Annotated in this window: 119 protein-coding genes, 4 pseudogenes and 1 riboswitch (2 of these 124 cut by a window edge); of the genes and pseudogenes, 45 read left to right on the forward strand and 78 right to left on the reverse strand. The window is 71.1% G+C overall.

All coding sequences use genetic code 11. The features are described from left to right. From BN1187_RS00810 to BN1187_RS00830, 5 genes are all read left to right on the forward strand, one after another. A protein-coding gene (locus BN1187_RS00810) for a PspC domain-containing protein (RefSeq protein ID WP_072041912.1) crosses the window boundary here: on the forward strand, nt 1-90 show its 3' end. Its footprint begins 174 nt before the window's first position; the window shows 90 of its 264 coding nt (coding positions 175-264); its start codon lies beyond the left edge, outside the window; the stop codon is at nt 88-90. Nucleotides 91-297: 207 nt separating this feature from the next. Continuing rightward, nucleotides 298-2,187 carry a hypothetical protein gene (locus BN1187_RS00815; protein ID WP_052462121.1) on the forward strand — a complete coding sequence of 630 codons (1,890 nt, stop codon included), beginning with the start codon at nt 298-300 and terminating at the stop codon, nt 2,185-2,187. A gap of 127 nt (nt 2,188-2,314) precedes the next feature. Beyond that, on the forward strand, nt 2,315-3,997 hold the full coding sequence (locus BN1187_RS00820; protein ID WP_218184534.1) for a long-chain-fatty-acid--CoA ligase: 1,683 nt from the start codon (nt 2,315-2,317) through the stop codon (nt 3,995-3,997). Continuing rightward, nucleotides 3,994-4,845, forward strand: a complete 852-nt coding sequence (locus BN1187_RS00825) for a uracil-DNA glycosylase (protein ID WP_040158035.1) — start codon at nt 3,994-3,996, stop codon at nt 4,843-4,845. The genes BN1187_RS00820 and BN1187_RS00825 overlap by 4 nt, the downstream gene beginning before the upstream one ends. Before the next feature lie 30 nt (nt 4,846-4,875). Continuing rightward, on the forward strand, nt 4,876-5,076 hold the full coding sequence (locus BN1187_RS00830) for a hypothetical protein (protein WP_040157685.1): 201 nt from the start codon (nt 4,876-4,878) through the stop codon (nt 5,074-5,076). 108 nt (nt 5,077-5,184) lie between these two features. Here BN1187_RS00830 and guaA read toward each other — a convergent pair whose 3' ends face one another. Further along, nucleotides 5,185-6,771: a glutamine-hydrolyzing GMP synthase gene (gene guaA / locus BN1187_RS00835; RefSeq protein ID WP_052462122.1), complete on the reverse strand. Its 1,587-nt coding sequence runs from the start codon at nt 6,769-6,771 to the stop codon at nt 5,185-5,187. 189 nt (nt 6,772-6,960) lie between these two features. Between guaA and cysK the strand changes: the two genes are divergently transcribed. The 9 genes from cysK to BN1187_RS00880 all read left to right on the forward strand — a co-directional run bounded on the left by cysK (nt 6,961) and on the right by BN1187_RS00880 (nt 15,016). Further along, nucleotides 6,961-7,890: a cysteine synthase A gene (gene cysK, locus BN1187_RS00840; RefSeq protein WP_040157687.1), complete on the forward strand. Its 930-nt coding sequence runs from the start codon at nt 6,961-6,963 to the stop codon at nt 7,888-7,890. 80 nt (nt 7,891-7,970) lie between these two features. Next, nucleotides 7,971-8,285 (forward strand): chorismate mutase, encoded by a 315-nt coding sequence (locus tag BN1187_RS00845; protein WP_040157690.1) that lies wholly within the window; start codon nt 7,971-7,973, stop codon nt 8,283-8,285. Nucleotides 8,286-8,289: 4 nt separating this feature from the next. Continuing rightward, entirely contained in the window at nt 8,290-9,204 is a 915-nt protein-coding gene (locus BN1187_RS00850) for a diacylglycerol/lipid kinase family protein (RefSeq protein ID WP_052462123.1), read from the forward strand. A gap of 70 nt (nt 9,205-9,274) precedes the next feature. Then, nucleotides 9,275-10,462 carry a phosphatase domain-containing protein gene (locus BN1187_RS00855; RefSeq protein ID WP_040157692.1) on the forward strand — a complete coding sequence of 396 codons (1,188 nt, stop codon included), beginning with the start codon at nt 9,275-9,277 and terminating at the stop codon, nt 10,460-10,462. A 132-nt stretch (nt 10,463-10,594) separates the two neighbouring features. After that, nucleotides 10,595-12,169 (forward strand): acyl-CoA carboxylase subunit beta, encoded by a 1,575-nt coding sequence (locus tag BN1187_RS00860; protein ID WP_218184536.1) that lies wholly within the window; start codon nt 10,595-10,597, stop codon nt 12,167-12,169. A gap of 10 nt (nt 12,170-12,179) precedes the next feature. Then, nucleotides 12,180-12,587, forward strand: a complete 408-nt coding sequence (locus tag BN1187_RS00865; RefSeq protein ID WP_052462124.1) for an OadG family transporter subunit — start codon at nt 12,180-12,182, stop codon at nt 12,585-12,587. Nucleotides 12,588-12,590: 3 nt separating this feature from the next. After that, the gene (locus BN1187_RS00870; protein WP_040157694.1) at nt 12,591-13,133 is read left to right on the forward strand and encodes an acyl-CoA carboxylase biotin carboxyl carrier protein subunit; all 543 of its coding nucleotides are present in this window, start codon (nt 12,591-12,593) and stop codon (nt 13,131-13,133) included. A 1-nt stretch (nt 13,134) separates the two neighbouring features. Then, the gene (locus BN1187_RS00875) at nt 13,135-14,256 is read left to right on the forward strand and encodes a sodium ion-translocating decarboxylase subunit beta (protein ID WP_040157696.1); all 1,122 of its coding nucleotides are present in this window, start codon (nt 13,135-13,137) and stop codon (nt 14,254-14,256) included. Nucleotides 14,257-14,338: 82 nt separating this feature from the next. Continuing rightward, entirely contained in the window at nt 14,339-15,016 is a 678-nt protein-coding gene (locus tag BN1187_RS00880; RefSeq protein ID WP_052462125.1) for a HesA/MoeB/ThiF family protein, read from the forward strand. Between the two features lie 61 nt (nt 15,017-15,077). Here the strand turns inward: BN1187_RS00880 and BN1187_RS00885 are convergent, their stop codons facing one another. From BN1187_RS00885 to BN1187_RS15150, 8 genes and pseudogenes are all read right to left on the reverse strand, one after another. Then, nucleotides 15,078-16,184: a GuaB3 family IMP dehydrogenase-related protein gene (locus tag BN1187_RS00885; protein ID WP_040157698.1), complete on the reverse strand. Its 1,107-nt coding sequence runs from the start codon at nt 16,182-16,184 to the stop codon at nt 15,078-15,080. Nucleotides 16,185-16,212: 28 nt separating this feature from the next. After that, entirely contained in the window at nt 16,213-17,733 is a 1,521-nt protein-coding gene (gene guaB, locus BN1187_RS00890; RefSeq protein WP_052462126.1) for an IMP dehydrogenase, read from the reverse strand. 37 nt (nt 17,734-17,770) lie between these two features. Beyond that, nucleotides 17,771-18,658 carry a DUF1731 domain-containing protein gene (locus tag BN1187_RS00895; protein WP_040157700.1) on the reverse strand — a complete coding sequence of 296 codons (888 nt, stop codon included), beginning with the start codon at nt 18,656-18,658 and terminating at the stop codon, nt 17,771-17,773. Nucleotides 18,659-18,771: 113 nt separating this feature from the next. Continuing rightward, on the reverse strand, nt 18,772-20,154 hold the full coding sequence (gene mptB / locus BN1187_RS00900) for a polyprenol phosphomannose-dependent alpha 1,6 mannosyltransferase MptB (RefSeq protein ID WP_147675037.1): 1,383 nt from the start codon (nt 20,152-20,154) through the stop codon (nt 18,772-18,774). 95 nt (nt 20,155-20,249) lie between these two features. Continuing rightward, entirely contained in the window at nt 20,250-21,851 is a 1,602-nt protein-coding gene (gene groL / locus BN1187_RS00905; protein WP_040157704.1) for a chaperonin GroEL, read from the reverse strand. Between the two features lie 14 nt (nt 21,852-21,865). Continuing rightward, entirely contained in the window at nt 21,866-22,162 is a 297-nt protein-coding gene (gene groES / locus BN1187_RS00910; protein ID WP_040157706.1) for a co-chaperone GroES, read from the reverse strand. Between the two features lie 297 nt (nt 22,163-22,459). Further along, nucleotides 22,460-23,305 carry an acyltransferase family protein gene (locus BN1187_RS00915; protein WP_072041914.1) on the reverse strand — a complete coding sequence of 282 codons (846 nt, stop codon included), beginning with the start codon at nt 23,303-23,305 and terminating at the stop codon, nt 22,460-22,462. Nucleotides 23,306-23,312: 7 nt separating this feature from the next. Further along, nucleotides 23,313-23,429, reverse strand: a pseudogene (locus BN1187_RS15150) (arsenate reductase/protein-tyrosine-phosphatase family protein); the annotation flags it as partial. 175 nt (nt 23,430-23,604) lie between these two features. Here BN1187_RS15150 and BN1187_RS00930 point away from each other — a divergent pair. Beyond that, nucleotides 23,605-24,837: an alpha-amylase family glycosyl hydrolase gene (locus tag BN1187_RS00930; RefSeq protein ID WP_040157713.1), complete on the forward strand. Its 1,233-nt coding sequence runs from the start codon at nt 23,605-23,607 to the stop codon at nt 24,835-24,837. A gap of 3 nt (nt 24,838-24,840) precedes the next feature. On the opposite strand, the gene BN1187_RS00935 is transcribed toward BN1187_RS00930, so the two are convergent. The 4 genes from BN1187_RS00935 to BN1187_RS14140 form a co-directional block, all read right to left on the reverse strand. Continuing rightward, nucleotides 24,841-26,061, reverse strand: coding sequence for a THUMP-like domain-containing protein (locus BN1187_RS00935; RefSeq protein ID WP_052462127.1), 1,221 nt, complete (start codon nt 26,059-26,061; stop codon nt 24,841-24,843). 13 nt (nt 26,062-26,074) lie between these two features. Beyond that, a complete protein-coding gene (locus BN1187_RS00940; RefSeq protein WP_040157716.1) occupies nt 26,075-26,806 on the reverse strand; it encodes a type 1 glutamine amidotransferase in 732 nt (243 codons plus the stop codon). Nucleotides 26,807-26,985: 179 nt separating this feature from the next. Beyond that, entirely contained in the window at nt 26,986-27,591 is a 606-nt protein-coding gene (locus BN1187_RS00945; protein WP_040157718.1) for a maleylpyruvate isomerase family mycothiol-dependent enzyme, read from the reverse strand. Beyond that, nucleotides 27,572-28,072 (reverse strand): hypothetical protein, encoded by a 501-nt coding sequence (locus BN1187_RS14140; RefSeq protein WP_147675039.1) that lies wholly within the window; start codon nt 28,070-28,072, stop codon nt 27,572-27,574. Before BN1187_RS14140 ends, BN1187_RS00945 begins: the two co-directional genes overlap by 20 nt. A 12-nt stretch (nt 28,073-28,084) precedes the next feature. Here BN1187_RS14140 and BN1187_RS00950 point away from each other — a divergent pair, with 12 nt between their 5' ends. Next, nucleotides 28,085-28,426, forward strand: coding sequence for a hypothetical protein (locus BN1187_RS00950; RefSeq protein ID WP_040157722.1), 342 nt, complete (start codon nt 28,085-28,087; stop codon nt 28,424-28,426). 126 nt (nt 28,427-28,552) lie between these two features. On the opposite strand, the gene BN1187_RS00955 is transcribed toward BN1187_RS00950, so the two are convergent. From BN1187_RS00955 to tsaE, 6 genes are read right to left on the reverse strand one after another with little or no spacing between them, the layout of a single operon-like run. Continuing rightward, nucleotides 28,553-29,032 (reverse strand): NUDIX hydrolase, encoded by a 480-nt coding sequence (locus BN1187_RS00955; protein WP_040157725.1) that lies wholly within the window; start codon nt 29,030-29,032, stop codon nt 28,553-28,555. Further along, nucleotides 29,029-30,015, reverse strand: a complete 987-nt coding sequence (locus BN1187_RS00960; protein ID WP_072041915.1) for a DMT family transporter — start codon at nt 30,013-30,015, stop codon at nt 29,029-29,031. Before BN1187_RS00960 ends, BN1187_RS00955 begins: the two co-directional genes overlap by 4 nt. A 1-nt stretch (nt 30,016) precedes the next feature. Continuing rightward, a complete protein-coding gene (gene tsaD, locus BN1187_RS00965) occupies nt 30,017-31,060 on the reverse strand; it encodes a tRNA (adenosine(37)-N6)-threonylcarbamoyltransferase complex transferase subunit TsaD (RefSeq protein WP_040157728.1) in 1,044 nt (347 codons plus the stop codon). Further along, on the reverse strand, nt 31,057-31,521 hold the full coding sequence (locus tag BN1187_RS13975; protein WP_040157731.1) for a GNAT family N-acetyltransferase: 465 nt from the start codon (nt 31,519-31,521) through the stop codon (nt 31,057-31,059). Before BN1187_RS13975 ends, tsaD begins: the two co-directional genes overlap by 4 nt. After that, nucleotides 31,518-32,162 carry a tRNA (adenosine(37)-N6)-threonylcarbamoyltransferase complex dimerization subunit type 1 TsaB gene (tsaB, locus tag BN1187_RS13980; protein WP_040157733.1) on the reverse strand — a complete coding sequence of 215 codons (645 nt, stop codon included), beginning with the start codon at nt 32,160-32,162 and terminating at the stop codon, nt 31,518-31,520. The genes BN1187_RS13975 and tsaB overlap by 4 nt, the downstream gene beginning before the upstream one ends. Further along, entirely contained in the window at nt 32,159-33,187 is a 1,029-nt protein-coding gene (gene tsaE / locus BN1187_RS14145; RefSeq protein WP_235750542.1) for a tRNA (adenosine(37)-N6)-threonylcarbamoyltransferase complex ATPase subunit type 1 TsaE, read from the reverse strand. Before tsaE ends, tsaB begins: the two co-directional genes overlap by 4 nt. Before the next feature lie 225 nt (nt 33,188-33,412). Between tsaE and BN1187_RS14530 the strand changes: the two genes are divergently transcribed. Beyond that, nucleotides 33,413-34,642 (forward strand): glycosyltransferase family 4 protein, encoded by a 1,230-nt coding sequence (locus tag BN1187_RS14530; protein WP_072041916.1) that lies wholly within the window; start codon nt 33,413-33,415, stop codon nt 34,640-34,642. 3 nt (nt 34,643-34,645) lie between these two features. On the opposite strand, the pseudogene BN1187_RS00990 reads toward BN1187_RS14530, so the two are convergent. The 3 genes and pseudogenes from BN1187_RS00990 to glmS form a co-directional block, all read right to left on the reverse strand. Further along, nucleotides 34,646-35,923: pseudogene (locus BN1187_RS00990) on the reverse strand (NAD(P)H-hydrate epimerase); the annotation flags it as partial. 4 nt (nt 35,924-35,927) lie between these two features. Beyond that, on the reverse strand, nt 35,928-36,275 hold the full coding sequence (locus BN1187_RS00995; protein ID WP_040157738.1) for a holo-ACP synthase: 348 nt from the start codon (nt 36,273-36,275) through the stop codon (nt 35,928-35,930). Nucleotides 36,276-36,287: 12 nt separating this feature from the next. Next, on the reverse strand, nt 36,288-38,132 hold the full coding sequence (gene glmS, locus BN1187_RS01000; protein ID WP_040157741.1) for a glutamine--fructose-6-phosphate transaminase (isomerizing): 1,845 nt from the start codon (nt 38,130-38,132) through the stop codon (nt 36,288-36,290). A 69-nt stretch (nt 38,133-38,201) separates the two neighbouring features. On the opposite strand from glmS, the gene coaA reads away from it, so the two are divergent. After that, nucleotides 38,202-39,167, forward strand: a complete 966-nt coding sequence (gene coaA / locus BN1187_RS01005) for a type I pantothenate kinase (RefSeq protein ID WP_052462129.1) — start codon at nt 38,202-38,204, stop codon at nt 39,165-39,167. An 18-nt stretch (nt 39,168-39,185) separates the two neighbouring features. On the opposite strand, the gene BN1187_RS01010 is transcribed toward coaA, so the two are convergent. From BN1187_RS01010 to rplM, 4 genes are all read right to left on the reverse strand, one after another. Then, on the reverse strand, nt 39,186-39,977 hold the full coding sequence (locus BN1187_RS01010) for a hypothetical protein (protein ID WP_040157744.1): 792 nt from the start codon (nt 39,975-39,977) through the stop codon (nt 39,186-39,188). Nucleotides 39,978-40,133: 156 nt separating this feature from the next. Then, nucleotides 40,134-41,489, reverse strand: coding sequence for a phosphoglucosamine mutase (gene glmM / locus BN1187_RS01015; RefSeq protein WP_040157746.1), 1,356 nt, complete (start codon nt 41,487-41,489; stop codon nt 40,134-40,136). 7 nt (nt 41,490-41,496) lie between these two features. Further along, complete coding sequence (gene rpsI / locus BN1187_RS01020; protein WP_040157748.1) at nt 41,497-42,021, reverse strand: 30S ribosomal protein S9; 525 nt, start codon at nt 42,019-42,021, stop codon at nt 41,497-41,499. 14 nt (nt 42,022-42,035) lie between these two features. Then, nucleotides 42,036-42,479 (reverse strand): 50S ribosomal protein L13, encoded by a 444-nt coding sequence (gene rplM / locus BN1187_RS01025; protein WP_040157751.1) that lies wholly within the window; start codon nt 42,477-42,479, stop codon nt 42,036-42,038. Between the two features lie 195 nt (nt 42,480-42,674). On the opposite strand from rplM, the gene BN1187_RS01030 reads away from it, so the two are divergent. Both BN1187_RS01030 and BN1187_RS01035 read left to right on the forward strand, forming a co-directional pair. Further along, nucleotides 42,675-44,765 carry an elongation factor G-like protein EF-G2 gene (locus tag BN1187_RS01030; protein WP_040157753.1) on the forward strand — a complete coding sequence of 697 codons (2,091 nt, stop codon included), beginning with the start codon at nt 42,675-42,677 and terminating at the stop codon, nt 44,763-44,765. A gap of 78 nt (nt 44,766-44,843) precedes the next feature. Then, a complete protein-coding gene (locus BN1187_RS01035) occupies nt 44,844-46,145 on the forward strand; it encodes an isochorismate synthase (protein ID WP_040157756.1) in 1,302 nt (433 codons plus the stop codon). Here BN1187_RS01035 and menD read toward each other — a convergent pair. Both menD and BN1187_RS01045 read right to left on the reverse strand, forming a co-directional pair. Further along, nucleotides 46,134-47,804, reverse strand: a complete 1,671-nt coding sequence (gene menD, locus BN1187_RS01040; RefSeq protein WP_040157759.1) for a 2-succinyl-5-enolpyruvyl-6-hydroxy-3-cyclohexene-1-carboxylic-acid synthase — start codon at nt 47,802-47,804, stop codon at nt 46,134-46,136. The two genes, BN1187_RS01035 and menD, sit on opposite strands and share 12 nt — an antisense overlap. Then, complete coding sequence (locus tag BN1187_RS01045) at nt 47,801-48,775, reverse strand: o-succinylbenzoate synthase (protein WP_218184547.1); 975 nt, start codon at nt 48,773-48,775, stop codon at nt 47,801-47,803. The genes menD and BN1187_RS01045 overlap by 4 nt, the downstream gene beginning before the upstream one ends. A 183-nt stretch (nt 48,776-48,958) precedes the next feature. Between BN1187_RS01045 and BN1187_RS01050 the strand changes: the two genes are divergently transcribed. Both BN1187_RS01050 and BN1187_RS01055 read left to right on the forward strand, forming a co-directional pair. Beyond that, the gene (locus BN1187_RS01050; RefSeq protein ID WP_040157765.1) at nt 48,959-49,942 is read left to right on the forward strand and encodes a 1,4-dihydroxy-2-naphthoyl-CoA synthase; all 984 of its coding nucleotides are present in this window, start codon (nt 48,959-48,961) and stop codon (nt 49,940-49,942) included. A 4-nt stretch (nt 49,943-49,946) separates the two neighbouring features. Next, the gene (locus BN1187_RS01055; RefSeq protein WP_040157767.1) at nt 49,947-51,212 is read left to right on the forward strand and encodes an AMP-binding protein; all 1,266 of its coding nucleotides are present in this window, start codon (nt 49,947-49,949) and stop codon (nt 51,210-51,212) included. On the opposite strand, the gene BN1187_RS01060 is transcribed toward BN1187_RS01055, so the two are convergent. Next, a complete protein-coding gene (locus BN1187_RS01060; RefSeq protein ID WP_040157770.1) occupies nt 51,185-51,601 on the reverse strand; it encodes a YccF domain-containing protein in 417 nt (138 codons plus the stop codon). The two genes, BN1187_RS01055 and BN1187_RS01060, sit on opposite strands and share 28 nt — an antisense overlap. An 87-nt stretch (nt 51,602-51,688) precedes the next feature. Between BN1187_RS01060 and trmB the strand changes: the two genes are divergently transcribed. The 12 genes from trmB to BN1187_RS15075 all read left to right on the forward strand — a co-directional run bounded on the left by trmB (nt 51,689) and on the right by BN1187_RS15075 (nt 62,643). Then, complete coding sequence (gene trmB, locus BN1187_RS01065; protein ID WP_040157773.1) at nt 51,689-52,450, forward strand: tRNA (guanosine(46)-N7)-methyltransferase TrmB; 762 nt, start codon at nt 51,689-51,691, stop codon at nt 52,448-52,450. Continuing rightward, nucleotides 52,447-53,295, forward strand: a complete 849-nt coding sequence (gene truA / locus BN1187_RS01070) for a tRNA pseudouridine(38-40) synthase TruA (RefSeq protein ID WP_040157775.1) — start codon at nt 52,447-52,449, stop codon at nt 53,293-53,295. Before trmB ends, truA begins: the two co-directional genes overlap by 4 nt. Next, nucleotides 53,292-53,885, forward strand: coding sequence for a class I SAM-dependent methyltransferase (locus BN1187_RS01075; RefSeq protein WP_040157777.1), 594 nt, complete (start codon nt 53,292-53,294; stop codon nt 53,883-53,885). Before truA ends, BN1187_RS01075 begins: the two co-directional genes overlap by 4 nt. Before the next feature lie 101 nt (nt 53,886-53,986). Further along, nucleotides 53,987-54,190: a CsbD family protein gene (locus BN1187_RS01080; protein ID WP_040157782.1), complete on the forward strand. Its 204-nt coding sequence runs from the start codon at nt 53,987-53,989 to the stop codon at nt 54,188-54,190. A gap of 244 nt (nt 54,191-54,434) precedes the next feature. Next, nucleotides 54,435-54,490, forward strand: a riboswitch (cobalamin riboswitch). 105 nt (nt 54,491-54,595) lie between these two features. Beyond that, entirely contained in the window at nt 54,596-55,750 is a 1,155-nt protein-coding gene (locus BN1187_RS01085) for a prenyltransferase/squalene oxidase repeat-containing protein (RefSeq protein WP_040157785.1), read from the forward strand. Next, the gene (locus BN1187_RS14150) at nt 55,747-56,361 is read left to right on the forward strand and encodes a hypothetical protein (RefSeq protein ID WP_052462130.1); all 615 of its coding nucleotides are present in this window, start codon (nt 55,747-55,749) and stop codon (nt 56,359-56,361) included. Before BN1187_RS01085 ends, BN1187_RS14150 begins: the two co-directional genes overlap by 4 nt. 246 nt (nt 56,362-56,607) lie before the next feature. Beyond that, nucleotides 56,608-57,705: a CbiQ family ECF transporter T component gene (locus tag BN1187_RS01095; RefSeq protein ID WP_390620197.1), complete on the forward strand. Its 1,098-nt coding sequence runs from the start codon at nt 56,608-56,610 to the stop codon at nt 57,703-57,705. Continuing rightward, nucleotides 57,705-59,306: an ABC transporter ATP-binding protein gene (locus tag BN1187_RS01100; RefSeq protein WP_040158068.1), complete on the forward strand. Its 1,602-nt coding sequence runs from the start codon at nt 57,705-57,707 to the stop codon at nt 59,304-59,306. Before BN1187_RS01095 ends, BN1187_RS01100 begins: the two co-directional genes overlap by 1 nt. Nucleotides 59,307-59,323: 17 nt before the next feature. Further along, nucleotides 59,324-60,184 carry an ECF transporter S component gene (locus tag BN1187_RS01105; protein ID WP_082034434.1) on the forward strand — a complete coding sequence of 287 codons (861 nt, stop codon included), beginning with the start codon at nt 59,324-59,326 and terminating at the stop codon, nt 60,182-60,184. A 55-nt stretch (nt 60,185-60,239) separates the two neighbouring features. Next, nucleotides 60,240-60,854, forward strand: a complete 615-nt coding sequence (locus BN1187_RS01110) for a superoxide dismutase (protein ID WP_040157786.1) — start codon at nt 60,240-60,242, stop codon at nt 60,852-60,854. 131 nt (nt 60,855-60,985) lie between these two features. After that, nucleotides 60,986-61,570: a cation efflux transmembrane domain-containing protein gene (locus BN1187_RS01115; RefSeq protein ID WP_052462134.1), complete on the forward strand. Its 585-nt coding sequence runs from the start codon at nt 60,986-60,988 to the stop codon at nt 61,568-61,570. Nucleotides 61,571-62,022: 452 nt separating this feature from the next. Next, on the forward strand, nt 62,023-62,643 hold the full coding sequence (locus tag BN1187_RS15075) for a transglycosylase family protein (protein WP_315969059.1): 621 nt from the start codon (nt 62,023-62,025) through the stop codon (nt 62,641-62,643). 81 nt (nt 62,644-62,724) lie between these two features. Here BN1187_RS15075 and rplQ read toward each other — a convergent pair whose 3' ends face one another. The 8 genes from rplQ to BN1187_RS01170 all read right to left on the reverse strand — a co-directional run bounded on the left by rplQ (nt 62,725) and on the right by BN1187_RS01170 (nt 67,099). Further along, complete coding sequence (rplQ, locus tag BN1187_RS01135) at nt 62,725-63,330, reverse strand: 50S ribosomal protein L17 (RefSeq protein ID WP_040157791.1); 606 nt, start codon at nt 63,328-63,330, stop codon at nt 62,725-62,727. 21 nt (nt 63,331-63,351) lie between these two features. Continuing rightward, entirely contained in the window at nt 63,352-64,365 is a 1,014-nt protein-coding gene (locus BN1187_RS01140; RefSeq protein ID WP_040157793.1) for a DNA-directed RNA polymerase subunit alpha, read from the reverse strand. A gap of 169 nt (nt 64,366-64,534) precedes the next feature. After that, on the reverse strand, nt 64,535-65,140 hold the full coding sequence (gene rpsD / locus BN1187_RS01145; protein WP_040157796.1) for a 30S ribosomal protein S4: 606 nt from the start codon (nt 65,138-65,140) through the stop codon (nt 64,535-64,537). Nucleotides 65,141-65,169: 29 nt separating this feature from the next. After that, nucleotides 65,170-65,574, reverse strand: a complete 405-nt coding sequence (gene rpsK / locus BN1187_RS01150; protein ID WP_040157798.1) for a 30S ribosomal protein S11 — start codon at nt 65,572-65,574, stop codon at nt 65,170-65,172. Nucleotides 65,575-65,615: 41 nt separating this feature from the next. Next, complete coding sequence (rpsM, locus tag BN1187_RS01155; protein WP_040157799.1) at nt 65,616-65,990, reverse strand: 30S ribosomal protein S13; 375 nt, start codon at nt 65,988-65,990, stop codon at nt 65,616-65,618. Between the two features lie 223 nt (nt 65,991-66,213). Beyond that, a complete protein-coding gene (gene rpmJ / locus BN1187_RS01160; protein WP_040157800.1) occupies nt 66,214-66,327 on the reverse strand; it encodes a 50S ribosomal protein L36 in 114 nt (37 codons plus the stop codon). A gap of 73 nt (nt 66,328-66,400) precedes the next feature. After that, complete coding sequence (infA, locus tag BN1187_RS01165; protein ID WP_040157801.1) at nt 66,401-66,622, reverse strand: translation initiation factor IF-1; 222 nt, start codon at nt 66,620-66,622, stop codon at nt 66,401-66,403. Between the two features lie 108 nt (nt 66,623-66,730). Next, the gene (locus tag BN1187_RS01170; protein ID WP_052462137.1) at nt 66,731-67,099 is read right to left on the reverse strand and encodes a DUF1707 SHOCT-like domain-containing protein; all 369 of its coding nucleotides are present in this window, start codon (nt 67,097-67,099) and stop codon (nt 66,731-66,733) included. Nucleotides 67,100-67,156: 57 nt separating this feature from the next. Between BN1187_RS01170 and BN1187_RS01175 the strand changes: the two genes are divergently transcribed. Further along, nucleotides 67,157-67,705: a hypothetical protein gene (locus BN1187_RS01175; protein ID WP_052462138.1), complete on the forward strand. Its 549-nt coding sequence runs from the start codon at nt 67,157-67,159 to the stop codon at nt 67,703-67,705. 9 nt (nt 67,706-67,714) lie between these two features. On the opposite strand, the gene BN1187_RS01180 is transcribed toward BN1187_RS01175, so the two are convergent. The 6 genes from BN1187_RS01180 to BN1187_RS01205 form a co-directional block, all read right to left on the reverse strand. Continuing rightward, nucleotides 67,715-68,563 (reverse strand): transglutaminase family protein, encoded by an 849-nt coding sequence (locus BN1187_RS01180; protein WP_040158084.1) that lies wholly within the window; start codon nt 68,561-68,563, stop codon nt 67,715-67,717. Continuing rightward, nucleotides 68,560-69,492 carry an alpha-E domain-containing protein gene (locus tag BN1187_RS01185; protein ID WP_040157802.1) on the reverse strand — a complete coding sequence of 311 codons (933 nt, stop codon included), beginning with the start codon at nt 69,490-69,492 and terminating at the stop codon, nt 68,560-68,562. The genes BN1187_RS01180 and BN1187_RS01185 overlap by 4 nt, the downstream gene beginning before the upstream one ends. Then, entirely contained in the window at nt 69,486-71,081 is a 1,596-nt protein-coding gene (locus BN1187_RS01190) for a circularly permuted type 2 ATP-grasp protein (RefSeq protein ID WP_235750535.1), read from the reverse strand. The genes BN1187_RS01185 and BN1187_RS01190 overlap by 7 nt, the downstream gene beginning before the upstream one ends. 73 nt (nt 71,082-71,154) lie before the next feature. Beyond that, on the reverse strand, nt 71,155-71,667 hold the full coding sequence (locus BN1187_RS01195; protein ID WP_040157805.1) for a GNAT family N-acetyltransferase: 513 nt from the start codon (nt 71,665-71,667) through the stop codon (nt 71,155-71,157). Nucleotides 71,668-71,698: 31 nt separating this feature from the next. After that, entirely contained in the window at nt 71,699-73,126 is a 1,428-nt protein-coding gene (locus BN1187_RS01200; protein WP_040157809.1) for a sodium:proton antiporter, read from the reverse strand. A gap of 68 nt (nt 73,127-73,194) precedes the next feature. After that, nucleotides 73,195-74,877: a formate--tetrahydrofolate ligase gene (locus BN1187_RS01205; RefSeq protein ID WP_040157812.1), complete on the reverse strand. Its 1,683-nt coding sequence runs from the start codon at nt 74,875-74,877 to the stop codon at nt 73,195-73,197. A 193-nt stretch (nt 74,878-75,070) separates the two neighbouring features. Here BN1187_RS01205 and dacB point away from each other — a divergent pair, with 193 nt between their 5' ends. From dacB to BN1187_RS01220, 4 genes are all read left to right on the forward strand, one after another. After that, nucleotides 75,071-76,531 carry a D-alanyl-D-alanine carboxypeptidase/D-alanyl-D-alanine endopeptidase gene (gene dacB, locus BN1187_RS01210; protein ID WP_052462139.1) on the forward strand — a complete coding sequence of 487 codons (1,461 nt, stop codon included), beginning with the start codon at nt 75,071-75,073 and terminating at the stop codon, nt 76,529-76,531. A gap of 519 nt (nt 76,532-77,050) precedes the next feature. Next, entirely contained in the window at nt 77,051-77,185 is a 135-nt protein-coding gene (locus tag BN1187_RS14965) for a hypothetical protein (protein ID WP_261795212.1), read from the forward strand. 58 nt (nt 77,186-77,243) lie between these two features. After that, nucleotides 77,244-77,936 carry a GNAT family N-acetyltransferase gene (locus tag BN1187_RS15155; RefSeq protein ID WP_390620198.1) on the forward strand — a complete coding sequence of 231 codons (693 nt, stop codon included), beginning with the start codon at nt 77,244-77,246 and terminating at the stop codon, nt 77,934-77,936. A gap of 147 nt (nt 77,937-78,083) precedes the next feature. Then, nucleotides 78,084-78,752 (forward strand): class I SAM-dependent methyltransferase, encoded by a 669-nt coding sequence (locus BN1187_RS01220; protein ID WP_235750536.1) that lies wholly within the window; start codon nt 78,084-78,086, stop codon nt 78,750-78,752. On the opposite strand, the gene BN1187_RS15160 is transcribed toward BN1187_RS01220, so the two are convergent. Further along, the gene (locus BN1187_RS15160) at nt 78,749-78,922 is read right to left on the reverse strand and encodes a DUF6176 family protein (RefSeq protein ID WP_222704554.1); all 174 of its coding nucleotides are present in this window, start codon (nt 78,920-78,922) and stop codon (nt 78,749-78,751) included. The genes BN1187_RS01220 and BN1187_RS15160 overlap by 4 nt on opposite strands. A 376-nt stretch (nt 78,923-79,298) precedes the next feature. Here BN1187_RS15160 and BN1187_RS15165 point away from each other — a divergent pair. Then, nucleotides 79,299-79,463: pseudogene (locus tag BN1187_RS15165) on the forward strand (hypothetical protein); the annotation flags it as partial. A 240-nt stretch (nt 79,464-79,703) separates the two neighbouring features. Here BN1187_RS15165 and BN1187_RS01225 read toward each other — a convergent pair. The 27 genes and pseudogenes from BN1187_RS01225 to rpsJ all read right to left on the reverse strand — a co-directional run bounded on the left by BN1187_RS01225 (nt 79,704) and on the right by rpsJ (nt 95,071). Continuing rightward, nucleotides 79,704-81,224, reverse strand: coding sequence for a hypothetical protein (locus tag BN1187_RS01225; protein ID WP_040157815.1), 1,521 nt, complete (start codon nt 81,222-81,224; stop codon nt 79,704-79,706). A gap of 247 nt (nt 81,225-81,471) precedes the next feature. Further along, nucleotides 81,472-82,320 carry a type I methionyl aminopeptidase gene (map, locus tag BN1187_RS01230; protein WP_040157819.1) on the reverse strand — a complete coding sequence of 283 codons (849 nt, stop codon included), beginning with the start codon at nt 82,318-82,320 and terminating at the stop codon, nt 81,472-81,474. Then, nucleotides 82,317-82,892, reverse strand: a complete 576-nt coding sequence (locus BN1187_RS01235) for an adenylate kinase (RefSeq protein ID WP_040157822.1) — start codon at nt 82,890-82,892, stop codon at nt 82,317-82,319. Before BN1187_RS01235 ends, map begins: the two co-directional genes overlap by 4 nt. Further along, nucleotides 82,889-84,232, reverse strand: coding sequence for a preprotein translocase subunit SecY (secY, locus tag BN1187_RS01240; protein WP_040157824.1), 1,344 nt, complete (start codon nt 84,230-84,232; stop codon nt 82,889-82,891). Before secY ends, BN1187_RS01235 begins: the two co-directional genes overlap by 4 nt. 79 nt (nt 84,233-84,311) lie before the next feature. Further along, nucleotides 84,312-85,061, reverse strand: coding sequence for an SOS response-associated peptidase (locus BN1187_RS01245; protein ID WP_040157826.1), 750 nt, complete (start codon nt 85,059-85,061; stop codon nt 84,312-84,314). 73 nt (nt 85,062-85,134) lie between these two features. Beyond that, nucleotides 85,135-85,575, reverse strand: a complete 441-nt coding sequence (gene rplO, locus BN1187_RS01250; RefSeq protein WP_040157829.1) for a 50S ribosomal protein L15 — start codon at nt 85,573-85,575, stop codon at nt 85,135-85,137. A gap of 1 nt (nt 85,576) precedes the next feature. Beyond that, nucleotides 85,577-85,759, reverse strand: coding sequence for a 50S ribosomal protein L30 (gene rpmD, locus BN1187_RS01255; RefSeq protein WP_040157831.1), 183 nt, complete (start codon nt 85,757-85,759; stop codon nt 85,577-85,579). Continuing rightward, nucleotides 85,759-86,376, reverse strand: a complete 618-nt coding sequence (rpsE, locus tag BN1187_RS01260) for a 30S ribosomal protein S5 (protein ID WP_040157835.1) — start codon at nt 86,374-86,376, stop codon at nt 85,759-85,761. The genes rpmD and rpsE overlap by 1 nt, the downstream gene beginning before the upstream one ends. 22 nt (nt 86,377-86,398) lie before the next feature. Beyond that, nucleotides 86,399-86,782 (reverse strand): 50S ribosomal protein L18, encoded by a 384-nt coding sequence (gene rplR / locus BN1187_RS01265; RefSeq protein ID WP_040158099.1) that lies wholly within the window; start codon nt 86,780-86,782, stop codon nt 86,399-86,401. Between the two features lie 2 nt (nt 86,783-86,784). Then, nucleotides 86,785-87,327, reverse strand: a complete 543-nt coding sequence (rplF, locus tag BN1187_RS01270) for a 50S ribosomal protein L6 (RefSeq protein WP_040157837.1) — start codon at nt 87,325-87,327, stop codon at nt 86,785-86,787. Nucleotides 87,328-87,349: 22 nt separating this feature from the next. After that, nucleotides 87,350-87,757 (reverse strand): 30S ribosomal protein S8, encoded by a 408-nt coding sequence (gene rpsH / locus BN1187_RS01275; protein ID WP_040157840.1) that lies wholly within the window; start codon nt 87,755-87,757, stop codon nt 87,350-87,352. Between the two features lie 171 nt (nt 87,758-87,928). Next, on the reverse strand, nt 87,929-88,114 hold the full coding sequence (locus tag BN1187_RS01280) for a type Z 30S ribosomal protein S14 (RefSeq protein ID WP_040157843.1): 186 nt from the start codon (nt 88,112-88,114) through the stop codon (nt 87,929-87,931). A gap of 8 nt (nt 88,115-88,122) precedes the next feature. Continuing rightward, the gene (gene rplE / locus BN1187_RS01285) at nt 88,123-88,797 is read right to left on the reverse strand and encodes a 50S ribosomal protein L5 (protein ID WP_052462140.1); all 675 of its coding nucleotides are present in this window, start codon (nt 88,795-88,797) and stop codon (nt 88,123-88,125) included. A 2-nt stretch (nt 88,798-88,799) separates the two neighbouring features. Further along, nucleotides 88,800-89,168, reverse strand: coding sequence for a 50S ribosomal protein L24 (gene rplX / locus BN1187_RS01290; RefSeq protein WP_040157845.1), 369 nt, complete (start codon nt 89,166-89,168; stop codon nt 88,800-88,802). A 1-nt stretch (nt 89,169) separates the two neighbouring features. After that, entirely contained in the window at nt 89,170-89,538 is a 369-nt protein-coding gene (gene rplN / locus BN1187_RS01295) for a 50S ribosomal protein L14 (RefSeq protein ID WP_040157847.1), read from the reverse strand. A 147-nt stretch (nt 89,539-89,685) separates the two neighbouring features. Continuing rightward, on the reverse strand, nt 89,686-89,958 hold the full coding sequence (gene rpsQ / locus BN1187_RS01300; protein WP_040157849.1) for a 30S ribosomal protein S17: 273 nt from the start codon (nt 89,956-89,958) through the stop codon (nt 89,686-89,688). Between the two features lie 9 nt (nt 89,959-89,967). Beyond that, nucleotides 89,968-90,195, reverse strand: coding sequence for a 50S ribosomal protein L29 (gene rpmC, locus BN1187_RS01305; RefSeq protein WP_040157851.1), 228 nt, complete (start codon nt 90,193-90,195; stop codon nt 89,968-89,970). After that, nucleotides 90,195-90,614 carry a 50S ribosomal protein L16 gene (gene rplP / locus BN1187_RS01310; RefSeq protein ID WP_040157854.1) on the reverse strand — a complete coding sequence of 140 codons (420 nt, stop codon included), beginning with the start codon at nt 90,612-90,614 and terminating at the stop codon, nt 90,195-90,197. The genes rpmC and rplP overlap by 1 nt, the downstream gene beginning before the upstream one ends. Nucleotides 90,615-90,616: 2 nt before the next feature. Next, the gene (rpsC, locus tag BN1187_RS01315) at nt 90,617-91,420 is read right to left on the reverse strand and encodes a 30S ribosomal protein S3 (protein ID WP_040157858.1); all 804 of its coding nucleotides are present in this window, start codon (nt 91,418-91,420) and stop codon (nt 90,617-90,619) included. Nucleotides 91,421-91,422: 2 nt separating this feature from the next. After that, nucleotides 91,423-91,824 (reverse strand): 50S ribosomal protein L22, encoded by a 402-nt coding sequence (gene rplV, locus BN1187_RS01320; protein WP_040157860.1) that lies wholly within the window; start codon nt 91,822-91,824, stop codon nt 91,423-91,425. 26 nt (nt 91,825-91,850) lie between these two features. Further along, a complete protein-coding gene (gene rpsS / locus BN1187_RS01325; RefSeq protein ID WP_040157863.1) occupies nt 91,851-92,132 on the reverse strand; it encodes a 30S ribosomal protein S19 in 282 nt (93 codons plus the stop codon). A gap of 21 nt (nt 92,133-92,153) precedes the next feature. Continuing rightward, nucleotides 92,154-92,933 carry a 50S ribosomal protein L2 gene (gene rplB, locus BN1187_RS01330; RefSeq protein WP_040157867.1) on the reverse strand — a complete coding sequence of 260 codons (780 nt, stop codon included), beginning with the start codon at nt 92,931-92,933 and terminating at the stop codon, nt 92,154-92,156. Nucleotides 92,934-92,981: 48 nt separating this feature from the next. Continuing rightward, nucleotides 92,982-93,099 (reverse strand): annotated as a pseudogene (locus BN1187_RS15270) (50S ribosomal protein L2); the annotation flags it as partial. A 26-nt stretch (nt 93,100-93,125) separates the two neighbouring features. Then, complete coding sequence (rplW, locus tag BN1187_RS01335) at nt 93,126-93,431, reverse strand: 50S ribosomal protein L23 (protein WP_082034429.1); 306 nt, start codon at nt 93,429-93,431, stop codon at nt 93,126-93,128. Beyond that, nucleotides 93,424-94,092, reverse strand: coding sequence for a 50S ribosomal protein L4 (gene rplD / locus BN1187_RS01340; protein WP_040157869.1), 669 nt, complete (start codon nt 94,090-94,092; stop codon nt 93,424-93,426). The genes rplW and rplD overlap by 8 nt, the downstream gene beginning before the upstream one ends. Continuing rightward, nucleotides 94,089-94,748: a 50S ribosomal protein L3 gene (gene rplC, locus BN1187_RS01345; RefSeq protein WP_040157871.1), complete on the reverse strand. Its 660-nt coding sequence runs from the start codon at nt 94,746-94,748 to the stop codon at nt 94,089-94,091. Before rplC ends, rplD begins: the two co-directional genes overlap by 4 nt. Before the next feature lie 11 nt (nt 94,749-94,759). Continuing rightward, on the reverse strand, nt 94,760-95,071 hold the full coding sequence (gene rpsJ, locus BN1187_RS01350; RefSeq protein WP_040157873.1) for a 30S ribosomal protein S10: 312 nt from the start codon (nt 95,069-95,071) through the stop codon (nt 94,760-94,762). A gap of 470 nt (nt 95,072-95,541) precedes the next feature. Between rpsJ and BN1187_RS13995 the strand changes: the two genes are divergently transcribed. The 4 genes from BN1187_RS13995 to meaB all read left to right on the forward strand — a co-directional run bounded on the left by BN1187_RS13995 (nt 95,542) and on the right by meaB (nt 101,522). After that, complete coding sequence (locus BN1187_RS13995) at nt 95,542-96,297, forward strand: hypothetical protein (RefSeq protein WP_052462141.1); 756 nt, start codon at nt 95,542-95,544, stop codon at nt 96,295-96,297. A 169-nt stretch (nt 96,298-96,466) separates the two neighbouring features. Then, entirely contained in the window at nt 96,467-98,344 is a 1,878-nt protein-coding gene (gene mutA, locus BN1187_RS01360; RefSeq protein ID WP_040157877.1) for a methylmalonyl-CoA mutase small subunit, read from the forward strand. Next, nucleotides 98,341-100,533: a methylmalonyl-CoA mutase gene (gene scpA / locus BN1187_RS01365; protein ID WP_040157881.1), complete on the forward strand. Its 2,193-nt coding sequence runs from the start codon at nt 98,341-98,343 to the stop codon at nt 100,531-100,533. The genes mutA and scpA overlap by 4 nt, the downstream gene beginning before the upstream one ends. Continuing rightward, nucleotides 100,530-101,522 carry a methylmalonyl Co-A mutase-associated GTPase MeaB gene (meaB, locus tag BN1187_RS01370; RefSeq protein WP_040157884.1) on the forward strand — a complete coding sequence of 331 codons (993 nt, stop codon included), beginning with the start codon at nt 100,530-100,532 and terminating at the stop codon, nt 101,520-101,522. Before scpA ends, meaB begins: the two co-directional genes overlap by 4 nt. Nucleotides 101,523-101,525: 3 nt before the next feature. Here meaB and BN1187_RS01375 read toward each other — a convergent pair whose 3' ends face one another. Next, the gene (locus BN1187_RS01375; protein WP_052462142.1) at nt 101,526-102,596 is read right to left on the reverse strand and encodes an alpha/beta fold hydrolase; all 1,071 of its coding nucleotides are present in this window, start codon (nt 102,594-102,596) and stop codon (nt 101,526-101,528) included. 54 nt (nt 102,597-102,650) lie between these two features. On the opposite strand from BN1187_RS01375, the gene BN1187_RS01380 reads away from it, so the two are divergent. Next, the gene (locus tag BN1187_RS01380) at nt 102,651-103,280 is read left to right on the forward strand and encodes a TetR/AcrR family transcriptional regulator (RefSeq protein ID WP_052462143.1); all 630 of its coding nucleotides are present in this window, start codon (nt 102,651-102,653) and stop codon (nt 103,278-103,280) included. 2 nt (nt 103,281-103,282) lie between these two features. On the opposite strand, the gene BN1187_RS01385 is transcribed toward BN1187_RS01380, so the two are convergent. From BN1187_RS01385 to tuf, 6 genes are all read right to left on the reverse strand, one after another. Continuing rightward, nucleotides 103,283-105,367, reverse strand: coding sequence for a S9 family peptidase (locus BN1187_RS01385; protein WP_040157888.1), 2,085 nt, complete (start codon nt 105,365-105,367; stop codon nt 103,283-103,285). 64 nt (nt 105,368-105,431) lie between these two features. After that, a complete protein-coding gene (locus BN1187_RS01390; RefSeq protein ID WP_052462144.1) occupies nt 105,432-106,349 on the reverse strand; it encodes a sucrase ferredoxin in 918 nt (305 codons plus the stop codon). A gap of 28 nt (nt 106,350-106,377) precedes the next feature. Then, nucleotides 106,378-107,133 carry an SDR family NAD(P)-dependent oxidoreductase gene (locus tag BN1187_RS01395; RefSeq protein WP_040157890.1) on the reverse strand — a complete coding sequence of 252 codons (756 nt, stop codon included), beginning with the start codon at nt 107,131-107,133 and terminating at the stop codon, nt 106,378-106,380. Beyond that, nucleotides 107,130-108,605, reverse strand: coding sequence for a glutamate--tRNA ligase (gene gltX, locus BN1187_RS01400; RefSeq protein WP_040157892.1), 1,476 nt, complete (start codon nt 108,603-108,605; stop codon nt 107,130-107,132). The genes BN1187_RS01395 and gltX overlap by 4 nt, the downstream gene beginning before the upstream one ends. A gap of 32 nt (nt 108,606-108,637) precedes the next feature. Continuing rightward, nucleotides 108,638-109,159 (reverse strand): flavin reductase family protein, encoded by a 522-nt coding sequence (locus BN1187_RS01405; protein WP_040157895.1) that lies wholly within the window; start codon nt 109,157-109,159, stop codon nt 108,638-108,640. Between the two features lie 127 nt (nt 109,160-109,286). Further along, nucleotides 109,287-110,069 carry the 3' portion of an elongation factor Tu gene (gene tuf, locus BN1187_RS01410; RefSeq protein ID WP_040157898.1) on the reverse strand. 411 nt of this gene lie beyond the right edge of the window, so 783 of the gene's 1,194 nt are visible here — the last part of the coding sequence; its start codon lies beyond the right edge, outside the window; it ends in the stop codon at nt 109,287-109,289.

Raw genomic sequence — 110,069 nt, forward strand, 5'->3', positions numbered from 1 at the left:
TGGCTCGCGATGCCGACCGACGCCGGCGGCCCCTCGGGCTTCCAGCAGCTCCGCAGCATGCTGGAGAACAACCGGCGCAGCGTCCGCTGACCACACGCTTTCACGCGCCGGACGGCCGTCCCTGACGAAAACTCACTGTTCGCTCAGAGTTTTCTGAGGCAACACGGCCTCCGTGCGCGTGGAAGCTGAGAATATCCCTAAGATGTCACGCGGCCGGGAGCGGTTCCCGCCGCTTTGATGAGAACGGACTCCCTCGTGACATCACCACTCCGTTTTGGCTCGCCCCGTGGACGCGCCGTGGCCGCGGGCCTCGTCGCCGCCGGCTGCGTCCTGGGTTCCCTCCCGGTCGTCGCGGACGCGGCCGCCCGGGCCACTTCGTGGGCCGGCTGGTCCGACGCCCCAGCCTGGGTCTCCCCCGCGTCGCAGATCCAGTGGTACGTGGCCGCCCCCTCGGTCACCACGCGCAGCGCCGGCCAGCCCGTGACGTTCACCGTCACCCCGTCGCCGTCCGCGACCCTGGACTGCACCACCTTGGCCGTCGGCCTGGCCCGCGGCACCCGCTGGACGACCCTGACCCCCATCGCCGCCACGTGCTCGCCGGCGGGCGCCACCTACAAGGTCGTCACGGACGCCTCGATGGTCGGCGCGACCGCCTCTCTGCACGGCTGGGCCGCCCCGGCAGGCTCCGCGCGCTCGTTCACGTTCGACGGCCGCGTCGCCACGGGCGCTCGGGTGAGCAAGACCGTCGCGACCGCGCAGCGTCCGGCCGACCCTGACAACGTCGTGACGCCGCCCGCCCCCGTGCCGACGGCGTCGCCGACCACCACGCCCACGATGACGCCGAAGCCCACCGCCGCGCCGACCCCCACCGCGGCGGTGGGCTTCGGCGTCATCGCGACCGCCGCCCCCGCGTCCCCGGCGCCGACGGCCGCTCCCACCTCGGCTGCCCCGAGCGCCGCTCCGACCTCCCAGGCGCCGGCCCCCGTCGCACCTGTGGGGGGCGCCGTGCCCTCGCTCGACCTGCCCCGGGTGCCCTGGGAGGGCGGGGCGTCCTACTACGCCAAGTTCGCCGACGCCGCCCGCGGCGGCTGGACGTCGCCCGACCACTTCCCGATCATGCTGTGGTTCGGCGGCGGCGTCACCGACTCCCAGGTGAAGTTCGACAAGTCGTACGGCATCAACACGTACCTGATGAGCGACGCGTCCACGAACTACAAGGTGCTCGAGCAGAACGGCGTGTCGTACATCTCCGACAAGCCGCTCAACGGGCAGCCGCGCAACTCGCCGGTGTGGGTCGGCGAGTTCCTGGACGACGAGATCGACGGGCGCATGGAACCGGCCGCCGGCATCTCCTACCTCAAGCAGCGCCGCAACGCGATGGCCGACCACAACAAGTTCGCCTACGCGAACTTCACCGGCATGGTGATCTCGTGGTACTCGCTGCCCGCCTGGAACGCGGCGGCCACCCAGTTCGTCAACGACATCACCGACGTCGTCTCGCTGGACGCCTACTGGTTCAGCGGCCCGCAGTGCAGCTGGGACAACCCGCACGGCACCGAGTACCTGGAGCCGTTCACCAAGGCCGGCTGCCGGACCCCGCAGACCTACGGCGACAACGTCGCGAGCCTCCGCAAGCGCGACGCCGAGGACGGCAAGCTGCAGCCGATCTACAACTTCATCGAGAACGTCAACGTCGCCCCCGACCGTGAGGTGCTGTACCGCATGTCGCCGTCCGAGGTGAAGGGCGCCGCGATGAGTTCGATCATCAACGAAGCGCGCGGGCTCGTGTGGTTCAACCAGTCGTTCGGCGGCGAGTGCTCGACCGGCAACGCGGTGCGTGCCGTGCAGAACAACCCCGGCTACGCCTGCCGCAACCTGGTCGACGCGATGGGTGAGGTGAACCGGGAGATCCAGGGGCTGGCGCCGGTGCTCAACACCCAGTCCTACAAGTGGGACTTCGGCCCCGACGTGGAGACGATGCTGAAGGTGCACGACGGCTCGGCCTACGTGTTCGCGATGACGACGGCCGATTCCCCACTGGGGCAGCGGACGTTCAAGCTGCCCCCGCAGCTGCAGGGGCGTCCGATCCAGGTGGTGAACGAGAACCGGACGATCGCAGCCTCCGGCGGCCAGTTCACCGATTCTTTCGCCCAGCGCGGGAGCTACCACATCTACAAGATCGGCTGATCGGTCCGAATGCCGGCGCCCGGCGGCCCGCGGTTCGTCCGCGGCGCCGCCGGGCGTTCGCGTTCCCCAGCGGCGGCGTCGGCGTGGGCAACCGGCGCCTGGGCCGGCCAGGGGGGACAATGAGCGCGTGATTGACGCACCCTGGACGAGCAACTACCAGCCCGGAGTCCCGGCCGAGATCAAGATTCCGGACCAGCCGCTGACCGCGATGTGCGCCGAGGCGGTCGAGCGCGGCGGCGACGGCGTCGCCCTCGACTTCCTGGGCGCCAAGACGAGCTACGCCGACCTGGGCGAGCAGATCGGCCGGGTCGCCGGGGCGCTCCGCGATCTCGGGGTGTCGCGCGGCGACCGGGTCGCGCTGGTGCTGCCCAACTGCCCGCAGCACGTCGTCGCCTTCTACGCGGCGCTCCGGCTGGGAGCGGTGATCGTCGAGCACAACCCGCTCTACACCGCCGACGAGCTCGCAACCCTGTTCGCCGACCACGGCGCGCGGGTGGCCATCGTCTGGGACGCCGCCGCGGGCAAGCTGGCCGGCCTCGACCTCGACCGCGTCATCGCGGTGAACCTGCTGGAGGCCATGCCCCCGCTCAAGCGGTTCGCGCTGGCGCTGCCGGTGCCGAAGCTGCGCGCCAACCGCGACCGGCTCCACGCGGACGCTCCCGGCACCACCCCGTGGCGCTCGCTGCTGGACGCCGACCCGCTGGACGAGGCGCACCCGCAGCCCTCCGTCGACGACCTGGCCGTCATCCAGTACACGTCCGGCACGACGGGCAGCCCCAAGGGCGCCATGCTCACCCACCTGAACCTGTACGCCAACGCCGTGCAGGGCGCGGCCTGGATGAAGGACGCGGTCGACGGCCGCGAGGTGATCTACGCCGTCCTGCCGATGTTCCACGCGTTCGGCATGACGCTGTACCTGACGTTCGGCGTGCTGAAGCAGGCGCACATCGTGCTGTTCCCCACCTTCGACGCGGACATGGTCGTCTCGGAGGCGAAGAAGAACCCGCCGACCGTCTACTGCGCGGTGCCGCCGATCTATGAGAAGACCGCGAAGCGGGCCATCGAGCGCAAGGTGTCGTTGAAGTCCGCGCGGTTCTGCATCTCGGGCGCGATGGCGCTGACGGACGCGACCGTCGAGCTCTGGGAGTCCGTGGCGGGCGGCCTGCTGGTGGAGGGCTACGGGCTGACCGAGTCGGCGCCGGTCGCGCTCGGCAACCCGTTCTGGCCGACGCGGCGCACCGGCACGATCGGGGTGCCGTTCCCCTCGACGCTGATGAAGGTGGTCGACCCCGAGGACGTCACGCGGGAGGTCGCGCAGGGCGAGGAGGGCGAGCTGCTGCTGAAGGGGCCGCAGGTGTTCCAGGGCTACTGGAACGCCCCCGCGGAGACCGCGGAGGCCCTCTTGGAGGATGGTTGGCTGCGCACCGGCGACATCGTCACCGTGGACGCAGACGGGTTCACGACGATCGTCGACCGCATCAAGGAGCTCATCATCACCGGCGGCTTCAACGTGTCGCCCACCGAGGTCGAGAACGTGCTGCGCAGCAGCGACGCCATCGACCAGTGCGCGGTGGTCGGCGTGACGGACGACGCGGGCGCCGAGCGGGTCGTCGCGGCCGTCGTCCCCGCCGCGGGCGCCACGATCGACGATCAGCAGCTGCGGACCTGGGCGAAGCAGCGCCTCGCCTCCTACAAGGTCCCCCGCACGTTCGTCGTCGTCGACGAGCTGCCCACCTCGATGCTGGGCAAGGCCCTGCGGCGCCAGGTGCGCGACCAGATCCGCGACCGGGCGCTGGAGCAACTCCGCTGAGCGGCCAGGACGGCGCCCCGAGGCCCCACCCGGTCACGGGGCAACAGTTCGTCTCCCCCGTTCCGCCGGGGACCGGGTGGCCGGGTGACCCCGCGGACGCGGCCACGCCGGTGGCCCAGGACGCGGCGGACGTCGCGCGGCTGGCGTCGGCCGCCCGGACGCTGACCGAGCTCGACGCCGCGGTGTCGGTGTGCCGCGCGTGCGAGCGGCTCGTCCAGTGGCGCGAACAGGTGGCCGCGGCGCCCCGGGCGTCCTTCGCCGGGCAGCCGTACTGGGGACGCCCCGTCCCGTCCTTCGGCGACCCGGACGCCACCGCCCTCATCGTCGGCCTCGCGCCCGCCGCCCACGGCGCCAACCGGACGGGCCGCATGTTCACCGGCGATCGCTCCGGCGACTGGCTCTACCAAGCGCTGCACGCCCTGGGTCGCGCCAGCCGGCCGACGTCGACGCACGCGGGCGACGGGCTCGAGCTGGACGACCTGCGCATCACCGCGCTCGCCCACTGCGCCCCGCCGGCGAACAAGCCCACGACCCAGGAGTCCGCCACCTGCGGGCAGTGGCTCGACCGCGAACTCGCACTGATGGAGCCCCGGCTGCGCGCGGTGCTGTGCCTGGGCTCGCTGGCCTGGAACGCGACGCTGGCCGCGGCCCGCCGGATCGGGTGGGATGTGCCCCGGCCCAAGCCTCGGTTCGGTCACGAAGCCGTCGCCACGCTGCTCCGGCGGGACGGACGGCCCCTGCGCCTGATTGGCTGTTACCACGTCAGTCAGCAGAACACGTTCACCGGGGTGCTGACCCGGGAGATGCTCTTGTCAGCCCTGGGTAAACTCTGGACATCGGAAACCTGACCGGCCCGAGCCTGATGAAAGGATCAGATCATGGGACTTTTCGGTGGAAACAACCGCGGTAACCGCCCCGACGGCGTCGCCGGCCTGGGTGCGCGTCTCGGCGAGGCCCTGCGCGGCGGCGGACGTTCCTCCGCGCCGGCCCCGGCCCCACGCCGCCGGCGCGGCAACGCTCCGGACGGCGTCGCCGGCCTGGGCGCCCGCCTCGGCGAGCGACTCTTCGGTCGCCGCTGACCCGGACGCGGCCGGGTCCCGACCCGGCCGCCCTGACATGGCCGAGGGGCCGGTCGGTTCACCCTGCTGGGTTGAACCGGCCGGCCCCTCGCCGCGTCCGCCGCGGGATCACTCCCACTCGATGGTGCCCGGCGGCTTGCTCGTCACGTCCACGACGACGCGGTTGATCTCGCGCACCTCGTTGGTGATGCGCGTCGAGATGCGCTCCACCAGGTCGTAGGGCAGGCGCCCCCAGTCGGCGGTCATGGCGTCCTCGCTGGTCACCGGCCGCAGGACGATCGGGTGGCCGTAGGTGCGCTGGTCGCCCTGGACGCCCACGCTGTGCACGTCGGCGAGCAGGACGACGGGGAACTGCCAGATCTCCCGGTCGAGACCGGACGCCGTGAGCTCCTCGCGCGCGATCGCGTCCGCCTCGCGGAGCAGGTCGAGCCGCTCCTTGGTGACCTCGCCGATGATGCGGATCCCCAGGCCGGGGCCGGGGAACGGGTGCCGCCAGACCATCTCGTCGGCCAGACCCAGCTCGGCGCCGACGGCGCGCACCTCGTCCTTGAACAGGGTCCGCAGCGGCTCGATGAGCTTGAACTGCAGGTCGTCGGGCAGCCCGCCGACGTTGTGGTGGCTCTTGATGTTGGCAGCGCCGTCGCCGCCGCCGGACTCGACGACGTCGGGGTAGAGCGTGCCCTGGACGAGGAACTCGATGTCCTCGGACTCGTCGATCTGCCGGACCGTCTGCTCGAACGTCCGGATGAACTCGCGGCCGATGATCTTGCGCTTGGTCTCAGGGTCGCTGACGCCGCGCAGCGCCGTGAGGAACTGATCCTCGGCGTCGGCGACGACGAGCTTGACGCCCGTCTGCGCCACGAAGTCGTGGCGCACCTGCTCCCGCTCCCCCTTGCGCAGCAGCCCGTGGTCGACGAACGCGCACGTGAGCTGGTCGCCGACCGCCCGGTGGACGAGCGCGGCGGCCACCGCGGAGTCGACACCGCCGGACAGCGCGCACAGCACCTTCTTGTCGCCCACCTCGGCGCGGATCGCGGCGACCGAGTCCTCCACGATGTTCGCCGGCGTCCAGTCGGCCGTGCAGCCGGCGATGTCGAACAGGAACGCCTCGAGCACCTTCTGACCGTGCTCGCTGTGCAGCACCTCGGGGTGCCACTGGACGCCCGCGAACCGGCGGTCGACGTCCTCGAACGCCGCGACCGGGGCACCGGGGCTCTGGGCCAGGTCGGTGAAGCCGTCCGGGCTGGCGTTGACGGAGTCGCCGTGGCTCATCCAGACCTTCAGCGACTCGGGCAGCCCATCGAGCAGGCGCCCGCGCTCGCGGATCTGCGCCAGCGTGCGGCCGAACTCCGACAGGCCGGTGCGCGCGACGGTGCCGCCGAGCGCCTGGGCCATCGCCTGGAACCCGTAGCAGATGCCGAAGACAGGGACGCCCTGGCGGAACAGCGCGGGGTCGACCGACGGGGCGCCCTCGGCGTAGACCGACTGGGGCCCGCCCGACAGGATGATCGCCGCCGGACGCTTCGCCATGACCTGCTCGACGCTCGCGGTGTGCGGCATGATCTCGGAGAACACCCGCGCCTCGCGCACGCGCCGGGCGATCAGTTGCGCGTACTGGGCACCGAAATCGATGACGATGACCACATCGTGTTCGCGTTCGGGGATCGCCTCGATGAGGCCGGGTGCGTCTGTCATGAGCCGCATTCTAGTGGCGGGTCGCGCCCCCTTATAATCCGCCCTGGCTACGGACGGGGCCACCCGCGCGGTCCCCGGGGGCGGGCGAGGACGTGCGCTCGGCACCCCCCTGGGCCCGGAACCCGGAGCGCGCGGACCATCTGATGGACAGCGGGAATAGTGGACCGCCCCGGTGGTGTTGTTGGGAGTATGCGAATCTTCAACGACGTGACGGAACTGATCGGCCGCACCCCGCTGGTCAAGGTCAACAAGCTCTTCCCGGACGCGAAGGCCACCGTGCTGGCGAAGCTCGAGTTCTACAACCCCGCGAACTCGGTCAAGGACCGCATCGGTGTCGCCATGGTCGACGCGGCGGAGCGCTCCGGCCAGCTGAAGCCGGGCGGCACCATCGTCGAGGGCACCTCGGGTAACACCGGCATCGCGCTCGCCATGGTCGGCGCGGCCCGCGGCTACAAGGTCGTGCTGTGCATGCCCGAGACGATGTCGAAGGAGCGTCGCGCGCTGCTCAAGGCGTTCGGCGCCACTCTCGTGCTCACCCCGGGGCCGGACGGCATGCGCGGCGCCGTCGCCAAGGCTGAGGAGATCGGCTCGCAGGAGGGCGCGGTCCTCGTCCGCCAGTTCGAGAACGAGGCCAACCTCGAGATCCACCGCAAGACCACCGCCGAGGAGATCTGGAACGACACCGACGGCACGGTCGACATCGTCGTGGCCGGCGTCGGCACCGGCGGCACCGTCTCCGGTGTCGGTCAGGTGCTCAAGGAGCGCAAGCCCGAGGTGAAGATCGTGGCCGTCGAGCCGTCCGAGTCGCCGATCCTGTCCGGCGGCAAGCCCGGTCCGCACAAGATCCAGGGCATCGGCGCCAACTTCGTCCCGAAGATCTACGACGCGAACGTCGTCGACGAGGTGCTCCCCGTCGACGCCGAGACCGCCGTCGAGGTGTCGCGTCGCGCCGCCACCTCCGAGGGCATCCTGGGCGGCATCTCCGCCGGCGCCGCGCTGGCCGCCGCCGGTCAGGTGGCCGCGCGCGACGAGAACGAGGGCAAGACGCTGGTCGTCATCATCCCCGACTTCGGCGAGCGGTACCTGTCGACGATCCTGTACGCCGACCTCATGGAGTGACGTATCCCATCGCGGTAGCGCACGAGCGGGCGGGAGCCGAGACGGCTCCCGCCCGTTTTGCGTTCCCGTAAGGTACGGCCATGACCGAGATCCCCGCCGAGCTCGCTCGGTTGCGCGCCAGCATCGACAACCTGGATCACGCGCTGGTCTGCCTGCTGGCCGAGCGGTTCCGCATCACCCAGGCCGTCGGCGTGCTCAAGGCCGAGCGCGGCCTGCCTCCCGCCGACCCCGCCCGCGAGGAGGAGCAGGTGCGGTCGCTGCGCGCGCTGGCGTCCTCGGCCGGGCTCGACCCGGAGTTCGCCGAGAAGTTCCTGGCGTTCATCGTCACCGAGGTCGTCCGGCACCACGAGCAGATCGCCGAGAGTCGACAGTCGCCCAGCGACGAGACCCGCTAGGGCCATGCTCGCGCACGCCGTCCTGAACCCGGCGCGTCGCCGCTACCCGCTGGCGCGCCGCGCCCTCGAGCTCGGCGCGCGCGCCGCCGGCTGGCCCGCCCCGGTCATCCACCTGACCACGCGGGACGCACCGGGCGGCGAGCAGGCCGCCGCCGCGCTCGCAGCGGGCGCGGAGCTCGTCGTGGCGGGCGGCGGCGACGGCACCGTCCGCGAGGTCGCCGCCGTGACCGCCGGCACGGGGGTCCCGCTCGGGCTGCTGCCGTACGGCACCGCGAACCTGCTGGCCCGCAACCTCGGGCTGCGGCCGTCGCGCCTCACCGAGGCCGCCGGCATCGCGCTGCACGGCCCCGCGCGCCCGATCGATCTCGGGGTCGCCCGCTACGCCACCGACGACGGGGCCGAGGCCCAGCAGGTCTTCCTCGTCGTCGCCGGCATCGGACACGATGCCGCCACCGTCCGCGCGACGGGCGCCGCCGCCAAGCGCCGGCTCGGCTGGCTCGCCTATTTCCGCACGGGCCTGCGGCACGCGCTGCGGCGTCCGGTCGCCATGGAGGTCGCGCTGGACGGCGCCCCGCCCCGCTCTGTGCGAACCTGGTGCGTGCTGGCCGGCAACTGCGGACGCCTGCCCGGGGGCGTCCGCATCTTCCCGGAGGCCCGTCCCGACGACGGCGTCCTCGAGGTGCTCGAGGTGCCGCTCCGCCACCCGCTGCAGTGGGCCCAGGTCGCCGCGAAGGGGGTGCTGCGCTGGCCCGGGGACGTCCCGGCGCTGCGGTACGCGCGCGCCGCGACGGTGGAGGTCCGCACGCGGCGGCCGCATCCGGCACAGTTCGACGGCGACGTCGTGGAGGGCGTCGTCCACATCACCATGAACCTGCGACCAGGCGCCCTGCTGGTGAACGCCCCCGACGCCGCCCGGTAGGGGCGCCCGTCCGCGTCCGCTCGGCCACCCCGATTGCCGGACGGCACCCGAGCCTTGGCAGGATGGGGGCATGCCGAGCCGCAACCTCGACCTCATCCAGGAACTCCTCGCGGGGCGCACCAGCGTCGCCGAGGAGGCCCGCATCATCGAGATCCTGCGGGGCGTCGACGCCGACGACCTGAACCTCATCCTCACCGAGATCGACGCCGACCGGTTCGTCGCCGGCGTGGACGACCACCTGTTCTTCCCGGACCACCGCTCCCAGCTGTTCGAACTGCTGGTCGCCCGGCAGCGCGAACTCGAGCTCAAGGCCCGCGCCGCGGTGATCCACGCGCTGCAGACCGGGCCCACGCGGCTCTGGGCCGAGCGCATCGTCGCCGACCTGATCTGCGGGGTCACCGGCGAGACGCTCACCCACCTGAAGAACACCCTCAACGCGCGCCGCGACGTCCACGATCTCGAGGGCCTCGTCTTCTCCGACATCGGCGACGAGGGCGTCCGGAAGCGCATCCTCGACCACATCGCCGCCCAGGCCGCGTCCGTGCAGCCGCACGAGGCGAAGGTGCTCTCCGACATCGACGACACCGCCTTCGCGAAGCTGCACGACGACCGCTACCCGCGCGGCACGGTCTACCCGGGCGTCGCGGCGTTCTACGAGGCGCTGGACGAGGGCCCCGACGACGAGCCGTTCTCGATGGGCGACCTGACGTTCCTCACCGCCCGCCCCATGGACGCCTTCGGGCTCATCGAGGCGAGCTCGCACCGGGCCCTCATCAACGCCGGCATCGGGACGAGCTCGGTGCTCTCGGGCAGCTTCACCGGCCTGCTCAGCAAGGACCTGATGGCGGCCCGCAAGCTGCTCAACGTTCGGCACTACCGGCTGCTCTACCCCGAGTACGACATCGTCTTCGTCGGCGACTCCGGCCAGGGTGACGTCACGGTCGCCGAGGGCCTGTACCGCGAGTACCCCGACACGGTGACGGCTGTCTTCATCCACGACGTGGTCGACACCGCCGAGGCGGTGCGCGCCGAACACGGCGCGCACGGCATCCACTTCTTCGACACCTACCCGGGCGCCGCGACCACGGCGTATGAGCTGGGCCTCATCTCGGCCGCCGGTCTGCGCGAGGTGCTCGCCGAGACCGACGCGGGCCTGGACACGATCGCCTGGGGCAACCCCGAGCAGGAAGCCGCCGCCCGCGCCCTGACCGCCCGCGACGTCGCCGGCGCCCTCCGGGCGCTGGGCGAGGGGGCCTGACCAGGCTCTTCAGGTCGGTCCCGCTGTCCTCGCCGGGCTCGCCGGTGCCGGTCGCATGCCGTGGCAACCTGCCCGAGGACGCCCACAGCCGTTCACGCATGTACTACGGTCGGTAGGGGAAGGCGGGCGGCGATGCCCGCGAAGGACGGCGAGGCGGTCTGGATGAACGATCAATTGTCGGCCCTGCGGGCCAAGCGGCAACAGGCACTGGAGGGCGGCGGCGCCAAGAGGATCGACGCGCAGCACGCCAAGGGGAAGCTGACCGCCCGTGAGCGGCTGTCCATCCTCCTCGACGAAGCGTCGTTCCAGGAGCTCGGCGCGCTGGCCACCCACCACCACAGCGACTTCGGCATCGACAAGCACCGCTACCCGGGCGACGGCATCATCACCGGCTTCGGCAAGATCCAGGGCCGGCGCGTCGCCGTCTACGCCCAGGACTTCACCGTGCTCGGCGGCTCCTTCTCCGAGGTTCAGTCGAACAAGATCTCGCGCATCCTCGACCTCGCCATCGCGGCCGGCATCCCGATCATCGGGCTGAACGACTCCGGGGGCGCCCGCGTCCAGGAGGGCGTCCGGTCGCTGGCCGCCTACGGCGAGGTGTTCATGCGCAACGTCAAGGCGTCCGGCGTCATCCCGCAGATCTCGCTCATCATGGGTCCCTGCGCGGGCGGCGCGGTCTACTCCCCCGCGCTCACGGACGTGACGATCATGGTCAACGAAACGTCGAACATGTTCCTCACCGGCCCGGACATCATCCGCACGGTCACCGGCGAGGACGTCACGGCCGAGGAACTCGGCGGGGCCTGGGTCCACAACGCCACCTCCGGCGTCGCCCAGCTCATCGCCGACAGCGAGCAGCACGCCCTGGCGCTCACCAAGAGCCTGCTGTCGTACCTCCCCCAGAACAACGCCGAGGATGCCCCGGCGCTCGAGCCCTACGACCCGGCCGACCGCATGGACGAGGAACTCAACACGCTGGTGCCCGAGGACGACGGCATCGCCTACGACATGCGCGAGGTGCTCGCCCGCGTCTTCGACCACGATTCGGTGTTCGAGCTGCATAAGGAGTGGGCGGCGAACGCCCTCGTCGGCTTCGCCCGCCTCGACGGTCAGAGCGTCGGCTTCATCGCCAACCAGCCGCTGGTCATGTCCGGCTGCCTCGACATCAACGCCTCCGACAAGATCGCCCGGCACATCACGCTGTGCGACCAGTTCAACGTCCCGCTCGTCACGTTCGTGGACTGCCCCGGCTACCTGCCCGGCGTCGAGCAGGAGTACAACGGCGTCATCCGGCACGGCGCGAAGATCATCTACGCCTACTGTCAGGCGACGGTGCCGAAGATCTCGCTCGTGACGCGCAAGGCCATGGGCGGTTCCTACGTCGCGCTGAGCTCCAAGCAGATGAACAACGACGTCGCCTTCGCCTGGCCCAGCGCGCAGATCGCCGTGATGGGCGCCGAGGGGGCGGCCCGGCTCCTCAACCGGCGCGCCATCGAGGCCGCCGACGACCCGGCCGCCGAGGAGGCGCGCTTCATCGCGGAGTACAAGGAGAAGTTCTTCAACCCGTACCAGGCCGCCGACGTCGGCCAGATCGACGAGGTCATCGAACCGCGCGAGACCCGCGCCCGACTCGTCCGCGCCTTGGAGGTGCTGCACACGAAGGTGACGCAGACCGTCCCCAAGAAGCACGGCCTCTTCCCGGTGTAGGGCAGCGACGATGACGTTCTCGATGGACGACCTCACCTGGGGTCTGATGATGATGGTGGTCGGCATGGGCGTGGTCTTCGCCCTGCTGCTCGCCCTGATGCTCGTGCTCATGCTGATCGGGAGGCTCGATCGGCCCCGGCTCGAAGCCCCGGCCGCCGCGCCGGAACCGGCCGAGCCCGCGGCCGAGGACGCCGCGTCCGAGGCGGGTTCCGGCGCGCCGGAGGTGCGGATCCTCGCCGACGGGCTGGACGAGAACCAGGTCGCAGCGATCACCGTGGCCGTGATGACCCACGCGCAGAACCGACGCCGCCAAGCGGCTCCCGAGACCCGCGCCTACGCGCCGGGGAGCCAGCTCTTCGCGAGCCGCTGGCTCACCGTCGGCCGTGGCACCCAAAACAGCCCGTCTTCCCGGAGGTAGGTCATGCGCCGTTACACGATCAGCGTCAACAACGTCCAGAAGGTGGTGGACGTCGAGGCCGTCGGAGCCAACCTCTTCCGCGTCCAGATCGACGGACGCCTCGTCGACGTCACGCTCGACGACCATCGCGACCTCGCCCACTCGGCCATCACCCCCGCGGTCACGCCGCGTCCCACCGCCACCCGCGGGGCCACCGCGGCGTCGGCACCGGAAGCTGCCGCGAGCGCGCCCCTCGCGCCCTCCGGCGAGGGTCCCACCAAGCCCACCGCGCCCGCCTCGGCGGGGTCGGCGCCCGCCGCGTCCGGTGCCCCGGCCGGCGCCGGCGGTGGCCGGGACAAGATGACCGCGCCGATGCCCGGAGTGATCCTGACCGTGGACGCCGCCGTCGGCCAGTCCGTCACCCGCGGCGAGTCGCTCATGGTGCTCGAGGCCATGAAGATGAAGAACGAGCTCAAGGCTCCCAAGGACGGCGTCATCGCCGAGGTCTACGTGTCCGCGGGCCAGCAGGTGAAGTACGGCGAGACACTGGTGAGGTTCGAGGCCTGACATGAGCCCGGATACCGTTCACTACCTGTTGCAGGGGCTCGCCAACGTCACCTGGCAGAGCCTCACCATGATCGCCATCGGCCTGCTGTTGGTTTGGCTGGCGGTCAAGAAGGAGTACGAGCCGCTGCTGCTGTTGCCGATCGGCGCGGGCGCCGTCCTGGCGAACCTGCCACTGTCGCCGCTGGTGGGCGAGCATGGCGCGCTGCAGATCCTCTACGACATCGGCGTCGCCAACGAGCTCTTCCCGCTGCTGATCTTCGTCGGCATCGGCGCCATGACCGACTTCGGGCCGCTGCTGGAGAACCCGAAGATGGTGCTGCTCGGCGCGGCCGGTCAGTTCGGCATCTTCCTGACGCTGCTTCTGGCCCTGGTGCTGGGTTTCAACCACAACCAGGCCGCGTCCATCGGCATCATCGGCGCGATCGACGGGCCGACGTCCATCTACGTGTCGAACCAGCTCGCTCCCGAGCTGGTGGCGCCGATCACGGTGGCGGCGTACTCGTACATGAGCCTGGTGCCGATCATCATGCCGCCGATCATGCGGGCGCTCACCACCAAGAAGGAACGCGCCATCCGCATGCCCTACACGTCGCGGGAGATCTCGCAGCGCACGCGCATCCTGTTCCCCATCATCGTGACGATCGTCGTGGGCACGCTGGTGCCGTTCGCCACGCCGCTGATCGGCATGCTGATGTTGGGCAACCTGATGCGCGAGTCGAAGGTCGTCGAGCGGCTGGTCGGCGCCGCCAGCAACGAGCTCGCCAACGTGGTGACGCTGTTCCTGGGGCTGGCCATCGGCTCGACGATGATCGGCGGCAGCTTCCTCAACCTGCAGACCCTGATGATCCTGGTGCTCGGCCTGATCGCCTTCGTGCTCGACACCGTCATGGGCGTGCTGTTCGGCAAGCTGATGCGGGTCTTCTCGGGCGGCAAGTTCAACCCGTTGATCGGCGCCGCGGGCATCTCCGCCTTCCCGATGGCGGCGCGCGTCGTCCAGCGCGAGGCCCAGCGAGAGGACTTCGACAACTTCCTCCTGATGCACGCGATGGGCGCGAACGCCGCCGGCCAGGTGGCATCGGTCGTCGCCGGCGGCGTCCTGCTGGCGCTCATGGGGGCTAGCTGACGCCGATCCCCGCGCTCCGGGCCTGGCCGATCTGGAAGCACCAACGCTTCGCCGACGGCGACGACGAGTGGGTGGGGCTGGCGTGAGCGAGGTCTGGAACCGGCAGGAACGGCTTCTCGGCGAGGAGGGTCAGGCCCGGGTGCGGGCGTCCTCGGCGATGGTGGTCGGCTGCGGCGGCCTCGGCGCCGGCTGCATCCCGGCGCTGGTCGCCTCGGGGGTGGGCCGCCTCACCCTGGTGGACGACGACGTCGTCGCCGAGAGCAACCTCAACCGGCAGACGCTGTTCACCGCCGCGGACATCGGTTCGGCCAAGGTCGACCTCGCCACCGCGCGCATGCGTGGGCTGGCGCCGTGGAGCGACATCACCGGGCTGCGGCACCGCCTGAGCGCGGACGACGTGGACCTGGTCCGGGGCCACGACCTGCTCATCGACTGCACGGACGCCGTCGCCTCGCGCCACGTCATCTCGGCGCTGGCCGAAGAGCTGCAGATCCCGTGGGTCTGGGCCGCGATCGACGGCTGGAGCGCCATCGTGTCGGTCTTCGTTCCCGGCGACGTCCGCTGGCAGGACGCCTTCGGTCACGTGACGGCGCCGTCGACGCCCCCGCAGATCATGGGGGCCGCCCCCGCGACGGCCGGCGCCTGGGAGGCGGCCGAAGCCGTGAAGCTGCTCTCCGGCGTGGGCGACCCGCTCATCGGGCGCCTCGCCGTGATCGACCTGCTCACCGCGGCGGTGGACGTCCTGCCGCTCGGCCGCTGACCCCCACGAAACGCCGAAGGCGGCCCCGCCGAGCGGGCCGCCCCACGACGGTGACCGGCCTTCAGTCGCGGACGACGACCTCCACCCGCTGGAACTCCTTGACCTCGGTGTAGCCGCAGGTCGCCATCGACTTGCGCAGCGCCCCGACCAGGTTCATCGTGCCGTCGGGAGTGTGCGAGGGGCCGAACATGATCTCCTCGAGCGTCCCGACCGGGCCGAACGTGGCGCGCTCGCCGCGCGGCAGGCGCGGGTGCCACGCCTCGGGACCCCAGTGGTGCCCGTGGCCCGGCGCCTCCTCGGCCCGCGCGAGCGGCGTGGAGACCATCGCCGCGTCCGCACCGCAGGCGATCGCCTTCGCGATGTCGCCCGAGCGGCCCAGGCCGCCGTCCGCGATGACGTGCACGTAGCGGCCGCCGGACTCGTCCAGGTAGTCGCGCCGGGCGGCGGCGACGTCAGCGATCGCGGAGGCCATCGGCACCTCGACGCCGAGCACGTTGCGGGTCTTGCGGGTCGCCGCGCCGCCGAACCCGACGAGGACGCCGGCGGCGCCGGTCCGCATCAGGTGCAGCGCCGACTGGTAGGTCGCGCAGCCGCCGACGATGACCGGAACGTCGAGGGAGTAGATGAACTGCTTCAGGTTCAGCGGCTCATCCACCGAGGAGACGTGCTCGGCCGACACCGTGGTGCCGCGGATGACGAAGAAGTCGACGGCGGCCTTCTCGACGATCGGGCCGAATTCGACGGCCCGCTGCGGCGAGAGCGCACCCGCCACCGGGACGCCCGCCTCGCGGATCTGCCGCATGCGCTCGGTGATGAGCTCGCCCTTGATCGGCTCCGCGTAGACCTCCTGCAGCCGCCGCGTGGCGGAGACCGGGTCGGAGATCTCGGCCAGCTCGGCGAGCAGCGGCGTCGGGTCCTCGTAGCGCGTCCACAGGCCCTCGAGGTTGAGGATGCCGAGGCCGCCCAGCTTGCCGAACGCGATGGCCGTGGCCGGCGACATGACCGAGTCCATCGGGGCCGCGATGATCGGGAAGTCGAACGTCAGCGCGTCGATCGTCCAGGACATCTTCACGTCACCGACGGAGCGGGTGCGCCGGGTCGGGACGATCGCGATGTCGTCGAAGCTGTACACGCGGGTCGCGCGCTTGGCGCGTCCGATCTCGATCATGGTGTTCCTTCGGTGGGTCTTTGGAGAGTCAGTTGTGGGTGTAGTTGGGGGCCTCGACGGTCATCTGAATGTCGTGCGGGTGCGACTCGCGCAGGCCGGCCGACGTGATCCGGACGAACCGGCCCTTCTCGTGCAGCTCGTCGATGGTGCGGGCACCGGAGTAGAACATCGACTGCCGCAGCCCTCCGACGAGCTGGTAGGCGACGCCGGCCAGCGGCCCGCGGTAGGCCACCTGCCCCTCGACGCCCTCCGGGATGAACTGCTCGTCGGCGGTCGCCGCCGCCTGGAAGTACCGGTCGGACGCGTAGGAGCCCTTGCGCCCGCGCGCGGCCATCGCGCCGAGCGAGCCCATGCCGCGGTACGACTTGAACTGCTTGCCGTTGATGAAGACGAGGTCGCCGGGCGACTCCTCGCAGCCCGCCAGCAGCGAACCGAGCATGACGCTGCTCGCCCCCGCGACCAGGGCCTTGGCGATGTCGCCGGAGTACTGCAGGCCGCCGTCGCCGATCACCGGGACGCCCGCCGGCAGGCACGCCTGCGCGGCGTCGTGGATCGCGGTCACCTGCGGGACGCCGACGCCCGCCACCACGCGCGTGGTGCAGATCGAGCCCGGCCCGATGCCGACCTTGACGCCGTCCGCCCCGGCTTCGACCAGCGCCTTGGCGCCCTCGTAGGTGGCGATGTTGCCGCCGATGATGTCGACGTCGCGGGCGGCGGGGTCGGCCTTGAGGCGGCGGACGAGGTCCATCTCGCTGCGGGCATGGCCGTGCGCGGTGTCGGTGACCAGGACGTCGACGCCGGCCTCGATGAGCATCATCGCGCGCTCCCAGGCGTCGCCGAAGGTGCCGATGGCCGCGCCGACGCGGAGGCGTCCCTGCGGGTCCTTGGACGCGAGCGGGTACTTGTCGCTCTTGACGAAGTCCTTGAGCGTGATCATGCCCTTGAGCCGGCCGTCGTCGTCCACGAGCGGCAGCTTCTCGATCTTGTGCTGGGCGAGGAGCTTCAAGGCGTCCGGTCCGGCGATGCCGACCTTGCCGGTGACCAGCGGCATGCGGGTCATCACCTCGCCGACGCGACGGTCCGGGTCGTCCTCGAAACGCATGTCGCGGTTGGTGATGATGCCGACCAGGACGCCGTCGTCGTCGACCACGGGCAGGCCGGAGATGCGGTACCGGCCGCACATCTCGTCGACCTCACCGATCGTGGCGTCCACGGTGGTGGTGATGGGCTGGTCGACCATGCCGGCCTCGGAGCGCTTCACGCGGTCGACCTCGTGGGCCTGCTCCTCGGCGGCCATGTTGCGGTGCAGGATGCCGATGCCGCCCTGGCGCGCCATGGCGATGGCCATGCGCGACTCGGTGACGGTGTCCATGGCGGAACTCAGCAGCGGCAACCGCAGCCGGATGCGCCGGGTGAGCTGCGTTGACGTGTCCACCTCCGCGGGGATGACGTCCGACTCGTTGGGCTGCAGAAGGACGTCGTCGAACGTCAGGCCGAGCCGAGCGAAGGGGGCGGGGACTCCCTGGGGAGTGAGGTCGCCGAACGTCATGGATGTGCCTTGCCTCTCGCAGTCGTTGAGGTCGAGCTTATCGCTGCCCCACGCTCGATCCGGCGAAGAGGTCGGTCATGGCCGCGTCGGTGCCCGGGAACCGGAAGGTGAAGCCGGACGCCAGCAGGTCGCCCGGCACGGCGCGGATGCTGGGGCGCAGCACCTCGTCGACCATCTGGGCGCCGAAGCGCGCGCGGGCGGAGACCAGCGAGAAGGACGGCCGGCGGGACGCCCGGCGCAGCGACCGGAGGAACACCCCGTAGCGGACCGGGTCGGGGGCGGTCACGTTGACCGGTCCTTCGACGTCGGACGTGACGAGGTGCCGCACCGCGGCGACCCAGTCGCGGGCGTGGATCCAGGGGACGAACTGGTCGCGACGGCCGACCCGCAGGCCGAGCCCGATGGTGGACGCCAGCCCCGAGCCCCGCGCGCCGTCGCCGGCGGAGAGGACGTGCGCGGAGCGCAGCAGCACCGTGGGAACCGGCGAGTGCCGCGCGGACGTCTCCCACTGGACGCAGGTGCGGGCGAGGAAGCCCTGCCCGGAGGGGGCGTCCACGTCGGTGACCTCGTCGCCGCGGTCCCCGTAGATGGCGCAGGAGGAGGCGTTGAGGAAGCGCTGGCAGCGGCCGTTCGGATCGAGGGCGGCCACCACGGTGAGGGTGGACGTCAGGCGGGACGCGCGGATCAGCCGCCGCACCTCGGGCGTCCACCGCTGGCCGATGGACTCGCCGGCGAGGTTGATGACCGCGTCCACGTCGTCGAGGCCGGGCCCGAAGATATGTCCCGTCTCCGGGTCCCACCGGCGCTCGTTCGGGCCGGTCGGCTCGCCGCGTTGAAGCTTGACAACCCCATGTCCCGCGTCCGCCAGCGATGCCTCAAGCAGCGTGCCCAGCGATCCCGTCCCCCCAGCGATCGCGATCCTCATGGCGCGATTCTACGGAGTCCGGACGGCCGGGCTCGCCGCGGTGAACGATTGCCCGTCAGTTGCACCGACGGCCGGGCGCCACGCCGCGACGTGTCCCCATCGGCCCCAGGGGCTCAGCCGCCCGCGCGGCTGCCCGGCTCCGTGGTGTGCCACACCGACGTCTGGATCGCGTTCCACACGACGAAGAGGGCGACGAACCAGAACAACACCCGCGTCTGGCGGCGCGAGAGCTTGTCGAGCCCGAGCAGGGCCAGGCTCCACGGCAGGTACCAGGGATGCAGGGCCTGGCCGAGGACGGCGATCGCGAAGGACGCCCACCCCGTCGCCTGCACCGGGCGGTTGCTCCACCTGACCAGGATCCACACCAGCACCGCCAGGAGCGTCACGTTCGAGGCCATGCCCAAGGCGAGGCGGACGGCCTGGGGGTCGAGGCCCGTCCACGACGTCAGGCTCGTGATCAGGTCGCCGAGCAGGGCGAACGGGGCGACGGTGCCGGCGGCCCCCATCAGGGTGAGCCACTTCGTCCAGCCGAGCCCGAGCCCGGACGCCAGCGTGACCAGCGCGAACACGACCACGGCGATCACGGCGGCCAGCGCGGACCGGCTGCCGAGGATCCATAGGCGCAGGGCGAGCCGCTCGCTGCGCAGGCGATGCAGCACGGGCCAACCGGCCACGGCCAGCACCGTGAGCCCGGCCTGCTGCTTCAGCGCCATCGCGAGGCCGACCAGCACGGGCGCCACGATCCAGCGGGCCCACACGGTGGGGAATCGGACGACGGTGTAGATCGCGAAGAGGGACACCCCGGCCATCAGCGCGTCGTTGTGCGCGCCGCCGACGAAGTGGACGACCAGCAGCGGGTTCAGCAGCCCCCACCACAGCGCGTGCGGGACGCTGCGGCCGGCCAGCCGGGCGATCTCGGCGATGCTGAAGCCCAGCAACGCGACGCCGATGAGCGCCGGGACGCGCATCGCCACGACCGACCAGTAGGGGTGCGCCCCGGTCGCGACGACGACGGCCTCGTTGACGAGCATCGTCAACGGCGGGTAGGCGACGCCGTGCCCGGCCCACAGCTTGTCGACGTAGGGCGCGAACGGGCCACCGGCGCTCGTGAGGCCTTCGATGTAGGTGTTGTGCCCCTGGCTCAGCATGTAGCCGGAGTCGGCGTACAGGATGGGGTCCCCGCTCAGCGCCGGGGGCACGAGCAGCAGCGGGATCGACCACAGCGCCAGCAGCAGGCCGGGGCGGGCGACCCACGGCGCGTCCTCGCGCGGATGCAGGCGCCACCAGACGTAGGCCAGCAGGGCGCAGCCGGCGATGATCAACACCCGGTTCAGCGGCACCGGCATGGCGGCGCTGATCGCCTGGACGACCGGGTTCGGCCAGCCGCGGGCGCTGAAGCTGAGCTCGTTGGCGCAACCGCCCAGGGCGACCATGGCCGTGGCCAAGAATCCCAGGGCCGCGGCGGGCGTGAACGTCAGGACTCGGGGGGCAGGCACGGGAAGAATGCTAGGCCATGGCCGACGCCTCAGACGCGCGAACGGGCCCACCCCAAAGGGGCGGGCCCGTTGTCAGACGCCGATTAGGAGGTCACTCAGTGCTGGTGATCGTCCTCGTCGTCGTCCTCGGGCTTGTCGACGACCAGCGTCTCGGTGGTGAGCAGCAGCGCCGCGATGGACGCCGCGTTCGCCAGCGCGGACCGGGTCACCTTGACCGGGTCGATGACGCCCGCGTCGATGAGGTTGACGTACTCCCCCGTCGCCGCGTTGTAGCCGTTGCCCGGCTCCTGTTCGGCGACGCGCGCCACGATCACGTAGCCCGGCTCGCCGCCGTTCTCCGCGATCCAGCGCAGCGGCTCGACGACCGCCTTGCGGACGATCTCGACGCCGGCGAGCTCGTCACCGGACTTGCCGAGGCCGTCGGACAGCACCGACGCGGCGTGGACGAGGGCGGAGCCGCCGCCGGCGACGATGCCCTCCTCGATCGCCGCACGGGTGGCGCTGACGGCGTCCTCGATGCGGTGCTTCTTCTCCTTGAGCTCCACCTCGGTGGCGGCACCGACCTTGATGACGCAGACGCCGCCGGCGAGCTTGGCGACCCGCTCCTGCAGCTTCTCGCGATCCCAGTCGGAATCCGTGCGCTCGATCTCGGCGCGCAGCTGGGAGACGCGGCCCTCGACGCCCGCGCGGTCGCCCGCGCCGTCGACGATGGTCGTGTTGTCCTTGGTCACCACGACGCGACGGGCGCGGCCCAGCGACTCGAGCCCGACCTGGTCGAGCTTGAGGCCCAGATCGGCGGAGATGACCTCGCCGCCGGTCAGGATCGCGATGTCCTCGAGCATGGCCTTGCGGCGGTCGCCGAAGGCCGGGGCCTTGACGGCCACGGAGGTGAAGGTGCCGCGGATCTTGTTCACCACGAGGGTGCTGAGAGCCTCGCCGTCGACGTCCTCGGCCACGATGAACAGCGTCCCGGACGCCGCGATGACCTTCTCCAGCACCGGCAGGAGCTCGTTCATCGAGCTGATCTTGCCGGAGTGGATGAGGATGTACGGATCCTCGAGGACGGCCTCCTGGCGATCGGGATCGGTCACCATGTAGCCGGAGATGTAGCCCTTGTCGAACTGCATACCCTCGGTGAACTCGAGCTCGGTGCCGAACGTGTTCGACTCGTCGACGGTGATGACGCCGTCCTTGCCGACCTTGTCGAAGGCCTCGGCGATGAGCTTGCCGATCTCCTCGTCACGCGAGCTGATCGTGGCGACGCTGGCCATGTCGGCCGCGGTGTCGACCGGACGGGCGACCTCGTGGAGCTTGTCGGAGACGGCCTCGACGGCCACCTCGATGCCACGCTTGAGCCCGACCGGGTTGGCGCCGGACGCGACCGAGCGCAGCCCTTCGTGGACGAGCGCCTGGGCCAGAACGGTCGCGGTGGTGGTGCCGTCACCCGCGATGTCGTTGGTCTTGGTGGCGACCTCCTTGGCGAGCTGGGCGCCGAGGTTCTCGTAGGGGTCGGTCAGCTCGACCTCACGCGCGACGGTCACGCCGTCGTTCGTGATGGTCGGGGCGCCCCACTTCTTGTCGAGAACGACGTAGCGGCCCTTCGGGCCGAGCGTCACCTTCACGGTGTTCGCGAGGGTGTCGACGCCGCGCTCGAGCGAGCGCCGCGCCTCCTCGTCAAACTGAAGGATCTTTGCCATGTGAGTATCAGTCCTTACTTGGAAACGACGGCGAGGAGGTCACGGGCGTTGAGGAGCAGGTAGTCCTCGCCGCCGTGGCGCACCTCGGTGCCGCCGTACTTGGAGTAGATGACGACGTCGCCCTCGGCGACGTCGACGGGGACGCGGTTGCCCTTGTCGTCGATCCGGCCCGGTCCGACGGCGACAACCTTGCCCTCCTGCGGCTTCTCCTTGGCGGTCTCCGGAATCACCAGCCCCGAGGCGGTGGTCTGCTCGGCCTCGAGGGGCTGGACGAGGACGCGGTCCTCAAGCGGCTTGATCGTGACGGCCACGATGGTGCCCTTTCTCTCTCTTCACCGGGCGCTGTTCGGGCGCCGGCGGACATGTTCAGGTTCTGTGTCTCCCTGGCGTCGTCGCGGTGCCGCCGGGGCTGGCACACTCACTGAGTGAGTGCTAATTCGAGGTTATACCTGCCCTAGCACTCGGGCAACTCGAGTGCTAACGGCAGTCGGTGCCCTCGCCCGGTCACCGCCGAGCCCCAAGACTACAGAGGACGGGGGCGCACAGAGCCCACCCGCAGGCAAGGACACGGGAGGTCTTCTCCGGCGGCACCACCACTGACGGTGTCGTCACGTCGCGTCCACGTTCAGCATGGGCTCAGACACCCGGGACTGCTGAAGACGACGAACACGCTTGGCCAATCGATGACTTGGCAGTTCGACGAACCGGTAAAACCCCGCACCCATTAAGAGGCTCAGCGGCACTCCGAGAGCTATTGCCATCACCGGACTGGGCAGGGAGTAGCCCAGAGTGACGACGATCGGCTCATGCACCAGGTACAGACTGAACGAGATCCGCCCGAACCACTGCGCGACGCCCGTCTCCAGCCATCGCACCAGGGGTTTGAAACCCAGAGCGGTCAAGACAACCCCGGTCGCTCCGACGAGCGCCAGTCCCTTAGCCGCACCCGCAAGCCGGTCCCCACCGCCCACGTACACCATCAGCCAGGGTGCGCTACAGGCAACGATCGACGCGGCGAATATCAAAGCCCAAGCGGCGGCGGGGACCCTTCCCAGAAAGGCCAAGAGATCGTTCACTCGGAGCGCCATGACGACACCGACCATGAACATCGGGGCATAAAGCAAGATGCTCTCGTCAAAGAAGCCACCGACGGCGACGAGGCCCACGAACCCCACCACCAGCGGGACCGGAACGCGGACGAGCTTCCGTGCAAATCCGATGTAGAGCGGGATCGCCAGCGAGAACAACACCTCCCATCGAAGAGACCACAACGGGCTCGCTAGGCCGCCGTTGCCCGCAACGAGCGTGAGGTCCCGCACCAGTGCCCCCGGCGTCACCGCCGTGGGCCGCTCCTGCAGCCACAGGCTCTCCGGAGAGCCCGCCCTGGGCACGAGGACGATCAGCAGCACAGCGAAGACGACCGCAGCCCACTCCGGCACATACAGGCGTACCAACCGTTGCGCTGCTCACCTCGACCCCCGGCCCAAGCGCCCGGGCCAGCAACCGCTCCGCGGCAGGAGACCGGCAGATGTTGCCGGTGCAGACGGTCAGGATGTGCAGGGGCGCGTCGAGCGTCATCGTGGATCTCCTCTCTCTCGCCGGGCCACGGCCTGGCGCGTCGGCGGGCGGCGCGAGACAATGTACCGAACACCTGTCCTCAAGCGAGTCGGCGGCCGCCGCCGCGGCGCCGATGTGCAACGCTGAAGCCGAGGCCGTACTCTTATTGAGTCCGACTCAGTAACGGAGGTTTTCCATGGGCTGGCCAGCCGACGCCATCTTCTGGCACGTGTACCCGCTGCGCTTCGTCGACGGCGAGTACGAGGCCATCGACCACGTCGAGCACCGCCTCGGCCGTCTGACGAACTGGTTCGACTACCTGCTCGAGCTGGGCGCCAACGGCCTGCTGCTCGCCCCGCTGTTCTCGAGCGAGACCCACGGCTACGACACCCTCGACCACTACCGCGTCGACCCGCGGCTGGGCGACGATGCCGACCTGGACGACCTGCTGTGGAAGGCGCACGAGCGCGGCATCAAGGTCGTGTTCGACGGCGTGTTCAACCACGTGGCCCGCGGGCACGAGATCGTCCGCAAGGCGCTGGACGCCGGTCCCGGCACGCCGGACGGCGACTGGATCAAGTGGAGCGGCAACGACCCGTACTGCTTCGAGGGCTCGCTCAACCTCGTCGAGCTCAACCTCGCCAACCCCGCGGTCGCGGACTACGTGGCGGGCGTGATGACCCACTGGCTCTCCCGGGGCATCGACGGGTGGCGCCTGGACGCGGCCTACTCCCCCGGCGCGGACGCCTGGCGTCCGATCATCGCCCGGGTGCGCGATCGCTTCCCCGACGCCTGGATCGTCGGCGAGGTCATCCAGGGCGACTACGTCGACTTCGTCGAGCGGTCGGGCGTCGACACCGTCACCCAGTACGAGCTCTGGAAGGCCATCTGGAGCTCGCTGAACGACCCCAACATGTTCGAGCTGGAGTGGAGCCTCAAGCGGCACCAGGAGTTCTGCGCGCACTTCCTGCCGCAGACCTTCATCGGCAACCACGACGTCACCCGCATCGCGACGCAGCTCACGGACGTCCGCAACCTGCCGCTGGCCGTCGCGCTGCTGATGTTCCTGCCGGGGACGCCGTCCATCTACGCCGGCGACGAGCAGGGCTTCACCGGCGAAAAGGTACACGCACCCCACGGTGACGACGCCGTGCGCCCGCCGTTCCCGGTCGACCCCCAGGGCCTGCTCCCCTACGGCGCGGACGTCCTGCGGATGCACCAGGAACTCATCGGACTGCGTCGCCGGCACAGATGGGTGGCGACGGCCGACGCGCAGCCGACCCACGTCGAGAACGGCGCGATCGCGATCGAGCTGACGTCCGGCGACAACAAGGTCACCGTCGCGGTGAACGCCACCGACGGGCCGCTGACGCTGCCCGGCAGCGCGCAGGAGCTGCACGTGGACGCCCACGGGTGGGCGATCGGCTGACGCTCAGCCGCGCCCGCGGCGGGCGGCGACGCCACCGTCGAGGGCGCCGGGCGCTTCCGACCCGGGATGCCGGGGGACGCGCTCGGCGACCACCGTCACCGCGCCGCGGGGCGTCGGCGTGATGATGAGCGTGGCGGACGCGCTGCCCTGCGGTCGCAGCCGCCTGCGCAGCGCCGCGGGATCGACGTCGACGCCGCGCTTCTTGATCTCGAGGACGCCGACGCCGCGCTCGCGCACCCAGGCGCGCAGGGCCTTCTCCTTCACGGGCAGCACCTCCCGGACGGCGAAGGCGTCCGCGAAGGGGGTCGCGACGAGCCGCGACGACGTCAGGTAGGCGACGCCGGGCGCGACCAGCGCGGCGGCGACGCGCTCGGCCACGGCGGGGATCAGCCCCGCGCGGATCACGGCGCCGTCCGGCTCGTAGAGATAGGCGCCCAGCTCGGCCACCTCCGGGGCGGCCATCGCACCGTCGCGCCAGAGCGCTGCGCCGTCGACGGTGGCCCGGCGGCGTCCCGGGACAGCGTCGCCGCCGGCCCACAGGCAGGCCTCGACGACGGTGCCCCGGTCGCTCACCCACTCCGCCTCGACGCCGTCGGCGACGAGCTCGGTGGGCAGCCCGGGGCCGAGCTTCACCGCGGCCGGGCGCCGGCCGTCCAGCAGACCGGTGACGAAGTCCCACGGCGGCGTGAAGTCCTCGACGCGCCAGGTGCGGCCGCGGGCCGTCCGCCGGGCGGGGTCGCAGAACACGGCATCGCCCTCACCGAGCAGCCCGCCGGCCACCGCGGCGGCGTCCCCGACGACGACGCGCGCCCCGGTGTTCGCCTCCGCGAGGACGGCGGTGGCCGGGTCGAGCTCGACGCCGACCACCTCGACCCCGGCCGCGGCGAACGCTCGGGCGTCCGCGCCGATCCCACACCCCAGGTCGATCACGCGACGGGCCTGGCCGGCCAGGCGTCGGGCACGCGCCGCGGCGACACGGGGACGGGTTGCCTGCTCGAGGCCGTCGTGGGTGAAGTAGAGCCCGGGGGCGTCGGGCCCGAACTTGGTGGCGGCCCTGGCGCGCAGCGCGGCCTGCTCGAGGACGGCCGCCGCCCGCTCGGGCGTCAGCTCACGGCGCAGCCGCTCAGCCGCCGCCACCGAGGTGGGGTCGGGCTCGGCCATCGCGCGGGCCAACGCCGCCTCGGCGTCCGGGGACACCAGCCAGCGCGCTACCGCCTCGTCCATCAGCCGTGCGCCGTCAGGCCGAGCGCCGCTGCGCCGCCCTCGACCCCGACAGCTGGGCGACGAAGCCTGCGATCAGCAGCCGGCCGAACCGGATGACGTCGGCGTCCACCGCGGCCATCTCTTCCCAGACCCGGCCGGCGTCGTGGCCCTGGCCCGCGGCCCACGAGCTGATGAGCCCCGGGGACGCCTCGGGGTGGAACTGGACGCCCAAAGCCGATCCCACCCGGAACGCCTGGTTCGGGTAGGTCTCGGTGCGGGCGAGTTCGGTGGCGCCCTCGGGCAGCCGGGTGACGGCGTCGTGGTGGGACTCGGGCGCGACGTTCAGCCCGGCCTCGACGACCGGGCCCAGGACGGGGTCCGCGGCGGCGTCCTCCGCCCAGGCGAGGGAGTAGGCGCCCTCCTCTTCGCCGCGGTCGTCCCCCACGGTGACGGCGCCACCGAACGCCTGCGCGATGAGCTGATGGCCCAGGCAGACGCCGAGCACGGGGACATCTTCGGCGACCGCGTCGCGGACGAGTTCGCGGATCTGCTCGAGGAACGGGTGATCGGCGTCGTCCTGGGCGCTCATGCGCCCGCCGAGGACGATCAGGCCGCCCTCGACCTCGTCGATGGCCGGGACGGGGTCGCGCCACAGGGGCAGCATGCTGGGGACGATGCCCTCGTCCGCGAGCCAGGCGCCCAGGCGATCGAGCGGCACCTGAGGGTCGAGTTGGAGCACGGTTACCGATGAATGACGCAGCCTCATGGTCGTGAACCTACCTGGGCCCGGTGACAACGCCGTGTCGGCGCCCGGAACCGTGGCCGAACCGCAGAACGTTCAGCGTCGGACGCCCCTCCTGCACCGAAGCGCACCGGGCCTCCCTGACCGGGGCGCACAGCCGAGGCGGACAGCCGGGGTGCCGGCCGTGGAGGCCGCCCGGGCCGTCAGGAGACGAGCTCGACGGACACCGTGGCGACGTCCTCGCGCCCGTAGGCCCACACCATGAGTTCGGTGGGCTCGCCCGTCACCACCGTGCCGGGCCGCGCCGGCGGACGCCCCACCCGGGCCGACTCCCCGGTCGGCCGGCGCAGGACGAGCCCCGGGGAATTCAGGAACCGCAGCGCGGGCGCGGCCACCCGGACCCGCTTCCACAGCGCCTCCTGCAGGGCGGCGTCCGGCGCGTCCTCGGGGAGGTCGTTGGCGCGGGTGACGTCGACGGTGTGGACGTAGTACTCACCCAGCGCGTGCCGATGACCCTCACGCGCGTCGCCCGGCATGCACGCGATCTCGCCGGGGTCAGCGCGGAGCCTGTCCACCAACTCGGCGTACGGCCACCGCTCGCGGATGCGGCGCGCACGCTCGTCCGCGACCCCGCGCAGCGGCGGCAGCACCATCGCCGGCCACGACGCCGGGTCGTGCTTCAGCACCCACAGGTGGACGGCGAGGTCGTGGGCGTCCCATCCTTCGCACAGCGTTGGCGCCCCGGGTTCGACCGCGGCGAGCGCGGAGCACAGGCGGTCCTTCTGGCGATCACGGAGCGCGGCGGTCATGGTGCTCCCGGCTGTCGACGATGCTGGCCGGTCCCAGTGTGCCGCACGGGGACCAGCGGGCGGGCGCAGGGTGACGTGGCGACCGGTCAAGGAACGGATTCATTTGGCGAGGACCTGTTGCGACAGCTGTCTCTATCTGCGTTATGGCAATGGCCAGGACCTCCCACGAACCCCGATCAATCGTCAGGAGCAACACAGCATGAGCAAGATGTAGAAGATCGTCGCCGCCTCCGCAGCGACCGCGGTCCTCGGTGGAGGTGCTGCATTCGCCTTTGCGGACGACGCCCACGCGGACAACCGCGCGCACCAGGGCAAGGCGACCAACGTCGCGCGCCTCGTCGACCGCGTCGCCGAGGGCTGGGACAGCGTCGACACCTTCCAGGTCGACGGCACGCTCACCGCGCGCGCCTACGGCCTGCGCATCGGCGGCAACGTCGACGCCACCGTCGATCAGCGCGTCGCGGAATCCCCGCAGGCGCACCTCGAGGGCTCGATGCTCGGCCGCTGCGAGGACGTGACCGTCGTCGACGACACCTACTACGTCAAGCAGGGCGAGAACTACAAGGCGTACACCGAGGATCAGGTGAAGGCGAAGTGGGCCATCCTGCCCACGAACCTCGACGCCGTGGCCCTGCTGCAGAAGGTCGAGCCCTCCATCGAGGCCGCCCGCTACCTGGGCACCGACAACGTCAACGGTGTCTCCGCGGGCCACTACCGCTTCGTGGTCGACTCCAAGGCCCTCGGCTCGACGGCCAGAACCGCCAGGTGCGCAACGCGCTGCAGTACAAGTTCCGCGGCCTCAACGTGCAGTACGAGGGCGACATCACGAACGTGAACCAGCCGGTCACGATCAACGAGCCCTCCCCCGACCAGGTCGTGCGCTGAGTCCTCCTCCGCGTTCGTCCGACCGGCGGCGTCCCCTTCGGGGGGCGCCGTCGGCGCGTCCGGAGGGTTTCGCGGCTCACAAGAGGGTGACGGACCAGGACGCGGGGCGGCCGTCCACGTACGGCATGACGCCGTGGAACTGGCCGACGGACTCGTCGAAGACCAGCGGGAGCCACGTGTAGTCGCCCTCCCACAGGGGCAGGCTCAACAGCTGCGATCTCGGGACCCAGTGCAGCGTGCCCTCGGCGTTGGCCTCCGGCACGTCGCCGCGGAAGGCGTCCACGACGAAGACGAAGCCGAGCCAGTCCTCGCCGCCCTTGCCGAAGCCGGGCCACGAGATCGTGCCGCGCAGGCGCAGGGCGTCCGCTTCGATGGACGCCTCCTCGCGCAGCTCGCGGCGCAGACCGGCGACGACGTCCTCGTCGGCCTCGACCTTGCCGCCCAGCCCGTTGTACTTGCCTCGGTGCTGGTCGCCCTCGCGGAACGTCCGGTGCACCATCAGCACGTCGTCCCCGCGGACGACGTAGGCGAGCGTCCCGATGATCGGCGTGATCATCGCTCCCGACCCCCCGGACGGGCTTCCGGCGCTTCCAGGGCGACGGACGGCGGCTCGGGCACCGGGACGATGCCGTCGTCCTCCCGCGTCCCGCGGGGTGGGCGCTGCGCCAGCAGGATGCCCGCGAGCATCAGCGCGGCGCCGGCCAGCCCTCGCAGCGTCAGCCGCTCGCCGAGGAACAGCGCGCCGCCGAGGACGCCGAAGACCGACTCCAGCGACATGATCATCGCCGCGTGCGACTCCTTCGCGTCGCGCTGCCCCAACACCTGCAGGGTGTAGGCGATGCCCACGGCCACCAGGCCCGCGTAGGCCACCGCGCCCAGGCCGCCGGACAGCCCGGCGAACGGCCGCGGCTCGCCCACCAGCGCGCAGACCAGCGAGTACAGCATGGACGCCACGAACTGCGCCACGGAGAGCCGCAGCGGATCGACCCGCCGGGAGAAGTGCCCGATCGTCAGGATGTGCACGGCCCAAAAACCCGACCCGATCAGGCACAGCAGGTCGCCGGTCACCATGGTGAAGCCGCTGGGCTCGATCGTCAGGAGGTAGAGCCCGGTGACGGCCAGGGCGATGCCCACCCAGGTCGCCCAGCCCGTCCGGTGCCCGAGGAAGAGCCCGATGAGGGGCACGAGCACCATGTACAGGCCGGTCACGAAGGCGGCGTTGCCGGCCGTCGTGGTCTCCATCGCGAACTGCTGCAGCGTCGAGCCCGCGAACAGCGCGGCCCCGCAGACCAGACCCGGGACGACCGTCGCGCGCCAGCGCCGCCGGCGCTCCTGCGCGGGCCGCTTCCCGCGGGCGTCCAGCACCGCGATCAGCGGCAGCAGCGACAGGGCGCCGACGGCGAAGCGGGCCGCGTTGAACGAGAACGCGCCCATGTGCTGGGCGCCGAAGGCCTGCGCGACGAAGCCGAAGCCCCACAGCGCGGCACAGACGAGCAGGGCGCCGTTGGCCAGCGCGCGGCGGGAGGGGGCCGCCGCCATCTCAGACGAGGACGGTCGAGACGGGCAACCCGGAATCGGCGCTGAACTCCAGCCCGGACGGCCGCAGGCCCGCCCGGACGACCTCGACGCCGAGCGCCGCGATCATGGCGCCGTTGTCGGTGCACAGCCCGGGGCGCGGACGCCGCAGCTCGACGCCCCGCTCTGCCAACCGTTCCTCGAGCAGGGTGCGCAGCCGCGAGTTCGCCGCGACGCCGCCCCCGATGAGGAAGTGCGTCAGCCCGCGCTCGGTGCACAGGTCGGCCGCCTTGGCGGTCAGAACGTCGCAGACGGCCTCCTGGAAGGACGCGGCGACGTCGTCCACGGGGACGTCGAGCCCGTCGCGGCGGCGCAGTTCCACCCAGCGCGAGACGGCGGTCTTGAGCCCCGAGAACGAGAAGTCGAAGCGGTGCTTGGCCAGGTCCCGGGGCGTGGTCAGCCCGCGCGGGAAGCGGATCGCGGCCGGGTCCCCTTTCTGCGCGGCCCGGTCGATGACGGGCCCGCCCGGGTACGCCAGCCCCAGCACGCGGGCGACCTTGTCGTAGGCCTCTCCCGCGGCGTCGTCGATGGTCGCGCCGACCTCGGCGATCGAGGTGACGATGTCGTCCACGACGAGCAGGCTCGTGTGCCCGCCGGAGACGAGCAGCGCGCCGGTCGGGGTGGGCAGGTCACCGTGATCGAGCAGGTCGACGGCCACGTGGCCGACGAGGTGGTTGACGCCGTACAGCGGCTTGTCGAGCGCGGCGGCGAGCGCCTTGGCCGAGCTGATGCCGACGACGAGCGCGCCGACCAACCCGGGGCCCGCGGTGACCGCGATGCCGTCGAGTTCGGACGCGTCCACGTCCGCTGCCTCCAGGGCGCGCTTCAGCGTCGGGATCATCGCCTGCAGGTGCGCCCGCGAGGCGACCTCGGGGACGACGCCGCCGAAGCGGACGTGCTCCTCCACGGACGAGGCGACCTCGTTCGCCAGCAGCTCGTTGCCCCGGACGACGGCCACGCCGGTCTCGTCACAGGACGACTCGATTCCCAGGATCAGCGGCTCACTCACGCCGGCACCTCCGTCGTCTCTTCGGCCAGCGAACGGGCCATCACGATCGCGCCGACCCCCGGCGCGTAGTAGTCGGGCCGCTGCGAGATCGGCTCGAAGCCGAGCGCGGCGTACAGGGCGAGCGCGGGCTCGTTGGTGCTGTCGACCTCCAGCAGCATCTGCCCGGCGCTGCGCGCCCGCGCCCATTCGAACCCGGCGAGCAGCAGCCTCCGCCCGATGCCGCGTCCGCGCAGCTCGGGCCGCACGATGACCCGCAGCAGGTCGGCGGTGTCGGCGACCGCGCTGAAAGCCGCCACCCCGACGAGCTCGTCGTCGGCGTCCCGGTCGGCGAGCACGGCGTGCCCGTCGGCGGTGAGCTCCCCGGCCCAGGCCTCGCGGCTCCACCGGGCATGCGCGAAGGCGCCGGCCTCCAGTTCGGCGATGACGTCCAGGTCGGAGGGCCGGGCGTAGGCGACGATCACCGCTTCCTCCCCAGCGACAGCTTCGGCTGGACGAGCGTCGACTTGCGCCGCGTGGGCACCTCGGCGTCCGGGCGGCGCAGGTACAGCGGCTCGAGCCCGGCGTCGGGCAGCTTGAGCGCGTGAGCGGCCAGCACGCCGGCGTCCAGCTCGGTGGGGCCGGCGACGTCCGGGCGGACCAGGGTCGCGCCGGGGCCGGCGAGCGGCAGGCTCGGCACCTCGCCGGCGGGCCCGACATGCGGTCCGTCGACGCGGCGGCCACCGGCGTAGCGGGCCCTGTAGACCTCGTGGCGGCGGGCGTCGGTGACGACGGCGAACTCGTCGGGGGCGGCAGTCCAGCCGGCGGCGACGGCGTCCAGGCTGCAGACGCCGCGCACCGGGACGTCCTCGACGAACGCCAGCGTCGTTGCGGTGACCACGCCGACCCGCAGCCCCGTGAACGGGCCCGGCCCGACGCCCACGGCGATGGCGTCCAGGTCGGAGAAGGAGACGCCCGCCTCGGACAGCAGCCGCCGGATCAGCGGGGTGAGCTGCTCGGCGTGCGCGCGGCGGTCGTGGATGGCGGCGGACGCGACGACCTCGCCGTCGCGGGCGAGGCCCGCGCAGACGTCGGTCGAGGTGTCCACCCCGAGGATGAGGGTCATGAACGGTCCTGTCGTCGGGCGGTGGCGAGCGTTGCCAGGTCGTCGTGCGACCAGCGCTCGCCCACGCCGGTGAAGAAAACCCAGCGGGTCTCGTCCGCGGGATCGAGGCCGCGCCGGATATCGATCCTGAGGCGCTGAGGGCTCAATGGCTCGGCGACGCCCTCGCCCCACTCGACGAGCGTCACGCTGTCGGGCACGGACGACTCCAGGTCGAGGTCGAGCAGCTCCTCGGCGTCCGCGAGCCGGTAGGCGTCCACGTGCACCAGGGCCGGGCCCTTCCCGCGCGGCGGATGGATGCGGGACAGCACGAAGGTCGGCGAGATCACCGGGCCGTCGACGTCCATTCCGGCCCCCAGCCCCTGGGTGAACGTGGTCTTGCCGGCGCCGAGGTCGCCGGTGGCGACGATCACGTCGCCGGCGCGCACCAGCGCGGCCGTGCGGACCCCGAGGTCGCGCATCGCGTCGGCGTCCGGAACCTCGACGACGACCGGCAGCCAGTTCTCCATCACGGCCAGGTCGTCCTCGTGTCCGACGGCGACGAAACCGCGCCGCGACCACCAGCGCGCCAGCTCGGGGTAGTCCTTGCGGACCAGCACCGACGCCCGCGGGACGCCGACGGAAGCCAGCGCTTCCAGCAGGGCCGACACGGACGTTCCGGCGACGCCCAGGCCCTGGAAGTCGGGATGGACCCCGACCCGGCCGAGCCGCACGCCGGGGTCGTCCGGCTTGATCAGGATGGACGCCGCGGGCGTCTTGTCGATCTCCACCAGGTAGCCGCCGGACGACTCGATGACCGCGCGCACGGTGTCGACGGTCTCGGCGAGCGCCTTGGGCAGGACGTTGTGCACGGGGCGCGCGGCGAACGCGGCATGCATGATCGCCAGGACGCGCTCGGCGTCGTCGCCCGTGGCGCGGCGCAGCACGAAATCCCGGCCGCCGGGCAGCGTCGCCACGGCGATCTCGCCCTCGGGCAAGGTGAACCCCGGCGCGGGTGCGCCCGCGACGGGGTCGTGCGCGTTCGACATGGTCACCTCGGTCCTCGCAGAAAACTCGCCAGATTCTACTCGCGCCACGGAGCATCCCTGGCGCCGACCAAACCCGGCATAGAGACTCACGTCCCTTCGTTCACACGGGCGTAACCCGAACCTCGCCCGCCCGTCAAGCGCTGGCCGCGGAGGGTTCGATCCCCGTTCGGCCACGCGTCACGCCCTCTCCAGCTTGCGCTCATCCCGTGGAGACATGGTGGTCACGTGCGCGTGGTGATGCTGTCCGAATCCTTCCTCCCTCACGTGAACGGGGTCACGAACTCCGTTCTTCGATCCGCCGACCACCTGCTGGAGCAGGGGCACGATGTGATGATCATCGCCCCCCAGGCCGACGGCCTGCCCTCGGCCTATCGCGGTGCGCCCGTCGTCGGGATGAGCGCCCTGCCGATGCCGGGCTACTCGCAGGTTCGCATCGCCGCCACGCCCCGCGCTGTGCTCGTCAAGACGATGGCGGGCTTCGCCCCCGACGTCGTCCACCTGGCCTCCCCCATCAACGCCGGCTACCGCGGCATGCTCGCGGCCCACGACCTCGGCGTCCCGACGGTCGCCGTCTACCAGACCGACGTCCCCGGGTACGCGGCCCGCTACAACCTGCCCGCCTTGGAGCCGCTGCTGTGGCAGCGCGTCCGCATGGTGCACGGCTCCGCGACGCTGAACCTGGCGCCGTCGCGGGCCAGCATGGAGCAGTTGGCCGCGCACGGCATCGGCCGGCTGCACCTGTGGGGACGCGGCGTCGACGGCAAGCTGTTCGACCCCGCCAAGCGCGACGAAGCGCTGCGCGAGCGCCTGGCGCCGGGCAAGAAGATCGTCGGCTTCGTCGGACGCCTCGCCCACGAAAAGCAGGTGGCCGACCTGCGGGTGCTGGCCGACCTGCCCGACGTCCACACGGTCATCGTCGGCGACGGTCCGTGCCGCTCCGAGCTGACCGAGCAGCTGCCGAACGCGACGTTCCTGGGCCAGCTGCGCGGCGAGGAGCTGGCCCGGACGGTGGCGTCCTTCGACGTCTTCGTCCCGCCCGGCGAGCTGGAGACGTTCGGCCAGACCATCCAGGAGGCGATGGCCTCCGGCGTCCCCGTCGTCGCCCCGGCCAGCGGCGGCCCGCTCGACCTGGTCGACGCGAGCCACACCGGCTGGCTGTACCCGCCCGGCGACCTCGCCGCCATGCGCGCCCACGTCGTCGACCTGCTGGGCGACGAGCGCAAGCGGGAGGCGTTCGGCGCCTCCGCCCGCGCGTGGGTGGAGCCCCGCGCCTGGGACGCCGTCTGCGCCCGGCTCGTGGCCTACTACCGCTCAGCCATCCGCAGCAACCGCGAGCATCTCAACCAGCACCTCCGGGATCCGCTCGCCGAGGTCCTGGGGTGGGAGCGGCCCCGGGTTGGCCTGCGCGGCGAGGGCCTGCATCGAGGCCCCCGCGAGCGCAGCATCGCGAGCTGACAGCCCGGCGGCGAGCAGCGTCCCGCAGATCCCGCCGAGGGTGTCCCCCGAGCCGGCCTGCGCCGTCCACGCGGGTCCCGGCACGGCGAGCGCGACCGAACCGTCCGGCGTCGCCACGTACTGGGTGGCGCCTTTGAGCAGCACCGTCGCGCCGGACTCCCGGGACGCCCGCCGCGCGTGCTCGACCGGGTCGGCCTCCACCTCGTCCCGCTCGACGCCCAGGAAGCGGGCGAGTTCCCCCGCGTGCGGGGTGAGCAGGACGTCCTCGCGGAGCCGGCGTCCGCAGACCAGGCCGATGGCGTCGGCGTCCAGCAGCACCGGGACGCCCGCGCCCAGCCGCTCCTCGACGAGCTCGGCGCCGCCCTCGCGTTCGCCCCACCCGCTGCCGAGCAGGTGGGCCTGGACGCGGCCGTCCGCGGTCACGACGTTGGGGAACGCCGCCACCACGGCGTCCTTGGCGCTGCCGAGGTAGCGCACCATGCCGGGTCCGGTGTGGACGGCCCCGCCGACGGAGAGGACGGCCGCCCCGGGGAAGTGCGCCGAGCCGGCGTCGATGCCGATGACGCCGCGGGCGTACTTGTCGGAGTGCTCGCCGGGCGTCGGCCAGTGCGCGACGACGTCGGCGTCCTCCCAGCAGCGCAGGACGGGGTCCTCGAGCTCGAGGCCGATGTCGATCACCTCGACGCGCCCGCAGCGCGCCCTCGCCGGCTGCTGGACGTGGCAGGGCTTGCGTCCGCCGAACGTGACCGTCACGGCGGCGTGGAAGCTCTCGTCGGCGCCGCAGCGGTCGGCCTCGAGCCCCGAGGGCAGGTCGACGGCGACGACCGGCACGTCCGCGTCCCGGCAGGCCAGCGCGAAGAGCGCGACCGGCGGCTTGAGCCCGGCCCGGCCGCCGAGCCCGATGACGCCGTCCACGACGAGATCGGTCGCGGGAAGGTCGGCGAGCGCCGTCACGGCGTCCACCTCGCGGCCGCCGGCCGCGGTGAAGGCCGCCCAGCCCTCCTCGTGGACGCCCGACCCGCACCGCCACGCGCTCACCCGGACGCCGCGGCGTCGCAGCCGCACGCCCGCCCACAGCGCGTCGCCGCCGTTGTTGCCGCTGCCGACGACCAGCAGGACGCGGCGTCCGCGCGCCGGCGCCTTGTCGGCCCCGCGGAGTTCGCGCAGGATCACCGCCGCCAGCCCGGCCGCGGCGCGCTGCATGAGCGCCCCTGAGGTCAGCAGGTCGCCCGTGGCCTTCTCGGCGGCCTCGATCTGTTCGGCGCTGTAGACGTCGATCATGTCCTCACCTTTCGCAGACGATCATCGCGACGGCCACTCCGGCGTCGTGGCTTATCGACACGTGCACGCGGCGCACGCCCAGCTCTTGGGCGCGGGCCAGCACCGTCCCGGACAACGCGACGCCGGGGCGTCCACTGTCATCCTTCGTGATCACCGCGTCGGTCCACACCAGCCCTGCGGGTGCCCCCAGCGCCTTGGCGAGGGCCTCCTTCGCGGCGAAACGCCCCGCGAGGGTGTGCGGTGGGGCGTCGTCCTCCCCGGGCGCGAACAGCCGACGGCGCACCGCGGGGTTGGCCGCGGCACGCGCGAACCTGTCGAGGTCGCAGACGTCCACGCCGATGCCGGTGATCATCGCGCGGTGGGGCTACTCGACGGTGACGGACTTGGCCAGGTTGCGCGGCTGGTCGACGTCGTGGCCGAGCAGGGTCGCGAGCTCGCAGGCGAACAGCTGCAGCGGCACGGTGGCCAGCAGCGGCTGCAGCAGCGTGGACGCCTTCGGCAGCCGGATGATCTCGTCGCTGTAGGGCTCGACCTCGTGGTCGCCCTCCTCCACCAGGACGACGGTCTTCGCGCCGCGGGCGCGCACCTCCTGGATGTTGGAGACGACCTTGTCGTGCAGCTGGTCGCGGCCCTGGGGCGGGACGATGACGAACACCGGGATGCCGTCGTCGACGAGCGCGATCGGCCCGTGCTTGAGCTCGCCGGCCGGGAAGCCCTCGGCGTGCAGGTAGCTGATCTCCTTCAGCTTCAGCGCACCCTCGAGCGCCACCGGGTAGCCGACGTGCCGGCCCAGGAACAGCATCGACGTGCGGTCCTTGAGCCGGGCCGCGAGGTCGAGCACCTGCTGGGTGTTGTCGAGCACCTGCTGGATCTTGGCCGGCATGCCGTTCAGCTCGTCCAGGACGGCGGCGATCTCGTCGCCGAACTTCGTCCCGCGCACCTGCGCGAGGTACAGGCCGAGCAGGTAGCAGGCGGCGACCTGGGTCAGGAAGCCCTTCGTCGAGGCGACGCCGATCTCGGGGCCGGCGTGGGTGTAGATGACCGCGTCCGACTCGCGCGGGATGGTCGCGCCGTTGGTGTTGCAGATCGCGATCACCCGGGCGCCCTGGACGCGAGCGTGCCGGATGGCCATCAACGTGTCGGCGGTCTCGCCCGACTGGGAGATCGTGACGACGAGCGATTCCGACGTGATGATCGGGTCGCGGTAGCGGAACTCGGAGGCGATCTCAACCTCACAGGCGACGCGCGTCCAGTGCTCGATGGCGTACTTGGCGACCAGGCCCGCGTAGTGGGCGGTGCCGCAGGCGACGATGATGATCTTGTTGACGCGGCGCAGGTCGTCGGCGCTGATGCGGATCTCGTCGAGCACCAGCTCGCCGTCGTCGCTGAGCCGGCCGAGCAGCGTGTCGGCCACGGCGCGCGGCTGCTCGTAGATCTCCTTGCGCATGAACCAGTCGTAACCGCCCTTCTCGGCGGCCGACAGGTCCCAGTCGACGTGGAAGGGCTTCGACTCGCCGGGGTTGCCGTCGAAGTCGGTCACCTCGTAGCCGGACGGGGTGACCTCGACGATCTGATCCTGGCCCATCTCGACGGCCTCGCGGGTGAACTCGATGAACGCGGCGACGTCGGAGGCGACGAAGGTCTCATTCTCGCCGACGCCGACCACGAGCGGGCTGTTGCGGCGGGCGGCCACCAGCCGGTCGGGGGCCTGGGCGTCCACCGCGACGAGGGTGAACGCGCCCTCGAGCCGGTTGCAGATGACCCGCATGCCCTCCACGAGGGACGCCCCGCGCGCGACCTCGCGGCCCAGCAGCTGCGCGGCCACCTCGGAGTCGGTTTCGGAAGCGAAGACGACGCCGTCGGCCTCGAGCTCGGCACGCAGGGCGGCGAAGTTCTCGATGATGCCGTTGTGCACGAGCGCCACGCGGCCGTCGGCCCCGGTGTGCGGGTGGGCGTTGTCGTCGGTGGGCGCCCCGTGCGTGGCCCAGCGGGTGTGGCCCACCCCGGTGTGGGAGCTGGGAAGCGGACGCTCTTCGAGCTCGGCGACCAGGTTGGACAGCTTGCCCGACTTCTTCCGCAGCGCGAGCTGGCCGTCGGTGACCACCGCGATCCCTGCGGAATCGTAACCGCGATATTCCATTCGCCGAAGCCCGTCGATGACGACCGATTCTGCATCGCGGGGACCGACGTAACCGATGATTCCGCACATGGGCGTCAGACTACCGTGTCGTCCCGACCCTCCTGTGGCAGGCTTGCCCAACGACGATCAGGAGGTGCTTTGGTAACCGCACCCGACGAGCACGGTGAGCTCGAGGGCCCCTACATCACGCGCACCCGCGAGGAATGGGCCTCCCTGTGGGAGTCCTCGCCCGTCCGGCTGACCGGTGAGATGGTCCGCGCGCTGCGCGCCACCCAGGACCCGACCGAGGTCGATCAGATCGAGCAGGTGTATCTGCCCCTCACCCAGTTGCTGAACATCTACATCGCCGAGGCGAACACGCTGCACCGGCGCAGCAACGACTATCTGCAGCTCAACCACGGCTCGGTCCCGTTCGTGATCGGTGTCGCGGGCTCGGTGGCGGTCGGCAAGTCGACGACGTCGCGCCTGCTGCGCGAGTTGCTCGCGCAGGGCCCGGGCCACCCGAAGGTCGACCTCATCACGACGGACGGCTTCCTCTACCCCAACGCCGAGTTGCAGCGCCGCGGCCTCATGAACCGCAAGGGTTTCCCGGAGTCCTACGACCGGCGCGCCCTGCTGAAGTTCGTCATGGCCGTCAAGTCACGCGCCCGCGAGGTGCGGGCCCCCGTGTACAGCCACCTCGTCTACGACATCGTCCCGGGCGAGGAGGTGGTGGTGCGGCGCCCCGACATCCTCATCGTCGAGGGCCTCAACGTCCTGCAGCCACCGCGCCGGCTCAGCCGGGACGGCTCCCCCACGCTGGCGGTCAGCGACTTCTTCGACTTCAGCGTCTACGTGGACGCCTCCCCGGAGAGCCTGCGCCGCTGGTACGTGGAGCGGTTCATGGTGCTGCGCCGGACGGCCTTCCGGAACCCGCGCTCGTACTTCCGCCGCTACGTCAGCCTCACCGACGACGAGGCGCTCGCGATGGCCTCCGAGATCTGGGACACCATCAACGCGCCGAACCTGGTGGAGAACATCCTGCCCACCCGCGGGCGCGCCACGGTCGTCCTCCGCAAGGACGAGTCGCACGACGTGGAATGGATCAAGATCCGCAAGGTCTGACCCGAGCCCCGTGGCGGCTCAGCGGCGCGCCAGGCGCAGCAACGGGACGCCCGCGGCGACGGCCGCGACGAGGACGACCCACCAGGGCAGCACCGGAACGACGGCACGCGCGAGGAGCACCCCCCAGGTGAGCAGCGCTCCCCAACCGAGGGCCAGCCAGTGCCGCGGGCGCCAGCGCGAGGCGGCGTTCGCCAGGCCGGTGCCGTTCAGCGCGCCGGCGACCAGCCCGACCACCAACATCACCTCGAGGATCGCCGTCCACAGCCCCAGGTCCGCCCCGGCGCAGAACACCAGCGCCACCACCGCCAGCGCGGCCATCGCGGTACCGCCCTTCAGCACGCGGCCCGGTTCGGGCACCAGGGAGGCGAAGCCGTCGCCGGTCGTGCCGGCGACGTACAGCGGCGCCGCGCACAGCGCGCCGACCAGCGGGGCGAGCCAGGCGGGCCAGTCCAGGCCGGGCAGCCCGGAGGCCAGCAGGAGGGTCAGCGGATAGGCGGCCAGCGGCAGCAGCAACCGCCACCGGGCGGAGAACGTCTCGGCGAGCCAGGTCGCGACGGGACCGAGGCCGGGGGCGGCCACCCCCAGCAGCACGGGCAGCGCCGCGATGAGCTGGCCGGTCTCGGCCAGGCCCGGCCACGTCGCCACCGCGACGCTCGCCGTGACGAACGCGAAGGATCCGAGCGCGACGAGCGCCGGGGCGGTGACGGCCCGCCGGGGGGCGTCCTCGGCGGTCAGGACGAGCTCGCCGGTGAAGCGCTGCTCGTCGTCGTCTCGGGATGGTCCGGTGCGGGGAAGGGTGCTTTGGGACATGGCGGCTGTTCCTTCGGACTGGGGCGCCGCGAACATAACCGCGGGGGCGGTGCTCTGCACCCGACGCGCCGCGACCGCGACAGATGTCTCAACGAAACTTCAGGAACGCGCGAAGAGCCCGGGGAAACCCCGGGCTCGTGTCGTCGGTTGCCGCCGTTACGACAGCGAGAGCCGCTCGCGGACGACGGCGGCCAGGCGCTCGGCCACGGCCTGCGCCCGCTCGGACGTGTCGGCCTCGACCATCACGCGCACCAGCGGCTCGGTGCCCGACGGGCGCAGCAGTACCCGTCCCTCGTCGCCGAGCTCGCGCGTCTCGGCGGTGACGGCGGCGTTGACCTCGGGGTCGATGCCGGCGCGGGCCTTGTTGACGTCGGGGACGTTGATCATCACCTGCGGCAGGCGGGTCATGACGGAGCCGAGCTCCTTCAGCGACTTGCCGGTGTGCACCATCCGGGACGCCACGTGCAGCGCCGTCAGCACGCCGTCGCCCGTGGTGGCGAACTCGCTCATGATGACGTGGCCGGACTGCTCGCCGCCCAGGGCGAACCCGTTGGCGTTCATCGACTCCAGCACATAGCGGTCGCCGACCTTCGTCTGGTCGACACGGATGCCGTTGTCGCGCATGGCGTTCACGAAGCCGAGATTGCTCATCACCGTCGCGACGACCGTGTCGCCGTGCAGGGACTGGTCCTCCTTCATCGCCAGCGCCAGGATCGCGAGGATCTGATCGCCGTCGATGAGGTTGCCCTCGTGGTCGACGGCGAGGCACCGGTCGGCGTCGCCGTCGAAGGCGAAGCCCACATCGGCACCCTGCTCGACGACCGCGCGCTGCAGGTCGCCCATGTGGGTCGAGCCGCAGTTGTCGTTGATGTTCAGGCCGTCGGGCTCCGCGTGGATCGTGGTGACGTCCGCGCCCTGGGCCTCGAAGGCCGCCTGGGCCGTGGTGGACGACGCCCCGTTGGCCGGGTCGAGGACGACCTTGAGCCCGTGCAGGCTCGCCTCGTCCCCGAGCGAACCGACCAGGTGGGCGACGTAGCCCTCGAGTGCGCCGGGATCGTCGACGACGCGGCCGACCTTGTCACCGACCGGGCGCTGCCAGTCCTCGTTCATGCGCTTCTCGATCTCGTCCTCGAGATCGTCGTCGAGCTTCACCCCGCCACGGCTGAAGAACTTGATGCCGTTGTCGGGCATCGGGTTATGGCTGGCGGACAGCATGACGCCGAGGTCGGCGCCCCGATCGTTGACGAGGAAGGCGGCCCCGGGGGTCGGGACGACTCCGAGCCGCACCACGTCGACGCCGGCCGACGCGAGGCCCGCCACCACCGCGGCCTCCAGGAACTCCCCGGAGGCACGCGGGTCGCGCGCCACGAGGGCCACCGGACGGTGACCCTCGAACACCCCGGACTCGCCGAGCACATGGGCCGCCGCCACCGAGAGCTCGAGCGCCAACTCGGCGGTCAGAGCCTCGTTGGCCCGGCCTCGGACCCCATCGGTGCCGAAGAGACGCGCCATCGCGGGATCAGCGCTTGCTGTACTGAGGAGCCTTACGCGCCTTCTTGAGGCCCGCCTTCTTGCGCTCCTTGACGCGGGCGTCACGGGAGAGCAGGCCGGCCCTCTTCAGCGCGGGGCGGCTGGCCTCGACGTCGATGGCGTTCAGAGCGCGGGCGATGCCGAGGCGCAGGGCGCCGGCCTGGCCGGTCACACCGCCGCCGACGATCTTGGCGATGACGTCGTAGGAGCCCTCGAGCGCAGCGGTCACGAAGGGCTCGTTGATCGTCTGCTGGTGCAGCTTGTTCGGGAAGTACTCCTCGAGCGAGCGGCCGTTGATCGAGAACTGGCCGGAGCCGGGCACCAGGCGGACGCGGGCGATGGCCTCCTTGCGGCGGCCGGTTGCGGCGCCGGGGGCGACGACGGCGGGGCGCTCGCCCGGGGCCGCCGAGGACGGGGTCGCCTCGGAGCGGTACGCGATCTCGCGATCCTGCTCGTCGGTGAACGTCCGATCGACGTCGGTGGTGTCTTGGGTCTCGTCAACGGTGTCAGTCACGGCTGTTCCTTGAGTCACTGGGCGATCTGGGTGATCTGGTAGGGCTGCGGCTTCTGCGCGGCGTGCGGGTGCTCCGGGCCGGCGTAGACCTTCAGCTTCTTCATGAGCTGGCGGCTGAGCTTGTTCTTCGGAAGCATGCCCCACACCGCGCGCTCGACGGCGTAGCGGGGATCCTTCTTCAGCAGTTCGCCGTAGGGGACGGACTTGAGCCCGCCCGGACGCCCCGAGTGCCGGTAGGCCAGCTTGTCTTCGGCCTTGGCACCGGTCAGGGCGATCTTGGAAGCGTTCACGACGATGACGAAGTCACCGGCGTCCACGTGCGGCGCGTACGTGGCCTTGTGCTTGCCACGAAGCAAGGTCGCGGCGGTCACCGCGAGGCGGCCGAGGACGATGTCGTCGGCATCGATCACATGCCAGTTCCTGGTGATCTCGCCAGGCTTGGGGCTGTACGTAGACACGGTCGTTGACCATCTTCCATTTGATTGAGGACGTGAAACGCGGCGCGGGGCGATCGGGCGTCCGAAAGCTCCAGCGCAACAGCGACAAACTTTACTCCGCGCTCGCGAGGCGGTCAAAACGGGTCACCGGGACCAGCGCCGGACGGATTCTCCCGGCTCGGCTCGCGTGGGCGAAGACAGTGGCATGGTATGCCCATGAGTTCAAAGGTGAACAATCAGGTGGCCCAGGTGAACAGTCCCGACGACGTTCGTAACGTCGTGCTCATCGGGACGGCCGGGTCGGGCAAGACGTCCCTGTTCGAGCAGCTGCTGCGTTCGCGGGTGCCGGGCTATCGCGGAGAGAAGGACTCCCCCGAGCGGCTGTCCCAGCTCTATCTCGCGTCGCTGGCCACCGGGGACGTCGTCGTCAACCTGCTGGACGCCCCGGGGCACCCCGACTTCGTCGGCGAGCTGCGGGCGGGCATGCGCGCCGCGGACGCCGCGGTCTTCGTGCTGTCGGCCGCCGACGGGATCGACCCCGCGGCCCAGGCGCTGTGGGAGGAGTGCCGCCGGGTCAACCTGCCCCGCGTCATCGCCCTCACCAAGATGGACGCCGCGCCCGCCGACTTCGACACGGTCGTGGAGCAGGTCAAGCAGGCCTTCGGCGAGGGCGTCCTGCCCACGCACGTCCCGGTCGGCTCGGGCGCGAACATCAGCGGCACCGTCGGCGTCCATTCGCGGCGGTTCCGCGACTACAGCGGCGGCGGCGAGCCGGTGCTGCACGAGGGCGACGACGCCCACGACGACCTCATCGAGCCGCACCGCGGTCCGCTGGTCGAGGGGCTGATCCAGGAGGCCGAGGACGACGACCTCATGGAGCGCTACCTCGAGGGCGACGATCCCGGGCGCGACGCTCTGCTCGACGACCTGATGAAGGCGACGGCGGGCGCCAACCTCTTCCCGGTGGTGCCCGTGACGACGTCCAATCGCGTCGGAACCGAAGAGCTGCTGTCGCTGATCGAGCACGGCTTCCCGACCCCGAGCCTGCACCCCAACCCCGAGCTCACCCGCCTCACCGGCGACACCGAGCCCACGCCGTCCGACCCCGCGGCGCCCCTGGTGGCGCAGGTGATCCGCACGACGAGCGACCCGTTCGCCGGCAAGCTGTCGATGGTGCGCATCTTCTCCGGCACGCTGAGGGCGGACGCCCCGGTGCACGTGTCGGGCCACCGCTCGTTCTTCACCGATCAGGAGTCCGGCCACGCCGACCACGACGACGAGGAGCGCGTCGGCCAGATCCAGCAGGCGATCGGCACCGAGCTGGTGGCCAAGCCCGCGGCGATCGCCGGCGAGATCGTCATGGTGCCGAAGCTGACCACCGCCGAGACCGGCGACACGATCACCGACCGCGAGCACACGGGCGTCGTGGCGAACTGGCCGGTGCCCGAGCCGCTTCTGCCGCTGGCGATCAAGGCCGCGACCCGCAACGACGAGGACAAGCTCGCCTCCGCGCTGCAGCGGCTCGCCGTCGAGGACTCCACCGTGCGGCTGGCCCGCGGGGCGTCCGATCAGCTGGTGCTGTGGACCACCGGCCAGGCGCACGCCGACCTCGTCCTGAGCCGGCTGAAGGAGCGCTACGGCGTCAACGTCGCCCAGGAGGACGTCAAGATCGACCTGCGGGAGACGTTCGTCGGCTCCGCGGACGCTCTGGGCCGGCATGTCAAGCAGTCCGGCGGGCACGGCCAGTACGCCGTGTGCAACCTCACGATCGAGCCGCTGGAGCGCGGCGCCGGCTTCGAGTTCGTCGACAAGGTGGTCGGCGGCTCGGTGCCGCGCCAGTTCATCCCGTCGGTGGAGAAGGGCGTCCAGGCCCAGATGCAGCGCGGCGTCCTGGCCGGCTACCCGATGACGGACGTCCGCGTCACGCTGTACGACGGCAAGTCGCACTCGGTCGACTCCAGCGACATGGCCTTCCAGATGGCCGGGGCCGCCGCGCTGAAGGAGGCGGCCTCCGACCGGTCGAAGGTGGCGCTGCTGGAGCCGCTGGACGAGGTGACGGTCACCGTCGGCGACGCCTACCTGGGCGCCGTGATGACCGACCTGTCCGGACGCCGCGGGCAGGTGCTCGGCACGGACGCCGTGGACGGACGCGCGGTGATCCGCGCGCTGGTGCCCCAGTCGGAGCTGGCGCGCTACGCCATCGACCTGCGCGGCATCGCCCACGGCGGAGGGACGTTCACCCGGGCGTTCCACGGGTACGAGCTGATGCCGGCCCAGATCAGCGAGCAGTACCTGGCCCAGGGCTGACCCTCGTCCGCGCCGTGCCCGCCCCGCCGCGCGGGTGGGCACGGCGCGCTCCGGGCGTGTCGCATAATGGCCGGTGATATGTCCACGTCACACCAGCACACCGCCACGCCCGGTACCGCCTCCCCGCTTCCGCGGCTGCGGGTGCGCACCCAGCGCCTCGACGAGCACGTCGATCTGCTGGCCCGGATCCCGGCCGACGTCACCGCGGTGTGGCTGCGGCACGGCCACGGGCTCATCGCCGTGGGCTGCGCCGAACGCATCGTCACCGCCGGCGAGAGCCGGTTCGCGGACGCCTCGAGCCGGTTCCGCGCGCTGGCCGGCGCCGCCGACGTCGAGGACGAGGCACAGGTGCGCGGCAGCGGGCTGGTCGCGCTGGGATCCTTCTCGTACTCCGCCGGCTCGCCGCGGCCGTCGACGCTCGTCATCCCCGAGGCGGTCCTGGGCCGCAGCGGCGACGTGACGTTCCTGACCACCGTGACGCGCGACGGTTCCGCGGCGGCGTCCACGGATTGGCGCGAGCTGTTCGGCCCGACGCCCCCCGACGCCTCCGTCGCCGCCACCGTCACCCCCGACCACACGCCGGCCGCCTACCAGCGGCTCGTCGCGGAGACGATCGCGCGCATCACAGCCGGCGCCGCGGACAAGGTGGTGCTCTCGGAGCGCAGCACCGTCACGTCGGACGATCGCATCGAACCCGCGGTGCTGCTGCGCCGCCTTGCCGAGCGCTTCCCGTCCACGTGGGTGTACAAGGTGTCCGACGTGCTGGGCGCGAGCCCCGAGATGCTCGCCCAGACCGACCACGGACGCCTGTTCAGCCGCGTGCTGGCCGGGAGCCGGGTCGCCGAGGGAGGCAGGCTGTCGGAGGACGAGCGCCGCGCCTTCCGCGCCGACCCCAAGGAACGTTCCGAGCACGCGTTCGCGATCGACTCGGTGACCTCGCGGCTGGGGTCGGTCGCCGAGGACGTCACGGCGTCCGCCGAACCGTTCATCCTGCGGCTGCCGGGCATCGAGCACCTCGCCTCCGACGTGTCGGCCGCGCTGCGTCCGGGCGTCACGAGCCTGGACGTCGCGGCGGTGCTGCACCCGTCCGCGGCGGTCAGCGGGACGCCCCGGGACGCGGCGGACGCGATCATCGCCGAGCTGGAGCCGCACGACCGCGGCGGTTACGCCGGCCCGGTCGGCTGGATGGACGCCCGCGGCGACGGGCAGTGGGCGATCGCGCTGCGCCTGGCGCACCTGCGCGGCCCGCACGAGGTGGCGCTGCAGGCCGGCGGCGGGATCGTCGCGGCGTCCGACCCCGTGGTCGAGCACGCCGAGGCGCTCGCGAAGACCCGGCCGCTGCTGCGGGCGCTGTTCGGCGCGGACGGCTCAGCCCGCTGACCCCTCGCGCACCACGAGCAGCCGACGCCCCGTCGCGGGCGCGGCCAGCGCGGCGGCCAGCCCGCCGGGGGTGACGGCCGCGGCGGGGACGCCCAGGGCTCGGCCTGCGGCCACCAGGTCCACGCCGTGCGGCGTGGTGAAGAAGCGCCGCAGCACCGCCGGCGGCGCCGCCCGGTGCTCGAGGCCCGAGAAGATGCGCCCGCCGCCGTCGTCCAGCACGACGACGTCGAGGCCCACGGCCGGCTCGTCGGGGCCGATCACGAGGCCGGTGAGGTCGTGTACCGCGGTGAGGTCGCCGATCAGCGCCCGCACCCGCCCCGGCCGTCCGGCGCGGGCCAGCGCCACCCCCGTGGCCGTCGAGACGAGCCCGTCGATGCCCGCCAGGCCGCGGTTGGCCACCACCGTCGCGCGGGCCGCCCCGGCGTGTTGCTCCAGGTCGCGCACCACCGAGGACGAGCCGAGCACCAGCACATCGTCGGGGCCGCAGGCGTCCCAGGCCGTCACGGCGGCGCGGGCCTGCCAGGAGGCGGGTCCCGGGGCGGCAGAGGCTGCCGCCCGCCAGGCGGCGAGGAAGGCTCGCTGCCCCTGCGCGGCGGCCGGCGTCGCGACGCCGGCGGCGGCAGGGACGACGAGACCGGCGCGACGGGCGGCGTCCGGCCAGCGCGGACCGGGGTGGACGACGACGACGTCCACGTCCGGCGCCCCGAGCAGGCCGGTGACGACGGGGCGCGACAGCGTGGGGTGGCCGAACACGACCGCGCGGTCGGGACGCAGCGCCCCGGCCCCGGCGGTCATCACCTCGCGCAGCAGCTCCGGGTAGCCGCCGATCAGCGCGTCCCCGCCGCGGGCGTCCGAGGACGGCTCGGCGAACAGCGGCAGGCGGTGCTCCTCGGCGAAGGCGCGCGCGGCGGGTCCGGCGCCGTCCCCGGCCACCACGACCGTGCGCCCGGTGACGCGGATCTCGACCGGCTCCGGGGCGGGCTGCGCCGGCCGCCGGGTCAGCACGATGGGGCCGCCGGCGGGGGCGGCGTCCAGGCTCGCGGCGACCGGGGTCAGCGGGTCGCGCAGGCAGACGTTGAGGTGGACGGGGCCGGGATCCTCGCCGGTGGCGGCGGCGAACGCGCGCGCAACCGCGTTGACGGCGGTGCGGAGCTCGACCGCGGCGGCGCCCCCGGCGGCGGGCGCCGGCAGGTCGAACGCGTAGCGGACGGCGTCCCCGTACAGCCCCGCCTGCCGAGTCGCCTGGTTGGCCCCGGTGTCGCGGAGCTCGGCGGGGCGGTCGGCGGTCAGGACGATCAGCGGGACGCCGGCATGGTGCGCCTCGAGGACGGCCGCGTGCAGGTGGGCGGTCGCGGTGCCCGACGTGGTGACGACCACGCCCGGCGACGCCGGGTTCGCCCGCGAGATCCCGAGCGCGGTGAAGGCGGCGGCGCGCTCGTCGACGCGCACGTGGGGCCGCAGCGCGGCGGCGACGGTGGCGTCCTGTAGCGCGTAGACGAACGGCGCCGACCGCGAGCCGGGCGCGAGCACGACGTCGCGGACGCCCAGCGCGGCCAGCGCCCGCCAGATGGCCTCGGCCTCCTCGACGGCGCCCGAGCCGCAGGGCGTCGGCGGGTCGATGGACGCGGGCCCGCGCCCGAGGTCGTCCGGGCCGGTCATGACGCGGCCCCCTCGAGTTCCGCGGCGCAGTCGGCGAGCCGACGCTCCCAGGCGGCCGCTACGGCGTCCTCGGGCGCGAACCGGGCGAGCAGGTCCGGCTCGGGGCCGGGCCGGGTGACGGGCAGGACGCCGCCGGCGCTGCGCAGCGGCTCCGCGACCAGGTCGCCGGTGAGCAGCGCGCCCGTGGCCAGCCCACAGGCGTACGGCAGCTCGGGCAGCGCGGCCGCGCACGCGACGCCCGCGGACAGCCCGACGCTCGACTCGAGCGCGGACGAGACGACCACGGGCAGTCCGGCCTGCTCGGCGAGTTCGAGGCAGCGGCGGATGCCGCCGAGCGGCTGCACCTTCAGCACCAACAGGTCCGCGGCCCCGGCGCGCGCGACCCGCAGCGGATCCTCGGCGCGGCGCACCAGCTCGTCCGCGGCGATCGGGACGTCCACCCGGCGGCGCAGCGCAGCGAGGTCCTCCAGCGACGCGACGGGCTGCTCGGCGTACTCGAGACCGCCCGCAGCCCGGTCGAGCAGGCCGATCGCGGCCAGCGCCTCGTCCAGCGACCAGGCCGCGTTGGCGTCGATGCGGATGCGGCCGTCCGGGCCCAGGGCGTCCCGGACGGCCTCGATGCGCGCGGCGTCCTGCGCGAGCGTGCTGCCCGGATCGGCGACCTTGACCTTGGCCGTGCGCGCTCCCCCGGCGCTGGCGAGGCGGTGCGCCTCCCCGGGCGCGACGACGGGGATCGTCACGTTGACGGGCACGGCGTCCCGGACGGGCCGGGGGCGCTGCGAGGTGGCGTCCGCGACGGCGGCGCCGAGCCACGCGCTGGACTCGGCCGGGCCGTAGTCGGCGAACGGGGAGAATTCGGCCCAGCCTGCCGGCCCCCGCAGCAGCAGCCCCTCGCGCACGGTGATGCGCCGGAAGCGGGTGGTCATCGGGATCGACCAGGCCACCGCCTCGTCGATGCCGCGCTCGCGCAGGGCGGGCGGGACCGCCACCCCGGCGCTCGGACGACTCGCCTCACGAGGAAGGCCGGACAACGGCTGGGACACGCGCGCTCCTGATCGACGCGGACGGACGGGGACGCACGCCACTGTGCCACGCCGACGGCCCCCTGGCGCACCAGCGTCGGGGGCAGGGCCGCCCGGCGCTAGCCTGGGCCGGTGCCCGATACCACCTCACCGCTGCCCCGCTCCGTCTCGGAGACCTTCGACCCCGCGCGCTGGCGCGACATCGGCGCCGACGAGCTGGGTGGCCCCGCGTTCACCGACATCACCTATCACCGCGCCGTCGAGCGCACCGGCGAGGGCCCGGACGCCGCGTCCCGCGACCTGCCGTGCGTCCGCATCGCGTTCGACCGTCCCGAGGTGCGCAACGCGTTCCGCCCGCACACCGTCGACGAGCTGTACCGCGCCCTCGACCACGCCCGGCTCGACACGCAGGTCGGCGTCATCCTGCTCACCGGTAACGGCCCCTCTCCGAAGGACGGCGGCCGGGCGTTCTGCTCCGGCGGCGACCAGCGCATCCGTGGCCGCTCGGGCTACCAGTACGCCGACGGCGAGGACGCCGCGTCGATCCGGCCGGCGCAGGCGGGGCGGCTGCACATCCTCGAGGTGCAGCGGCTGATCCGCACCATGGGCAAGGTCGTCATCGCGGTCGTCAACGGCTGGGCGGCCGGCGGCGGCCACTCGCTGCACGTCGTCGCGGACCTGTCCATCGCCTCGCGCGAGCATGCGCGGTTCAAGCAGACCGACGCCAACGTCGGCTCGTTCGACGGCGGCTACGGCTCGGCCTACCTGGCCAAGCAGGTCGGCCAGAAGCGGGCGCGGGAGATCTTCTTCCTCGCCGAGGAGTACTCCGCGCAGGACGCCTACGACTGGGGCGCCGTCAACCGGGTCGTCGACCACGCCGACCTCGAGGACACCGCGCTGGCGATGGCCGCGACGATCGCCACCAAGTCGCCGCAGGCCATCCGCATGCTGAAGTTCGCGTTCAACCTGGCCGACGACGGCCTGATGGGCCAGCAGGTGTTCGCGGGCGAGGCGACCCGGCTGGCCTACATGACCGACGAGGCCGTCGAGGGCCGCGACGCGTTCCTCGAGCACCGCGCCCCCGACTGGTCGTCGTTCGGCCACCCGCAGGGCTGAGCCGGTGAGTGGAACCCGCGCCTGGCTAACGCCGCGGCCCTTCGACGGGACGCCCGCGTCCCTGGTCGAGCACGCGGACGCCGTCGCCGCCGTGATGCGCGGCGACGGGCGGCTGTGGCTCGGCCCGTTCCCGCCCCCCGCGGAGCTGCCCGCCGGCTACGAGCGGACCGCCCTCGTGGTGCCCACGTCGGGCTCGACGGGGCGGGCGAAGGCCGTCGCGCTGGAGCTGTCCGCCCTTGTCGCGAGTCAGGACGCCACCGCGCGCACCCTCGGCGGGCACGGCCTGTGGCTGCCCCTGCTGCCGCCGACGCACATCGCTGGCGTCCAGGTGATCGCCCGCGCCTGCCGGGCGGCGCAGGCGCTCGGGCTGAACCGCCCGCTCCTGCCCGAGGCGTTCCCCGCCCTCGGGCACTTCGACGCCGACGCCTTCGCCGCCGTCGCCGCGCCGGCGCTGCAGCAGGCGGATGCCGCCGGCGTCCCCGCGTTCACCTCGCTCGTCCCCACCCAGCTCGGCCGTCTGCTGACCGACGAGACACCCGCCGGCGGCCGTGCCCGCGGCCTGCTCGCCCAGTTCGCCGCCGTGCTGGTGGGCGGGGCCGCGACGACGCCGGCGACGCTCGAGGCGTCCCGGGCCGCGGGCGTGGCCGTCCGCACGACCTACGGCTCCAGCGAGACCGCGGGCGGCTGCGTCTACGACGGGGTGCCGCTGGACGGCGTCCGGCTCGCGCTTGCCGACGCCGACGGCGGCGCCGGACGCCTGCTCATCGCCTCCCCGACGCTGGCCCGCGGCTACCTGTGCGCGGACGGCTCCGCCGACGGCTCCGCGTTCACCGCCGACGAGCAGGCGGGGCGCCGGTTCGTCACCTCCGACCTCGCCCGCCTCGACGGGGGGCAACTCAGCATCCTCGGGCGGGCGGACGACGTCGTCATCACCGGCGGCCGCAAGGTGCTCCCCCAAGATGTCGAGGCCGCGATCGACGCCAGCCCCGGGCTCGCCGGCCTGGTCGCCGACCGGGTCGTGGTCGGCGTCCCGGACGCCGAGTGGGGCGAGCGCCTCGTCGCCCTCGTCGTGCCCGCCCCGGGCACGGACGCGAACCAGCTCCCCGGCCTCGTCACCGCGGCGCTGCGCGCGGGCGTCCTGCCCCGACACGCGGTGCCGAAGCAGGCGCTGCTCGTCGACGCGCTCCCCCTGCTCGGCATCGGCAAGGTGGATCGGCGCGCCGCGCGGGCGTCCGCGATCGCTCAGCTGCGCATCGAGTGCACCGGGTGATCCCAGGCCGCGAGGCTGTTCGAGTCGACGATGCGCTTGCCGAACGGGGCGAGGCTGATCGGGATCAGCTTGAGGTTCGCCACGGCCAGCGGCAGGCCGACGATCGTCACGGCCTGCGCGACCGCGGACAGGATGTGGCCGAGCGCCAGCCACCAGCCGGCGAGCACGAGCCAGATCACGTTGACGACGGCGGAGCCGACGCCCGCGTCGTGCCGGTCGACGACGGTCTTGCCGAACGGCCACAGCGCGTAGCGGGCCAGCCGGAACGACGCGACGCCGGCGGGGAGGGTGACGATCGCCAGGCAGGCGAGGATGCCGGCCAGGAAGTAGCCGAGGGCGAGCCAGATGCCGCCGGTCAGCAGCCAGACGATGTTGAGCAGGGTGCGCATGATCGGGGTCCTTTCCGTGCGTTGTCCCCATCATGCCTGGCGCCGCCGACAGTTTGGGCGCGGGCCCCCGTCGCTAAGCTGGCCGTCATGCCCACCGACTCCCCCGCCGTCCCTCGCGCCCGCGTCCACCGCGACGTCGTGTCGTACGTGCGGCGCTCGGCGCGCATGAACGACAGCCAGCGCCGCGCCTGGGAGACCCACGCCGGCCGCTACCTCGTCGAGGTGCCGACGCGCGAGACGTCCACCTCCATCGCCGAGGACGCCCACGTGGATTGGGACGCCGCGTTCGGCCGCCACGCCCCGCGCGTCGTTGAGATCGGCCCCGGACGCGGCGAGGCCCTCGCCTCTCTCGCCGCCGCCCACCCCGAGGTCGACATCGTCGCCTTCGAGGTCTTCGAGCCCGCGGTCGCCTCGCTGATGGGACGCCTCGCCCGCGACGGTCTCACCAACGTCCGCGTCGTCGTCGGCAACGGCGCTGAGGGCCTCGAGCGGCTCTTCGCGCCGGCGTCCGTCGCCGAGCTGTGGACCTTCTTCCCCGACCCGTGGCACAAGGCCCGCCACCACAAGCGCCGCCTAGTCGGCCCGGCGTTCGCGGGGCTCGCTGCGTCCCGCCTCGCCGACGGCGGCCGCTGGCGGCTGGCGACCGACTGGGACGACTACGCCCTCGCCATGCGCGACGTGCTGGACGCCGCCCCGGGCCTGCAGAACGAGCACGCCGGGTGGGCGCCGCGCTGGGACGCCCGCCCAGTGACCAAGTACGAGCAGCGGGGCCTGGACGCCGGACGCCGCGTCCACGACCTGACCTACCGACGCCTCCCCCGCGCCGCGGCCACCGGAGCCGACGCATGACGCGGCTGCGCCTGGACATCTCCTACGACGGCACCGACTTCCACGGCTGGGCGGGCCAGCGCGGGGAGGTCCGCACGGTGCAGGGCGAGCTGGAGACCTGGATCACCCGCGTGCTGCGGCTGCCCGAGCCCGCCGAGCTGGCCTGCGCCGGCCGCACCGACGCCGGCGTCCACGCCCGCGGCCAGGTGGCCCACCTCGACCTGCCCGCCGCGGCCGACGGGGAGGCGACCGCCGCCGAGCTCGAGCGTCGCCTCGCCCGCGTGCTGCCGCCCGACGTCGTCGTCCGCAGGGTGCGCGTCGCGCCGGACGGCTTCGACGCCCGCTTCGCCGCGGTCTGGCGCCGCTACGTCTACCGGCTCGCCGACGGCCCCCTCGACCCGCTGGTGCGCCGCCAGGTCGTCCGCGTCCACGACCCCCTCGACGTCGACCGCCTCAACGACGCCGCGTCTCGCCTGCTGGGCCTGCACGACTTCGGCGGCTTCTGCCGCCGGCGCGAGGGCGCCACCACCATCCGCACCCTGCTCGACTGCGAAGCCCACCGCGTCCGGATGGGCACCACCGCCGGCACGGTCGCGGTCACCGTCCGCGCGGACGCCTTCTGTCACTCGATGGTGCGCTCGCTCGTCGGCGCCTTGGTCGCCGTCGCGTCCGGACGCCGCGAACCCGCCTGGATCGACACGCTGATCGACCGCGCCGACCGCGCCGGCGAGGTGACCGTGATGCCGCCGCACGGCCTCGTGCTGGAAGAGGTCGGCTACCCCGCCGACGACGCGCTGGCGGCCCGGGTCGTGCAGGCCAAGGCGCGCCGCGACGAGCTACCCTGCGACCAGGAGGACCCGGCATGAGCCACTACTTCACCAGCCCCGAGGGCGCCGAGCGCCGCCGCACCATCACCGCCCGGTTCTGGGAAGAGGACTGGGAGTTCACCACCGCCAACGGTGTGTTCTCCCACGACGGCCTCGACCTCGGCACCGGCGTCCTGCTGCGCACCCACACCCCGGACGCCTCCGCGCGCCGCCTCCTCGACCTCGGCTGCGGCTACGGCGTGCTGGCCCTCGCGCTGGCCACCGCCTGCCCGGACGCCGTCGTCGACGCCGTGGACGTCAACGACCGCGCCCTCGAGCTCGCCCGCGACAACGCCCGCGCGCACGGCGTGGCCGACCGGGTGCGCGTCCTGCGCCCCGAGGACGCCGATCCGGACGCCTGCTACGACGAACTCTGGTCGAACCCGCCCATCCGCATCGGCAAGCAGGCGCTGCACGACCTGCTGCTGACGTGGCTGCCCCGGCTGACGCCCGACGGCGTCGCCCGCCTCGTCGTCGGGCGCAACCTCGGCGCCGACTCGCTGCAGCGCTGGCTCATCGAGCAGGGCTACGCCTGCGAGCGCACCGCGTCCGCCAAAGGCTTCCGGATCTTCGCCGTGACGCATCCGTGACGAGACGGTGACGTCCCCATCCCTGGTGCGCCTCGAGCGTCGCGGCTAAGGTTCCACACACGGAAAGAGGGCACGGGGCCCCCTTGGTTAGGAGGTTGTCCATGGGTATCGGCGACAAGATTTCCAACGCCGCGCAGGAAGCCGGCGGCAAGATCAAGGAAGGTGCCGGTGACCTCACCGACAACCATCGCCTCGAGGCGGAGGGCAAGGCCGATCAGGCTTCTGCCAACGCCAAGCAGGCGGGCGAAAAGGTGAAGGACGGCGTCAAGGACGCTGCTGACGACGTCAAGAAGAACGTCGACTGACCGAACCTTCCTCAGACAGTCCGGCGGCGGGCACCCTACTCGGGTGCCCGCCGTCGGCGCGTGTCCACCCCTTCCCCCGTCTTCACCCCGACGTCAAGAAGAACGTCGACTGACCGACCCTTCCTCAGACAGTCCGGCGGCGGGCACCCTACTCGGGTGCCCGCCGTCGGCGCGTGTCCACCCCTTCCCCCGTCTTCACCCCTCTCCCGCCGCGGCGCTACGCTGTGGCCCTGCCTGCGTGGAAGAACTCGGCGAGATTCCGAGGCTGACCCGCAACCGTGACCGGCGCGAGCCGGGAGCCGGACCGACCCGCGGGCACGTTCCAGAAGAACCCGTCGAGGAACGCGGGTGGGGACGGCGTCCTCCGGGTCCCGTTCGCCTCGCGCCTCGGGAATAGGACAGCCCATGTCTCGCCTGACCCGCCTGGTCGTCGCGTTGGTCGCGATGATGACGGCCCTCGTCTCCACAGCCGCGCCCGCGCAGGCGGTCGGCAACGCCGAGGCCGCGGCCAAGGCCGCCGGTTACCTGGCCTCGCAGCGCCAGGCCGCGTCCGCCGACGTCGGCTCCGCGATCGACTCCCTCCTCGCGCTGGCCGCCGTCGGCGACGACGCGCAGGCCGAGGACGCGAAGGCGCTGCTCGACGCCGTGGACAAGGGTGCGGCCGCGTACGCGAAGACCCCCGAGGGCGCCGCCAAGCTCGCCCTGGTCGCCGAGGCGTACGGTCTCGATCCGACCGACGTCAACGGCGTCGACGCGATCGCCGCGCTCAAGGCCGGCATCAAGGACAACGGCGCGTTCGGCCAGTACCCCGGCCCCTTCGCCTCGGGCATGGCGATGATCGCGCTGCAGCGCAGCGGCAACGACGTCCCGGCGTCCATGGTCACCTACCTGACCGGACTCGCCAACAGCGACGGCGGCTTCACCTTCGAGAAGGGGAAGCCCTCGGACGCCGACAACACCGGCATGGCCCTGCTCGGGCTGTCTGCCGCCGAGAACGCGCCGGGCGCGTCCCAGGCCATCGACCGGGCCCAGAAATGGGCCGCCTCCGCGCAGGCCGCTGACGGCTCGTGGGCGGGGTACAACAAGATCAACTCCACCGCGATCATGGCCATGGCGCTGGAGAACGCCGGCCAGCCGCAGCAGAAGGCCGTCGACTTCCTGGCCGGCCATCAGCTCGCCGACGGGGCCATGCCCGGCGACGGGAACAAGCCCAACCTGCTGGCCACCCAGCAGGCCGCCCTCGCGCTGGCCGAGGCCTCGTACGCCGACGTCGAGGCGCCGGCGAGCTACCGTCCCGCCGGGGCCGCCACGCCGTCGGCGACGCCCACCCCGACCGCCACGGACGCGCAGAACCAGTCGGGCGTTTTCAGCTGGCTGCCCTGGGCGCTGCTCGTGCTGGTCGTCATCGCCGTGGTGGCCTTCCTGATGGGACGCCGCCGCTCCTCCGCGCGCGCTGCCGCTGGCGAGCGCACCGAGGCGAACGCCGCACCGTCCACCGGCGCCACCCGCAGCGAGCAGGCCTCCGACGAGGGAGACGCGCGCCGGGGCGACTCCGAGTGAGGCGCCTGCTGGCGGGGGCGGTCTGGGCGCTGCTGGTGGCCCTGCTCGCCCCCGCGCCGGCCCAGGCCGCGCCCAGCGCGTCCGCGCCGGCCACCTGTGCGGGCGTGTGGGTGTTCGTCGGCACCGACCAGCGCTGCGCCCCGGCCTACGGCACGGGCACCGAGGTGCTGACCAGCGCCGGGTTCGACGTCACCCGCTCCGGCGGCATGATCTGCCAGATCGACGCGCGTCCCGCGAACTGCGTCATCCGCAACGACGCCTACTGGTCGTACTGGTACGCCGAGCGGCGCGCCGATGGCAGTTACGGCCCCTGGACCTACGCCACGACCGGCGACACCCAGTTCCAACCCGCCTACGGCGACGCGCAGGGCTGGAGCTTCGGCGACGGCAAGAACCCGCCCCCCGTGCGTCCCGCCGCGGGCTCGATCTCGCCGGCGACGCCCCCGCCCGCGCCGGCCTCCCCCGCGACCGCCGCGGCCAGCCCGGCACCCGCGGCCCCGGCGGCCACCGGCGACGGCGGCCTGACCGGGCTGCTCACGACGCTGGGCATCCTCGTCGTGGGCGGAGCGCTCGTCGCCGTGGCGCTGGTGCGGCGCCGGAGGGCGTCCTGAGCGCGCGCCGCGGACGTGCCCGCGGCGCCCATCCCTGGGCGTGGTGGGGGTGGGCGATCGGCGTCGCCACCGCGGCGTNGGGCCGCCCGCGCCGGCCTCCCCCGCGACCGCCGCGGCCAGCCCGGCACCCGCGGCCCCGGCGGCCACCGGCGACGGCGGCCTGACCGGGCTGCTCACGACGCTGGGCATCCTCGTCGTGGGCGGAGCGCTCGTCGCCGTGGCGCTGGTGCGGCGCCGGAGGGCGTCCTGAGCGCGCGCCGCGGACGTGCCCGCGGCGCCCATCCCTGGGCGTGGTGGGGGTGGGCGATCGGCGTCGCCACCGCGGCGTCCCTGACGACGAACCCGCTGCTGCTGGCTCTGCTCACCTTGGGCGTCGTTGCGGTGGTGCTGCTGCGCCGCACGGACGCCCCGTGGGCTCGCAGCCTCGGCGTGTACTTCGCGCTGGCCGGGTTCATCCTCGCGATCCGGCTCTTCTTCCAGGTGATCATGGGCGCGGGCATCGGGCAGACAGTCCTCTTCCGGCTGCCGGAGCTGCACCTGCCCGCCTGGGCGGCCGGCATCCGGCTGGGCGGGGCGGTGACCGCCGAGGCGCTCGCCTACTCCCTCTACGACGCGCTGCGGCTCGTCGTCATGCTGGTATGCCTCGGCGCGGCGAACGCGCTCGCGAACCCGCGGCGCGCGCTGCGGTCCGTCCCCGCGGCGCTGTACGACGCCTCCGTGGCGGTGGTCATCGCGCTGAGCGTCGCCCCGCAGCTCATCGAGAGCACCCAGCGCATCCGGCGGGCGCGGCGGCTGCGCGGTGGCGCGCGGACCGGCTGGACGGCCGTCGTCGCCGTCGTCATCCCCGTCATCGCGGACGCCGTCGACCGCTCCCTCGCGCTCGCCGCCGGCATGGAGGCCCGCGGCTTCGGCCGCACCAAGCGGGACGGCCCGCCGCCGCGTAGCCTGACGGCCGCCCTGGTCGGCGGGATGATGCTGCTCGTCCTGGGCGCCTTCCTGCTGCTCAACAGCGCCGACGTCGTCGCCACGGCCGTCGCGTGCCTGGCCGTCGGCGCGGTCGCGGTCGGCCTGGGCCTGCGCGCGGCCGGCCGCCGTCAGGGCGTCACCCGCTACCGCCCCGACCCCTGGACCGCGCGCGACACCGGGATCGTCGCGTCCGGATTCGCGGCCGCCGCCGTCGTCATCGTCGTCACCCAGCTCAACTTCGCGGCCGTCCACCCCAGCACCGACCCGCTGAGCTGGCCGGCACTGCACCCCGGCTTCCTCGCCGCGCTGGCCGCGTGCCTCGCCCCGCTGATGCTGGCGCCCGCGCCGCAGCCCGTCGCCGAGGGGGTGCCCGCGTGATCGCCCCCGCCATCGTCCTCGACGACGTCACCGTCACCTACCCGGACGCGGCCGCCCCCGCCCTGAGCCACGTCTCCTTCGCCATCGAGGAGGGCGACCTGTGCGTCGTCGTCGGCCGCACCGGCACCGGCAAGTCGACGCTGCTCGGGACGCTGAACGGACTGGTCCCCCACTTCACCGGCGGCACCCTCGCCGGCACCGTCACCGTCGCGGGCCGCACCACGCGCGCCAGCCGGCCGCGCGACCTGGCCGACGCCGTCGGCTACGTCGGCCAGAACCCGGTGACCGGCTTCGTCACCGACAACGTCTCCGACGAGATCGCCTACGGCATGGAGCAACTCGGCCTCGCGCCCGCCGCGATGCGCAAGCGCGTCGAGGAGACCCTCGACCTCCTGGGCATCGCGCAGCTGCGGCACCGTCCCCTGCTCGACCTGTCGGGCGGGCAGCAGCAGCGGGTGGCGATCGCCGCCGTCCTCGCCGCCCAGCCGCGCGTGCTGATCCTCGACGAGCCGACGTCCGCGCTCGACCCGACCGCCGCCCAGGACGTCCTGGGCGCGATCACCACGCTCGTCCACGAGGTCGGCCTCACGGTCGTGCTCGCCGAGCACCGGCTCGAGCGCGTCATCCACGCCGCGGACACCATTGCCTGGGTCACGCCCGGCGGGACCGTCGAGGTCGGCGATCCCGGGGAGATCCTGCTGCGCTGCGACGTGACGCCGCCCCTGGCCGACCTCGCCCGGGCGCTCGGGTGGCCGCGCGTGCACCGCTCCGTCCGGGACGCCCGCCGCCACGTCCAGCGCCTCGAACTCACCCCGGCCGCGCCGCACGACCCGCCCGTGCCGGCCGAGCCCGTCGGGTTGCACCTGGGCGACCTGTCGGTCAGCTACGGCCGGACGCGCGCCGTCAACGGCGTCACCCTCGACTTCGCCGCCGGCACCGTCACCGGTCTGATGGGGCGCAACGGGGCGGGCAAGTCGTCGCTGCTGTGGGCCGTCCAGGGCGGCGTCCCGAGCGCGGGCGACGTGCTGGCCGACGGGACCGTCGATCCCCGCGCGCTTCCCCCCGCGGACGCCCGCCGCGCCGTCAGCCTCGTGCCCCAGACCGCGGCCGACCTGCTCTACCTGCCGACGGTCGCGCGCGAGCTCGAGCAGGCGGACGCCGAGACCGGCGCCGAGCCCGGCACCGCCGCCGGGATGCTCGCCCGACTGCGCTCCGCGCTGCCGCCGGACGCCGACCCGCGCGACCTGTCCGAGGGCCAGCGCCTCTCGCTGGTGTTGGCGATCCAGCTCACCGCGAGCCCCAGCGTCGTCCTGCTGGACGAGCCCACCCGTGGCCTCGACTACGCGATGAAGGCGCGGCTGCGCGGGATCCTGCGAACCTTGGCCGCCGAGGGCCGCACGATCGTGGTCAGCACCCACGACGTCGAGTTCGCCGCGTCCGTGGCCGACCGCCTCGTCGTGATGGCCGACGGGGACGTCATCGCTGACGGGCCCACCCGCGAGATCGCGACATCGTCGCCGGTGTTCGCCCCGCAGGTCACCAAGGTCTTCGCGCCGACGCCGGTGCTGACCGTGGCCGAGGTCGCCGAGGGGCTGCGATGAGCGCGCCCACCCGGCCGATGGCGCCCGGTCGCCCCTCCACCCCGTCTCCGGAACGCACCCGACCCCCCGGCAGGCGCCTCGGCGTCCGGTCGGGCGTCATGCTGGCCGTCACCGGGCTGGCCGGGCTCGTCGCGTTCGGCTGGCCACTGCTCGTCTCGCCGACGGGCCCGCTGTCGCCGGTGCAGGCGCCGCTCGTCTTCGCGTTGGTGCTGCCGCTGCTGCTCGCGGTGGTCGTGGCTGAGCTCTCGGGCAACGGCCTGGACGTGAAGGGGCTGGCGATGCTGGGCGTGCTGTCGGCCGTCGGGGCCGTCCTGCGCCCGCTCAGCACCGGCACGGCGGGCATGGAGCCGATCTTCTTCCTGCTGATCCTGGGCGGGCGCGTCTTCGGTCCGGGCTTCGGCTTCGTGCAGGGCGCGGTCACCATGTTCACGTCAGCTCTGCTGACCGGCGGCGTCGGGCCGTGGCTGCCCTACCAGATGCTCGCCGCGGGGTTCGTGGGGCTCGGCGCGGGGCTGCTCCCCGCACGCCTGCGCGGCCGCGCCGAGGTCACCATGCTCGCCGCCTACGGCCTGGTGACCGGTTTCGCCTACGGCTGGGCGATGGACTTCGCCTTCTGGCCCTTCGCGCTCGGCACGTCCACGCAGTTCTCCTTCGACCCGGACGCCGGAGCGCTCGCGAACCTGCACACGTTCGTCCTGTACAACGTCGCCACGTCGATGGGCTGGAACCTGGGACGCGGCCTCACCTCGGTCGTGCTGATCGTCCTGCTGGCGCCGGGGCTGCTGCACGTGCTGCGCAGAGCGGCCCGCCGGGCGGCCTTCGTGCGAGCGGACAAGGTGTTACCGAAGCGTGAGGGCCCTGGCGCTCCCGAGGAATAAAGAGCCTGGAAGGATTGTTGACGCACGTAACAACCGAGCGAAGAGGAGAGAGAACATGGCGATCTACACGTTGCCTGACCTTGACTACGACTACGGCGCTCTTGAGCCCCATATCTCCGCGAAGATCATGGAGCTGCACCACGACAAGCACCACGACACCTACGTCAAGGGCGCGAACACCGCGCTTGAGAAGCTGGCCGAGGCCCGCGAGAAGGGCGACAACGCCACCGTCGGCAAGCTGTCGAAGGATCTGGCGTTCAACCTGGGTGGCCACATCAACCACTCCGTCTTCTGGAAGACGATGTCGCCTGACGGCGGCGGCGAGCCCGAGGGTGAGCTCGCGGCGGCGATCAGCGAGTTCTTCGGCTCGTTCGACGCCTTCAAGCAGCAGTTCGCCGACAACGCGACCGCGATCCAGGGCTCCGGCTGGTCCATGCTGGTCTGGGACACCCTGGGCAAGCGCCTCAACCTGGCGCAGCTCTACGACCAGCAGGGCAACCTCCCGGTCGGCCAGCTGCCCGTGCTGCAGCTCGACATGTGGGAGCACGCCTACTACCTCGACTACCAGAACGTGAAGGCCGACTACGTCAAGGCCTGGTGGAACGTCGTGAGCTGGCAGGGCGTCACCGATCGCTTCAACCAGGCGCGCGGGGCGAACATCAACTACTGATCCTCGCCCGCGGCGAAAGCCGCACGCCTCGAATGCCCCGTCGGGTCACCGGCGGGGCATTCGCCTGTGTGGGCGCGCCGGGCCCGACGTCGGCCGCGTCTAGGGTGGCTTCCGTGACCAGAATCCGCCACATGCTTCTCATCGTCGCCCTGCTCAACCTCGCGTACTTCGGGGTGGAGTTCGCGGTGGCCGTCTCGATCGGCTCGGTCTCCTTGTTCGCCGACAGCGTGGACTTCCTCGAGGACACCGCGATCAACCTGCTGATCTTCTTCGCGGTGCTGTGGCCGGCGTCCCGGCGGCGGACGGTCGGCTCCCTCCTGGCGATCATCATCTTGGTGCCCGGCGTGGCCGCGCTCTGGACGGCCGTGGCGAAGATGCTCAACCCCGTGCCGCCGGAGCCGTCCACCCTGACGGTCACGGCCGTCGGCGCGCTCGTGGTCAACCTCGCCTGCGCCGCCCTGCTGCTGAGCCTGCGCGGCGGCAGCGGCAGCCTCGTCAAAGCCGCCTGGCTGGCCGCACGCAACGACGCGCTGGCCAACCTGCTGATGATCGCGACCGGGCTGGCGACGCTGTGGGTGCGCACCGCCTGGTTCGACATCGTCGTCGGGCTCGTCATCGCGGCGGTGAACGTCGGCGCCGCGCGGGAGGTCTGGAAGGAGGCCCGCGCGGAGGGCGAACTGACCGAGGACGAGATGATCGACGAGGCCCTCGAGTAGCCCCAATACCTGAGACAAAGCTGAGCAAACCCTGCGACCGTTCCCGGCTGGGGCGCCCGGATCCGCGGCAACTTCGCTCGATCGGCTGTGATTTCTCAGAAATTTCTATAGATTCGTTAACCGAAGCTTTTCGGACCGAATCTTTCAGGAGAATCTCGTGGCTATCGCCAAACAGACCGTGGCGGCCGTGGCCAGCGCGGCCGTTCTCGTCGGGGGCGCCGCCCTGTACCTCAACGCAGAACCCACCAACACCACCGCGGTCGCGGTCCCGTCGACCGTGGTCACGCCGCAGCAGGTCTCGGGCCACGTCTCCACCGTCAAGCCCCGACCGGCCGCCACCGTCAGCCTTACCCCCAGCGCGTCAGTCGTTCGCGCGGCCCTGGGCCGCCACCGTCAGCCTTACCCCCAGCGCCGCCCCCACCAAGGTGGCCGCCCCCAAGAAGTCCGCGACGGTGGCCCCGTCGAAGCGGAGGGTGCAGGCCCGCGTGCGCCTCACGCAGTCGGCCGACAAGCACGCGGTCGCCAAGAAGACCGCCGCGCAGAAGGCCGCGGCCGCCAAGGCCGCCGCCGCGCGGAAGGCGGCCGCGCACAAGGCTGCTGCTGCAAAGAAGGCCGCAGCGGCCAGGGCGGCAGCGGCCAAGAAGAGGGCCGCAGCAGCGCGGTCGGCCGCGGCTCACAAGGCGGCCGCCGCGAAGAAGGCCTCGGCGGCCAGGGCGGCAGCGGCCAAGAAGGCGGCCGCCGCAAAGAGGGCCGCAGCGGCTAAGGCGGCAGCGGCCAAGAAGAAGGCCCCGGTGCTGTCGCAGCCGAAGAAGTCCGCCCGGGGTCTCAACCTGGCGCGCGCGGCCATGTGGGACCGCATCGCCAAGTGCGAGTCCGGTGGGAACTGGAGCATCAACACCGGCAACGGATACTACGGAGGCCTGCAGTTCAACGCGGGTACCTGGCGCTCGGCCGGCGGCGGCGACTTCGCCGCGCTGCCTCACCAGGCCAGCCGCGCCGAGCAGATCACGGTGGCCAACCGGCTCTACGCGGAGCGCGGCCTGCAGCCGTGGGGCTGCGCACACGCCGCCTGAGCGAGGCACGTTTCCGGCGGGAAGCCACGAAAGGCCCCGGGGGGGATTCCCCGGGGCCTTTCGTCTGCGTACGGCGAGCCGTCAGGCCTTGTCGGCCTCGGCGTCCTCGACCTGCGCGTCGGCGTCCTCGACCTGGGTGTCGGCGGCGGGCGCCTCGGCGCCCTCCTCGACCTGTCCGTCAGAGACCGGCGCGTCGGCGTCGACCACGGGCTCGTCCGCGGTCTCAACCGGGGCGGCCGTCGCGGCCGGCTGGGCGGCCTGCTCGCTCCGGGCCGGGGCCTGCTTGGCGGCGGGGCGTCCCTTGGCCTTGGCGGCGCGGGACTCCTCCACCGTCTCGGTCACGATCTCGATGACGGCCATCGGGGCGTTGTCGCCCTGGCGGTTGCCGATCTTCGTGATGCGGGTGTAGCCACCCTCGCGATCGGCCAGCTTCGGCGCGATCTCGGTGAACAGCGTGTGCACCACCGACTTGTCGCCGATCTTGGCCAGGACGAGGCGACGGTTGTGCAGGTCGCCCCGCTTGGCCTTGGTGATGAGCTGCTCGGCGAGCGGCTGCACGCGCCGGGCCTTCGTCACCGTCGTGGTGATGCGACCGTGCTCGAACAGCTGGCTGGCCAGGTTGTTCAGGATGATCCGCTGATGAGCCGGGCTTCCGCCGAGGCGGGGACCCTTCGTGGGCTTAGGCATGAATCTTCTCTTTCCGGGTTATCAGTACTGCTCGGCGTCGTCGTCGCCGAAGCCGGCGTCGTCGTAGTTGTTCAGCGCCGCGATCGGGTCGAAACCGGGAGCGCTGTCCTTCAGGGAGAGCCCCATCTCGTGCAGACGCAGCTTGACCTCTTCGATGGACTTCGAGCCGAAGTTGCGGATGTCGAGCAGGTCCTGCTCGGAGCGGGACACCAACTCGCTGACCGTGTGGATGCCCTCGCGCTTGAGGCAGTTGTACGAGCGCATCGTCAGCTTGAGCTCCTCGACCGGCAGCGCCAGGTCGGCGGCGAGCTGCTCGTCGACCGGCGACGGGCCGATCTCGATGCCCTCGGCCTCGACGTTGAGCTCCCGGGCCAGGCCGAAGAGCTCGACGAGCGTCTTGCCGGCGGACGCGACGGCGTCGCGCGGCGCGATGGCCGGCTTCGTCTCGACGTCGACGACCAGACGGTCGAAGTCGGTGCGCTGCTCGACGCGGGTGGCCTCCACCTTGTAGGTCACCTTCAGCACGGGGCTGTAGATGGAGTCGACCGGGATGCGGCCGATCTCGGAGTCCATGCCCTTGTTCTGGGCGGCGGACACGTAGCCGCGGCCGCGCTCGACGACGAGCTCCATGTCGATGCGACCGGACTCGTTCAGCGTCGCGATGTGCAGGTCGGGGTTGTGCACCTCGACACCCGCGGGCGGGGCGATGTCGGCCGCCGTGACGGCGCCGGCGCCGGCCTTGCGCAGGTACATGACCACCGGCTCGTCCTCCTCGGAGCTCAGCACGAGCTGCTTGAGGTTGAGGATGATCTCGGTGACGTCCTCGACGACGCCGGGCAGCGTCGAGAACTCGTGCTGGTTGCCCTCGATCTTGATGCTCGTCACGGCCGCCCCCGGGATGGAGGACAGCAGGGTGCGACGCAGCGAGTTGCCCAGGGTGTAGCCGAAACCGGGCTCGAGCGGCTCGATGACGAACCGGGAGCGGAACTCGTCGACGACCTCTTCGGTCAACGTGGGGCGCTGTGCGATCAGCATGGGTTGTGTTCTTCCTCTCCACCGCCCGCTATATGACGGTGACAGCGGGGACCGGCGCCCTGCCGGCCCCCAGGATGTGCCACCCCCGACCGTGATGGACGCGGGTGGCGACGTGCGGCGTCCGGCGCCGGGACCGTCGGGAGACGGCCCCGCACGCCGGACAGGGGTGCTACTTGGAGTAGAGCTCGACGATCAGCTGTTCCTGAACGTCGATCGTGATCTGCTCGCGGGTCGGCAGCTGGTGAACCAGGATGCGCATCTTGTTCGGGCGGACGGTCAGCCAGCCCGGGATCTCGCGCTCGTGGTGCAGTTCGCGGGCGATGATGAACACGTCCAGGTTCAGCGACGCGGGCTTCACGTCGATGATGTCGTAGGCGGAGACGCGGTACGACGGGATGTTCACCTTCTTGCCGTTCACGAGGAAGTGACCGTGCACGACGAGCTGACGGGCCTGGCGGCGCGTCTGCGCGAAGCCGGCGCGGTACACGACGTTGTCGAGGCGCGACTCAAGGATCTGCAGCAGAACCTCGCCGGTCTTGCCGGCCTTGCGGTTCGCCTCGTCATAGTAGCGGCGGAACTGCTTCTCCAGGACGCCGTAGGCGTAGCGCGCCTTCTGCTTCTCACGGAGCTGGAGCAGGTACTCCGACTCCTTGGTGCGGCCGCGGCCATGGACACCCGGCGGGTAGGCGCGACGCTCGAACGCCTTGTCGCCACCGACGAGGTCGGTGCCGAGCCGGCGAGACTTCTTGGTAAGAGGACCGGTGTAACGGGCCATGATTCATTCGTCCTTTCAGGGGCTCGGGATTAGACGCGACGGCGCTTCGGGGGGCGGCAACCGTTGTGGGGAACGGGCGTGACGTCGGAGATCGGGCCGATCTCCAGGCCGACGGCCCCCAGCGAACGGATGGCGGTCTCGCGGCCGGAGCCGGGACCCTTCACGAAGACGTCCACGCGCTTCATGCCGTGCTCCATGGCCCGGCGTCCAGCGGCCTCGGCGGCCATCTGGGCGGCGAACGGGGTGGACTTACGGGAGCCCTTGAAGCCGACGGTGCCGGCGGACGCCCACGAGATCACCTGGCCGTTGGGGTCGGTGATCGAGATGATCGTGTTGTTGAACGTGCTCTTGATGTGCGCCTGGCCGGCGGTGACGTTCTTCTTCTCCTTGCGGCGGACCTTGGTCTTCGCCGTGTTACGGCCTGCAGTAGCCATCTGTTTTCGTACTCTCCTGGTTCAGTGCCCGGGGCCCGCTATCAGCGAGCCTTCTTCTTGCCGGCGACGGCCTTCTTACGGCCCTTACGGGTGCGCGCGTTGGTGCGGGTCCGCTGACCGCGGACCGGGAGGCCCTGACGGTGACGGCGGCCCTGGTACGAACCGATCTCGATCTTGCGGCGGATGTCCGCGGCCACGGTGCGGCGCAGGTCACCCTCGGTCTCGTAGTTGCTCTCCATGTGGTCACGCAGCAGCACCAGCTGCTCGTCGGTGACGTCCTTGACGCGGATGTCACCGCTGACGCCGGTGGCGTCCAGGGTTTCCTTGGCTCGGGTCTTGCCGATCCCGAAGATGTAGGTGAGTGCGACCTCGAGGCGCTTTTCGCGCGGCAGGTCGACACCGAGGAGTCGTGCCATGTTCGGCGGTTACCTTTCTGAACAGTCGGCCCGTGGACCGCGAAGGTGTCTGGCGTGACGCGTCCCGTGCCGCCAAGCGCGGGCCCCGGCCTTCGTCCGGGGGTCGGTTCCGATCGGCTGGCGCGCCGCGGGCTGAGCCGCTGAGCACCGATCGGGGTCTGCTGTCACGTTGTCTTGTTGTGGGCGGGGCCGTCCGGGGACGGCCCCTGTGCGCGTCGGGCGCTCAGCCCTGGCGCTGCTTGTGGCGCGGGTTGTCGCAGATCACCATCACGCGGCCGTTCCGCCGGATGACCTTGCACTTCTCGCAAATCCGCTTGACGCTCGGCTGAACCTTCATCGAGCTGCTTTCTGACTCGTTGCCGGTCTCGGGACGAACCCGGGCCGACGATTGGTGGATGTGATCGATCCGATCACTTGTGTCGGTAGACGATGCGCCCGCGCGACAGATCGTAAGGGGACAGCTCGACGACCACACGATCGGAGGGAAGGATGCGGATGTAGTGCTGCCGCATCTTGCCGCTGATGGTCGCGAGCACCTTGTGGCCGTTGGTCAGCTCCACACGGAACATCGCATTCGGCAAAGCCTCGACGACGGTCCCCTCGAGTTCGAGGGCTCCTTCTTTCTTAGCCATTGATCCCAATCTGCCTGCTGGTGAACGAGGACATCGGCCACAAGACACACGTGACCGACGACCCACTCTACTTCAGCGCGCCCAGCGGGCCAAATCAGTTGCCGGAGCTCAGAGCAGCACGACCAGCAGCACCACGAGCAGGACGATCGCCGCGGCGACGCCGCCCACGACCGTCATCACGGTCTTGTTCGCCGGGGCGCGGATCTCGCTGACCTCGCCCGGGGGGCGGGTGCCCTGGTCGACGATCGCCGGAACATCGTAGGTGGCCTGCGGCGGGAGCTGCTCCACGACGGGGGCGAGCTCGCCGAGCGTCTGCGCGGCGAAGGCGGCGTCCAACGCGCGACGGTAGGTCCAGTCGTCCAGCTTGCCCTGCTCGAACGCGGCGTTGACGCGCGCCACGATCGACTCGCGCTCACGGTCGTCGACGGGCGCCTGGGGCGTCGACCTGTACTTCGACGAGATCGGCAGGTTGCTCATGTCTCCAGGGTACGCCAGGGGTCGTCGGGCGCCCCAGCCCGCCGCTAGAGTCGAGCCGTGCCCCCAGGACACGCCTGGCGCGACCCCGGCGCCGTCGGCGCCCCCGTGCAACCGTGGGCGCGCGCCGCCGCTTGGGCCTGCCTGCTGCTGCCGATGCCCTCGGTGATCTGGCGCGTGGCGATGCTGCTCGGAGCCGACGTCGGCTTCGCGGACGCCGACGCCTTCCGCGGCGACCCGGGCCTGACGGCCTACGTCCTCGGGCTGGACGTCACCGAGGTGGCCGTGGGCGTGCTGTGCCTCGGCCTGATCATGCGCTGGGGCGAGGTCGTGCCCCGCTGGGTGCCGGGCCTCGGGGGGCGGGTGATCCACCGGCTCGTGCCCACCGTCATCGGCGGCGTTGGCAACGTCACGCTCTACGCGATCATGGCCGGCCTGGCGGCCGCGTTCGTCCCTGTGTGGCTGGGCCAGCGCGCCGGCTGGACGCCTGATCGCGGCATGGACTCCGGCCAGCGCGCGGTCCTGCTCGTCTGCTACGTGCCGTTCTTCCTCTGGCCGGTCGCGATCACCCCCGCGCTGGTCGGCTATTGGCGGCGTCGCAGCGCCTGAGGCGTCCGCTCAGCCGACGAGGGTCATCTCCACCTCGACGTACATGTCGCTCTCCCCGCTGCCGGTGTAGATGCCGCGCAGCGGCGGGACGTCGCCGTAGTCGCGTCCCACGCCCACCTCGACGTGCGACTCGCCGGGAGCCTCGCCCTCGTTCGCGGGGTCGAGGCCGATCCACGCGCCGTCCCAGTACTGCAGCCAGGCGTGCGACTCCCCCGTGCAGCGCTCCCCCACCACGAGGCGGTCCCCGGGCATGACGTAGCCGGAGACGTAGCGGGCGGGGATCCCGACGCTGCGCAGGGCGCCCAGCATGAGGTGCACCATGTCCTGGCAGACGCCGGCGCGAGCGTTCCACGACGTCCGCGCCTCGGCGTGGACGTCCGTCGAGCCCTTCACGTAGCGCACCCGGTCGGCGATGGCGGCGAGGATCGGCGCGACGCAGTCGGCCGGGCTGGGGGCACGCGCGGCGGCGTCCTCGGCGATGGCAGCCAGCTCGGGACCGGGGTCGACGCGCGCCGACACCTCGAGCCACTCGCTGGAGGCGTCGAGGAGCGCCCTGTCGCGCATCTCGTCCCAGCTCAGGCGCCGCGGGTCGGCCGCGTGGCGCTCGACCTCGACGGTGCTCGTGGCGACCACGTTGAGCCGGGTGTGCCGCTCGTGCACCTCGAAGGAGTCCACCTGCGTGCCCCAGTAGTCGACGTAGCGGTGCACCCAGGGCGTGGGCGTGATCGCGACGGTCGAGCTCAGCACCAGCTGCTCACGCGTCGAGCGCGGCGTCATGCGGGCCTCGTTGAACGACGAGGTCGCCCCCTCCTCGTAGCGGTACCCGGTCGTATGGACGATGCGGATGAGGCGGCTCACCGGCTTCCCCCCCTCCACAGCGCCGGCGCGGCGCCCTCGAAGTAGCGTCGCGAGATCTCGGTGCCGGCCTGGTTCAGCGTCGCCTGCAGCTGCGCCATGCGGGACGGCAGGTCCTCCAGCACCTCGCTGGGACGCTGGTACTCCAGCGCCATCCGGGCGCGGCCCAGCTGGCGCTGCGCCTCGCTCTCGAAACCGGTGCGGCGCTCCCCCTGGTCGAGTTCGGCCAGCGCCCGTTCCCCGGCGGCCAGCGTGTAGACCAGCGAGCGCGGGAAGAGCCGGTCGAGCATCAGGAACTCCGCCGCCTCCCGGTCGTTGGTGTTGCCGCCGTACGTGCGGACGAACGCGTGGTAGGCCCCGCAGCCGCGCAGGACGTTCGCCCAGGCGACCTGGCTCCCGCTGGACGCGGCGATCGTCGTCAGCAGCCGTGCGGTCATGTCGGCGCGCTCGAGATTGCGGCCCAGGACGAGGAAGTGCCAGCCCTCGTCGTGGCTCATCGTGTTGTCGGAGATGCCCGCGATGACGGCGCAGCGCTCCTTCACCATGCGGAACATGTTCGACGGACGCATGCGCTGCAGGCGTCCGCCCCTCGCCGAGTTCCACGTGGTGTTGATCGCCTCCCACATCTCGGCCGACACGGTCTCCCGGGCCCGGCGGGCCGCCTCGCGGGCTCCCCCGATCGCGGTGACGATCGAGGAGGGCGAGCCGTCGTCGAAGCACAGCAGCCTCAGCACCTCGCTCTCGATGTTGGCGCTCGGCTCGGGCTCCGGCGCCCCCATCACCGTCAGCAGCGACCGCGCGGCCGACGCCTGGTCGACGAGCGGGTCGTCGATCAGCAACTGCAGGTGGACGTCCACGGAGCGGCAGGTGTCCTCGGCGCGCTCCAGGTACCTGCCGATCCAGTACAGCGACTCGGCGATCCGGCTCAGCATGGCGGCGCCCCCGTCCTCGTCTGCTGTTGCTGCTCGGCCTGGCGATGCACGGCGTCCTCGCCGCGGGACGTGCCGGCCGGCGTGAACTGCGAGACGCGCTGGCGCAGGCGGCGTCCCCGCGACTGGGACTGCCGCTGCCGGCTTCGGACGCCGTCGCGGTCGAGCACCCAGGTGTCCTTCGAGCCGCCGCCCTGGGACGAGTTGACGATGAGTTCGCCCTCGGGCAGCGCGACCCGGGTCAGGCCGCCGGGCAGGACGAAGATGTCCCCGCCACCGGCGTTGACGGCGAACGGCCGTAGGTCGACGTGCCGCGGCGCCACCGCGTCGCCGATCATCGTCGGAACGGTCGACAGCTGCACCACCGGCTGGGCGATCCAGCCGCGCGGATTCTCCAGGATCTTGACGCGGAGGGCGTCGAGCTGGTCGCGGCTGGCGACCGGGCCGATCACGATGCCCTTTCCGCCCGAACCGTCCACCGGCTTGAGCACCAGCTCGTCGAGGCGATCGAGCACCTCCTCGCGCTGGTCGTCGTCCTCCAGCCGCCACGAGTCGACGCTCGGCAGCAGCGGCTCTTCGTGCAGGTAGTAGCGGATGATGTCGCCCATGTAGGTGTAGATCAGCTTGTCGTCGGCCACCCCGTTGCCGACGGCGTTGGCCAGCGTGACGTTGCCGGCGCGGACGGCGTTGATCAGGCCGGCGCAGCCGAGCAGCGAGTCCGAGCGGAAGGTCGCCGGGTCGAGGAACTCGTCGTCCACCCGGCGGTAGATGACGTGCACGGGTGCCAGGCCGCGCGTCGTGCGCACGGACACGTGGCCGCCGTGGCAGACGAGGTCGCGCCCCTCCACGAGTTCGCAGCCCATGGTGCGGGCCAGCAGCGTGTGCTCGAAGTAGGCCGAGTTGTAGACGCCGGGCGTGAGGACGACGACTGTCGGGTCGACGACGCCCGCCGGGGCCGCGGCCCGCAACGCGGCGAGCAACCTGGCAGGGTAGTTCTCGACCGGACGGATGCGGTGCCGGTTCGCCACCTCGGGCAGCGCGGAGAACATCGCGCGCCGATTCGTCATGACGTAGGAGACGCCGGAGGGGACGCGGACGTTGTCCTCCAGCACCCGGAAGACCCCGTCGCTGTCGCGGATGAGGTCGATGCCGGAGACCTGCACCCGGACGCCGTTGGGCGGCTTCACCCCGAACATGGCGCGGTGGTAGTGGGGCGAGCTCACCACGACGCGTCGCGGCAGCACCCCGTCGGAGAAGATCTGGCCGCTGGAGTAGACGTCCTCGAGGAACGCTTCCAGGGCCTTCACGCGCTGCTGCACGCCCGCCTCGATGCCGGCCCACTCGTCGGCCTGCAGGACGCGCGGAACGATGTCGAGGGGGAACGGGTGCTCCTCGCCCTTGAAGTCGAACGTCACGCCCTGGTCGACGTACGTCGAACGCAGGTAGTCGGCACGAGCGCGGATCTCGGGCTCGGGGAGCTTGCGCATCTGACGCACGATCGAGCTGTAGGCCGGACGGATCCCGTCCCGGCCCGCCATCTCGTCGAAGGCGGCCGGGTCCCCCGCATAGTCGTCGAACAGTCCGGTGCTCACGGCCGCCACCCTATTGGTAACACCGTCGTCCGTTCACGCCTGTCACCTGGGTGTAACCTGCGAAATCGCTGCACTAGGGTGCCAGCGCCTGGAACAGGACGTGATCCTGCCAGCGCCCGGCGATGTGCAGGTAGCTCGGCGCCAGGCCGAAGCGCCGGAACCCGTTGCGCTCCAGCACCTTCTGGGACGCGACGTTGTGCACCAGGGACGCCGCCTGCACCCGGTGCAGGCCCATGACGTCGAACGCGTACTGGCGCAGCTGTCCCACGGCGTCGGTGGCGATGCCGCGTCCGTTGGCCTCCCCCGAGACCCAGTAGGTGATGTCGCAACTGCGCGCCGCCCCGTAGGCGATCCCGGTGAGGAACACCCGTCCGACGATGTCGACGTCGTCCAGGATGACCTGGGGAACCATCAGCCCGCGCTCGTACTGCTCGAGCGCCGCGTCGATGCCCGCCCGCTGCCCGGCGACCGTGTAGTGCGCCTCGTCGCGCTGCGGTTCCCACGGCTTGAGGAACTCCCGGTTGCGCTGGACGAGGGCGGCGAGCGCGTCGGCGTCCTCGGGCCTGACGCGTCGCGTGCGGATCATGTGCTCATCGTGGCAGGTCCGACCCCGCTTGTCAGGGCTTCGTCGTCGCCGCCGGGCGTTGGCCGCGAGCGGAGCGGATCATCAGCACGGCCCGCACGACCAGGAAGAGCGTGATGGCCACGCCGATCGCCTTGAGCACCGGCGACTCCGCGATGAACAGGCACATCTGGGCCAGTAGCGTCGGCACGAGGTAGGTGAAGGAGCGGACGATGTAGCCGCCGAAGGACGGCATGTCCACGCCGTCGTTCTCCGCGACGGCCTTGACCATGAAGTTCGGCCCGTTGCCGATGTAGGTCACCGCTCCCCAGAACACAGCGCCCGTACTGATGGCGGCCAGGTAGTACTCGGGCACGCCCGCCACCAGCATGTGCCCCGGGATGTCGGCGCCCAGCGCCCGGGCCATCTCGAAGAACGTCACGTAGGTCGGGGCGTTGTCCAGGAGGGACGACAGCGCGCCGGTGAACAGGTTGAACGTGACCTCGTTCAGCGGCAGCGACGGGGCGATGCGCTCCAGGAAGCGCAGCGCGGGGATCATCGTCAAGAAGATGCCGATGAACAGCGCGGCCACCTCGAGGATCGGCGCCCACTCGAAGCCGTTGCCGCGGTAGCGGGCGTCCTTGTCGCCGAAGGCCAGCGATCCGGCGGCGGCCGCCCACATCGCCAGCTCGCGCCACGGCACCAGGCCCACCCAGGACGCGGTGCCGTGCTCGATGGCCTCCAGGTCGATCGACGGGAGGGCCGCCACGGCCACGATGATCACCGCGATGAACAGGAAATTCAGCTTGCCGTGCACGCGCAGCGGCTCCACGTTCGAGTCGTCCAAGGCGATCGCTTCGGGGGACTCCTGGGCGTGGCGGCGGCAGTCGAGGGCGTAGTAGGTGAGCAGCAGCAACGCGTTGACGAAGAGCCACTCGGGGAACAGCGACAACGTCCAGGTGAACGGGACGCCGCGCAGGAAGCCCAGGAACAGCGGCGGGTCGCCCAACGGGGTCAGCAGGCCCCCGCAGTTGGCGACGATGAAGATGAAGAACACCACCGTGTGCGCTCGGAACTTGCGCTCGGAGTTGGTCCGCAGAAGCGGCCGGATCAGCAGCATGGCCGCCCCGGTCGTCCCGATGAAGGACGCCGCAGCCCCACCGATGGACAGGAGGGTGACGTTGTTGCGCGGGGTCGCCTCGATGTCGCCGGACAGGAAGATGCCGCCGCTGACGACGAACAGCGCGAGCAGAAGCGAGATGAACTGGACGTACTCCCACAGGGCATGCGTGACAGGCGTGGGGCCGAACATGCTCCACATCCAGATCGCGACCGGCACGCCCAGCACGAGCGCCACCACGAGCTTGACCGAATTGCGTTCCCAGTGGTGTTCCAGCGACGGCACCAGCGGGAGAATGGCGATGCACGCGAGCATCGCCACGAAGGGCAGGATCCCCCACCAGGGCACGGTCGCCTCAATCATGGGGTCTTTCCTATCAAAAACCCCACCGCGCCCGTCGGGTTCGGGGAAATCCGCCGCGCGTTGCGCGCTCAGGAGAGCCCGACGACCCTGCCCTGCTCGTCGATGTCGATGCGCTCCGCCGCCGGGTGGACGCCGAGGCCCGGCATCGTCTGGATGTCGCCGGTGAGGCAGTAGACGTACCCGGCGCCGGCGGCGAGGCGGACCTCGCGGACCGGGAGCGTCCAGCCCGTCGGGGCACCGCGCAGCTTGGGGTCGGCGGACGTGGACAGGTGCGTCTTCGCCACCAGGACCGGGAGCGATCCGTAGCCCAGCGCCTGCAGCCGGTCGAGCTCGCGGGCCGCGGCCGGCTCGATCGCGACGTCGCCGGCGCCGTAGACGCGGGTGGCGAGCGCCTCGATCTTCTCGGTCAGCGTCGCGCCGCCCGCGTAGGTGAACCGCAGCGCGGACTTCTCCTGGCAGGCCGCCCAGACCTCGTCGGCCAGCTGGGCGGCGCCGGCGCCGCCCCGGGCGACGTGCTCGGTGACCGCGCACCGGACGCCGCGGGAGGCGGCGAACTCCGCGATCACGGCGTGCTCGCTGGAGTGGTCCTGGGGGAAGGCGTTGATCGCGACGACGGGCGTCAGGCCGAAGCCCTCGACGATGTCGAGGTGGTGAGCAAGGTTCGCCAGGCCCTCGGCGACATCGCCGGGGTTCTCCTCGAGGAGTTCGGGAGGCAGCGGCTTGCCCGCCACGATGCGGTACCGGCCCGAATGGGCCTTCAGGGCGCGCACCGTGACGACGACGACCGCGGCGTCCGCCTGACGCCCCGAGGTGCGGCACTTGACGTTGACGAACCGCTCGAGCCCCAGGTCGGCGCCGAAGCCTGCTTCGGTGACCACCACATCGGCGTGAGACAGGGCGACGTCGTCGGCCACGATCGAGGAGTTGCCGGTGGCGATGTTGCCGAACGGGCCCGTGTGGACGAAGGCGGGGGTGCCCTCGATCGTCTGCAGCAGGCTCGGGCGCAATGCGTCCAGCAGCAGGACGGCCATCGCGCCCGCCGCCTTGAGGTCGTCGGCCGTGACGGGCTCGCCGGTCTTGGTGAAGCCCACGACGATGCGGCCGAGGCGGCGGCGCAGGTCGCGAACGGACGTCGCGAGGCCCAGCACCGTCATCACCTCGCTCGCCGCGGTGATGTCGAAGCGGCTCTCGCGCGGGACGCCGTCGAGCCGCGAGCCCAGGCCCAGCACCAGGTGGCGCAGCGCGCGGTCGTTCATGTCGAGGACGCGCCCCCAGCTGATCGAGTGCGGCGCGAGGTCGAGGGCGTTGCCCTGGTAGAGGTGGTTGTCGGTCATCGCGGCCAGCAGGTTGTGCGCGGACGTCACCGCGTGGAAGTCGCCGGTCAGGTGCAGGTTCATCGACTCCATCGGCAGCACCTGCGCGTAGCCCCCGCCGGCCGCGCCGCCCTTGATGCCGAAGACGGGGCCGAGGGACGGCTGGCGCAGCGTGCAGACCGCGCGGCGTCCCTGGCGGGCCAGGCCGTCTGCCAGGCCGATGACGGTGGTGGTCTTGCCCTCGCCCAGCGGCGTCGGGGTGACGGCGGTGACGACGACGTACTTGGCTCCGGGGGCAGGGCGCGCGTCGACCAGGCCGACCTTGGCGAGGTGGCGTCCGCGGGGCTCCAGGGAGTCTGCGGCCAAGCCGATGGTGGCGGCGACGTCCTCGATGGGCTTGAGGGTGGACTGCTGAGCGATCTCAAGGTCGGTGGCCATACCTCATCCAACACCGCAGGGTGGCCCAGGATCTTCACAGGGACCACCACTTGTTCAGTCCACGGCTGAGACGGACCTGAGGAACCCTCTAGCTTTTGCGACATGCGTCGCTTACGGTTGCCCTCGCGTGCTCAGCGCCTCGCTTCTTCCCCGAGCCGCTCCGTCCCGCTTCTCCCCCGGAAGGTAATCCCCCATGCACGTCCCCGCTCGCCGTCTCGCCGTCGTCCCCATCGCGGCGCTCGCCGTCCTGACGGCCGTCCCGACGCAAGCCCACGCCGCCGACGCCGCGCTCTCGGCCAAACTCGCCTCCGTGTTGCGCGATCCGCGCGTCACGGCGTCCCGCAACGGGACGCTCGTCGTCGACGCCGCGTCCGGAAGTGATCTGCACATCCGCAACAGCGCGCTTTCGCTCATGCCCGCCTCGAACATGAAGCTGGTCACCTCCGCCGCGTCGCTGCGGACGCTTGGCGCGTCCTACACCTTCAAGACCGAGGCGATCGCCCGCGCGGGCAAACGTGCCGACGGATCCGTGCCGTCCAGCGTCTACCTGAAGGGGTACGGCGACCCGACCGTGCTCGACACGGACCTGCGCGCCCTCGCCCAGAACCTGCGCGGACGAGGCGTGACGCGCTTCACCGGCAACCTCGTGGCGGACGCGTCGTTCTTCGACTCGGTGCGCTACAACCCGGGTTGGTCGTCGGACGACGCGTCGGAGTACTACGCGCCCCAGATCTCGGGGCTGACCATGGCGCCCAACGCCGACTTCGACGCCGGGACGATCATCGTCAACACCTACCGCAACGGGTCCGGGACGAAGCTCACGGTGTCCCCCTCGACCGCGACGGGCTACGTGCGCCTGGTGAACAAAGTGAAGCAAGGGTCGGCCACGTCCATCAAGGCGTCACGCGCCGCCGGGACGAACACCATCACCGTCACGGGCACGATCGCCCGCACGGCGACCACCGGCGCGAAGAAGTGGGTGACGGTCAACCGACCGGACCTGCTGGCCGCGCACGTGTTCCGCGCCGAGCTGGCGCGGGCCGGCATCTCCGTCGCCGGGGGGACCGTCAGCGGGACGACGCCCAGCACCTCACGGGTCATCGTGGCCACCGACTACTCGCCGGCCCTGTCGACGGTCACCCGGTCGTTCCTCAAGCTGTCGAACAACGCGATCGGCGAGCACCTCATCAAGACCATGGGCGCGCGGTCCGGCGGCGCTGGCACGACCGCCAAGGGCGCCGCATACCTCCGGTCCACGCTCACCGCGGCCAAGGCTCCGCTCAGCGGGGTCGTCATCCAGGACGGTTCCGGCCTTTCCCGAGCGAACCGGATGACCCCGCGCGCCCTCACCCGGGTGCTCCGCTACGCGCAAACCCAGCCGTGGTCCTCGACGTATCGCTCGGCTCTCCCCCTCGCCGGGAACCCCGACCGGATGACCGGCGGTACGCTGCGCACGCGGATGGTCGGCACGGCCGCCGCCAACAAGGTGTCCGCCAAGACCGGGTCGCTCACGGGCGTCACCGCGCTCAGCGGCTACGCCCAGGGGGCCGACGGCCGTCAGTACATCTTCTCGATGCTGAGCACGTACAGCCGCACCTCGCCGCGACCGGTCGAGGACCGGGTCGCGATCACCCTCGCCTCCCACCGGCGCTGACCACTGCTCGCTGGACAGGGACTGTTCCCCGCTGAACAGGGACTGCGCTGCCACGGGCACCGAACCTCCCTGAACGGGGACTGCCCCGCCCCAGGCACCCAACCTCCCCGGACGGGGGCTCCCGAGTCATCTCGGGAGCCCCCGCCGCGTTGATCCGGTCAGCTCAACCATGCGGGGCTCTGCACCCCGTGGCCGCCCTTGGCAGGAGCAGCATGCACCCGGCCAGTGCGGGTCACGCATCTCGGCCAGCTTCGCTCAAGAGGCGCCGTCCGCCCGCACCCCGCCTGCGCGGGTGACGCTCTCACCACCCCTCGCTCCGGATGCATGCTCTTCGTGCGAACTCGTCGCCCCGAACGCAGCGATGTCACCGCTCCCCAGCGCACACCAAACGCGGGCCACCCTCCCGATGGCCGGCATGCCACTGCGCCCCAGCGCACGCCACCTGTCGGAGACGGGCAGGACCGCATCCTGCGGGTCCTGGTTATGACCGGCGCCTAGTCCCGCTGGACCGCCGCAATCATGATCTGCTCCCGCACGGCCGGCGACATCCTCGCCGGCATGTGGCACATCCTGTCCACCTGCGGACGAGTGCCCGGCACCCACGTCGGCGATCGGCGGCACGTCATGTCATGCCGCGTGCCTCGGCAGGCGTGAGTGGCACCCTTGCTGCGTGGTTGATTACCGAACCGAGCCCAGCGCCGTCACTGAGGACATGATTCGTGGCCTCTTCGTGGGCTGGCCCGCACCGCCGTCGCCCGCCACGCTGATCCGCGTCATGGAGGGCAGCTTCCGCCGCGTCTGGGCCATCGAGGACCAACGCGTGGTCGGTTACATCAACGCCATCAGCGACGGTGTCCTCAATGCGTTCATCCCGTGGCTCGAGGTCCACCCCGATTATCAAGGGCGCGGGATCGGACGCGAGCTCGTGACTCGCCTTGTCGCCGAATTGCAGGACATGTATGCAATCGACCTGCTGCGACCCCGAGTTGGTGCCCTACTACGAGCACCTGGGCTTCACGGGGTTTGCCGGTGCCGGGCTCCGCAACTGGCGTGCTCTCGAAGATCACTGAGACGTCCGCCTCTGCCGCCCAGCGACGCGCTAGAGGACGGTCTCAGTTTCCCATTCATCGTCGAACGCGACGAGGGATCCCCATCGCTCCAGGGTGGGCTGATAACGCGCCCACCATGCGGCGAAGCGATCGGAGGCGAAGGCTGCGTCGAAGCTGGCGCGATCCTGCCACCGCTGAGTCGTGATGACCGCGATGGGCTCACCGTTCGATCGACCACGCGATCGAGTCCGAGTTCGACGCGGTCATTCAGGTCGCGTAATGAGGCGCGATCTCCCTGCGGACCAGTTCAGCGACCTGTTCCACCGAGGTTGAGGGAAGCAGCCGCCATCTCTTGAAAGTCGTGAAGCTCACCAAGTGGTTCTCCCCCTCCCGCTGTAACCGTCGACAGAGGCAGTTGTTGGGCAAAGCATTCGGTCATGCCGCTGGGCGCCTCGGTCGGGATGGTCCTTTGATGAGGCCCGGCGGCATGTGAGATTGGGGTCGTGGGGATTCGCGACCTTGCAGACACGCGGTGGGGCGGGGCTTCGGCACGCGCGCTTGAGGAGTTCAACGCACGCCACCCGTGGAGCCACAACGACGCATTCCACTCCTGGATCCTCACCCGGCTACCTGCGCAACGTCACGACGCAGTCGACATCGGGTGCGGACGCGGAGACCTCCTAGCGGCGTTGGCGCCCTACTTCGACCATGTACGCGGGATCGACATCGACGCCGCCATGCGACAGGCCGCGTCGAGCCGCTGCGCCGGGCTGACCAACGTGACCGTTAGCGGGTCTGGCCCCGAACCCGGCAGCGCCGACCTCATCACGATGATCGCCGCACTGCACCACATGGACTTGGTCCCCGCGCTGTCGACGGTCCGCGACGCCCTCCGCCCGGGGGGCCGGTTCCTCTGCGTGGGCCTCGCCCGACCGGCCTCGATCACCGACCACGCGCGGGACGCGGCGTCCATCCTGACCAACCCGGTGATCGGGTTCATTCGCCATCCGTGGGTGGCGGATCAGCCCCCCGACCTGGCTCCGTTCCCGGTCGTCGAGCCGACACGAACGATCCAGGAGATCCAGGCAGGGTTGGCCACTGTGATGCCAGGAGCCTCACTGCGGCGCCACCTCGGCTTTCGGCACACCGTCGCATGGACCAAGCCGTCCTAACAGCCGAAGCGGCAGAGCAAGTAGATCCAGGTGACACCATCGCTCTCGGCGTGGAGGAACCAGGCCTCGAACGCCGAGCGCTCAGCAGGCATAGTGGCAACGCACTCAGCCTGGCGTCGGTTGAGCATCTGCATCCACTCCCGGGCTAGCTCCTCGGCGCCAGGCCGCACTCTGGCCCGCGAAGCCCCAGCCGCATGCCGGTCGGGACCGATGGCGGCATGGGCAACGACTCAGGCTCTGGGACCACACAATGGACGATAGCCACCAGGACTAAGCCGTCGCGTGAGAGGGGGAGGAACGTCCGGATCTGCCGCGACCTGTCCGATCAGCACACTGGTAGCGTGCAGGCGTGAACTCCACCGACGAGGTGCTGAGAGCCGTTTCACTTCGGGCCCGCGCATTGGAACGCCAAGATCCGACCGCCTTGTCGAGGCTTATGCATCCCTGCTGCGTGTGGACTAGTCATGCCGGCCTCGTGCTCGACCGTGATGAGTACGTCAGCCGCAACACGACCGCCGTAAGCTTCGCTGCCCAGCGCTTGAAGACCCTGACGTCCGGGTCGTCGATGACACGGCCATCGTGACGGGCACAGTCGTTGACGCCCTCGACACGGGCGAAGAGTTCCGGCTGCTGATCACCATGACCTGGGTCCACACGCAGGGGGCATGGCGGCTGTTGGCAGGCCACGCCGGCCCACGGCTGACGCACTGAACGGACGTAGTACTTGGCCGCTGCCCGTGCCTCGCGGGTGCTCAACTTTCGGACGTCGATTTCTGCTTCATTCTTGGGGTGTCGTTGACACCACCCGCGGGCCATCCTGCCCAAGGCAGGCATGCACCGCTCCCAAGCACAACTAGCGCGGGCCATCCACCCGAAGGCGGGCATGCCGAACGCCCCGCCAAGGCGGGGTGTTCGGTGATGGCACAGGGAACCGCTGGGCGACTCCCTGAGTCAGGCCGCCGCGGCCGACGACTGGAGCAACTCGGCCGCGAACGGAGGTGTTTCAGCGGTCGCCCGTCGAGGATCCGCTCGTCGAGGCAGCCCGTCGAGCCGGTCAGGCCCTTCGTTCCCCTCACACGCTTCCGGTTCCGATACACCATCGTCCGGGGGCTCGCGATGCCACCACTGATAGGTCCTCGGCGGGGGCTGCCCGATCAGCACGCTCCCGGTGGCGGTGCACCGATACCGGTACCCGAGCGGGGATGCCCACTCGACCACCCCCGGCTCGGGCTGCGACATGCGCCAGCCACCGTGCGTCTTCAAGCGATGCGCGAACCGCGACAACGGCGCCAGGTTCCCCGGCCTCGTCTGACGGCTCCCCGGCGGCGCCGACGGGTCATAGGCGACCGTGTGATCGAGGTCACAGCGGCGGGAAGCCGTCCTGCCGAACGGGAAGACATCAACCGGGTTGCGCTCCTGCACCGCCAGGCGCATCGTCGCCGGCGGGACGTAGCCGTCGACGCCGGTCATGGCGTCCGCGACGACGACGGGTCTGACGGTGACCTTCGCACCGCGCAACAGCTCCGGTAGCTGGCCGGCCAGCAGGCTGCCCCACCGTTCGATGGCCGCTACCCCGCGGGCCGGATCACGCAGCGCTTCACCGTCGAGCCGCACGATCAACTCCGCGGACCGCCCCACCCGAGGATGGAGCGGACCGGCGGCTAGACCGTCAAGGGAGGACGGCCGCACGCCGGCATCAGTCGCCCCCGGCGCGCCGGCCTCGCCTGCGCACGGAGCGGGGGGCAGCGACTCCTGCCCCAGCGCGTAACGGGCTAACGCTCCCAGCGCGATCGCGCGACGAACCGCCACCGGAGCCTCCGTCGCGACCACGCCGCCCACATGGTCGAGCGCCTGATCGAGATCCAAGCCGTCGCGGGCGTCCAACCGGCCCCACACGTCACAATGCCCATCGCGAATCTGATCGACGCTGACGTACCGGCTCGCCGCCGCACGCTCGGCACGCTCCGCCGCCGCCCGCGGATCCGCCCGGATGATCCACCCCGCGATCTGTGGACGGACTCGCTGCCACGACTGATGCGCCAGCGCCACCGCACAATGCCGATCCAGCTGGCGGCAGGCGGCCGCATCCAGACCCGCCAGCGAGGCCTCATCAGCCACCCGACACGCCTCCCACAACGCGATCGTGCCGTCGGTGACCAGCTCGAACAGCGTCGGATGACGGTGCCGCAGGTTCAACAGCGTGGCCATCCGCGCGAACACCGCGCCCACGCTCACGCCGATCAACGCCGCGATCTCCCCGGCCACGAACTCAGCCACCGTGGGCGTCCCGTCGGCGCCGACCTGCAACCAACGCTCGGCGCCGACGGCCAATGCGTCCTCGTTGACCCGGGCCTGGTCGCACAGCGCGAGGATCGCGAGCGCTTTGCCGATCGTGGCGGCACGCTCGGCCCGATCGGCGTGCAACAACGCCTCGGCCGCAGCCGCCTGATCGGTGAGCACCATCTCGTTCATGACTCCAGAATAATCGAACGTCTGACCGATTGCTAGATGCGACCCAGATCTGTGGATAACCCACGGTCGAGCCTCGGCTGAGCGAGAAGGGGTGGTCGCCTGCGGTGTGCTGGCGGGCCACTCAGCAGAACCTGGGACGTCAGACGCGCCACGGGATCATGGGAGCACGGCACGTTCCTCGCTCACCCCCTTGGGGCTCGATCAGCGCTGACGGCGCCAGGCTCAACAGGAAGACGCGCCTGCGGACTCAGTCGGCCAGCGGACCGAACGGAAGCCCCAGGCGTCCGAGGGCTTCCTCGCCGCCGTCCAGAGCTGTCAACACCCACAGTCCCCGCTTGGTGACCGTGATCGTGTGTTCCCAGTGGGCGGCGTCGGAGCTGTCACGGGTCACCACGGTCCACTCATCATCCAGCGTGGCGGTCTCGGCGGAGCCCCACGTGATCATGGGCTCCACGGCCAGGCAGAGGCCCTCGACGATCTTCGGGCCGCGCCCGGGGCGTCCGTAGTTGGGGACGTCCGGGGGCTGGTGCATCGCGGAGCCGATGCCGTGGCCGGTGTACTCCTCGACGATGCCGAACTCGTGGTCGTCGCACGACTCGATGAACTCCTCCACCGCGTGCGAGATATCCGACACGCGGCCGCCGAGCCGGGCGGCACCGATGCCGGCCCACAGGGCGTCCCGGGTGACGTCGCTGAGCCGGCGTCGTTCCGGCGTCCACTCCCCCGCGGGGAAGGTCACCGCACCGTCGCCGTGCCAGCCGCCGATGATGGCGCCGAAGTCGAACGACACGAGGTCTCCGTCGGCCAGCACCCGCTCGCCCGGGATGCCATGGACGATCTCCTCGTTCACCGAGATGCACGCCACCGCGGGGTAGGGCGGGAGCCCGAAGCCGGCCCCATATCCCAGGAACGACGAGGACGCGCCGTTGCGCGCGAGCACCTCCCGAGCCAGTTGGTCCAACTCCCCCGTGGTGACGCCCGGAGCCGCGGCCTCGGCGAGCTCGGCGTGCGCCTGGGCCACCACGAGCCCGGCCCGGCGCATCTGCCGCATCTGGTCGGCCGTCTTGAGCTCGACGCCCCGCCGGCGACCGATCACCGGCCCAACTTCCTCTCGAGCCCTTCGATCACCCGGTCGCGCACCTCGTCGACGTCGCCCATCGCGTCCACCTCGACCAAGAGGCCGCGCTCGCGGTACAGGTCGATCAACTCGGCGGTCTCTTCGTGATAGACGTCGATGCGGTGCCGAATCGTCTCGGCGTTGTCGTCCTTGCGTCCCTCGATCTCGGCGCGCAGCAGCATGCGCTTGACGAGCTCGTCGCTGTCGGCGATGAGGCAGATGACCGCGTCGATCGCGACGCCGCGCTCCCTCAGCACGATGTCGAGCGCTTCGACCTGTGCCGCGGTGCGGGGGTAGCCGTCGAGCAGCCACCCGTCGTCGCAGTCGGGCCACAGCAGCCGGGAGAAGACCAGGGACGTCGTAAGCACATCGGGGACGAAGTCGCCCGCGGCGATGAGCTCGTCGACCTTGCGGCCGAGCGGGGTCCCGCGCTTGATGTTGTCGCGGAAGATCTCCCCGCTGGAGATGGTCGGGACGTGGTAGTGCGCGGCGACGCTGCCGGCTTGGGTCCCCTTGCCTGCACCAGGCGGACCCATGATGAGCATCCTCATTTAAGGAATCCTTCGTAGCTTCGTTGCTGGAGCTGGCTTTCGATCCGCTTCACGGTGTCGAGCCCCACACCCACGATGATGAGGATCGACGTGCCGCCGAAGGGGAATCGTTGCGCAGCCTGCTCGCCGAGGACGACGAATGCCAGCGCCGGCAACAGCGAGATGAACCCAAGATAGAGCGAACCGGGGGCCGTCAACCGGGAAAGCACGTAGGACAGGTACTTCTGCGTCGCGCGTCCGGCGCGGATGCCGGGGATGAAACCGCCGTACTTCTTCATGTTGTCGGCGACCTCGACGGGATCGAAGGTGATGGACACGTAGAAGTACGTGAACAAAACGATCAGGACGAAGAAGACGACGTTGTACCAAGGCGACGCGCTGCTGGCCATGTTGCCCGCGATCCAACTCGACACCGGGTTGTCCGGGTTGAACTGGGAGAACAGCATCGGCAGGTACAGCATCGAGGACGCGAAGATGACCGGGATCACGCCCGCCTGGTTCACCTTGAGGGGGATGTACGTCGTGGTCCCGCCGACGAGGCGCCGACCCACCATGCGCTTGGCGTACTGGACGGGGATACGGCGCTGTGCCTGCTCGACGAAGATGACGCCCGCCATCACCAGCAGGCCGACCCCCAGGACCCCGATGAACGCCACCCAGCCCGCGCCGTTCGGCATCGTCGGGTTGTCGGGTTGGGTGCCCTTGTGCAGCGCGATGCCCCACAGCTGGGTCGGGAACTGCGCGGCGACCTGCGTGAAGATCATCACCGACATGCCGTTGCCGACGCCGCGCTCGGTGACGAGCTCGCCCATCCACATGATGAGGCCGGTGCCGGCCGTCATCGTGAGCACCATCACGATCAGCGGGAACAACGACGAGTCGTAGACCACCGGCAGCGCGCAGCCCTGGAACAGCTGCCCGTTCACGGCCAGCGTCACGAACGCCGTCGCCTGCAGCACCGCCAGAACGATGGTCAGGTACCGGGTGTACTGGGTGATGGTGTTCTGCCCGGACGCCCCCTCCTTCTTCAGCTTCTCCAACCGCGGGATCACGACCGTCAGCAGCTGCAGGATGATGCTCGACGTGATGTAGGGCATGATGCCCAGCGCGAAGATCGCCAACTGCAACAGGGCACCGCCCGAGAACAGGTTGATCATCGAGTACAGACCCGCGTTCGCACCGGTCGTCGCCTGGACGCGGCACTGGTTCACGTTCTCGAGGTTGACGTTCGGGGACGGGATCACCGACCCCAACCGGAACACCGCGAGGATGAACAGGGTGAAGAAGATCTTCTTTCGCAGATCCGGTGTCCGGAAGGCGTTAGCGAAAGCGGAAAGCATCCGTTCTCATTTCCATGGTGGAGAGCTGGGACAGCTGGGCATTGCGCTCAACCTCGCCGACTCTACCAAGAGGGCGTGACTATTCAGTAACCTGTCCCGCCTTGTCGGCGTCCGGATCGCGGTCGAGCAGTTCGGGACCGTCGTTACGGACGGCGTTGACGCGCGTCGTCACCGGATACGCCGCCAGATCCGCCGGCTCGGCCACGCCGAGCAGCCCCTTGGCCCGCGCGCCGTCGTCGAGCGCCGGGTCGAGCCAGGCGTCCCAGTCGGCCGCCCGCACCGTCATCGGCATCCGGTCGTGGAGGCGTCCGATCGCGTCGGTGGCCGCGGTGGTGATGATCGTGCACGTCGTCAGCCACGATTCGGGCCCCTCCAGCTCGGGGTTCTTCCAGAACTCGTAGAGCCCGGCCATCACCAGTGGCCCGCCGTGGGCGTCGTGGATGAAGTAGGGCTGCTTGATCGGCTTGCCCTTGGCGTTGGTGCGGCTGCCGGCGTACCACTCGTAGAAGCCGTCGGCGGGGATCAGGCAGCGCCGAGCCGCCATCGCCTTGCGGAAGGACGGCTTCTTCGTCACGGTCTCGAAACGGGCGTTGATGAGGCGCGCTCCCCCGGACGGATCCTTCGACCACGACGGCACCAACCCCCACCGCGGCGTCACCAACTTGCGGACGACCTCGCCCGACTCCTTGTCGACGCGGTCGACGACCGCTGCGACGGGATCGGTGGGGGCGGCGTTGAACGTGGGCGTGGGCTCGTCCACCACCTCGTCGACGCCGAAGAGCTCCACGTAGGTGTCGGTGCTGGCCGATGCCGCGAAACGTCCGCACATACCCCCGAAGCTAGCGCACGACAAAGCCGGGCGACCCCGAAGGGATCGCCCGGCCTTGAGAGGAGGGAACGGATCAGGCCTCGTTGGCCTTGCCGCCCGCCGCCTCGATCTTGCTCTTGGCCGACGCGGTGTAGGCGTCGGCGGTCACGGTCAGCGCGACCGAGAGCTCGCCGTTGCCGAGCACCTTGACCGGCTGGCCCTTGCGGACCAAACCCTTCTCCACGAGCGCCTCGGCGGTGACCTCGTCGCCGGCGGCGAAGGACTCGCCCAGCTTGCCGACGTTGATCACCTGGTACTCGACCTTGAAGGGGTTGCGGAAGCCCCGCAGCTTGGGCAGACGCATGTGCAGCGGCATCTGACCACCCTCGAAGTTGGGTCCGACGTTCTTGCGCGCGCCGGTGCCCTTGGTGCCACGACCGGCCGTCTTACCCTTAGACGCCTCGCCGCGACCCACGCGGGTCTTGTCGGTCTTCGCCCCGGGAGCGGGACGAAGGTCATGAAGCTTGATCGCCATGTCAGTCGACCTCCTCGACGGAGACGAGGTGAGAGACGGTGTTGACCATGCCGCGGAACTGCGGCTGGTCATCCTTCTCCACGACGTCACCGATGCGCTTGAGACCGAGCGTACGCAGGGTCTCGCGTTGGTTCTTGCGAGCGCCGTTCGCGCTCTTGATCTGGGTCACCTTCAGCGTAGCCATCAGGCAGCGCCCTCCTTCCGCGCCCGCAGGATCGCGGCGGGGGTGACGTCCTCGACGGTCTTCCCGCGACGCTTGGCGATCTGCTCGGGCTCCTCGAGCTTCTGGAGCGCCTCGACGGTGGCGTGCACGACGTTGATGGCGTTGCTGGAACCCAGCGACTTCGCCAGAACGTCCGAGATGCCGGCACACTCGAGCACCGCACGGGCCGACCCGCCGGCGATCACGCCGGTACCGGGGGACGCCGGGCGCAGGAGCACGACACCCGCGGCCTTCTCACCCTGCACGGGGTGCGGGATGGTGCCGAGGATCCGGGGAACCCGGAAGAAGTGCTTCTTGGCCTCCTCGACGCCCTTGGCGATCGCCGCGGGCACCTCCTTGGCCTTGCCGTAGCCGACGCCGACGGTGCCGTTGCCGTCACCCACCACGACGAGCGCGGTGAAGCTGAAGCGGCGGCCACCCTGGACGACCTTCGCGACGCGGTTGATCGCCACGACGCGTTCGAGGTACTGGTTCTTGTCCCGGTCGTTGTCCCGGCCACGACGATCTTCGCGGCCGCGACGCTCGCCACCACCGGCGCCGCCACCGCGGCGCTGCTGGTTCGCGTTTTCGTTCGCCATTTCTTACCTTTCCGCTTTCGATCTACAGTCCGAGACCGGCCTCGCGGGCGCCGTCCGCCAGCGCCGCGATCCGCCCGTGGTACTTGTTGCCGGCGCGGTCGAAGACGACCTGCTCGACGCCGGCCGCCTTGGCGCGGTCGGCCAGCAGGGCGCCGACCTTCTTGGCCTTGGCCGTCTTGTCGCCTTCGGTCTCACGCAGCTCGGGCTCCATGGTCGACGCGGACGCGAGGGTGACACCCGCGACGTCGTCGATGACCTGAGCGAACACGTGCCGCGAGGAACGGGTGACCACGAGACGCGGACGCTCCGGCGAGCCGAAGACGTGCTTGCGGCCACGCACCTGCCGCCGCAGCCGCGCCTTGGTGCGCGAGGCCGTGCCCCTGTTGTTCGACAAAGAGATCGCCATGATCACTTACCCGCCTTTCCAACCTTGCGGCGAACGCGCTCGCCTGCGTAACGCACGCCCTTGCCCTTGTAGGGCTCGGGGCGGCGGAGCTTGCGGATGTTGGCAGCAACCTCGCCAACAACCTGCTTATCGATGCCCGACACGGTGAAGGACGTGGGCTTCTCGACGGAGAAGGTCACACCCTGGGGGGCGTCCACGATCACCGGGTGGCTGAAGCCCAGCTGGAACTCCAGCTGCTGGGGCCCGCGGGACAGCACACGGTAGCCGACGCCGACGATCTCCAGCTGCTTGCTGAAGCCCTCGGTGACGCCGATGACCATGTTGTTGACCAGCGTGCGGGTCAGGCCGTGCAGCGAGCGCGACTCGCGCTCGTCATCGGGACGGGTGACCTCGATGAGGCCCTCGTCGTTCTTGTTGATGCGGATCGGATCAGCGACCGTCAGCGAAAGCTCACCCTTGGGGCCCTTCACCGCGACGTGCTGACCGTCCAGCTTCACCTCGACACCGCTCGGAACGGTGATCGGAAGCTTGCCAATTCGGCTCATTAGTTGTTCAGCTCCTTCCGGTTCACCACACGTAGGCGAGCACTTCGCCGCCCACGCTGCGGGTGTTGGCGTCCCGATCGGTCAGCAGACCCTGGGACGTGGAGATGATCGCGATGCCCAGGCCACCGAGGACCTTCGGCAGGGCGTTGGACTTCGCGTAGACGCGCAGGCCCGGCTTCGAGATACGACGGACGCCGGCGAGCGCGCGCTCGCGGTCGCTGCCGTACTTCAGGGTCAGGGTCAGCGTCTTGCCGACCTGGCCCTCGGCGGGATCGTTCACCTTGTAGTCGGCGATGTAGCCCTGCTCGCGCAGGATCTCGGCGATGCCGACCTTGATCTTCGAGGACGGCATGGTCGTCTCGTCGTGGTAGGCCTGGTTCGCGTTCCGCAGACGCGTCAGCATGTCTGCGATCGGATCGGTCATTGTCATGGCTTGTTGGGCCTCTTTCTCGCGGCGGTTTCACGCCCGCGGTGGTATCCACCGCGACCGTGACCTACCCCGTTTCGTGCCGGACGAACTCCGGCGGGTTTGAACTTCAGGTGCGGACGCGACGCGTCGCCGCGTCCGCAGGCCGAGTGGCCGCAGCGCCGGGGCGCTGGGTCACCAGGACGACTTGGTGACGCCCGGCAGTTGGCCGGCGTGAGCGAGCTCGCGCAGGCAGATCCGGCACAGGCCGAACTTGCGGTACACCGACTTCGGGCGCCCGCAGCGGTTGCAGCGGGTGTAGCCGCGGACGGCGAACTTCGGCTTGCGCGCCGCCTTCACCTTCAAAGCAGTCTTCGCCATGGTTCAGCTCACTTCCTCAGGGACTTCTTGATCTGGCTCTTCGAGCCGGTGAAGGCCCGCTTACGCTGAGTCGGCTTCTTCGGGTCGTTCTCGGGGGCCTTGAACGGGAACCCGAGCGCCTTCAGCAGCGCGCGGCCCTCCTCGTCGGTGGTCGCCGAGGTCACGAACGTGATGTCCATGCCGCGCACGCGATCGATCTTGTCCTGATCGATCTCGTGGAACATGACCTGCTCGTTCAGACCGAAGGTGTAGTTGCCCTGACCGTCGAACTGACGGGCGGACAGACCACGGAAGTCACGGATACGCGGCAGCGCCAGGGACAGCAGCCGGTCGGTGAACTCCCACATCCGGTCCCCGCGCAGGGTCACGTGGCAGCCGATCGGCATCCCCTCACGCAGCTTGAACTGCGCGATGGACTTGCGGGCCTTGGTCACCTGCGGCTTCTGGCCGGTGATCGCGGTCAGGTCGCGCACAGCGCCGTCGATGACCTTGCTGTCGCGGGCCGCCTCGCCGACGCCCATGTTCACCACGACCTTCACCAGGCCGGGGACCTGCATGACGTTGGCGTACTTGAACTCGTCGTTCAGCGCACCACGGATCTCGTCGCGGTACTTCTGCTTGAGCCGCGGAAGCTCACGCACGGGCGCCTGAGCCGTCTCGGCAGTCGTTGCGGTGTCGGTCATGCTCAGATCTCCTTCCCGGTCTTGCGGGCGATGCGGTAGCTGCGCTCGCCCGAGTACTCGGAGCCGTCGGCGCGGCGCTTGGTGACCTCGCGACGCTCGTAGCCGACTCGGGTGAGTTCGGCGTCCGCACCCGACCCCACGACCAGCTGGACGTTGGAGACGTGGATGGGAGCCTCGGTGGTGACGATGCTGCCGGCGCTCTGCCCGGCCTGCGGGTTCGCGGCGCGGTGCTTCTTCACCAGGTTGACGCCCTCGACAACGACCTTCTGGGCGCGCGGGTCGACGGAGATGATCTCGCCGATCTTGCCCTTGTCGTCGCCCGCGATGACCTTGACGCGGTCACCCTTCTTGACGTGCAGCGAATGTGCCATGTCAGATCACCTCCGGAGCCAGCGAGATGATGCGCATGAAGCGGCGGTCACGCAGCTCACGGCCGACGGGGCCGAAGATGCGGGTGCCGCGGGGCTCGCCGTCGTTCTTGAGGATGACGGCCGCGTTCTCGTCGAACTTGATGTAGGAGCCGTCGGGACGACGGGTCTCCTTGACGGTGCGGACGATGACGGCCTTGACGACCTCGCCCTTCTTCACGTTGCCGCCGGGGATCGCGTCCTTGACCGTGGCCACGATGCGATCGCCGAGTCCGGCGTAGCGACGCTTCGAGCCGCCGAGCACGCGGATGCACAAGAGCTCCTTGGCACCGGTGTTGTCGGCGACCTTGAGTCGCGACTCCTGCTGGATCATTTTCTCTCCTTGCGTTTCGCTGGTTCCCGCAGCCGCGGGCCTGGCGGAACCACTGTGTTGTTCACCGCCGTCGGCGGCGAGATCGTCGTGGGTGTCCACTGGGCGGGTTTCCAAGCCGGATCCAGCTCGTCCACGACGACCAACGTGTTACTTGGCGCGCTCGAGGATCTCGAGGAGGCGCCACCGCTTGGTGGCGGACAGCGGCCGGGTCTCCATGATGCGAACCCGGTCGCCGATGCCGGCGGTGTTCTGCTCGTCGTGAGCCTTCAGGCGCTCGGTCTTCTTCATGACCTTGCCGTACAGGGGGTGCTTCACCCGCTCCTCGACGGACACGACGATCGTCTTGTCCATCTTGTCGCTCACGACGACGCCCTCACGAACCTTGCGCGCGGTGGTGCGCTCGTTCTGCGTTTCAGTCATGAATCAGTCTCACTTGTCTTCGTCGGGATCGGGAACGATGCCGAGGTTGCGCTCCTGCAGCACGGTGTAGACCCGGGCGATGTCCTTGCGGACCTCGCGCAGGCGGCCGTTCGACTGCAGCTGGCCGGTGGCGGCCTGGAAGCGGAGGGAGAACAGCTCCTCCTTCAGCTCACGGACCCTGTTGTTCAGCTCTTCGCGGCTGAGACCACGAAGATCGGCGGCGACGGACTTGGCCATCAGATCTCACCTGCTTCCCGCTTGATGAAGCGAGCCTTCATCGGCAGCTTGTGGATGGCGAGGCGCATGGCCTCGCGGGCCACGTCCTCGGTAACACCGGACAGCTCGAACATGACCCGGCCGGGACGGATGTTGGCGATCCACCACTCGGGCGAACCCTTACCGGAACCCATGCGGGACTCGGCGGGGTGCTTCGTCATCGGACGATCCGGGTAGACATTGATCCACACCTTGCCGCCACGCTTGATGTGGCGGGTCATGGCGATACGGGCACTCTCGATCTGACGGTTGGTCAGGTACCCGCCCTCGAGCGCTTGGATGCCGTAATCGCCGAAGGCGAGCTTCGTGCCGCCCTTGGCCATCCCGGTGCGCTTCGGGTGGTGCTGCTTGCGGTGCTTGACGCGACGAGGAATCAGCATGCTCAGGCTCCTGCGTTCTCGGTAGCCGGCGCGGCCGCGGGGGCCTCGGCGGCGGCTTCAGCGCGACGGCGTCCGCCGCGCTCGGGACGATCACCGCGTCCGTCACGACGGCCACGGGAAGGACGGCGCTGGCCGCCGGCAGCCTGGCGGGCGGCCTTCTGAGCCGCGCGCTCGGCGCGAGTGCCGGAGACGTCGCCCTTGTAGATCCAGACCTTGACGCCGATACGGCCGAAGGTCGTGCGGGCCTCGTAGAACCCGAAGTCGATGTCCGCGCGCAGCGTGTGCAGCGGGACGCGACCCTCGCGGTAGAACTCCGAGCGGCTCATCTCAGCGCCGCCGAGACGGCCGGAGCACTGGATCCGGATGCCGAGGGCGCCCGAGCGCATCGCGCTCTGCTGCGCCTTGCGCATCGCCCGGCGGAACGCCACGCGGGCGCTCAGCTGCTCGGCGACGCCCTGGGCGACGAGCTGCGCATCGGTCTCGGGGTTCTTGACCTCGAGGATGTTCAGCTGCACCTGCTTGCCGGTCAGCTTCTCGAGCTGGCCCCGGACGCGCTCCGCCTCGGCGCCGTTACGGCCGATGACGATGCCCGGACGAGCGGCGTACAGGAAGATCGTGACGCGCTCGCTGCGGCGCTCGATCTCGACGCTGCTCACGCCGGCGCGCTCGAGGTTCTTCGTGATCCAGTCCCGGATCTTGACGTCCTCCGAGACCAGCTCGGAGTAGTTCTTGTCCGAGTACCAGCGGGTGACGTGGTCGGTGGTGACTCCCAGGCGGAAGCCGTTGGGGTTGATCTTCTGGCCCATGCTCAGGCTCCCTTCTCGCTCTTGGGTTCGACGACGACGGTGATGTGGCTGGCGCGCTTCATGATGCGGCTCGCGGAGCCCTTGGCCCGCGGGCGGATGCGGCGAAGCGTGACGCCCTCATCGACGAATGCCTGGCTGATGAACAGGTCATCGGCGCGCAGGTTGTCGGTGTTCTCCGCGTTGGCGGCGGCGGACGCCACCACCTTGTAGACGGGCTCGGCGGCGGCCTGCGGCTGGAACTTCAGCACGGCGAGGGCCTCGCTGACGTCCATCCCGCGGACGACGTCGATGACTCGACGGACCTTGGTGGGCGACATCCGGACGTGACGCGCGATGGCGTACGAGCCGGGACGATCGCCGAGCAAGGCAGCGCGACGGCTGGGTCGCGTGTTGGTGTTGCTCATACTGTCTCTTCCTCTTCTCGTGACGCTCAGCGGCGGCGGGACTTCTTGTCGTCCTTGACGTGGCCGCGGAAGGTGCGCGTCGGGGCGAACTCGCCCAGCTTGTGCCCAACCATGGCCTCGGTGATGAACACCGGGACGTGCTTGCGGCCGTCGTGCACCGCGATGGTGTGTCCGATCATGTCGGGCGTGATCATCGAGCGGCGCGACCAGGTCTTGATGACGGTGTGGGTGTTCTTCTCGTTCTGGGCATCGACCTTCTTGGCCAGATGCTCATCGACGAAGGGACCCTTCTTGAGGCTGCGTGGCATGTCTTCCTCTCAACTCCCCGATCAGCGCTTCTTGCCGGACTTGCGGCGGCGGACGATCAGCCTGCTGCTCGCCTTGTTCTTCTTGCGGGTGCGACCCTCGGGCTTGCCCCAGGGCGACACCGGGTGACGACCGCCGGACGTGCGACCCTCGCCACCACCGTGCGGGTGGTCGATCGGGTTCATCACGACGCCGCGGACGGTCGGGCGGACGCCCTTCCAGCGGCTGCGACCGGCCTTGCCCCAGCTGATGTTGCTCTGCTCGGCGTTGCCGACCTCACCGACGGTGGCGCGACAGCGGACGTCGACCATCCGCATCTCGCCGGAGGGGAGGCGCAGGGTGGCCATCTTGCCCTCGCGGGCGACCAGCTGGACGCCGGCGCCGGCCGAGCGGCCCATCTTGGCGCCGCCGCCGGGACGCAGCTCCACCGCGTGCACCGTGGTGCCGACGGGGATGTTGCGCAGCGGCAGGTTGTTGCCGGGCTTGATGTCGGCCTCGGCACCGGCCTCGACGACCGCGCCCTGCTTCAGGCCCTCGGGGGCGATGATGTAGCGCTTCTCGCCGTCGCGGTAGTGCAGCAGCGCGATGCGAGCGGTGCGGTTCGGGTCGTACTCGATGTGCGCGACCTTGGCGGGGACCCCGTCCTTGTCGTAGCGCTTGAAGTCGATGATCCGGTACGCCTGCTTGTGGCCACCGCCGATGTGGCGGGTGGTGATCCGCCCCTGGTTGTTGCGGCCGCCGGTCTTCTTGATCGGAACCAGCAGCGACTTCTCCGGGGTGGACCTCCGCCTGCTTGTGGCCACCGCCGATGTGGCGGGTGGTGATCCGCCCCTGGTTGTTGCGGCCGCCGGTCTTCTTGATCGGAACCAGCAGCGACTTCTCCGGGGTGGACCGGGTGATCTCGGCGAAGTCCGCCACCGACGAGCCGCGACGGCCCGGGGTGGTCGGCTTGTACTTACGAATAGCCATGTCTCGTTATCCCTGTCTCAGCCGGGTCAGTTCGCCTGGCCGAAGATGTCGATGCGCTGGCCTTCGGCCACCGTCACGATGGCGCGCTTGGTGTCGGGACGCTTCCCGACGCCGGCGCGGGTGCGGCGCTTCTTGCCCAGGCGATTGATGGTGTTGACCGAGACGACCTTCACGTCGAACACCTGCTCGACGGCGATCTTGATCTCGGTCTTGTTCGCGCCCTTGGCGACGAGGAACGTGTACTTGTTCTCGTCGAGGAGGCTGTAGCTCTTCTCGCTGACCACGGGGGCCAGCAGGACGTCGCGGTGGTCCTTGATCTTCAGGTCACTCATTCTCGGACTCCTCGGTCTGCGCCTCGGCCTGGCGGCCGCCCTTGGCGGACTGCGCGGCGACGAAGGCGTCCAGCGCGACGCTGGAGAACACGACGTCGTCGGCCACCAGCACGTCGTAGGCGTTCAGCTGGTCGACGGACAGGATGTGGATGCTCGGAACGTTGCGCAGGCTCAGCCACGCAATGTCCTCGTCACGGGAGAGGACGACCAACACGCGACGACCCTCGATCGTCGACAGCGCGGACAGCGCGGTCTTGGTCGACGGCTTGTCGGTGCCGAAGGCGTCCACCACGTGGATGTGGCCGTCGCGGGCCCGATCGGACAGCGCCCCGCGCAGCGCGGCGGCGATCATCTTCTTCGGGGTGCGCTGGGCGTAGCCGTGCGGCTGCGGCCCGTGGACGGTGCCACCACCGGTCCACTGCGGGGCGCGGCGAGAACCCTGACGGGCACGGCCCGTGCCCTTCTGGCGCCACGGCTTCGCGCCACCGCCGGAGACGAGGCCCCGGGTCTTGGTCGCGTGGGTGCCCTGGCGGGCGGCGGCCTGCTGCGCGACGACGACCTGGTGCATCAGCGGCACGTTGGCCTGCACGTTGAACAGGTCGGCGGGCAGTTCGGCGGACTTCGAGGTGCCGATGACCTTCACGTTGAGCGACTCGCTCATGCCTTGGCTCCCTTCTTGACAGCGCTGCGCACGACGACGAGGGCGCCCTTGGGGCCGGGCACGGAGCCCTTGACCAGGATCAGCCCGCGCTCGGCGTCCACGGCATGGATCGTGAGGTTCTGGACGGTGATCTTCTCCACGCCCATGTGACCGGCCATCCGCATGCCCTTGAAGACGCGCGACGGGGTCGAGCTCTGGCCGATGGAGCCGGGAGAACGGTGCTTGCGGTGCACGCCGTGGCCGGCGCCCAGGCCGCCGAAACCGTGCCGCTTCATGACGCCGGCGGTGCCGCGGCCGCGGCTGACGCCGGTGACGTCGACGAACTGGCCCGCCTCGAACGAGTCGGCGCTGACCTCCTGGCCGAGCGTGTACTCGGAGGCGTCAGCGGTGCGCAGCTCGACGAGGTGACGGCGCGGGGTCACGCCGGCGGCCTCGAAGTGGCCCGCGGTCGGCTTGTTGACGTTCTTCGGCTTGATCGCGCCGAAGCCGAGCTGCACGGCGTTGTAACCGTCCTTCTCGGGGGTACGGATCTGCGTGACCACACACGGGCCCGCCTGGATCACGGTGACGGGGACGACCTTGTTGTTCTCGTCCCAGAGCTGGGTCATGCCGAGCTTGGAGCCCAGGATGCCCTTGACAATACGTTCGTTGTTCATGGCTGCAGACCTCACGGAAGCTTGATCTCGATATCGACACCGGCCGGAAGGTCGAGACGCATGAGCGAATCAACCGTCTTCGGCGTCGGATCGAGGATGTCGATGAGCCGCTTGTGCGTACGCATCTCGAAGTGCTCGCGGCTGTCCTTGTACTTGTGGGGCGACCGGATCACGCAGTACACGTTCTTCTCGGTCGGCAGCGGCACCGGCCCAGCAACGCGGGCGCCGGTGCGGGTAACCGTGTCGACGATCTTCTTCGCCGACGTGTCGATGACCTCATGGTCGTAGGCCCGGAGTCGGATCCGGATCTTCTGTCCCGCCATGGATTTCCTTCACAGTCGTTGGTGGAGCCAGCATCTGCTCCCCGTTTCTGTCGGGCCTTCCGGGTGGAAAGTCCTTGTCGCTACGACCCCCGCGCCCGGGCGTGTCGCGCCTATCAGGGCCGCGCAAGATCACCTTGTCTGTGTCTTGTGTAGGGCCCGGCGGCGAACGCCTGGCGTGCCGGTGGGTTGACCCGCGGGGGAATGAACCGTCCGAAGACGTCCACCCTCGCCGCAGCCCGTGCCAAAGCAACTTGTCCATCTTTTCACGCTCAACCAAGCGGCGCAAATCCGCGGGAGCCCCAGGCGCGGTCTCATCAGGCCCGAACCGGTCCTCACACTCTAGCCCATCGCGCCGGGCGGCGGGGCCCGGACGGCTTCCCTCGGGCACAAACCGTCCGAAGGGGTAGGCGGGCTCGGCCTTGTCGTTAGATACTGCGGTCACCACGAAGGCCGCCCGAGAGGAACCACCGATGTCTGCTCGCCCGCTCATCCGCTACTCGTTCGCGGGGGTGGCCGTGGCCGCCATGCTGTCCGGTTGCACCGTGGTCCCACCCGGCCAGACCGCGGCGCCGGCCGCCACCGAGAGCCTCGCCCCGGACGCGTCCGTCTCCCCCGGTGATTCCGTCACCCCGGACGAGTCTGCGGCTCCGGAGGACTCCGCCTCGCCAGACGCCTCGCCCTCCGAGAGCGCGTCGGCCGACCCGTCCGCCTCCGCCTCCCCCGACGCGTCCGCCTCCGCCTCCCCCGACGCGTCGGCCTCCCCCGAGCCGTCCGCCTCGCCGAGCGCCGGGGCACAGGGCCCCACCTTGCTCGAGGTCACGCCGGGACAGCAGACCCCGCTGACCGTCGCCAACGCATTCCGCACCGACGGCTGGGCCGAGGACCAGTTCCAGGCGCCCGGCGGGCAGCCCGCCACGGCCATGGGGGCGTTCATCACCTGCGGCCAGCCGGCTCCCGAGCTCGAGTACCGCCTCGCCAACGGGCGCGGCACCGTGCGGATGTCGGTGGCGCAAGACATCATGTCCGACTCGGCCGACAACACCATCGAGTTCGTCCTGCTCGCCGACGGCAAGCAGGTGGCGAACCGACCGGTGACGTTCAAGCAGAAGGCCGATCTGACCGCGTCACTGAACGGCGTGACGGTGCTCAAGGTGCAGGCCCGCCCGCGCGGCAAGTGCACCGACGCGACCACCGCCATCATCACCAAGGCGTTCGTGCAGGGCTGACCCGACCCGACGAGAACCGAACGGGCGTGCACGCTCTCCTCGCCGGTTGAGAGGGTCCTCACGCTCGGCAAAGGGCGCACGCCGGCGGGCGCCAAGGGCTAAGGTAATTGCGAATCCGGCCCCAGACCGGGAGCCGGCGACGCATCACTCGACGCAGAGGTAGGCCCGCATGTCGGTTGATCCCGAACAGCTCAACCTGGCCGGTGCTTTCAGCAAGGCCACAGATGAACAATGGGAGGCCGAGGTCCTCAAGGTCCTCAACCGAGGCCGTCCCGACGACAAGCAACTCGACATCGAGCAGGCCCTCAAGCGGTTGACGGCCACGACGCTCGACGGCATCCAGATCCCGCCGCTCTACACGCGCGAGGATGCGGAGGGCCCCCTCGGGTTCCCCGGCGTCATGCCGTTCACGCGCGGCTCCGCGCCGCGCACCGGTGAGGCGATCGCCTGGGGCGTCCGCCAGTTGCACGAAGACCCCGACCTGGACGTCACGAAGCGCGCCGTGCTGGACGATCTCGAGCGCGGCGCCACGTCCGTGTGGCTGCGTGTGGATCCCGACGCCGTGCCCAGCGACTCGCTGGCGACCGCGCTGGAGGGCGTCCAGCTCGACCTGGCCGCCGTCCGCGTGTCCAGCACCTACGATCAGGACGCGGCGGCCGACGCGCTGCTGAAGGTGCTGCGCGGATCGGGTCTGGACGCCGCGTCTTTGAAGGGCAACCTCGGCATCGACGCGTTGAAGTTCGCCGCGCAGCACGGCACCGTGCCCGACCTTTCCCCCCACCGCCGCTGGGTGGCCGAGGTCAAGGACGCCTTCCCCGGTGTCGTCGCGCTGACGGTCGACGTCCTGCCCTACCACGGCGCCGGCGCCAACGACGCCCAGGAGATCGCCTTCGCGGTCGCCACCGGCATCGAGTACCTGCGCGACCTGGACGAGGCGGGCATGGCCCCCGCCGAGGCGATCACCCAGCTCGAGTTCCGTGTGGCCGCCACGACCGACCAGTTCGAGACCATCGCCAAACTGCGCGCCCTGCGCCGCATCTGGGCCCGGGTCGCCGAGGAATGCGGCGTGCCGGAGAACCTGCGTGGCGCGCACGTCCACGCCGTCACCAGCCCGCGGATGATGGCCAAGGTCGACCCCTACGTGAACATCCTGCGCACGACCATCGCCACGTTCGGCGCGGCCGCGGGCGGCGCCGACGCGATCACCGTGCTCCCCTTCGACCACGCCAACGGCCTCCCGACGCCCTTCTCCCGCCGCATCGCCCGCAACGTGCAGGTGATCGCCGCCGAAGAGTCGCACCTGGGCCGCGTGAGCGACCCGGCGGGCGGCTCGTGGTACGTGGAGTCGCTGACCGATGAGCTGGCGAAGAAGGCGTGGGCGGACGTCCAAGAGATCGAGGCGAACGGCGGCATGGTGCAGGCGCTGTCGTCCGGCGAGGTCGCCAACCGCATCGCCACCGTCAACGAAGAGCGCTCCAAGGGCCTTGCCAACCGCAGCATCGGCCTGACGGGGGTCAGCATGTTCCCGGCCTCCGGCGAGAAGCCCCTCGACGCCAAGCCTCGCCCCGAGGCCCCGGCGCTGGGCGGTCTGAAGCAGATCCGCGACGCGGAGGTCTTCGAACACCTGCGCGAGGCGTCCTGGAAGCACGCCGACGCCACCGGCAACCCCCCGCAGGTGTTCCTGGCCTGCCTGGGCGCCCAGCGCGACTTCGGTGCGCGGCAGGGCTTCGCGTCCAACGTCGTGCTCGTCGGCGGGCTCGGCATCGTCGAGTCGCACGGCGGGACGCCCGCGGAGATCGCGAAGCAGGCCACCGACGCGGGCGCCAAGATCGTGGTGCTGTGCTCGTCGGCCAAGGTGTACGCCGAGCAGGCGGTTCCCGTCGCGCAGGCGCTCAGGGACGCCGGCGTCGAGCGCATCTACCTGGCGGGCAACCTCAAGGAGGCCGGTGAGGTTCCCGAGGGCCTCATCGACGGCACCATCAGCCTCGGCATGAACGTTGTCGAGTTCCTCGACTCCACCTTCGACCTTCTGGGAGTGACCCGATGATTCCCCGTTTCGATTCCGTCGATCTAGGCGACGGCCGTCCCGACGCGGGCGCCAAGGAGCGCTACGAGGAGGCGCTCGCCGGCCTCGGCGCCGCCGGCTCCGCGTGGGAGACGCCCGAGCTGATCACCGTCCCGCCCCTGTTCACCACCGATGACCTCAAGGAACTCGACTTCCTCGACACGCGTCCGGGCATCCCGCCGTTCTTGCGCGGCCCCTACGCGACGATGTACGTGAACCGCCCCTGGACGATCCGCCAGTACGCGGGCTTCTCGACCGCCGAGGAGTCCAACGCCTTCTACCGACGCAACCTCGCCGCCGGCCAGAAGGGCCTGTCGATCGCCTTCGACCTGGCGACCCACCGCGGCTACGACTCCGACCACCCGCGCGTGGCCGGCGACGTCGGCATGGCGGGTGTGGCGGTCGACTCGATCCTCGACATGCGGCAGCTGTTCGAGGGCATCCCGCTCGATCAGATGTCGGTGTCGATGACCATGAACGGCGCGGTGCTGCCGGTGCTGGCGCTGTACGTCGTGGCCGCCGAGGAGCAGGGCGTGAAGCCCGAGCAACTGGCGGGGACCATCCAGAACGACATCCTCAAGGAGTTCATGGTCCGCAACACGTACATCTACCCGCCGCTGCCGTCGATGCGGATCATCTCCGACATCTTCGCCTACACCAGCGCGAACATGCCGCGGTTCAACTCGATCTCGATCTCCGGCTACCACATGCAGGAGGCGGGTGCGACCGCCGACATCGAGATGGCCTACACGCTGGCCGACGGCGTCGAGTACATCCGGGCGGGCCAGTCCGTCGGCCTGGACGTCGACAAGTTCGCCCCGCGGCTGTCGTTCTTCTGGGCCATCGGCATGAACTTCTTCATGGAGGTCGCCAAGATGCGCGCAGCGCGCATCCTGTGGGCCCGCCTGGTGAAGGACACCGGCGCGAAGAACCCGAAGTCGATGTCGCTGCGCACGCACAGCCAGACGTCGGGCTGGTCACTCACCGCCCAGGACGTGTTCAACAACGTGACCCGCACCTGCCTGGAGGCCATGGCCGCCACCCAGGGGCACACGCAGTCCCTGCACACGAACGCGCTCGACGAGGCCATCGCGCTCCCCACCGACTTCTCCGCGCGCATCGCCCGCAACACGCAGCTGTTCATCCAGCAGGAGTCGAACACGACGCGCCCGATCGACCCGTGGGGCGGCTCGGCGTACGTCGAGCGGCTCACGGCAGAGCTGGCCGCGAAGGCGTGGGCGCACATCCAGGAGGTCGAGGAGCACGGCGGCATGGCGAAGGCCATCGAAGCCGGCATCCCCAAGATGCGCATCGAGGAGGCTGCGGCCCGCACCCAGGCCCGCATCGACTCGGGTCGCCAGCCCGTGATCGGCGTCAACAAGTACCTGGTGGACGACGAGGACACCTTCGAGGTCCTCAAGGTCGACAACGCCCGGGTGCGCGCCGAGCAGATCGCCAAGCTGGAGAAGCTGCGTGCCGAGCGCGACGAGGAGGCCACTCAGGCCGCCCTCGACAAGCTCACCTGGGCCGCGGCGAACCCGGATCCGACCGATCCCGACCGCAACCTGCTGAAGCTGTCCATCGACGCGGCCCGCGCGCACGCGTCCGTCGGCGAGATCTCCTCCGCGCTCGAGAAGGAGTTCGGGCGCTACACGGCGCAGATCCGTACGATCAGTGGCGTGTATAGCAAGGAGACCGGTTCCACCCAGGTGACCGAGGCCACGAAGGCCCTCGTCGAGAAGTTCGAGGAGACCGAGGGACGCCGTCCGCGCATCCTCGTCGCCAAGATGGGCCAGGACGGACACGACCGAGGTCAGAAGGTGATCGCGACCGCCTACGCCGACCTCGGCTTCGACGTCGACGTGGGCCCGCTGTTCCAGACGCCGGCCGAGGTGGCGCGTCAGGCTGTCGAGGCCGACGTGCACGTGGTGGGGGTCAGCTCGCTGGCCGCCGGCCACCTCACCCTGGTCCCGGCCCTGCGCGAAGAGCTCGACAAGCTCGGGCGCGAGGACCTGATGATCATCGTGGGCGGCGTCATCCCGAGCCAGGACTTCGAGGAGCTGCGGGAGCACGGCGCGGACGCGATCTACCCGCCCGGCACCCGCATCCCGGAGTCGGCCCAGGAGCTGCTCGAGGGCCTGTTGCAGCGGTTGGAGGACACCCAGGCATGAGGCAGCGCCTCGATCCGGCGACGCTCGCGGAACAGGTCGTCGCCGGATCCCGTGCCCACATCGCCCGGGCTCTCACGCTCGTCGAGAGTTCGCGTCCCGACCATCGGGACGCCGCCCGCGAGTTGCTGACCCTGCTGCGTCCCCATACGGGCAACGCGGTGCGGGTCGGCATCTCCGGGGTCCCGGGCGCGGGCAAATCCACCTTCATCAACGCGATGGGGACCCGGCTGATCGCGAAGGGCCACCGCATCGCGGTGCTCGCGGTCGATCCCAGCTCGTCCCGCTCCGGTGGGTCGGTGCTGGGCGACCGCACCCGGATGGGCGCGCTCGCCGAGAGCGAGCAGGCGTTCATCCGGCCCTCCCCCAGCGGCAACCATCTGGGCGGGGTCGCCCGCGCCACCCGCGAGGGCATGCTCATCATGGAGGCCGCGGGCTTCGACACCATCTGGGTCGAGACCGTCGGCGTCGGTCAGTCCGAGGTCGCGGTCGCCGGCATGGTCGACACCTTCCTGCTGCTGATGCTGGCCCGCTCCGGCGATCAGCTGCAGGGCATCAAGCGCGGCATCCTGGAGCTCGCGGACGTCATCACGGTCAACAAGGCCGACGGCGAGAACGCGGGCGAGGCCCGGGTCACCGCGCGCGAACTCACGATCGCGATGAAGCTCATCCGGTCCGAGGACGCCGATCGGCGACGCACCCCGGTGCTGACCTGCTCGGCGTTCACCGGGGACGGCCTCGACGATGTCTGGCAGGCCGTCCTGGACCACCGCCACCACCTGGAAGAGACCGGGTCGCTCTCGGAGCGGCGCGCGCTGCAGCAGCGCGACTGGATGTGGTCGCTCGTCACCGACGACCTCACCACGTCGCTGCGGCGCAGCCCCTCGGTCAAGGCGATCGCCCGCGATCTCGAGCGCGCCGTCGAGCAGGGCGAACTGAGCGCCGTCGAGGGTGCCGGCGAGATCCTGGACGCCTTCTACAAGGACTTGTGAGGGTCAGCGGCCGAGCCGGCGGGCGATCTCGACGAAGCGTCGCGGGTCCTCCATGTGGAACCCGTGGCCGGTCTCGGCCTTCTCGAACTCGACGCCGCGGATCAACGAGCGCGCCCGGGACGCCTCCTCGTCCCCCATCGCCGCCATCAGGACACCGTCGGTGTCGTAGGCGACCTTCGTGTGGATGAGCGCCGCGGGCGCCCGGATCGCCCGAAGCGTGGCCTCGAGGTCGAACCCGGCGTCCCAGGTGCCGGTGTAGAACGCCTCGCCGAAGCGCGGGTCGTAGGCCGGCATCGACCGGTTGACCTCGTCGAACTGGGGCACGAACCAGATCCTGATCGGCTCGCCGGGATGCCTGGCGTGATAGTCCAGGCCGGCGTCGATGAGCCCGCGCGCGCCGTCGCCGAAGAACTTCCACATCCGCTGGTGCTCCCAGGAATAGGCGATCCAGTCTGTGGCACCGGACGTCAGGAAGCCGTGGCACGCGGTGGCCAGGTCGACGTAGTTCCACGTCGTTCGCGCGCGCGGTAGCTGGGTGGTGAACAGCGGCGGGTCCTCCAGCACCACCGCCCGGACACGCTCGGGCGCGTGACCCGCCAGCCACGCGGCGAGGACGCCGCCCGACGAGTGCCCCGACACAACCGCGGGCTCCCCGACCACCCGATCGAGGAAGCGGGCCAGCGCCTCGCCGTGCGCGGTCGCCGAGTACAAGACCGGGTCGTGGGCGGACGCCCCGTGGCCGAAGCAGTCGACGACGAAGACGTGGTAGTCCTGGGCGAGGTCGGGCAGGACGGCGGCGTAGGACTTCCAGTCGCCGGTCTGGCCGTGGATCAGCAGCAGCGGCGGGCGCCCGTTGGCCGGCCCCTCCGCGTAGTGGACGCGGGCACCGTCGACGTCGGCGTCCCTCTCGGTGTAGCCGGCGCGCCAGACGGCCGCCATGGCCCGGTCGAAGGCTGTGCGGTGATACAGCAGCCAGCCGCCGCCCACGGCCAGAGCGCCCACCACGACGACGGCCAGCCCGCACGCGGCGATCCGGAGCGCGCTCCGCCCCGGGCGGTTATCATGCGATCGCATGACATCACGCTAGCACGTTGTCATGCGACCGCATGACAAAGACTGGAGGGCCCGATGCCGAAAGTCGTCGACCATGAGCAGCGCCGCGGCGAGCTCGCCGCGGCGGTCTTGACGATCGCCGTGCGCGAGGGCGCCGAGGCCGTCAGCCTGCGCAAGGTGGCCGCCGAAGCGGGCGTCGCGATGGGCACCGTCCAGCACTACTTCGACGACCGCGAGCACATGCTCACCTACGCCTTCTCGTGGCAGTCCGAGCGCCGCGCCGCACGCGTGCAGCGGGCGCTGGCGGAGTTGGGCGAGCGTCCCAGCGAGCGGAACACGCTGCGCACGATCTTCCTCGAGGTGCTGCCGCTGACCGACCAGTCGCGGTTCGAGGCGCTCGTCGGGGCTGCGTTCTACATCCGCGCCTCCCACCACGCGGAGACCCGCGCGCTGATGGCGAGCGGGCCGCAGCAGGTGATGGGACTGCTGCGCGGCATCCTGGCGGGCGCTCGGGAACGCGGGCGCCTCGCCGACGGCGTCGATCCCGCGATCGAGGCCCGCGTGCTGTGGTCGCTGCTGGAGCCGGCGAGCACCGTCGCCGGAGCGTGGACGCGCGCGGAGGCGGTCGCGATGGTGGACTACCACCTCGACAGGATCCTGCCGCCGGAACGGCAGGGCGCCGAGGATCGGGCGTCGCGGCCTTGAACTCAGCCCACCGACTCGTCGGCCACGCTCAGCCCCAGCGCGGCGGGGTCGGTGATCTCGGTCTCGTCCAGCACCGTCCGGGCCAGGAAGTTGAGCACGACCTGGTACCAGATGATCGCGTGCTGCGGCGAAAGGATCCAGTGGTTCTCGTGCGGGAAGTACAGGAACTGATGCTCGCTGTCGCCGTTCTCCGCGGCGGGCAGCCCGGACGCGCTCAGCAGTTCGTACCACAGCCGCAGCCCCTCTGAGATCGGGACCCGGTAGTCCCGATCCCCGTGGATGACGAGCATCGGGGTGCGGATCTGGTCCACGAAGCGGTGCGGAGAGTTCTCCTGCGACATTCGCGGCGACAGCTCGCGGGACCACTCGGACGCCACGTCGGTCGTCTTGCCGAAGCCTTCCAGGCACCACAAGGACGCGTGCGTGACGATGCCGCGGAACCGGTCCGTGTGCCCCGCGATCCAGTTCGCCATGTACCCGCCGAACGAGCCACCCATCGCCGCGGTGCGACCGGCGTCGATGTCGTCGCGGGCCTCCACGGCGTCCGTGATCGTCATGAGATCGGTGTAAGGGGTGCCGCCCCAGGCACCCCAGCCGCGCTGCACGAAGTCGTGGCCGTAGCCGGTCGACAGGGCAGGGTCGGGCAGCAGCACGGCGTAACCCTGCGCCACCATGACCCACGGGCACCAGCGCCAACTCCAGGCGTTCCACGAGTTCAGCGGGCCGCCGTGCACCCACAGCAGCAGCGGCGCCGGCTCCTCGGCGGACGCCCCCTCGGGCAGGCAGAGCCATCCGCGGACGCGGGAGCCGTCCTCGACCGTCGCCTCGACCTCGGTGAGCCGGCCGGGAAGGGCGGGCCTGGGCGCCGGTCCGCGCAGCGGCTGGACGGTCGCCGGCGCGCCCCGCAGGTCGACGCAAACGACTTCGGCCGGGAACTCGTACGACGAGAGCAGGGCGTACGCAGCCGAGCCGTCCTCGCACACCTGGAGGTCGCTGAACGCGCCGTCCTCGGTCAGGCGCAGCGGGTCCTCCCCGTTCAGCGGCACCCGGAACAGGGGCCGGCGGCCGTCCGCGTCGGTGGCCATGACGAGGCCATCGTCGTCCGGCAGCCATCGCAGCTCGCCGGGCCAGCCCGCCCAGCCGGGCGCGAGCCGCCTGTCGGCGCGGCCGTCGGCAGCCATGACGTGCAGTTCCGGCTGGTGGATGCGCCGCGACGTTGCGATCGGCTCGAAGGTGTAGGCGACGCGGTGCGAGTCGGGCGCGATGACCGGCGCGAAGGCCTCGTAGCCGCGCTGGCCGGCGACGACGAGCCGCGCGCCACTGGTCACGTCGATGCGGACGAGCACCGTGCGCTCGTCGGCGAGCGCCTCGGTCACGCGCCATTCGGAGACCAGGAAGGAGCCGTCGGGCGCCAGGTCGAAGCTCGCTTCCACCAGGGAGGACCCGGCGTCGGGGGTGAGGTCGCGGGGCGTGAGCCGCGGCTCGGCGTCGCCCGCCGCGGCGTCCTCGGCGGAGACGAGCTCGGTCAAAGACGCCGCCAGCAGGTGCGGCGCGTCGGGGCCGAGGTCGTGATCCCAATACCGGACCGGGTAGCGGGTGTGCAGGATGGCGTCCACCTTGGTCTTCTTGCGCAGCGTGCGCAGGCGCGCGTCCTCCTCGATGCTGGACGCCCCCGGCATCATGCCGGCGCTGACGACGATCGTGTCGCCGCACACCCGCACCGCGCCGAAGCCGCCGGGATGGGTCGCCACGACGTGCGGCTCTCCCCCGCCGGCGGGCAGCAGCCACAGCGCGGCCGGGGCGTCGTCCTCGTCGTCGTCCTCCGGGCGCTGGGCGAGGAAGAGCAGGTCGCCGTCCCGGGTGAACGCGGCCGGCGACTCCCCCTTCGCGCCCCGGGTGAGGCGACGGGCCGGACGCTCACCGGCCGGATCGACGTCCCACAGGCTGGTGGTCCAGGCGGTGCGGTCGGAGTTCAGCAGGCCGACGCCGGCGACCAGCGCCGAGCCGTCGGGAGACAGCCGCAGGGACGACACCCGCGGCAGCGCGATGTAGTCGTCCAGGGCCGAGAACGGGGTGGAGGCGTGCATGCGCCCATGCTTACCACGGCGGCGATTCGCCTCGCGACTCCCCTTCGGGAGGGTGCCGGCGTGCTCACGTGGCGGGACGTACCGTCCACGTCTGGCTCGGTTTGGGCGGCTTGGCGCAGGAGTCGATCAGATCAGGCCCCGTCTCCTGGGTGACGTCGAGACGCCACTGCCGCCCGTCCAGATGCGTCACGACCACCGCGTCCCCGGTGTCCTGGGTGGCCAGCCCGACGACGGGGGTGATGAACGTATGCGACCGGACCCACGACACGGCCGCCGACTCCCGGGGCGGCAGGTGGCTCAGTCCCCGGTCGTGTTCCTCGTTGAGGGTGCCGATCGCCAGCTCGTCGCGCGCTGCGGCCTCGAGCGCCTGGCGTCCGAGGTCGGCGGTGAGACGCCCGATCAGCTGGCCGGTGGGCAGGACGACGCCGGTGGGCGCGAAGCGGTGTCCCCCGGTGTGCGAGCACTCCCAGACAGGGAGGCCCTCGGCGGCGAGCTGCTCGGCGAGCGGGAGCCCCTTGAGCGCGCAGCAACGGTCGCGCTTGGCGTTGGTGCACACGAGCAGCACGGGATCAGACGGGCGGAGCCAGTCGGCGTCGACGGGATCCGGCCGGTCGAGGACCTCGAAGGGCAGGTCGAGGATCTCGGCGGGATCGTCCACCTCGCCGGTGCGCAGCCACGGCGTCCCGGCGAGGTTCCCCGCGACGAAGACGCGGCGGCGCCCCGCAGGCCTCGCCTTGTTCCCGGGGGCCCGGATCAGCAGGGCGCGTCCACCGGCCTCCAACGTTCGGCGTTCGACCTCGCCCCCCAGCGTCGGGTCGAGCCGCGATTGCGTGAACGCCTTCGCTCCCCACGGGCCCGGCTGTTCGAGCGCGATCCAAAAGGACGCCTGCGTCGCCGTCCCCCAGGCGGACAGACCGGCCCAGGCGTCCGAGCAGGTCGGTCCGGCGGAGGCTGGCAGCGGGGCGGTCGAGACGGAGTCCATGGTGTCCAGGCTAGGTCGTGACCCGCTTTCAGCGTGGCATCCGGCGCCACAGGGCGCGCGGGACGAAGGGTGCCACCGAGAACATCGCCCGCAACTGCCAGGGGATCCACAGCTCGGGCGAGCGGGCGGCCCGCCCCGTGGCGCGCAGGCGCGCGACGACGGCGTCCGCGACCTGCCCGGGCGTGCTGGCGAAGACCGCGGGCTTCATGCCGCGGGTCATCCGGCCCACCACGAAGCCCGGACGCGCGACGATCAGGTCGACCCCGGTGCCGTGCAGCGCGTCGGCGAGCCCGGACGCGAAGCCGTCCAGCCCGGCCTTCGCGGACCCGTAGACGTAGTTCGCGCGCCGCACCCGCACCCCGGCGACCGAGCTGAACGCGACGATCCGCCCGCGCCGGCGAGCTCGCATCAGCGCGGCCAGCACCGTCAGCAGGGACGCCTGGGCGACGAAGTCGGTGTGCAGCACTCGGACGACCTCGCCCTCGTCGCGTTCGGCGCGCTCCTGGTCTCCGAGGACGCCGAACGCCAGGATCGCGGTCTCGATCGGCCCGACGCGCTCTTCGATGCCGGCGACGACCGCGCGGTGGGCGGCGGTGTCGTCGGCGTCGAAGTCCACGACCTCCACCCGCCGGGCGCCGGCGTCCCGAACCTGCGCGGCGGCCGCGGCGGCGTCCGTGCCGGGGCGCACCGCCAGCACGACGCAGGACGCCTCGGCGGCCAGCCGCTCGGCGATGGCCAGCCCGATCTCGGAGCGACCGCCGAACACGGCCAGGACGCCGCTCACAGCGTTTCGCGCAGCGCCCGGATGCGGTTCAGGCTCGACTCGCGGCCGAGCAGCTCGAGCGACTCGAACAGCGGCGGGGACACCCGCTGACCGGTCACCGCGACCCGCACGGGCCCGAACGCGAACTTCGCCTTGATGCCGAGGCCGTCCACCAGGGCCGAGCGCAGCGTCGCCTCGATGGAGGCGTGGTCCCAGGAGTCGAGCCCGCCCAGCGCGGCCAGGGCGGCGTCCAGCACCTGTCCGGCGTCGTCGCGCAATTGGGCGCGTGCGTCGTCGGCGACGACGAGGTCCGCGTCCGCGGTGAAGAGGAACTGCAGCTTGGGCAGCGCCTCCTTGAGCAGGCCGAGCCGCTCCTGGATGAGCGGGGTCGCGGCGGTCAGCAGTTCAACGTCGGCCGGGTCCGGCTCCGCGGGCCAGACGCCGGTCTGCTGCAGATGCTCGACGATGCGCCGCGCGAGATCGTCGGGCGTCAGCGAACGGATGTAGTGCCCGTTGAGCCAGTTCAGCTTGTCGATGTCGAAGACCGGGCCGACGGTGTTGACGCGCGACCACTCGAACGACGCGACGAACTCGTCGAAGGTGGCGACCTCCGTCTCCTCGTGGACGGGCGGGTAGCCCAGCAGCTGCAGGAAGTTCAGCAACGCCTCGGGCAGGTAGCCCTCCTCGCGGAACCACGTCAGCCGGGCGGCCGGATTGTTGCGCTTGCTGATCTTCGACTTGTCGGTGTTCCGCAGCAGCGGCATGTGCGCGAACCGCGGCTCCGGGAACTCCAGCCAGCGGTACAGCAACAGGTGCTTGGGCGTCGAGCTGATCCACTCCTCGCCGCGGACGACATGGGTGATCCCCATCAGGTGGTCGTCCACGACGACCGCGAGGTGATAGGTCGGAAAGCCGTCCGCCTTGAGGATGACCTGGTCGTCCGGCCGCGGGGCGCTGACTGGGCCGCGGACGAGGTCGTCGAAGTGCAGGTCGACGTCGTCGGGGACGAGCATGCGGACGACCGGCTCGTCGGTGAAGCCGGGCAGCTCGGCCCGCTCCTCGCGCGTCTTGCCGTAGCAGAGCCGGTCGTAGCCGGTCGTGGCCTGCTTGGACGCCTGCTGCTCGGCCCGCATCTGCGCGAGCCGATCAGCGCTGCACCAGCAGTAGTAGGCGTGCCCGTCGGCGATGAGCCGCTCAACGTATGGACGGTAGGTGTCCAGCCGCTCCGACTGGCGGTACGGCGCGTACGGCCCTCCCACATCGGGACCCTCGTCCCACGGCAACCCGGCCCAGCGCAGCGTCTCGAAGATCTGCTGTTCGGAGTCCGCACGGTAGCGGGCCCGATCGGTGTCCTCGATGCGCAGGACGAACTGGCCGCCCGTCTTGCGGGCGTAGGCCAGGTTGAACAGGGACATGTAGGCGGTGCCGACGTGCGGATCCCCCGTCGGGGACGGCGCCACGCGCAACCGTGCGGGCGAGAGCTGATCAGTCATGATGGCCCCAGCCTATCCGAGGCGCCTCCGGCTCAACGTAGGCCCGCCTCCCAGTGCCCGTAGCGTCCGCGCAGGTGCAGCAACGGCTCCCCGGCGCCCACGGCCGCCCCGTCGATCACCGCGGTGAGCACGGACGACCAGCCCGCCACACGTTCGTCCTCGACGGTGCAGCCCGCCCACACCGCGGACGCCTCCGGTCGCGGCCCCCACGGCGTCTGCACGAACGGCGCCTGGGCGAAGCCGCCGCCTGGGGCCGGGTCGACGCCTCCGAAGGCGTCCGCCAGCGGGCGCTGCCCCGGGCCGAGCACACTCACCACGAACCGGCCAGTCTCGTGCAGGGCGTCCGCGAGGTCCGAGTCGGGGTCGATCAAGCCGATGACCCGGCCGGGTTCCCCAGCGGCGACCAGCATCGACGAGACGGTCAGCCCGGCACGGTCGCGTCCCTCGCCGGCGGTCCACAGCGTCACGGTGCTGGCCAGGTGCCCGCGCAGCCTCCGGACGAGGTCGCGCTCGGCCGGGGGCACGAGGAACGGGTGCTCGGAGTGAATGCTCACGCGCCCACCCTAGGACGCTCCGCCGTGGCCACGGGCGCGTCCACGCGACCGCGCCGCCCCCGGACACAGGGAAAGGCCCCGCGCTCGCATGGAGTGCGGGGCCTTTGCCCGGTTTGCGTTCAGCTCGTCACTTGATGATCTTGGTGACGTTGCCGGCGCCGACGGTGCGGCCACCCTCACGGATCGCGAACTTGAGGTTGTCCTCCATGGCGATCGGCTTGTTCAGGTGGACGGTCATCGAGGTGTTGTCGCCAGGCATGACCATCTCGGTACCCTCGGGCAGCTGAACCACCCCGGTGACGTCGGTGGTGCGGAAGTAGAACTGCGGGGAGTAGTTCGAGAAGAACGGCTTGTGACGGCCACCCTCCTCCTTGGTCAGCACGTAGACGTTGCCCTCGAAGTCGGTGTGCGGCGTAACCGAACCCGGCTTGCAGATGACCATGCCGCGCTCCACGTCTTCCTTCTTGGTGCCACGGAGCAGCAGGCCGACGTTCTCGCCAGCGCGACCCTCGTCGAGGATCTTGCGGAACATCTCAACACCAGTGATGGTGGTGGTCTGCTTGGCCTCGCGGATGCCGATCAGGTCGACGGTCTCGCCGGTCTTGACGACGCCGCGCTCGATACGGCCGGTCACGACGGTGCCGCGGCCGGTGATCGTGAAGACGTCCTCGACGGGCATCAGGAACGGCTTGTCGGTGGCGCGCTCCGGCTGCGGGATGTACTCGTCCACAGCGTTCATGAGCTCGAGGATCGTCTCGCCCCACTTCTCGTCGCCCTGCAGGGCCTGGAAGGCGGAGACGCGGACGACGGGGCAGTTGTCACCGTCGAAGTCCTGCGAATCGAGGAGCTCGCGCACCTCCATCTCGACGAGCTCGATGAGCTCCTCGTCGTCGACCATGTCGCACTTGTT

It is taken from the genome of Nigerium massiliense, assembly GCF_000826085.1.
Classification (GTDB): Bacteria; Actinomycetota; Actinomycetes; order Propionibacteriales; family Propionibacteriaceae; genus Propioniciclava; species Propioniciclava massiliense.

What these genes read in the sequence shown, in the direction of transcription:
- BN1187_RS00830 (WP_040157685.1), top strand. Translation starts at nt 4,876, where the DNA reads ATGGGACTTTTCGGTGGAAACAACCGCGGTAACCGCCCCGACGGCGTC.
- guaA (WP_052462122.1), bottom strand. Translation starts at nt 6,771, where the DNA reads ATGACAGACGCACCCGGCCTCATCGAGGCGATCCCCGAACGCGAACAC.
- cysK (WP_040157687.1), top strand. Translation starts at nt 6,961, where the DNA reads ATGCGAATCTTCAACGACGTGACGGAACTGATCGGCCGCACCCCGCTG.
- BN1187_RS00845 (WP_040157690.1), top strand. Translation starts at nt 7,971, where the DNA reads ATGACCGAGATCCCCGCCGAGCTCGCTCGGTTGCGCGCCAGCATCGAC.
- BN1187_RS00850 (WP_052462123.1), top strand. Translation starts at nt 8,290, where the DNA reads ATGCTCGCGCACGCCGTCCTGAACCCGGCGCGTCGCCGCTACCCGCTG.
- BN1187_RS00855 (WP_040157692.1), top strand. Translation starts at nt 9,275, where the DNA reads ATGCCGAGCCGCAACCTCGACCTCATCCAGGAACTCCTCGCGGGGCGC.
- BN1187_RS00860 (WP_218184536.1), top strand. Translation starts at nt 10,595, where the DNA reads ATGCCCGCGAAGGACGGCGAGGCGGTCTGGATGAACGATCAATTGTCG.
- BN1187_RS00865 (WP_052462124.1), top strand. Translation starts at nt 12,180, where the DNA reads ATGACGTTCTCGATGGACGACCTCACCTGGGGTCTGATGATGATGGTG.
- BN1187_RS00870 (WP_040157694.1), top strand. Translation starts at nt 12,591, where the DNA reads ATGCGCCGTTACACGATCAGCGTCAACAACGTCCAGAAGGTGGTGGAC.
- BN1187_RS00875 (WP_040157696.1), top strand. Translation starts at nt 13,135, where the DNA reads ATGAGCCCGGATACCGTTCACTACCTGTTGCAGGGGCTCGCCAACGTC.
- BN1187_RS00885 (WP_040157698.1), bottom strand. Translation starts at nt 16,184, where the DNA reads ATGATCGAGATCGGACGCGCCAAGCGCGCGACCCGCGTGTACAGCTTC.
- guaB (WP_052462126.1), bottom strand. Translation starts at nt 17,733, where the DNA reads ATGACGTTCGGCGACCTCACTCCCCAGGGAGTCCCCGCCCCCTTCGCT.
- BN1187_RS00895 (WP_040157700.1), bottom strand. Translation starts at nt 18,658, where the DNA reads ATGAGGATCGCGATCGCTGGGGGGACGGGATCGCTGGGCACGCTGCTT.
- groL (WP_040157704.1), bottom strand. Translation starts at nt 21,851, where the DNA reads ATGGCAAAGATCCTTCAGTTTGACGAGGAGGCGCGGCGCTCGCTCGAG.
- BN1187_RS00930 (WP_040157713.1), top strand. Translation starts at nt 23,605, where the DNA reads ATGGGCTGGCCAGCCGACGCCATCTTCTGGCACGTGTACCCGCTGCGC.
- BN1187_RS00935 (WP_052462127.1), bottom strand. Translation starts at nt 26,061, where the DNA reads ATGGACGAGGCGGTAGCGCGCTGGCTGGTGTCCCCGGACGCCGAGGCG.
- BN1187_RS00940 (WP_040157716.1), bottom strand. Translation starts at nt 26,806, where the DNA reads ATGAGGCTGCGTCATTCATCGGTAACCGTGCTCCAACTCGACCCTCAG.
- BN1187_RS00945 (WP_040157718.1), bottom strand. Translation starts at nt 27,591, where the DNA reads ATGACCGCCGCGCTCCGTGATCGCCAGAAGGACCGCCTGTGCTCCGCG.
- BN1187_RS00950 (WP_040157722.1), top strand. Translation starts at nt 28,085, where the DNA reads ATGCTCGGCCGCTGCGAGGACGTGACCGTCGTCGACGACACCTACTAC.
- BN1187_RS00955 (WP_040157725.1), bottom strand. Translation starts at nt 29,032, where the DNA reads ATGATCACGCCGATCATCGGGACGCTCGCCTACGTCGTCCGCGGGGAC.
- BN1187_RS00960 (WP_072041915.1), bottom strand. Translation starts at nt 30,015, where the DNA reads ATGGCGGCGGCCCCCTCCCGCCGCGCGCTGGCCAACGGCGCCCTGCTC.
- tsaB (WP_040157733.1), bottom strand. Translation starts at nt 32,162, where the DNA reads ATGACCCTCATCCTCGGGGTGGACACCTCGACCGACGTCTGCGCGGGC.
- tsaE (WP_235750542.1), bottom strand. Translation starts at nt 33,187, where the DNA reads ATGTCGAACGCGCACGACCCCGTCGCGGGCGCACCCGCGCCGGGGTTC.
- BN1187_RS00995 (WP_040157738.1), bottom strand. Translation starts at nt 36,275, where the DNA reads ATGATCACCGGCATCGGCGTGGACGTCTGCGACCTCGACAGGTTCGCG.
- glmS (WP_040157741.1), bottom strand. Translation starts at nt 38,132, where the DNA reads ATGTGCGGAATCATCGGTTACGTCGGTCCCCGCGATGCAGAATCGGTC.
- BN1187_RS01010 (WP_040157744.1), bottom strand. Translation starts at nt 39,977, where the DNA reads ATGTCCCAAAGCACCCTTCCCCGCACCGGACCATCCCGAGACGACGAC.
- glmM (WP_040157746.1), bottom strand. Translation starts at nt 41,489, where the DNA reads ATGGCGCGTCTCTTCGGCACCGATGGGGTCCGAGGCCGGGCCAACGAG.
- BN1187_RS01030 (WP_040157753.1), top strand. Translation starts at nt 42,675, where the DNA reads ATGAGTTCAAAGGTGAACAATCAGGTGGCCCAGGTGAACAGTCCCGAC.
- BN1187_RS01035 (WP_040157756.1), top strand. Translation starts at nt 44,844, where the DNA reads ATGTCCACGTCACACCAGCACACCGCCACGCCCGGTACCGCCTCCCCG.
- menD (WP_040157759.1), bottom strand. Translation starts at nt 47,804, where the DNA reads ATGACCGGCCCGGACGACCTCGGGCGCGGGCCCGCGTCCATCGACCCG.
- BN1187_RS01060 (WP_040157770.1), bottom strand. Translation starts at nt 51,601, where the DNA reads ATGCGCACCCTGCTCAACATCGTCTGGCTGCTGACCGGCGGCATCTGG.
- trmB (WP_040157773.1), top strand. Translation starts at nt 51,689, where the DNA reads ATGCCCACCGACTCCCCCGCCGTCCCTCGCGCCCGCGTCCACCGCGAC.
- truA (WP_040157775.1), top strand. Translation starts at nt 52,447, where the DNA reads ATGACGCGGCTGCGCCTGGACATCTCCTACGACGGCACCGACTTCCAC.
- BN1187_RS01075 (WP_040157777.1), top strand. Translation starts at nt 53,292, where the DNA reads ATGAGCCACTACTTCACCAGCCCCGAGGGCGCCGAGCGCCGCCGCACC.
- BN1187_RS01080 (WP_040157782.1), top strand. Translation starts at nt 53,987, where the DNA reads ATGGGTATCGGCGACAAGATTTCCAACGCCGCGCAGGAAGCCGGCGGC.
- BN1187_RS01085 (WP_040157785.1), top strand. Translation starts at nt 54,596, where the DNA reads ATGTCTCGCCTGACCCGCCTGGTCGTCGCGTTGGTCGCGATGATGACG.
- BN1187_RS01105 (WP_082034434.1), top strand. Translation starts at nt 59,324, where the DNA reads ATGGCGCCCGGTCGCCCCTCCACCCCGTCTCCGGAACGCACCCGACCC.
- BN1187_RS01110 (WP_040157786.1), top strand. Translation starts at nt 60,240, where the DNA reads ATGGCGATCTACACGTTGCCTGACCTTGACTACGACTACGGCGCTCTT.
- BN1187_RS01115 (WP_052462134.1), top strand. Translation starts at nt 60,986, where the DNA reads ATGCTTCTCATCGTCGCCCTGCTCAACCTCGCGTACTTCGGGGTGGAG.
- rplQ (WP_040157791.1), bottom strand. Translation starts at nt 63,330, where the DNA reads ATGCCTAAGCCCACGAAGGGTCCCCGCCTCGGCGGAAGCCCGGCTCAT.
- BN1187_RS01140 (WP_040157793.1), bottom strand. Translation starts at nt 64,365, where the DNA reads ATGCTGATCGCACAGCGCCCCACGTTGACCGAAGAGGTCGTCGACGAG.
- rpsD (WP_040157796.1), bottom strand. Translation starts at nt 65,140, where the DNA reads ATGGCCCGTTACACCGGTCCTCTTACCAAGAAGTCTCGCCGGCTCGGC.
- rpsK (WP_040157798.1), bottom strand. Translation starts at nt 65,574, where the DNA reads ATGGCTACTGCAGGCCGTAACACGGCGAAGACCAAGGTCCGCCGCAAG.
- rpsM (WP_040157799.1), bottom strand. Translation starts at nt 65,990, where the DNA reads ATGGCACGACTCCTCGGTGTCGACCTGCCGCGCGAAAAGCGCCTCGAG.
- rpmJ (WP_040157800.1), bottom strand. Translation starts at nt 66,327, where the DNA reads ATGAAGGTTCAGCCGAGCGTCAAGCGGATTTGCGAGAAGTGCAAGGTC.
- infA (WP_040157801.1), bottom strand. Translation starts at nt 66,622, where the DNA reads ATGGCTAAGAAAGAAGGAGCCCTCGAACTCGAGGGGACCGTCGTCGAG.
- BN1187_RS01170 (WP_052462137.1), bottom strand. Translation starts at nt 67,099, where the DNA reads ATGAGCAACCTGCCGATCTCGTCGAAGTACAGGTCGACGCCCCAGGCG.
- BN1187_RS01185 (WP_040157802.1), bottom strand. Translation starts at nt 69,492, where the DNA reads ATGCTGAGCCGGATCGCCGAGTCGCTGTACTGGATCGGCAGGTACCTG.
- BN1187_RS01195 (WP_040157805.1), bottom strand. Translation starts at nt 71,667, where the DNA reads ATGATCCGCACGCGACGCGTCAGGCCCGAGGACGCCGACGCGCTCGCC.
- BN1187_RS01200 (WP_040157809.1), bottom strand. Translation starts at nt 73,126, where the DNA reads ATGATTGAGGCGACCGTGCCCTGGTGGGGGATCCTGCCCTTCGTGGCG.
- BN1187_RS01205 (WP_040157812.1), bottom strand. Translation starts at nt 74,877, where the DNA reads ATGGCCACCGACCTTGAGATCGCTCAGCAGTCCACCCTCAAGCCCATC.
- dacB (WP_052462139.1), top strand. Translation starts at nt 75,071, where the DNA reads ATGCACGTCCCCGCTCGCCGTCTCGCCGTCGTCCCCATCGCGGCGCTC.
- BN1187_RS14965 (WP_261795212.1), top strand. Translation starts at nt 77,051, where the DNA reads ATGATCTGCTCCCGCACGGCCGGCGACATCCTCGCCGGCATGTGGCAC.
- BN1187_RS15155 (WP_390620198.1), top strand. Translation starts at nt 77,244, where the DNA reads ATGATTCGTGGCCTCTTCGTGGGCTGGCCCGCACCGCCGTCGCCCGCC.
- BN1187_RS01225 (WP_040157815.1), bottom strand. Translation starts at nt 81,224, where the DNA reads ATGAACGAGATGGTGCTCACCGATCAGGCGGCTGCGGCCGAGGCGTTG.
- BN1187_RS01235 (WP_040157822.1), bottom strand. Translation starts at nt 82,892, where the DNA reads ATGAGGATGCTCATCATGGGTCCGCCTGGTGCAGGCAAGGGGACCCAA.
- secY (WP_040157824.1), bottom strand. Translation starts at nt 84,232, where the DNA reads ATGCTTTCCGCTTTCGCTAACGCCTTCCGGACACCGGATCTGCGAAAG.
- BN1187_RS01245 (WP_040157826.1), bottom strand. Translation starts at nt 85,061, where the DNA reads ATGTGCGGACGTTTCGCGGCATCGGCCAGCACCGACACCTACGTGGAG.
- rplO (WP_040157829.1), bottom strand. Translation starts at nt 85,575, where the DNA reads ATGGCGATCAAGCTTCATGACCTTCGTCCCGCTCCCGGGGCGAAGACC.
- rpmD (WP_040157831.1), bottom strand. Translation starts at nt 85,759, where the DNA reads ATGGCTACGCTGAAGGTGACCCAGATCAAGAGCGCGAACGGCGCTCGC.
- rpsE (WP_040157835.1), bottom strand. Translation starts at nt 86,376, where the DNA reads ATGGCGAACGAAAACGCGAACCAGCAGCGCCGCGGTGGCGGCGCCGGT.
- rplR (WP_040158099.1), bottom strand. Translation starts at nt 86,782, where the DNA reads ATGGCGATCTCTTTGTCGAACAACAGGGGCACGGCCTCGCGCACCAAG.
- rplF (WP_040157837.1), bottom strand. Translation starts at nt 87,327, where the DNA reads ATGAGCCGAATTGGCAAGCTTCCGATCACCGTTCCGAGCGGTGTCGAG.
- rpsH (WP_040157840.1), bottom strand. Translation starts at nt 87,757, where the DNA reads ATGACAATGACCGATCCGATCGCAGACATGCTGACGCGTCTGCGGAAC.
- BN1187_RS01280 (WP_040157843.1), bottom strand. Translation starts at nt 88,114, where the DNA reads ATGGCGAAGACTGCTTTGAAGGTGAAGGCGGCGCGCAAGCCGAAGTTC.
- rplE (WP_052462140.1), bottom strand. Translation starts at nt 88,797, where the DNA reads ATGACCGACACCGCAACGACTGCCGAGACGGCTCAGGCGCCCGTGCGT.
- rplX (WP_040157845.1), bottom strand. Translation starts at nt 89,168, where the DNA reads ATGGCACATTCGCTGCACGTCAAGAAGGGTGACCGCGTCAAGGTCATC.
- rplN (WP_040157847.1), bottom strand. Translation starts at nt 89,538, where the DNA reads ATGATCCAGCAGGAGTCGCGACTCAAGGTCGCCGACAACACCGGTGCC.
- rpsQ (WP_040157849.1), bottom strand. Translation starts at nt 89,958, where the DNA reads ATGACTGAAACGCAGAACGAGCGCACCACCGCGCGCAAGGTTCGTGAG.
- rpmC (WP_040157851.1), bottom strand. Translation starts at nt 90,195, where the DNA reads ATGGCCAAGTCCGTCGCCGCCGATCTTCGTGGTCTCAGCCGCGAAGAG.
- rplP (WP_040157854.1), bottom strand. Translation starts at nt 90,614, where the DNA reads ATGCTGATTCCTCGTCGCGTCAAGCACCGCAAGCAGCACCACCCGAAG.
- rpsC (WP_040157858.1), bottom strand. Translation starts at nt 91,420, where the DNA reads ATGGGCCAGAAGATCAACCCCAACGGCTTCCGCCTGGGAGTCACCACC.
- rplV (WP_040157860.1), bottom strand. Translation starts at nt 91,824, where the DNA reads ATGAGCAACACCAACACGCGACCCAGCCGTCGCGCTGCCTTGCTCGGC.
- rpsS (WP_040157863.1), bottom strand. Translation starts at nt 92,132, where the DNA reads ATGCCACGCAGCCTCAAGAAGGGTCCCTTCGTCGATGAGCATCTGGCC.
- rplW (WP_082034429.1), bottom strand. Translation starts at nt 93,431, where the DNA reads ATGAGTGACCTGAAGATCAAGGACCACCGCGACGTCCTGCTGGCCCCC.
- rplD (WP_040157869.1), bottom strand. Translation starts at nt 94,092, where the DNA reads ATGAGCGAGTCGCTCAACGTGAAGGTCATCGGCACCTCGAAGTCCGCC.
- rplC (WP_040157871.1), bottom strand. Translation starts at nt 94,748, where the DNA reads ATGAACAACGAACGTATTGTCAAGGGCATCCTGGGCTCCAAGCTCGGC.
- rpsJ (WP_040157873.1), bottom strand. Translation starts at nt 95,071, where the DNA reads ATGGCGGGACAGAAGATCCGGATCCGACTCCGGGCCTACGACCATGAG.
- BN1187_RS13995 (WP_052462141.1), top strand. Translation starts at nt 95,542, where the DNA reads ATGTCTGCTCGCCCGCTCATCCGCTACTCGTTCGCGGGGGTGGCCGTG.
- mutA (WP_040157877.1), top strand. Translation starts at nt 96,467, where the DNA reads ATGTCGGTTGATCCCGAACAGCTCAACCTGGCCGGTGCTTTCAGCAAG.
- scpA (WP_040157881.1), top strand. Translation starts at nt 98,341, where the DNA reads ATGATTCCCCGTTTCGATTCCGTCGATCTAGGCGACGGCCGTCCCGAC.
- meaB (WP_040157884.1), top strand. Translation starts at nt 100,530, where the DNA reads ATGAGGCAGCGCCTCGATCCGGCGACGCTCGCGGAACAGGTCGTCGCC.
- BN1187_RS01375 (WP_052462142.1), bottom strand. Translation starts at nt 102,596, where the DNA reads ATGCGATCGCATGATAACCGCCCGGGGCGGAGCGCGCTCCGGATCGCC.
- BN1187_RS01380 (WP_052462143.1), top strand. Translation starts at nt 102,651, where the DNA reads ATGCCGAAAGTCGTCGACCATGAGCAGCGCCGCGGCGAGCTCGCCGCG.
- BN1187_RS01385 (WP_040157888.1), bottom strand. Translation starts at nt 105,367, where the DNA reads ATGCACGCCTCCACCCCGTTCTCGGCCCTGGACGACTACATCGCGCTG.
- BN1187_RS01390 (WP_052462144.1), bottom strand. Translation starts at nt 106,349, where the DNA reads ATGGACTCCGTCTCGACCGCCCCGCTGCCAGCCTCCGCCGGACCGACC.
- gltX (WP_040157892.1), bottom strand. Translation starts at nt 108,605, where the DNA reads ATGACTGATCAGCTCTCGCCCGCACGGTTGCGCGTGGCGCCGTCCCCG.